The sequence below is a fragment of the Pseudomonas sp. GL_139_B genome (assembly GCF_057834475.1).
In genome coordinates this window covers 1,914,401-2,026,317 of sequence record NZ_CM174403.1, presented here as the reverse complement: position 1 = coordinate 2,026,317, position 111,917 = coordinate 1,914,401, and the positions used below count along the sequence as shown (strand labels likewise).

Genomic DNA, 111,917 nt, shown 5'->3' with positions numbered 1-111,917 from the left:
ACACAAAGTCGACAAGGCTCTGGAGCTGGTGCCCGCGCAGGTGATACTGACCGGGCTGTTGTTTTTGCGCGGCCCGCAAACGGTAAACGAATTGCTGACCCGCAGCGGGCGCATGCATGAATTTGAGGACGCCGAACAGGTGGTTCATCAACTGGAGCGTTTGATTGCTCGGGGTTTGGCGTTGTTGATCCCGCGACAAGCCGGGCAGCGCGAGGACCGGTATATGCATGCGCTGGGTGATCCGGCGGATATCGAGACTATCCTGGCGGCACGCCAGAACCCGGCGGAGCGCGGCACGGGAAGCGGCGTTTCGATTGAGCGCATCGAAGAGCTTGAAGCGCGCATTGCAGCGCTGGAAGAACGCCTGGCACGCCTCGAATAACCAGTCCACACCTCTACAACTGTGGGAGCCGGCTCCAGGCGGCATTCCGACGATGAGGCCAGCACATCCAAATTTGATGTTGACTGACACTCCGCCATCGCGAGCAGGCTCACTTCCACATTGAAACGATGGCGCCTGTAGCTACTCACCTTCCCAATAATCCACTCCGTCGCCCGGCCGGGCGATGGCGACAAAGCCTGATGCATTACCCTCGGCATCCACCTTGAAATCATCCATCACCGCGTATTTACCGGAATCCGGGTACTCGCAGATCTCCGGCGATTGCTGGGTGCTCACCGCCAGATAACGCAATCCAGCGTTGCTGGTGTTGATAATCTGATGCGCCGTTTCCGGGCCACCCGGCGGGCAGGCAATCACGTCACCTGCCCGAATCGGGAAACGCTCTGCCCCAAGACGGATCTCCCCTGCCCCGGCCACGATGTAAAACATCTCCTCGTTGACGCGATGACTGTGAAACGGACTGCCTCGCATACCCGGTTCCAGCACATATAACCGATACCCAAGCTTTTGCGCGCCCAGTTGCTGACCGACGCGGGCCATTCGCTGCTGATAGCGTCCGGCCGTGTCGCCCGTAGGCGCCAAGGCTTCGGGCAACGGTTCAAGATCGACCTGGTTCAGGTTGAGAATGCGCGGATGCATGGGACTCCTCCTAGCTGCGGGCAAATTCCACGGCTTTGTGAAACTGTTCATCCGTCGGCCGAACACCGGTGTACAGCACGAATTGCTCCAAGGCCTGGATCGCGACGACCTCCAACCCGGTAATCACCCGCTTGCCTTCAGCGCGCGCCCGGACGATCAGCGGTGTTTCCGAGGGGATCGCCACCACATCGAAGACAGTCTCGGCAGCGACTATAGCTGCAGTATCGAACGCCAGTTGATCGGCCTCCGGACCGCCCGTCATGCCGATCGGTGTAACGTTGATCAGCATTTGTGGTCGCTGGGCGCCCAGGTCCGCTTGCCACTGATAGCCCAGCGCCTCAGCCAATGCACGCCCGGCGCGCTCATTACGGGCGACGATCAAGCCGTTTTTGTAGCCGCCGTCGCGCAACGCGCTGGCCACTGCCTTGGCCATGCCGCCGCTGCCGCGCAGGGCAAAGGTCGAATCCTTGGGGACTTCATGGGTGTTAAGCAGTTGCTCGACGGCAAGGTAATCGGTGTTATAGGCCTTTAAATGGCCATCAGTATTGACGATGGTGTTGATCGATTGAATGGCCGCCGCCGAGGCGTCCAGTTCATCCACCAATGCGATGCACGCCTCCTTGAACGGCATCGACACGCCGCAGCCTCGAATACCCAAGGCGCGAATCCCCCCCACGGCACCAGGCAAATCCTGGCTGCTGAAGGCCTTGTAGTAGAAGTTAAGGCCAAGCTGTTCATACAGATGATTGTGAAACCGCAGGCCGAAGTTACCGGGGCGCGCTGACAGGGACATGCACAGTTGTGTGTCTCGGTTGGGGTTCATCTGCATGAAACTTTCTCCTTCAATAGCACTTTCAGATGGACGGGGTTAGCCATTCCATCGGGTCTGTTCGATCATTACTGTACCGGCTGCGCGCGATAGCGCGGGCCCGTCAGAAATCCGGTAAAGACCTTACACAAAATTTACCTATCTACTGTGCTGATTTTCGAAAAAACGCTGTCTTAGAGGTATCCCCGCGACAATCCTTGAGTCTATTGCAGACGCAAGCGCCGGGTCGAAGAACCGAGGAATTATCATGATCCGTAAAATCCCCACAGTTGCCTTGCTGATCGGCGCACTCGCTGTCGCAGGACAGGCACAAGCCCATGGCGGTGGTTGTGGTAACTGCTGGGAAGGTCCAGCGGTCTTTGGCGCGATAATTGGTACGGCCATGGTCGGTTCGGCCCTGATTAACGCCAATCGGCCGGTCTATGTACAACCTCAACCGGTTTACCAGCCGGCGCCGGTTTACGTGCAACAACCGCCGCCACCGGTTTATTACCAACCTGCACCTGTTTACGTGCAACAACCGGTCATCTACGCCCCGGCGCCGGTTTACTACGGCCCGCCGCGTTATTACGGCCCGCCACGCGGTTACTACTATGGCCACGGTTATGGCCACTGGTAACAGAATCACCCGGCCCCGCCTCAACAGCGGGGCTTTTTTATGACCGCTCGTCGACGAACGTCTGGATAAATCGCGTCAATGTCGCTTTGGGGACAGCATCGGTGGTTCAAATTGGCAACATTGACTTGAATCATCCCCGCCTTGCGCCAAACGGTCATATTTATGTCATGTCGGGTCCGCAAGCTTGGATCTGTCCGCAAACAATAGGTCAATAACAACAAGGACGACCTCATGCCCACACAAAACCCGCACCGCATTGTCGGTTTGTGCACCTCCAGCAAGGTGTACAACGCTTTGACCGAACTCAAGCACCTGGAAGGACATCGCAGCGCCAAGTTCCTTTCGCTGCTGGCGGAAAACCTGGTGCGCAAAGGCCTGCTCAACGAGCACGAAGTGGTTCATATGCTCGATCTGGTCGTCGACTGAGGCGAACAGTCACCGACGTCAATGACGACTATCGAAAGCGTTGATTTTCCGATCCGGCACCAGGTCCGTAAGGTAGCCCCATCGATTGATGGAGGTACTTATGTCCCATGTTCAAATCATGTCTGTTATCGGCAGTGCGGTTCCCGCCCCGCTTAGAGCGCTGGGATTGCTCGCCTGTTGGTATCTGGTGCAGGACGGTGAAGCAATCAGCGGTCCGCTCACCTCGCTGCCGGACGCCCAGGCCTTGTCGCAGCTTATCGACCAGGGCCAGCTCAGCGCCTAAGGCAACTGCACTTTCGGTTTGGTTTCAAGGAAAATGGCCCAGCTGGACATGAACAAGGCTGCGATCAGTGGCCCGATGACAAAACCGTTGAGGCCAAAGATCGCCAGACCGCCCAGGGTCGATATGAGGATCAGATAGTCCGGCATCTTGGTGTCCTTGCCCACCAGGATCGGTCGCAGCACGTTATCCACCAGACCGATAACAAAAATCCCGTACAGCCCCAACACTACGCCCTGCCACATCGCCCCGCTGAGCAGGAAAAACGCCGCCACCGGCGCCCAGATGATCCCTGCCCCCACCGCTGGCAACAGCGACAAAAACGCCATGAGGACCGCCCAGAGCAACGCGCTCGGGATGTCCAGGAACCAGAAAATCAAGCCCCCCAAGGCGCCCTGCGTGATTGCTACCAGCAGGTTGCCCTTTACCGTCGCCCGCACTACGCGATTGAACTTGAGTTGCAACCGACGTTTTTGGTGTTCCTGCAACGGCACGGCCGCGCGAACTTCGCGCGCCAACTCGGCGCCGTCGCGCAGAAAGAAATACAACAAGTAGAGCATGATGAAAAAGCTCACCACGAAATCAAACGTACCCTGGCCGAAACTGAATACCTGCGTGGCGAAAAACTCGTTACCCGTCACCGCACTCTTGATGATTTTCTCCCGCAACCCGCTCAGCTCCCCCACCCCGAACCGATCAAGCAAGTGCTGAAAGTACGGCGGCAGGCTGTGCTTGAAGTGCGACACATATCCCGCAATGTCCAACTCACCGCTTTCGATGTTTTTGTACAGAATCGCTCCCTCTTGAACCAGGAAGAAGCTGAGGATGATCACCGGCAGGATCGCAATCACCAGGCAGATACTCAGCGTGAGCAACGACGTCAGGTTGCGCTCCCAGCCCAGCTTCAATTGCAGTCGACGCTGCATCGGCGCAAAGAGGATGCCGAGGATCACTGCCCAGAACACCGCGCCGTAAAACGGCAGCAAAATCCAGATGAACGCTACAGTGACCAGCCCAAGCAAGATCACCAGCGATTTGTTCCGTACGGTTTTTTCGTTCATGTCCGATCCGTGTCAGTACGCAGGGACACAGGCTCTTATAAGTTGAGCTGTCCTTATGCTTAGTCCTCCAAGGTTCGCGCGAGTGCCATGCGTTTGTTCACAAAGCCTGGATCCAGATCAATAAACTCCAAGCGCAAGACGATTACGCTCCAGGCTTTTGCGACTGACATTGCCATGACTCCCCTTGCCCCCGAACTGCTCGCCCCCGCCGGCACCTTGAAAAACATGCGTTATGCCTTCGCTTACGGCGCCGATGCGGTGTACGCCGGCCAGCCGCGCTACAGCTTGCGGGTGCGCAATAACGAATTCGATCACGCCAACCTGGCCCTTGGCATCCAGGAGGCCCAAGCCCAGGGCAAGCGCTTCTATGTGGTGGTGAACATTGCGCCGCATAACGCCAAGCTCAAGACCTTCCTTAAGGACCTGGCGCCGGTGATCGCCATGGCGCCGGACGCGCTGATCATGTCCGATCCGGGCCTGATCATGCTCGTGCGCAGGCACTTCCCGCAGATGCCGATTCATCTGTCGGTGCAGGCCAATACCGTCAACTGGGCGAGTGTCGAGTTCTGGCAGCAACAGGGCGTGAGCCGGATCATCCTGTCGCGGGAACTGTCCCTGGAAGAAATCGGTGAAATCCGCCAGCAAGTGCCGGCCATGGAACTGGAAGTATTTGTCCACGGCGCGTTGTGCATGGCGTATTCCGGACGCTGCTTGCTGTCGGGCTACATGAACAAGCGTGATGCCAATCAAGGCAGTTGCACCAACGCCTGTCGCTGGAAGTATTCGGCCCAGGAAGCCACAGAAAACCAGCTCGGCGAGATCGTCCAGCAGTATCAGCCCGAACCGACCTTGGGCATCGGCGCCCCCACCGGGCAGGTGTTCCTGCTGCAGGAAGCCAATCGGCCAGACGAACTGATGCCGGCCTTCGAAGACGAGCATGGCACTTACATCATGAATGCCAAGGACCTGCGCGCCGTGCAACATGTCGAGCGCCTGACGCTCATGGGCGTGCACTCGCTGAAGATCGAGGGACGAACCAAATCCCACTTCTATTGCGCCCGCACCACGCAGGTGTATCGCCGGGCCATCGACGATGCCGTCGCCGGCCGTGAATTCGACCGTAGCCTGATAACCGACCTGGAGTCATTGGCGCAGCGCGGCTACACCGAAGGATTTTTGCGTCGGCATGTGCATGACGAATACCAGAACTATCAGCACGGCAGCTCCGTGTCGGAGCGACAGCAGTTTGTCGGTGAATTGACCGGTGAGCGGCGTGAGCGGTTGGCGGAAGTCAAAGTGAAGAACCGCTTTGGCCTGGGTAATCACATGGAATTGATGACACCCCAGGGCAACTTCCATTTCGATTTACATCAATTGCAAAACGTCAAAGGCGAGCCGATTGAAGTGGCGCCGGGGGATGGGCACACGGTGTATGTGCCGATTCCGGACGGGGTGGAACTGGATTTCGGGTTGTTGATGCGTGATGTTGGCGCTAGCACGACGTAACCGAGCGGCAAGCCCCCTCACAACAATTGTCATCCATCCGCCGAAAATCGGTCACGGCTGTTGGTCAGGTGCAGCCACATCGCCGCCCGCGCTGCATCCGGATCCTGGCGCTTGATAGCGTTGAGAATCGCCTCATGCTCAAGGTTGGCAAGTTGCCCAAGCTTGCTTAAATCCGTCGCTCCGCGCTCGGCGGCATTGACGCGGGTTCGCGGGATCATCGCACTGCCCAGGTGTTGCATGATGTCGGTGAAGCACACATTGCCGGTGGCTTCGGCGATCAACAGATGGAAGCGCCTGTCGGCCTCGACGCAGCTATCGTTGTTGCTCAGCAAGCGCTGATAGTCGTCCAGCGCTTCTCGCATCTGCGCCAGTTGCCGTTCCGTCCGACGGGTCGCGGCCAGCGCAGCGGCTTGGGTTTCCAGTCCCATACGCAACTCCAGAATGCTGCGCACGCCCAGTGCAGTATCGACATTCAGTCTTAAGCCCTGCTCCGATGCGCGTTCGATAACAAACGTGCCAATGCCGTGACGGGTTTCCACCAGTCCCGCAGCCTGTAATTTCGAGATCGCCTCGCGCACCACGGTGCGGCTGACGCCGTGTGCCTGAACGATCGAATTCTCCGATGGCAACTTGTCCCCGGGGAGCATCTGACCGAGCAGGATGCTTTGGGTCAGTTTTGCCACCAGGTCGTGAGCGAGGTTGTGGCTGCGCCTGGGGACAGGCGTGTCTAGGTCTTGTTGCATGGCAATTATCCGGAAACAGAGCTAACGGAATCGTAGCACCGCGCAGGATTGGGTTCTCTATAAAACAGCGCCAAACTTGTATGACAACACTCAACAATCGTGCCTAATCCAAAGATCCACGCGCCTTAAACAACCCGTAAAAAATTGCACGCCACCTACACGCCCCCAATTTTGTTGGTTGCCAACGCTTGCAGAACAAAAAAATGTAGTTGTATGATGTCTATCAACAACGCAGCACAAGCCACACCCCGCATAAAAATAATCAGTGGGAGAAAACCAAGTGAATACATCCGTATCAGGGATGCACCACGGCGCCGATTCGGTCCTGAAGTCCGCCATCTCGAAGGTGAAACGACATGTCCTGCCGCTGTTCGTCATCATGTTCATCGTCAACTACATCGACCGCGTGAACATCGGCTTCGTCCGCGCCCATATGGAGCATGACCTGGGCATTGGCGCCGCCGCTTATGGCTTCGGCGCCGGCCTGTTCTTTGTCGGTTACGCGCTTTTCGAAGTCCCCTCCAACATCCTCTTGCAAAAAGTCGGCGCCCGAATCTGGCTGACCCGCATCATGCTGACTTGGGGTCTGGTGGCCGCCGGCATGGCTTTCATCCAAAACGAAACCCACTTTTACATCCTGCGATTTTTGCTGGGTGTGGCCGAAGCCGGGTTCTTTCCGGGGGTGATTTACTACTTCACTCGCTGGTTACCTGGTGTGGAACGGGGCAAGGCAATTGCGATTTTCCTCAGCGGCTCGGCGATGGCCTCGCTGATCTCCGGCCCGCTGTCTGGTCTGCTCCTGCAACTCAACGGCTTCGGGTTGCACGGCTGGCAATGGATGTACTTCATTGAAGGAATGTTTTCGGTCGGGCTGTGCGTGTTTGTCTGGTTCTGGCTGGACTCCAAACCCCACGACGCCAAGTGGCTGACCCGCGCCGAACAGGATGCGCTGGTCAACGCCATCGAGGACGAACAACGGGCCCGCGAAGCTGCAACGTCGATCAAACCGACGCTGGGCAAACTGCTCAAGGATCGCCAGATCATCCTGTTCTGCCTGATCTACTTCTTCATTCAGCTGACCATCTACGCCGCGACCTTCTGGCTGCCGAGCATCATCAAGAAGATGGGCGACCTCAGCGACATTCAGGTTGGGTTGTTCAACTCGATCCCCTGGTTGCTGTCGATTGTCGGCATGTATGCCTTTGCTTCCCTGTCATCCAAATGGAAACACCAACAAGCCTGGGTCGCCGCTGCGCTGCTGATTGCTGCCGCCGGGATGTTCATGTCAACCACAGGCGGGCCGATCTTTGCCTTTGTTGCGATCTGCTTTGCGGCGCTGGGTTTCAAATCCGCCTCGTCGCTGTTCTGGCCGATTCCACAGGCGTATCTGGATGCGCGGATTGCCGCGGGTGTAATCGCGTTGATCAACTCGGTGGGCAACCTCGGCGGCTTCGTTGCACCGACCACCTTCGGCTTGCTGGAGGAACACACCGGTTCAATTCAGGGCGGACTGTATGGGTTGGCTGCAACCTCGATCATCGCCGCGATCATTGTCTTTGCCGCACGTAATGCTCCAAAAATCGCACCGCCCGTTGCGCTGGGCAAACCAACGCCCAACCACGCCTGATCCGTTGCTTAAAAGGACAAGAAAATGCACCCACAAGACTCAGCAAAAACCCCAATCATCACCAGCATGCAGGTGGTTCCGGTAGCCGGACACGACGGCATGCTGCTCAACCTGAGCGGCGCCCATGGTCCGTTTTTCACCCGCAATATCGTGATCCTCAAGGACAATGCCGGACACACCGGTGTCGGTGAAGTTCCGGGTGGCGAGCGTATTCGCCAGACACTTGAAGACGCCCGTGCACTGGTGGTTGGCAGCCCGATCGGTACGTATCAGAAGATCCTCAATCAAGTGCGCCAGACCTTTGCCGATCGCGACGCTGGTGGTCGCGGATTGCAGACGTTCGACCTGCGCATCACTATTCACGCGGTTACCGGCCTGGAAGCCGCCCTCCTAGACTTGCTCGGCCAGCACCTGGACGTGCCGGTTGCCGCCCTGCTCGGCGAAGGCCAGCAGCGTGACGAAGTGAAGATGCTCGGTTACCTGTTTTACGTCGGTGATCGCGACGATACCGACCTGGCCTATCGCAGCGAACCGGACGCCGACAATGACTGGTTTCGTGTGCGTCATGAAAAAGCCATGACCGCTGACGCCGTGGTCCGTCTGGCCGAGGCCGCCCACGCCCGCTACGGTTTCAAGGACTTCAAACTCAAGGGCGGCGTGCTCAGTGGCGATGAGGAAATCGAAGCGGTCACTGCGCTGGCCGAACGCTTCCCGGATGCACGTATCACCCTCGACCCGAACGGCGCATGGTCACTCAAGGAAGCCATTCGCTTGTGCCGCGATCAGCATCACGTTCTGGCTTACGCCGAAGACCCGTGCGGTGCGGAAAACGGTTACTCGGGCCGCGAAGTCATGGCCGAGTTCCGCCGTGCCACCGGCCTGAAAACCGCGACCAACATGATCGCCACCGACTGGCGGGAAATGGGCCACGCGATCCAGTTGCAATCGGTGGATATCCCGCTGGCCGACCCGCACTTCTGGACTATGCAAGGCTCGGTGCGTGTGGCGCAGATGTGCCACGAATGGGGGCTGACCTGGGGTTCGCACTCCAACAACCACTTCGATATTTCCCTGGCAATGTTTACCCACGTCGCGGCAGCTGCGCCGGGTGAAATCACCGCCATCGATACCCATTGGATCTGGCAGGATGGCCAGCGGTTGACCAAAGCACCACTGCAAATCGTCGACGGTTGCGTGCAAGTGCCGAAGAAGCCTGGGCTAGGTGTGGAATTGGACATGGATCAGTTGGCCAAGGCCCACGAACTGTACAAAGGCATGGGTTTGGGGGCGCGAGATGATAGCGTGGCGATGCAGTTTCTGATTCCGGGCTGGAAGTTCGATAACAAACGGCCGTGTCTGGTGCGCTGACCTTCTACCCTGTGATCCGCTCCTTGTGGGAGTGAGCCTGCTCGCGATGAGGCCAGTACATTCAACATTGATGATCCTGACAGTCGCCATCGCAGGCAAGCCAGCTCCCACAGGTTGGCATCCGCTAATCCATTTCGGCCGCTTGCAGCAGCCAATCCTTGAACGCCGTCATCGCCGCCGTTTCAGGGCGCGACTGCAATCGGGTCAGCCAATAGCTGCCGGTGGTGACGCCGATGGCGAACGGTTGCTCGATAGCCCCCGCCGCCAAAGGCCGGGAGAACATCAGCGGCGGCGCCAATGCAATGCCTGCGCCTTGAAGTGCAGCCTCCATCATTGCCAGAGATGAGTCGAAAACGATGCTCCTGGCTGGCGGCGTGTTGGCCGCAAGCCCAGCGGCCAGAAACCATTCGGGCCACTCGTCGGTCCGGTAGGAACGCAACAACGTTTGCTTCAACAGGTCCGCTGGCGAATGTAACTGCCGGGCCAGTTCGGGAATGCACAATACGGACAGCGGCGCATCGATCAAACGTAGCGCTTCAATGCCGTGCCACGCTCCGGCGCCAAATCGAATCGCGTAATCCAGCCCTTCAGCGGCTACATCCACCCGGTTGTTGTTGGTCGACAGACGCAAATCTATGAACGGATGTTTCACCTGGAAGTCCCCCAGTCGCGGCAACAGCCAACCTACTGCAAACGTCCCCACCGCCCCCACCGTCAATACCTCCCGATAATGCCCACCCTCGAAACGCTCAAGCGTTTCGGCGATACGGTCGAAAGATTCGCACAATACCGGTAGCAAGGTTTCACCTTCACTCGTCAGCATCAGCCCGCGGGGCAAACGCTTGAACAGCGTCACATTAAGCTGAGCCTCAAGACTTTTGACCTGATGACTCACTGCCGCTGGAGTGACGAACAACTCCACCGCCGCCCGAGTGAAGCTCAAATGACGTGCGGACACCTCGAAAGCACGCAATGCATTCAGCGGCAAGTGAGGACGAATCATGCCAACTCCATATTTTTTCTAATAGCTAACCCAAAATATCGTCGTTTGTCGCCGCTCGGCTGACTCCCTAAATTTGGTGCGCCTGTTCGCTAGCCCGATTTGCAAGAGCGCATGGAGTGTAGCGGGTTACCATCATCACAACTCATGAAGAGTGGATCAGACATGTACAAAGTAAAATTGCCAAAGCCTGCGTCCTACAGCACTTTTGCACTCATCCTCAGCGCAGCACCATGCATGGCCGCCACACCGTCCGACCAGCAACTCGAAACCCTGGTCAACGCCGCCGTCAGTCCAGTAATGCAGCAACAGAACATTGCGGGGCTCGCCGTTGCGATCACCAAAAATGGCCAGCAGCATTACTTTAATTACGGCGTGGCTTCTAAAGAGGACCGCAAATCGGTCAGCCAGGACACCCTGTTCGAAATCGGCTCAGTCAGCAAAACCTTCACCGCCACGCTAGCGGCCTACGCGCAAGCCAACGGCAAACTGTCCCTGGCCGATCCAGCCAGCGCTGTTTTGCCGGCACTGCGCGGCAGTGCATTCGACCACATCAGCCTGCTGCAACTGGGCACCTACACCGCCGGTGGATTGCCGCTGCAGTTCCCTGACGAAGCTGACCATCCAGAGATAATGCTGGCTTACTTCAAGCAGTGGACACCGGTTTATCCTGCCGGCACCCATCGCCTGTATTCGAACCCAAGCATAGGGCTGTTCGGTTACCTCGCCGCCAACAGCATGGGCCAGTCGTTCGATGTCCTGATGGAAAAGACCTTGTTGCCGAAACTGGGCCTCAAGCACACCTATCTCAAAGTGCCGCAAGACCAGATGGGGCTTTACGCACAGGGATACAACAAGGACGACAAGCCCGTGCGTGTCGGGCCGGGCGCGCTGGACTCCGAAGCCTACGGCGTGAAAACCAGCGCCTCGGACCTGCTTCGTTATGTCGAAGCGAACATGAAACCGGCAGGGTTAGAAAAGCCACTGCAGCAAGCCGTCGACACCACCCACACCGGTTATTACACCGCAGGCGATATGACACAAGGGCTGGGCTGGGAGCTCTACCCTTACCCTGTCACGCTGGATCGGCTGCTAATCGGTAATTCGACCGAGATGGCCATGCAGGCTCATAAGGTCCAGTGGTTGAACCCGCCGCAGCCGCCGCAGGAAAACGTATTGATCAACAAAACCGGCTCCACCGGCGGCTTTGGCGCTTACGTTGCGTTCGTGCCCTCGAAGGACATCGGCATCGTGATCCTTGCCAACAAAAACTATCCGAATCCGGAACGGATCAAAATCGCCCACACAATATTGAGTGCCTTAACCGAGTAAACAAGAGCAACAAATTTTCGGCGAAAAAAGTGGGCGCCCGCTCAAGGCCGCCCGTTTTCGTTAGATGCCTGCTTAATGCCGGGTCACTGACTGACCGACAGACGCATCGTCAAGTGGAGCAAGGTTGTCCCGTGCCTGAGTCACCAGCAACTCGGCGACCATGGCCAACTGTTGGATCGAAAATATTTCACCGCGGTTTGGCCCTTCGAGTTTTGCAGCAAAATTCTCGAGCAGGGCATTCAGAGACGCGAGGGTTTCGCAGGCTTGTTTTAGCAGGGTCAGTGTGTCAACACCGGGGGCAATGGCGAATATCTGCTGGGGCGAGGGAATACGCCTGGGCCGTGGAGTGGCCACCGCTTTCGCGGTATCGCAAACCTTCGCAGGAGCAGGATGATCGGCATCGATTTGGGTTTGCGGTTGTTGAGGTTTGCTGAGCTTTTTCACAGGTGAGGTTCCTTTTTTGCCACTGGTGTTTTCGTCCTTGGGTCTCACAATGTCGCGGACTTCCATGAAGGCTAGCGGTGTGCGCTGTAGGGCACCAGTTCATCAAGTGCTACACAACTTGAAGGAAATTTCCGAAGCCAATGAAGGTGGATACTTCACCTGCAAAAAAATGGGCGATTGTTTAGATCGCCCATTGTCATTACTGCGGCTGCAATCGTCGTCCGATGACATCCATCAAATCACAACCGTCACGAAGCGGTATCGCCAACACTCGCGCAAAATCCTGTAACAGCAAGGCATCACGGCCCACTCCCTCCCCGACGGACAGGGTTTCCAGCAGTTGGGTCACGCTACGAATGCGATACGCTGCGGTGTCATGCAACACATCCACCGGCGCATCCGTATCAATCCGCAACGACGCAATTTGGCAATCGATACCCGTAATCGGCATATCTCTGGCCATTAGTGATCATCCCCTCTCAATGCTGTACAGGTGGCTGAACGGCAGGCCCACCTTCAGGGGGATCAATGTTATCCAGAGCCTGGTTCACCAATAACTCGGCGATGACCGCCAACTGCTGAGTCGAAAGTGCCACGTTGCGTTTCGATCCTTCCAGCTTGCAGGCCAGGTCCGTAATCAGGACATTCAGCGATGCAAGGGTTTCGCAGGCATGACTTAGCAGGGTTGTTGAGTCGACGTCCGCAGTGATCGTAAAGATGTGGCTGATGGGGTCGGCGTGGCTGGGGTTTCGCAAGCGCGCGCTGACTGTGCGTTCTATGGTTTCGGAAAGTTGGACGGGATCGAGAGTGTCAGCTTCTGCTGGAACTTCGGGGGGATTGGGACTTAGTTTTTTCATGTGCGAAGAACCTCGGTAATTAAATAAACTGCCGATCTCACTTCCACAGAGAGGGTGGCAGCTGTACGCAGGTGTGGAAGTCCGGGATACCAAGAGAAACCCAGTGCACTCAAGAGTGCTCCTGCGCAAAGCTGCCATAAGCAACAATGTTGGCATAAAAAAACGCCAACATGTGTTTACAGGTGCACACGCGCTCTCGGTAACCACCGGACTTCCACATCCGACCGCTGGTTTTGCAGCGGCCCGACAAAGGTATCGGCAGGATGATTGGCGCACCCGTTCATGAAGTACGACGCGTCTCGAAGGAAATGTCCGAAGCCTTCGCAGGCCAGCGCACGTGGTCCTAGGACGCCCCGATTTTGTAGGAGGGTTCAGTCATCCGGCATTTCAGGGACCTTGGCGGGTTTACCCGATTTGCCATGCTTGGCGGGCTTTGTGCCCTGGGCATCTTTGCCCGGTTCGGCTGCAACAGGGGCCGCTACCGTCGGCGCGGGGGCTTCTTTCTCTGCCGCTGGCAGGGCGTCAATGGTCGCGAAAATATTCTTCAAATCGACCGACTTTGATTCCTCCCCCGAACTCTCAAGCTTCTTCTCGCCGTCCTTGCCGATCAGGATCACTTTGGGCAACGCCCCCGCCCCCAATTTCAGGGCGCGGATCAGTGCCATGGTGTCCTGCTGACCAAGATCCCTGCCGTCGAGCTGCCCGAACATGTTCAGCACGCTGTACACCCTGATATTGCGCTGGGCGATGCCCTCCTTGTTGGCCGGATCGTCCAGTGACTTTTTCAGGCCCGTCCAGACCGGGTCGACGGTGCTGGGCGCAATGACAATCAGTGGCCGGAACCTGCCTTTATCCATGTCCAACGGTGAATCGCTTTCAGCTGCGAGCAAGGGACTGGCGAAAGCCAGCAAAGTTGTCAGGGTCAAAAACCTGATGAGCATGCGCATCTCCTTTTGATAACCACGCTCTAATGATTGCGCATCGCGGTGTTCGTTCCGGGTGACGCACCGCAATTGTGTTTCGCCTTGACCCAAGCTTAGGTCAGGGCGGTCATTGCGCAACAGGCTGGGCTAATCTCAAAGCTCATAATGATCCACCTGCACCGCCGTGAGGACTTCTCCATGAGCGCTCAGCTGAACCACACCATCGTCTGGTGTCGCAACAAGCAGCTATCGGCGTATTTCCTCGCCGAGCTCCTCGGCTTGCCCGCTCCCGAGCCTTTCGGCCCAATGCTGATCGTCAAATTCGACAATGGCGTGTCGCTGGATTTCTACAATAACGAGCCGCCGATAGCGTCCCAGCACTATGCGTTCTTGATCGATGACGACGACTTCGACAAGGCCTTCGCGCGCCTGCAAGCACACGGCCTGCCGTGGTGGGCGGACCCGGGCAAGCAGCGGCCGAAGGAAATCAATGATTACGCCGGGGGACGGCGGGTGTATTTCGATGACCCGGACGGTCATCTGCTGGAGATTTTCACCCGGGCCTAAGCCGCAACCGTCACCAGCGCCGGAATGGAAAAGGTAAACACGCTGCCCGCTCCCGGCTCGCTTTGCGCCCAAAGCTCCCCGCCATGAGCCCGCACAATGGCGCGGCAGATGTACAAACCCAAGCCACTGCCGTTGGGGTTACCTTCACGGGTCGACCAGTAGCGTTCGAAAATGTGCGGCAAATGCGCGGCGTGGATGCCGCTGCCATTGTCGCGCACGGAAATCAGGACCTTGCCGTCCACCTGCCAGGCATTAAGGTCGATGCGCCCTCCCGCCGGGGTGAATTTGATCGCGTTTCCCAGCAGGTTCGACAGCACTTGAAACAGCCGTTGGGGATCGGCGTCGAAGCTCAACCCTTCGGCGCTGGTGCAATTGAGTTCAATGTTTTTGTGCGACGTCAGGGTTACCAGCAAGGCACAGGCCTGCTCAAGCAATTCGACGACATCCAGCGGTTTGCACTCGAGCGGGTAGTGACCGGCGTCGAGTTTCGACTTGTCCATCAGATCAGCGATCAGGGCGTTCATCCGTCCGGTCGCATCTTCCATGGTGTCCAGGGCCGCGTTCATGCGTACGGTGTGCTTGCCTTCGTCACGGGCGACGAGGCGCTGCATCATTCCGCATTGCATGATGATAATGGTCATCGGATTGCGCAGGTCATGGGACACCACGGCCACCAGCTCATCACGCTCGCGGACCGCTTCGTGCTCGCGGTGTACCTGACGGGCCAGGTCGTTTTCGATGGCACAGCGACGCAATTCACTGGCCGCGTAATAATCCACCGTGCTCCACTCCCGCGCGCACCCCTCCACCCGTTGCTCCCACAAGGCAAACGAGGTTCGCGGTTGCAACCGGTTGTCGGCTCCGGCACTGAAATGCTCATCTGGATTGCCACTCCACTTCATGCTGGAACGCAGTTGCGCCCGGAACCACATGACGCCATTGTCTATGGGCTTTGGCAGCACGAAGGCCAGCAGACCGCTGGCCACACCGCTATATAGCGCGCTGGAGCCGTGGCAACGTTGCAAGGAATCGGTCAATAGCGGCTCGCCGCTCTCCAGACATTGCTCGCGCACCCACAAGTAAAGCGCTCGTACCTGCTCATCGGTCGGGCACTCACCGAACAGATGCAGGCGGTCCTCGATCAGCACCGCCACGCCACTGGCGCCGGTCAGCTCTTGCAGTGGCAGGGAGTTGTTGATCAAGCCCTCCAGCACATCGCCTTCAGCCTGGCGCATCGCCGCTGTCAGTTCATTGATCAAGCGGGACTTCTGTTCACGCTGCTGCTGTTCGTTTCGAGTGTGCAGGGCCGTGATCTGCATGCTGAGCAACTGGGCAATGGCCGCGCACATTGAACGTACCGAATGACTGACCAACAGCGGTTGCGGATGGCCACAGGTGATCAGTCCCCACAGCTGCTCATTCGCCAGCAGCGACAAGCTCATGGAGGCCCGCACGCCCATGTTTTCCAGGTACTGGCAATGCACCGGCGACACACTGCGCAACAGCGAAAACCCCAGATCCAGCGGCTGTCCGGTATCCGGACGTAGCACCGGAAGGATCGGCACCGGCACATAGCGCGCATCCGGAATCACCCGAATCCAGTTCAGGCGATACAACTCGCGGGCTTGAGGCGGAATGTCCGACGCGGGGAAACACTGGCCCAGATAACCGGGTAGAACGCCGCCCAGCGCTTCGCTGATCACTTGTCCATGCCCCGCCGGCTCGAAGCGATACAGCATCACCCTGTCGAAGCCGCTCAGCACACGGATTTCATCGACGCAGACGGTGTACAAGTCCTCCAGCGTCGTCGCCGCCTGCATTCGCCGCAGGGCCCGCAGCACAATGGCGGTGTTGTCCTGGACGACGTCGAGCAACGGTTCGAGTTCAAGAATGACCACGCCATCATGACGGCTGAGGGTTGCGTTAAAGCACTGGGCATCGATCTCCAACACCACGGGGTTGGCATCTTCCAGACAGTTCGACAACAGTGCCTGACGCACCTGTTCAGCCGCTGCGTTACCCGCCAATGTCGCGAGCGGTTGTTGCAGCAACGCGGCGGCGGTCTGATCGAATACGGCTGCACAATTACGGCTGATCTGCTGAATGATCAATGCAGGCTCATTCAACGTCAGCAAAATACCGTGTGGCTGAATCGCCCCCGGCACCCGGATCGCTTCACTGGCGCATTCGGCGAGCGCGGCGTCGAGTTGTTCGTCGGTCAGGCGATTCATATCAAGACCTCGCAATGTTCAAGCCAGGCTTCGAAGGCCTCAAACGTCGCCTGCGCGGCCACCACCGACGCTGTCCGTTCAAGCGGATCGCGCACTTCATATAGACAGGCCAGAAAATCGCGCCACATTCTCAGGGTTGCCGCGCCATACACCGCAAAAAAAAGACCGCCCTTGCGTTCATCGATACCCAGGCGTGAGTACAACCCGCTGCGCAGTGATTGCCCGCCCAGCGTTGCGCCCTCCAGGACATACAGCACGCCCAGCACATCGGCGATGGAGTCGGTCTGAAAGGTCAATGTGCACCGAGGGATGGCATCAATGGCCGCGGCATCGAGCCCCAAGGCATACAGATCGGCCTTCAGCGACGGGGTTTTGCTGCGAATCAGCCAGTCCAGATCGGGAATGCTCATTGCCACCTGAAACAGCTGGTTTTCCAACGGCCGATAGAAACCGTAGTAGGCCCTGATCAGGCGGATATACAGCAATCGATCGGCCGTGAAGAACGGAATGCGTAACTCCAATGCCTGGTGCTGCCGGGTCGTGGCGGTGCGCAATTCACTGAGAATCAGCGGCAGGTGTTTCGGCGGGGCGTTCACGACGGTGTGTCGAGGCAAGACCCGGCATCGGAGAGGTGATCTTTAGCGATAGGGATTAACGCAAACACGTGCCACCTCTTCCTTGTCGATCACGGGGGATTGCCGACAAGTCATTCGCGGACGAATGATGGCTGGCTTTCCACCGTAGCACCTAAAGGAGGACGGGATGGATTTGTTTCAGAAAACCGGCTCAGAACGCCAGTTTGTAGCCAATCAGCACCAACATCGTCGCCAGGCAAGGACGCAGCACTTCATCAGAAATCTTGCCGGTCAAATGACTGCCCAACCAGATACCGGGTAGCGAACCGATCAGCAGGTAACCCAGCACGTGCCAATCCATGTTGCCCATGCTCGCATGGCCAAGCCCTGCGACCAGGGTCAGCGGTACGGCGTGGGCGATTTCCGTACCGACGAGGCGACGGGTTGGCAACAGCGGATACAGGATGAACAGCGCCACGGTGCCAAGGGCGCCAGCACCGATGGACGTCAGCGCAACCATGGTGCCCAGCACCAAGCCGGTGATGACCGTCATCACGTTGAGGCGCTTGCCACTGGGGTTGTAGTTACCACCGGCACGATTGTGCGCAAACTCAAGCAGGCGCTTTTTGAAAAGAATCGCCAGCGCCGTGGCGAACAGGACGAAGCCCAGCGCTTGTTTGATGATGGCATTCATCGTTTCTGGCGCGGTGTGCAAACTGCTCAGGAACCACAGCGTCAACGCCACCGCCGGCACGCTGCCAAGCGTCAGCCAGCCGGTTATTGCCCAGTCGATGTTGTTGTTTTTTCTGTGAACCAGCACGCCACTGGATTTGGTGATCGCCGCGTACAGCAGATCGGTACCGACCGCCGTCGCGGGGTTGATGCCGAACCACAGCAGAATAGGGGTCATCAACGACCCACCACCGACGCCAGTCATGCCAACAATAAAGCCAACCACCAACCCGGCAACAACCAACCCGATGTTCACTAAATCCATTGATACGTCCACAAAGACCGCAGGGAGAAATCTGGTCCGCAGCATAGCGATTTTTCTTATAACCACTTATATCGATGCGGACTATCGTTATATCCGAGCTGTAATTCCCCCCCATTCCACTAGGAGCGGAGCTTGCTCGCGATGGCGGACTGTGAGCCAACACATATGTTGAATGCTATGCCGCTATCGCGAGCAAGCTCGGCTCCTACAGGGGTCTGCGTCGGCAGTTATTGCACCGGCAGAAAGTTCAGGAACAGCAGACTCTGCGCGTAGTTCAAGCCGATGCGCCGGTAGCGTTCGTCCAGCATCTGCGTCAGCAAATCCAGGCGCGCAACGATCTTGCCGAACTCCACGGCAAAACTCAGGTTGCTGCCCTCCTCCGAGATTTCATTGGAGAACAGCAAGGGTTCGCCTTGCTTGTTTTGCCGTTGACTGAGAATCCACGTGGCTATCTCGATGTTGCGCGCGGCATTGCTGACGAACGTCGGATTGATCGCATCCGTCATGTAGAACTCCAGACGATTGCCGTGGGCGGTCACCAACATGCTGCCGATGGCATAAATGAAAGCACCGACCCGGTCACCGAGAAACTCCGGGCTCATGGCATACCTGAGCGCCGCCAGGTCTTTTTTGCCGCCTAGGGTGGGCAGCGGCTGTTGGTCTTCGATGGCCATGCGCACTTGCTTTCCAGCCGTTCGGGCGTTGAGGAAGCCGGATTTTTTCAGCTCATCGGGGTTGCGCAGGTAGAGCTTGCTCATCAGCACGTAGAGGCTGTCGAGATTGTCACGCATCGTCAGCGTGGCCATGCGGTCAACGCTGGTCTGGAGAAATTCCTGGGGGCGGCCTTCGCGGAACTGGCTGACGATGTCTTTGCCCTGCTGCTGGCTGCAACCGGTGACAACGAGCATCGCCAGGCAAGCCAGGAGCAGGCAACGGCGATGGATCGGTGGAGGGATTCGGGGTAAAACTCGAGCCATGGGTTCTTGAACTTGGGCATGGGCCAGCGGTGGGGATCGCCGCCAGCTGCCAAAGGATAGAGCCACCAAAGCCAGAAAAGTGCGGTGCCGGTGGTCCGTGAACACGCAGGCCAGTCCTTAAAGCTGAGATTTCGTCTTGTTCGCTATCATCAGGAATCTACCGTTCCAAGGAACAACGGCGTCACTTTGCTGCCAATCTACTATTCACCGAGTCACAGAGTGGAGGTTTTCATGCGCACGCTAGAGTTGGCCGGCGTCAAAGTTCCGGTCGTTGGCCAAGGCACTTGGCGTATGGGTGAGGATCCCTCGGCGCACACGCGGGAAGTCTCGGCCCTGCGCCTGGGCATCGAGTTGGGCATGACGCTGATCGATACGGCTGAAATGTACGCAGAAGGCGGCGCCGAGGAAGTGGTCGCTGAAGCTATCACCGGTCTGCGCGACAAGGTCTTTCTGGTCAGCAAGGTCTACCCGCACAACGCCAGTTGCCAAGGCATTCCCCAGGCCTGCGAGCGCAGCCTTCGACGCTTGAAGACCGATTACATCGATTTGTACTTGCTGCATTGGCGTGGCCAGTATCCCCTGGAGGAAACCGTTGAGGCCTTCGAGCGTCTGCGTGAGGATGGCAAGATTAGCCGCTGGGGTGTGTCCAATTTCGATATGGACGACCTGCACGAACTGAACTCACCGGCCTGCGCCACCAATCAGGTGCTCTACAACCTGGAAGAGCGCGGCATCGAATTTGATTTGCTGCCCTGGAGTCAACAGCATCGGCAGCCGTTGATGGCGTATTGTCCAATCGGTCAAGGCGGAGAAATGCTTGCCCATCCAGCGCTTCAAAAAATTGCCGCCCGTCACGAGGTGACACCGGCCCAGATCGCGCTTGCATGGATCCTGCGACACAAAGGTGTCATCGCCATCCCCAAAGCGGTCAAACCTGAGCATCTACAATTAAATGCACAAGCCCCGCAATTGCAGCTCGATCCCGGGGATCTGGAGGCGCTGGACCACGCGTTTCACGCGCCACAACGCAAGCAGCGATTGGCCATGGTCTGAGCCATCGCCGTATTGTCAGAGGGTTTCTGCATGAGAAGCACCGATCAGCTCGATGCTTTCAACTTGCCACGGTTCGTCAAGGCTCAAGACCCGGTATTCGAGTGGGTTCAGGAAGAACTGAGCGCCGGTAAAAAACGCCGACACTGGATGTGGTTCATTTTTCCGCAGCTTGCCGGACTGGGCGGGAGCGAGATGTCCCGATACTTTGCCATACGCTCTGAAGAGGAAGCCGTGGCGTACTTGAACCATCCACTGCTGGGTCAACGTCTGCGCACGTGCACGCAATTGGTCCTGAACGTCAAACAGCACTCGATCGCCGAGATTTTCGGCCATCCCGATGACCTCAAGTTTCATTCGTCAATGACGCTATTTGCCCAGGCATCCCCCGAAAACAGCCTTTTCCATCGGGCCCTTGAGCAGTATTTCCATGGCATACGGGATGACTGGACGCTGTCATTGCTGGACTTAAAACAGGCCCAATTGCCCACCAATCAGGGTTGAGAAATCGTCGTCCACAAACGGCAGGATCGCGTCCGCCACGGGTTGCAGTTGTCGGGTGACGTAGTGGTCATAGTCGATGGGCGCGCTGCGAATCTCCAGTGGCTCGGGTCCGGCGACGGTGATCACGTAGCTGATCCAGCCGCCGTTCTGGTACTGACGCGGACGGCCCTGGCGGTCGTTGAAGTCATCGGCGATGCGCGCGGCACGCACGTGGGGCGGTACGTTGCGCTCGTAGTCGTCGAGGGTGCGGCGCAGACGCTTGCGGTAGATCAAACGATCGTCGAACTCGCCGGCCAAGGTCTTTTGCACGTAGTCGCGTACGTAATCCTGATAAGGCTTGCGATGAAAAATCCGCGAGTACAGCTCTTGCTGGAACTGCCGAGCCAGGGGTGACCAGTCGGTGCGCACGGTTTCCAGGCCTTTGTAGACCATTTCATCAGTGCCATCGGCGCGGGTGACCAGACCGGCGTAACGCTTCTTGCTGCCCTCCTCCGCGCCACGGATGGTCGGCATCAGGAAGCGTTTGTAGTGGGTTTCGAACTGCAATTCCAACGCGCTTTCCAGCCCGTATTCTTCACGCACATGTTCGCGCCACCACTGGTTGACGTGGTCCACCAACGCATGGCCGATCCGCGCGGCCTCCTCTTGACCGTGGGCGCGGCGCAGCCAGACGAACGTGGAGTCGGTATCGCCATAAATCACCGTGTGTCCCTGGGCTTCGATCAATTGCCGGGTACGCAACATGATCTCGTGGCCGCGCAAGGTGATGGACGATGCCAGCCGTGTGTCGAAGAAGCGGCAGCCGCTGGAGCCGAGCACGCCATAGAACGCATTCATGATGATCTTCAGCGCCTGGGACAGCGGCGCATTGTGTTCGCGCTTGGCGGTTTCGCGGCCTTCAGCCACCCGGGCGACAATCGCGGGCAGGCAATGCCGGGTTCTTGAAAAGCGCGCCCCACGAAAACCCGGTACAGAGTCGCTGTCGTCGGGATGTTGCAAGCCTTCGATCAGCCCGACCGGGTCGATCAGAAAAGTACGGATGATCGACGGATAAAGGCTTTTGTAGTCGAGCACCAGCACCGATTCGTAGAGACCCGGTTGCGAGTCCATGACAAACCCGCCGGGGCTGGCCTGGGGTGACTTACCGCCCAGGTTCGGCGCCACAAAGCCCTGGCGGTGCATCAGCGGCATGTAAAGGTGGGTGAACGCCGCCACCGATCCACCGCTGCGATCCGCCGGCAAACCAGTGACGCTGGCGCGTTCCAGCAAAAACTTCAGCAGTTCGGTCTTGGCGAAAATCCGTGTCACCAGTTCGCAGTCTTTGAGGTTGTAGGTGGCGAGGGCCGGTTTGTCCTCGGCGAACATGCGGTTGATTTCGTCCATGCGCTGGTAAGGCGTGCTGATCGCCTTGCCCTCGCCCAACAGAGTTTGCGCGACGTTTTCCAGGCTGAACGAGGGAAAGTTCCAAGTCGCCGAACGCAGGGACTCAATGCCGTCGATGATCAATCGCCCCGCTGCCGCCGCGAAGTAATGATTGCGGCTACCGTGTTCGCGCCACTGCATCTCTTCACCACCGCGGCCAAGCTTGAGCGGCACCGCCAGGCGTCGAGCGTGTTCATGCAGTACGCGCAGGTCGAACTGCACGACGTTCCAGCCGATGATCGCGTCGGGGTCGTGGCGGGCAAACCATTGGTTGAGTTTTTTTAGCAGCAGGGTTCGCGAGTCGCAGTATTCGAGCTGGAAATCCACCTCGCTGGCGTCGCCATTGGCTGGCCCGAGCATATACACCTGGCGCTCACCGCAGCCTTCCAGGGCGATGGAATACAACTCGCCTTGAGCGGTGGTTTCGATGTCCAGCGAGACCAGCCGCAGGTTGGGCCGGTAGGTCGGGGCGGGTTTCATCTGCGCGTCCAGCAGCAGGCCCTCGCCATTGGGCGTACCGCCAAAGATCACCGGCGCTGTGATGAACCGTTCCATCATGTAGCGCTCGGGCGGGCGAACGTCACCCTCGAACATCTCGACCCCAGCCTTGCGCAGCGCGGTTTCCAGGCGCATCAACTGACCGTGCTGTTGGCAATACAGGCCGAGCACCGGGCGGTGCTCGAAATCCACAAGGGCCAAGGGCTTGAGCTCGACATTTTTCTCGCCGAGCAACACCCGCTCTGCCTGCTCACGTTGCTGCTGCGCAATGAACGCCACCGACCGTTGATGAGGCAGGCGGATACGCCGGGGACCGGTGTCAGTCGCCAGCCAGAACTCGACTTCCGTGCCGGCCGGGGTGTCGCGCCAATGCCGGGTCAGGACGAAGCCCTGCTGTAAATCCACCACTGCAACCTCACGCATTGATTCAGGCCGCAATTCTACGCGTCATCGAAACATAAAACCTGCTCGCTCCCACAGGGATCTACTGAGCCCATGAATCATGTTTATCGAAGAAAAACCGCTGAATGGCGTTTTTTGAGTGTTATCTGCCGTTTTCTCCCTTGCCCTCAGCGCTTGGGTCTACGATTCTTCAAGAACAACGACAACACCCGAGAAGCCACCATGAAAACCGTCGCCCAACTGCTCAAGCTTAAAGATCAGAAGAATCAGGAAGTGCACCAGATCAAGCCTGATCACATGGTGCTGGAAGCATTGATGAAGATGGCCGAGAAAAACGTCGGCGCCTTGCTGGTGGTTGAAAACGATGAAGTGCTGGGCATCATCAGTGAACGCGATTACGCACGCAAACTGGTGCTGCATGGCCGTTCTTCGGTGGGCACGCCGGTGCGCGACATCATGGTGTCCCCGGTCATCACCGTGGACACCCATCAAACCGTCGATACGTGCCTGGGCATCATGTCCGATCGCCGACTGCGTCACCTGCCAGTGGTGGAAGACGGAAAATTGATCGGTTTGCTGTCCATCGGCGACCTGGTCAAGGAAGCCATTGCCGAACAGGCGGAATTGATTCAACAGCTGGAGCAGTACATCCGCGGCGAATAATCCGGATACACCCTGGACCAAATGTAGGAGTGAGCCTGCTCGCGATTGGGGTGTGTCAGTCAGCACTTTCATTAACTGATACACCGCAATCGCGAGCAGGCTCACTCCTACAGTTTTTATTCGGTATTCAGGCGGGCCAATGCCGGGCGAAGACCGGTGCCAATGTCGGATGTCGGTCGATGCGTTCCAGCCACGCAAAAAAACCGGGGCGGGCGTTGCGTAAATGCTCCCGACTACCGGCCCATCTGGACACGACCGCCGCCAGCACATCCAGCGCGCCCGGGGCTTCATCACCCAGGTACAGCTCACCGGAAAACTGATCGGCAAACACCTCCCAGCTCCAGTGCAATCGCGCGCGGGCACCGGCCATGAGATTTTGTCTGGACGCCTCATCCGTCTCGGCCAGCCAGCGTTCGGGGTAATCGATAATGCCGATGGCCACATAGCAATTGCTGACGATGTACGCCAGGCCCCGGATCGCCTGATCGCGGTCAGCAGGCAGTTTCGGCAACAGATTCGACTTGGGAAAGGTCAGCCCGAGATGAATCAGAATCGCCGCGCTTTCGGTGAGAACGCTGCCATCGGGCAGTTGCAGTGTCGGAATCTGCTTGAGCCGGTTGAGTTTCTCCAGTGTCTGGGCTGCCTCCGAGGACAACTCTACGTCGATAAAGCGGTAAGGAATGTCACACAGCTCCAGCGCCGCTTCTATCGCTGCCGCGCCTGAGTTCTGGTGTCCATAAAGCTGATACATGGTGCGGCCTCCTGGCGAGACAAGAATGGGATCATTAGAGGCGTCATCTGCTGGTCACGCTCCCAGTGTAGAAGCGCCGGCTGACCTCATCCGCGCCATCCGACGACTGAACCATCACTCCCGCGTGGGGCGACTCACATCGCCTATCAATACCGTCGATGTTCACAATCACATCAATGAAGTTCTCATAAAAAATCCTCGGCGTAACATCCGCTCCATACCAACCAACTACATCCCGGAGCACACCATCATGAAACGCCAAACCCTTCTCAGCATCGCTTTCTCGGTTTTCGCAGTTAACGCTTTTGCCGCTACCTCGGCTCAGCCTGTGGTCGCTGAAGGCGGCTCGGATCGTCTGATTGAAAGCCGTGTGGCTGAAGGGGGTTCGGATCGTTTGATCGAAAACCGCGTAGCCGCTGATGGTTCTGACCACCTGATGGAAAACCGTGTAGCCGCTGACGGCTCTGACCACCTGATCGAAAACCGCGTTGCCGCTGATGGTTCTGACCACCTGATGGAAAACCGTGTAGCCGCTGATGGTTCTGACCACCTGATGGAAAACCGCGTAGCCGCTGATGGTTCTGACCATCTGATGGAAAACCGTGTAGCCGCTGACGGCTCTGACCACCTGATCGAAAACCGCGTTGCCGCTGATGGTTCTGACCACCTGATGGAAAACCGTGTAGCCGAAGGTGGCTCCGACCGTCTGATCGAAAGCCACGCGGTATAAATGCAGGGTTTAGCGCAGTACTCAATGAAAACCCCGGCATCATCCGCCGGGGTTTTTTATGCCTGTTTTTTGAATCGGGTCACTGGCCAGCCCGCACCATACAGCGCTGATAACGCCCGTCGACCCGATTGGCGAACCACGCAGTGGTGAGTTTTCGGGTGATTTTCGGGCTTTGCAGCTCAATTCCCGGCAATACCGCACGAGGCAATGGCTGGCCCTCGGCCTGATCGGCCAACGCGAACACGCGCTGATAGAGTTCGGTCTCTTCGAACTTGAGACTTTTGCCTTCCCCCAGTTGATTGCGAATGGTCATATTGCGCATACCCAATTGCTTGCCGAGGCTGCGCACTGCCAGTTCGGTGGAGCCGGGCATGATCGAGTCATAGCGGACCAGATCGCCATCCAGCGCCAACGGGCTGCCGGACACCCGACTCAGCGCATTCTGAAACGCCGCGTTGCGGCTGGCATACCAACCGGCATTGAAATCAGCGAAGCGATACAGCGGTTCTGTGTAGTTCACCGGGTAACCGAGCAAGTGGGCAATACCGAAGTACATGCCGCCGCGTCGAGTGAACACTTCATGGCGGATCGAACCGTTCACCGGATACGGGTAACCCCGCGTTTGCTGTTCGGCGAAATCGATGCTGACCTGCATAGGCCCGGCGGTGTGCACCGGGTTGAAGCCACCGAACAGGGTCTTGCCCATGGGCACCATGCCAATGAAGTCATCGAAAATTGCGCTGAGTTCTTTTTCGCTGCGCGCCGCGTTGAGACGGTCGCTGTAACTCTTGCCATTGGGTGATCTCACCTGAAGCGCACCACTGATCAACAGGCTGGGGATGTGGGCTTTCGCCGCGCGACGATCGATTTCCTCCCGAGCGATCTTGCCCAGGCCCGGCACGGGTGGGTCAACCTGGAACGTGGACTCCTGCTCGGTCACAGCAAGCACCGAGCACAGGTTTTGCGTGGACGGATAAATGTTCTGCGCGGCGAAGGCGGCGTAGATGTCCGTGGCCCAGCCCTGGCGATCCGTGGTGTTGGCCGGCAGCAGACGCACGATCTCGGCCTTGACCTCGGCGGGCTGGCGCACGGGCGGTTCCAGCGTGCGCTGAGTGCCGCAACCGGCCAGCAGCAACAGCGCTGCGACACCGCTGATCAATCGATTGGCTTGCATGGTGCTCCATCAAATCCGTTGAGCCGGGTTAACCATACGATCAATGGCATGGCGCAGGCTATGACTGCGGCCGCCGCGCCCTGTTCCATCGTCACGCCTGCCGGGTCCTTTTCCGTTGAGCAGTCAGCCTGCCTGTGCTTTGCGACTGGACCATACTTGAGCCAGGCATCGAGGAGGACAGTCTGATGAGTCGTAGCGACGTACTGATCGTCGGCGCGGGCCCGACCGGGCTGGTACTGGCGCTGTGGTTGAGCAAACTGGGAATCCGCGTGCGCATTCTCGACAAGACCTCAGCCCCCGGCACCACCTCACGGGCACTCGCGATTCAGGCGCGGACGCTGGAGCTTTATCGCCAGCTCGACCTCAGTGAAGCCGTGGTGCAAAACGGTCATCGAGTGGCGGCGGCAAATTTCTGGGTCAAAGGCGCACCGGTGGCGCGTTTGCCCCTGAGCCGCATTGGCGAGGGTTTGACGCCCTACGCCTTCCTCGAAATCTACCCGCAGGACGAGCACGAACGGCTGCTGATCACACGCCTTGAAGCGTTCGGCATCCACGTGGAGCGCAACACTGAGCTGGAGTATTTCGAAGACACCGGCGCTGGCATCACCGTGCAACTGCGCTTGCCCGACGGTCAACAGGAAATCTGCCAGACCTGCTACCTGGCGGGGTGCGACGGCGCTCGCTCAGTCGTGCGCAAGACACTGGACACCGGGTTCCCGGGCGGGACCTATCAGCAGATTTTCTATGTCGCCGACGTACAAGCCAGCGGACCGACCTTCAATGGCGAATTGCACGTGGACCTTGATGAAGCGGACTTCCTCGCGGTGTTTCCCCTCGCCGGTACGGGCCGCGCGCGGTTGATCGGCACGGTGCGCGACGAGCGCGCGGACCTGGCCGAAACCCTGCGCTTTGAAGACGTCAGCAGCCGGGCCATCGAACACCTGAACGTGCAGATCGAACAGGTGAACTGGTTCTCGACCTATCGCGTGCATCACCGGGTCGCCGATCACTTTCGCACCGGGCATGCGTTTTTGTTGGGCGATGCGGCGCACGTTCACAGCCCCGCCGGTGGTCAGGGCATGAACACCGGGATTGGTGACGCCATTAACCTTGCGTGGAAACTCGCGGCGGTGTTGAGTGGCGGCGCCGAAGCCAATCTGCTCGACACCTACGAAACCGAACGCATTGCCTTTGCACGCAAACTGGTCGCCACCACCGACCGCGTATTCAGTTTCGTGACCGCCGAAGGGCGCATGGCCGATGTGCTGCGTACACGGCTGGCACCGTTCGTGATCCCCAAAATGGCCTCATTCGAGGCATCCCGCGAGTTTCTGTTTCGCACCGTCTCACAAATCACCCTGAACTACCGCGGCATGCCATTGAGCACAGGAGTCGCCGGGCACGTTCACGGCGGTGATCGCCTGCCTTGGGCGCATGACGGCGAAGGCGACAACTTTGAATCGCTGAGTAATCCGAACTGGCAGGTGCACGTCTATGGCGACACCAGCGACGAAATGATCGCCTGGTGCAATGAGCATCACCTGCCGTTGCAGGTGTTCGAATGGCGGCCGGCGTTTGAAGCGGCAGGGTTGGGACGCAACGGGTTTTACCTGTTGCGGCCGGATACGTATGTGGCGATTGCCGAGACGTGTTCCGATCCGAAAGTGATTGAGCGGTATTTCCAGCATCACGGGATTAGGCCTTACTTCGGCCCACCCTGACTCAAAACAAATCAACTGTGGGAGCGAGCCTGCTCGCGAAAGCGGTGTATCAGTCAATATAAATGTCGACTGTCACGGCGCCTTCGCGAGCAGGCTCGCTCCCACAGGGGGGATGTGTTGGGGTTTAGATCCCGGCCAGGGCCAGGTCCATCGCGAAGTAGGTGAAGATCAAATCCGCCCCCGCCCGCTTGATCGCCCCAAGGCTTTCACGCACCACTCGATCCTCATCAATGGCCCCCGCCTGCGCCGCGAATTTGATCATCGCGTACTCGCCACTGACCTGATACGCCGACAGCGGCAAACGCGATACCTCGCGGATGTCGCGGATGATGTCCAGGTACGCCCCGGCCGGTTTGACCATCAGTGCGTCAGCGCCTTCCTGTTCGTCCATCAGCGATTCGCGCACCGCTTCGCGGCGATTCATCGGGTTCATCTGATAGCTTTTGCGGTCGCCCTTGAGCGCGCTGCCGCCGGCTTCACGGAACGGGCCGTAGAGCGCCGAAGCGAACTTGGTCGAATAGGCCATGATCGCCGTCTGACTGAAACCGGCGTCATCCAGCGCTCGGCGAATAGCCTGGACCTGCCCGTCCATGGCCGCCGATGGAGCAATCACATCGGCGCCGGCCCGAGCCGCCGCCACGGCTTGTTTGCCGAGGTTGATCAGGGTCTGATCGTTATCGACTTCGTGGTTGTGCATCACGCCGCAATGACCGTGGTCGGTGTATTCGCAGAAGCAGGTGTCGGACATCACGATCATTTCCGGAACGGCATCCTTGGCGATTCGCGACATGCGCGACACCAGTCCGTTGTCGCTCCAGGTGTCGCTGCCGCTGCTGTCCAGGTGATGCGACACGCCAAAGGTCATGACCGACTTGATCCCGGCCCGGGCGTAGCGCTCAATCTCGCCAGCCAGTTTCGACTCCGGAATGCGCATCACGCCGGGCATGCTGTTGATCGGCACAAAATCGTCGATTTCTTCTTCGACAAAAATCGGCAGCACCAAATCATTCAGGCTGAATTCGGTTTCCTGGAACAGGCTGCGCAGGCTCGCATTGCGGCGCAGGCGGCGTGGACGTGCTTCGGGGAACTGACTGGACATGGGCATTCCTGAAAACGGAGGATTAGACGATCGTCGTAGGGGGCGAAGCTTATGCCCTGCAAGGCGCAAGGCACAAACCTCAGGCGCGGAAAAAACCCTTACCGGCTCGGCAATAATCTCTGCATCCAACACAGAACCCTGTGGGAGCAAGCTCGCTCCCACAGGTTTTGATTTCCTACAGGTTTAGAGCGTCAGAGTGCCGCTGATGCACGTCACCACCGCACCACCAATCCAGATTTCATCGCCCACTTGATCCACCTGAATGCGCCCCGCCCGGCCCATCGTCAGGCCCTGGCTGACCACATAGGACGCTGGCGCCAGCCCCTCAGCGAGCAACCACTGCGCAATCCCGGCGTTCAAACTGCCGGTGGCCGGGTCTTCCGGCATGCCGTCACCAGAGATGAAGGCCCGTACTTCGAACTGCGCATCATCGCCATCACGCTCGGGATTCCACGGTGCGATCACGCCGACCGCCAGCCCCAGCATCTGCGAATGATCCGGTTGCAGGTCCAGCACTTGCTGACGGTCCTCGACCATGACCGCCAACCAGCCCGCACCGTTATCCACCCACTGCGCCCGGACAATCGCGCCGACCTCCAGGCCAAGCCCGCGTCGCACGCGCTCCACCAACTCGGCGTCCAAAGGCCCGGCGTTGAGCAGGGGCGGCGCGAGAAAGGCCAGTTCCGCACCTTGTCGACGAACCCGTACCAGCCCGACGCCGCACTCCTGAATGATTTCTTCGCCCTTGGGCACACCACCCGCCTCGAGCCACGCATGGCAAGTGCCCAGCGTCGGATGGCCGGCGAACGGCAATTCGTTCAGGGTGGTGAAGATCCGCACGCGATAGTCGGCCCGTGGATCGCGTGGTTCCAGCACGAACGTGGTTTCACTGAGGTTGGTCCAGGTGGCGAACGCGGCCATGCGTTCGTCACTGAGCTCGTCCGCGCCGAACACCACCGCCAACGGATTGCCCTTGAGGGCGACTCGGCTGAAGACATCTACTTGTTTGAAATCGAATGAACTCATTGCCTGCCTTGGCCTCGTTGAAATCAAAGGGTCGACTTGGGAATTTCCAGCCCGCGCATCACCGCCGGCCGCGCCAGGAAGCGCTCCAGCACACGCGTGACGTTCTTGAAGTCTTTGATGCCCACCAGATCGCCGGCCTCATAGAAACCGATCAGGTTACGCACCCACGGGAACGTCGCGATGTCGGCGATGGTGTAGCGCTCGCCCATGATCCAGTCGCGCCCCTCAAGGCGTCCATCCAAAACCTTTAACAAACGTTTACTTTCATCGACGTAACGGTCGCGGGGGCGTTTGTCCTCGTAGTCCTTGCCGGCAAACTTGTTGAAGAAACCGACCTGGCCGAATATCGGCCCGATGCCGCCCATCTGAAACATCAGCCATTGAATCGTCTCGTAACGCGCTGCCGATTCCTGAGCCAGCAGTTGCCCGCTCTTGTCGGCGAGGTAAATCAGAATCGCCCCGGACTCGAACAACGGCAGGGGTTTGTCGTCAGGACCGTGGGGGTCGAGGATCACCGGGATCTTGTTGTTGGGGCTCAACGATAAAAACTCGGGGGACATTTGATCCTGAGTGTCGAAGCCTACCCGATGCGGTTCGTAGGGCAGCCCGATCTCTTCAAGCATGATCGAGACCTTGACGCCATTGGGGGTCGGCAAGGAGTAAAGCTGGATCCAGTCAGGGTATTGAGCCGGCCATTTTTGGGTAATCTGGAACGCAGACAGATCGGTCATCGGGAGCATCCATCGCCAAAAGAAAGGCTTGAGCATAATCCAGGATCACCACCCACAGGTTGCGATTTTTTGGTGTCATGGAAACCGTTGATAACCACGATCAACAGAACTCAAATTTCACCAGCCCCTCTAGCGTGTACCCTGTCCATAATTTCGCAACATCTTGTCGATATCCTGAGCTGCAACCTGTTCAAGGTTGTCGATAAAGTGCTGCGCGACGGTCGGAATCGAACCAAATCGGCTTCAGATGACTCAGAGCAACGCCCTTTCGATACGGACCGTCCCAACGACATGGAAAACACCCGAAGCTGGGAGCTTGTGGTGTAAAGGTTTGTCAGCCTTAACTGAACGCGCTGAAGATCACTTATATAAATGACCAACCTTTTGAGATTCGCTAAACGCTTCAAGCACCATGCGTATGTACTTCTGCCGGCGGTGCTGGTGGCGGGCGGATTGTTTTTGTCGCTGGAGTCCCGCGAAAGCCGCGCCCAACAGGCAAACGGCACGCAGACACTGGTGTTCCTGCGTCACGCGGAAAAACCCGCTGGGGGTCTGGGCCAGCTCAATTGCCAGGGCCTCAACCGCGCCATCGACCTGGCCACCTTGTTGCCGGAAAAATTCGGCAAGGCCAATTATGTGTTTGCCGCCAACCCGACGCGCAATGTCGAGGAAGGCGAACTGGACAACTCCTACAGCTATATCCGTCCGCTTTTGACCATCAGCCCCAGCGCGATCAAGCTCGGCTTGCCGGTGAACATCAACTTCTCGGCCAACGACACCAGCGACCTGGCTGAAGAGTTGCTTCAAGACAAGTACCACAATGCGGTCATCTACACCGCCTGGTCCCACGGCTACCTGCCAGAGTTGATCAACCAGGTCGCTGAAGAAGCCATCGGCAAGAAACAGAACATCACCGAAGATTGGGAGTCCAGCGACTACGATTCGGTGTATGTGCTGACCCTGACCTGGCGCAACGGCAAGGCCAGCCTCGTCAGTCATAGTTACAAGCAAGGGCTGGATAACGGATCGCAGACGTGTCCGACCTAAGCAGTCGGCAACATCCCACCAGCGGTTAGGACCATGGGGGTTGGTGTGATTAGTGGATTGGTCGGGGCTGCTTTGCTTTAAGTTATGTAGCGCCTGCACGGGCCCTATCGTCGGAACGCCGCCCGGAGCCGGCTCGCGATGGGGCCGGCAAAGACAGCATCAACCTAGCTGGCTCACCCGCTCCTGCAGGTATTCAAGGACCGCCCCCTTCTCCCCCGCAAACTCAATCCGCACCCCTTTCTTCTCCCTCTGAAACGCATACATCGGGTCGTAATATTCACGAAGCAATCCTTCGATCCAGCCACGGTGCAAGTCCACCGCACCGCTTCGGCCCTGCTCTGCCAAGGCCTCTTCCATCAAGATCAGCATCCGCCGATGGCGTTCGCCACCCAGACGCTTCTGAACGTTGTTCAGGCTTTCCAGCAAGCGCTCGGAAAACCGCGCGAATCCTTCCTCGCCATGCACACCAATGAATTCGGCACACAGGTCCACCACGTAGTCGCGCAGAATCCGCTCGACGCGCCCTTCAAGGCTGTCTTCCAGCCAGACCATCGCAAACTGCTGCATGCCCTGATACAGCGGCAACGGCAAGGCGCAACTGCCGACCGCACGACTCTCATCTTCCAGCACAAACTGCTCGATGCCGTGGGCGCGTTTCTTCAGAACATCCACTGCCAGTCGGTTTTCAAAATCGATGTTGGTCGGTTGCCCCGTCGCGCGTTTGCCAAAGCTGGAGCCGCGATGATTGGCGTGGCCTTCAAGGTCGATTCCGTTGTTCAACTGCGTGAGCACTTCGGTCTTGCCGGTGCCGGTCATGCCGCCCAGCAAGACAAAATCGCACTGGGTAACCGCTTGATCGAGCGTGTCGAGCAAGAACGTGCGCATGGCCTTGTAGCCGCCACCGACCCGGGGATAATCAATCCCGGCCTCGTCCTTGAGCCACTGTTGGACGATCTGTGAACGCAAACCGCCGCGAAAACAATACAAATAGCCCTCGGGGTGCGCCCGGGCAAAATCGGCCCAGGCCTGGATGCGCTCAGCCTTGATCTCGCCGGACACCAGTTGATGCCCCAACGTAATGGCCGCTTGCTGCCCGTGTTGCTTGTAACAGGTGCCGATGCGCTGGCGCTCGCTGTCATTCATCAGCGGCAAGTTGACCACGCCGGGGAATGACCCCTTGCTGAATTCCACCGGGGCGCGGGCATCCATCATCGGACGGTCGTTGAGAAAGATATCGCGGTAATCGGTGAAGTCGATCGACATCAAAACACCTCAACCGCGTGTACCTGTCGCTCAATCAGTTCACCGATCGGTTCAAGGGTCAGGCCCAGTTCAGCCGCCACGGCGAGGAACCGTTCATTGCCCTCGGGCGTGACCGCTATCAGCAAACCACCACTGGTCTGCGGATCGCACAGCACGCGTTTATGCAGTTCCTGGAGCCGCCCCAGTTTGCTGGCGTAGCTGTCGAAGTTGCGCAGCGTCCCGCCCGGCACGCAGCCCTGGTCGAGGTAGTACTCGACACCCGGCAGGCGCGGCACGCGGTTGTATTCGATGCGGGCGGTCAGATGGCTGCCGTCGGCCATTTCCACCAGATGCCCCAGCAGACCAAACCCTGTGACGTCGGTCATTGCGGTCACGCCGTCGAGCTTGCCGAAACGGCTGCCGGGTTTGTTCAGGGTGCACATCCAGTCGCGGGCCAGACCGATGTCGGCCGTGCGCAACTTGCCCTTTTTCTCGGCGGTGGTGAGGATGCCGATGCCCAGCGGCTTGGTCAGGTAGAGCAGGCAACCGGCAGTCGCCGTATCGTTGCGCTTCATGTGGCGCTTTTCCACCAGCCCGGTCACGGCCAGGCCGAAGATCGGCTCCGGCGCATCGATGGAATGCCCACCGGCCAGTGGAATCCCGGCCTCGTCGCAAACTGAGCGGCCGCCGCGAATCACTTCACGGGCAATTTCCGGCGCCAGCACATTCACCGGCCAGCCGAGGATCGCAATCGCCATCAGCGGATCGCCGCCCATGGCGTAGATGTCGCTGATGGCATTGGTGGCGGCGATGCGGCCGAAATCGAACGGGTCGTCGACGATAGGCATAAAGAAGTCCGTGGTCGAGACCACGCCCCGCTCTTCATCAATGGCGTACACCGCCGCGTCATCGCGCGAGGCGTTTCCGACCCAGAGTTTGGGGTCGAGGTTCTGCGCCCCGCTGCCGGCCAGAATCACTTCCAGGACCTGGGGAGAGATTTTGCAACCGCATCCTGCGCCGTGGCTGTATTGGGTCAGACGAATCGGCTCGCTCATGGGGTGCACCTTGTGGGATCAATGCGGCCGATTCTAGCAGACGAGGTTGATGGCGACTGTGCTGGCCTCTTCGCGAGCAGGCTCGCTCCCACAGTAGATCTCCGTCATACACAAAATCTGTATTCACAGAAGATCAAATGTGGGAGCGAGCCTGCTCGCGAAGGGGCCGACACAACCAGCATCATTGCCGGTTATGGCAACAGAATCACCTTGTCACCGCCGCCCTGATTCACTTCCGAGTACCGCTCCAGCCCTTGCGCCAGCGGTGATTCAAACAACCCTTCCGGCAACGGCAACAAATCCTGATCGAAGAACGTACCAAACTGATCGAGCATCGCCGCGCAGGCTTGAACCCCGTACAGCAACGAATTGATCCCCACCACCGAGCCACCCTTGCGATACAGCGCCAGCGCCGGCAGTTGCACCATGCCGTCCACCGGCGCGGCGATGATGGCGATGCGGCCGAACGTCGCCAGTGCCGGGACCGAGGCCGGCAGCCAGAACCCGGTGGTGTCGAAGATCACGTCAGCGCCGCCGGTATACACGGCGTTCACTTGAGCGCCCAAGTCTTCTGGCCTGTCCAGCTGCAACGTCTGATAACCCTGAGCCTGCAACTCCTTGACCTGCTCCGGTCGTCGCGCCGCCGCCAGCAATTGAGCACCGCGAACCTTGGCCAGCGCCAACGCCGCACTGCCCACCGCCCCGCCGCCGATGACCAACAATCGCGTTTGCGCCGTCACCAGGCTGCGCTCTAATGCGTCCCACGCCGTGGTGTAGGGCACACCGAGGCTGGCAGCCTGTGCAAAACTCAGGTGGGTCGGTTTGAGCGCCACGCCATTGGCTGGCAATTTGACGAATTGCGCATGGGAGCCATCGGCAAAGAACCCCAACTCACGTCCAGTGCCCCAGACTTCCTGGCCGATCAACGCTTGTGGGCCTTCAATCACGACCCCGGCAAAATCCCGACCGGGGATCCGTGGCAACGTGGTGTAGGGAAAACGCCCCAGCACGTTCTTCACATCGCTGGGGTTGAGGCCGGCGGCCTTGATCTGCACCAGCACTTCATCGGCGCCGGCAACCGGGGTGGGCACGTCGACGTAGCGCAAGGCCGAGAGGTCGCCGGTTTTATCGAACTGCAATGCTTTCATGGGCGTTTCCTTTGAATTAATAAACTGTTCAGGAGATCCAGCCAGCGACCAGTTGTCGGCCCATGGGCCACAATTTTTCGCCGGCCAGCATGCCGAGCAGCCCGACCAGCGCGATGGCCGGTGGTGCGGGGGAACGAAAATCCAGTGCGCCATAGAGCAAACCGACGCCCAGACCGATGGCCAGTGAAATGAGGTAGCTCATGGCAGACTCCGAGGGCAATTGTGATAGGCCCAGAGTCTAGTAGGAGGTCGCGCCGGGCATCGGCCAAGTGCTTCTGCTTTTCGGCCAAATCGCTAATGCCGGACGCAAGGCATCCTGTGCAGCTGGCGAAGCCCTGTAGGAGCGAGCCGGCTCCGGGCGGCGTTCCGACGAAGGCGGTCTTTCATTCAACATTAATGCTGAACATGACGGCCTCTTCGCGAGCAAGCTCGCTCCTTGTATGTTGACCCTGATTCCAACGAGAGAGGTTACGCTCAAGGATTCATACAACAGCAAGTGCGTTTCTGGGGGAGGCCGATCACTCCTGAAGGCAGGATTTGCTCCTGACCTTGTCTGTAGAGAGGCCCCCCCGCCTCATTGCCCACCACGAAGAGTATCGAGAAGCCGACAAGTCGGACTTCGCATTACAAGGTTGCGGTGGCATGAAGTTCGAGGTCGGGGGAACCGGAAGCAATCTTACCGAAAGTCAGGGAAGTGAAAAGCATGAATACTCATGTCGGCATAGACATTGGTGCCCGTACGTCTGCGATGGGATGGCGACAGAACGGTAAGACATCAGGCCAGTGGGAGATTCAGCACACGTCGAAGGGGCGTAAGGCTGCCGTGACCAAGATGTTGGGCCTCAAACCGCTGAGCGTGATCATGGAGGCCACCGGCATTTACTACCTGGACCTTGCGCTGGAGCTACACGCCGCCGGTTTGCCGGTCTCGGTGATTAATCCCAAAAGCTTCCACAACTTTGCCAAGCTGATGCTGCAAAACAGCAAGACTGATCAGATTGATGCCCAATTGCTGGCCGAATACGGTGAGCGCATGGCGCCTAGACTGTGGGTCCCGCCGACTGCAGATCAACTAATGCTGCGTGCGCTTGGTCGCCATATCAACCGGCTGATTGGTCATCGGACCAGAGCCAAGAATGAGCTGCACGCGCTACAAGCGACACAAACGAGTGTCGAGCTACTGATCGAGGATGAGAAAGATGCGATTGCAGCGCTGGACACACGGATTGATCGTTTGAAGAAGGCGGCACGCGAGGCCATCGCCAAATGCCCGGATCTGAGTTTGCAGTTTCGCTGCATGATGGCTGCTCCCGGCGTGGGAGAAGCCTCGGCTATCGCCGCACTGGCTGAGCTGACGACCTTGCCTGTGACGCTCAAGTCGGCACAGGTCAGCCGTTATGCAGGGCTCGACGTCAGGCTGACCCAGTCAGGCACCAGTGTGAACCGACCAGGTCGAATGTCCAAATGCGGTAACGCGTATTTGCGTGCAGCGATGTTCATGCCGGCGATGACGGCAATTCGCTGTGATGAGAATGTGAAGGCCTTTTACGAGGCGCTGCTAGCTCGCGGCAAGAAGAAAATGCAGGCCATTGGAGCGGTGATGCGCAAATACCTGACCGGGTTATGGGCATGCATGCGTTCTGGAGAAGAATTTAATACGGCCAAGCTTTTTAGCGAAAAACATCTCGCGAAAGCTTGACCGTGAACAGAGTATCTACAGGGTTTGGTTATGGCTGGAAAATTGTGAAGGCGCGACGCCCAGCTCACGACGGAACATGTCACTGAAACTGCTCGGCGTATAACCCAGCTCGCGGGCGATCGCGCTGACCGGCACGCCCTGAATCAGCTCGGCCACCGCCGTCGCCAGCTGCACCTGTCGCCGCCACTCGGCGAAGCCCATGCCCAGACCGTCCTTGAACAACCGCGCCAGGGTGCGCACGCTGGCACCGGCACTGTCCGCGTGTTGTTCGAAGGGAATGTTCAGTGATGGCGCGGCCATGACTGCCTGACAGAGGTTCATCAGGCGTCGGTCGGAATCATCCGGCAGGGGGATTTTCAGCTCGGATCGTTTGGCACGCCGCAGCTCCAGCAGTGCCAGGCCGACCAGCGCTTCGTAATACTCGGGCGCACCGTCGTCGCCCTGCTCCACCAGCCCGACAATCAGCTCGCGCAGCAAGCCGCCGACTTCGATGACCTGGACCGTATCGTCCAGCGTCGCCGCCAGGGAGGGGCGCAAGTAGATGTTGCGCATCTGCAGGTCCGAGACCACGCGTATCCCATGAGGTACGCCCGGCGGCAGCCACACCGCCCGTTGCGGCGGCACCACCAGCGCCTCGTGGGGTGTTTCGACCCACATCACCCCGCTCATCGCATACAGCAACTGGCCCCAGACATGCTCGTGCGGCTCGATAAACAAACCGCGCGGATAGGTGCGCGCCAGCGGCTGCACGGGCACATCGGTGTCACTCAGGTCAGGGGGCGCGGCAAGGGCCATGGGGCAGCAATCATTGAGGTTTTCGGGTCTTGCATGGTAACCAGCCGGACGCCTTGTCGCCACTGGCCGCCACCGCCTGAAAATCAGAGTGAATTTTCCGCAACCCCAGCGATCCCTCTATTACCACAGGGAGGAATACGGGCTTTATGAACAGCGCAAAACTTTTCGTCATTGAATACACCCTTCATGGCGTCCCCAAGTCATTCATCATCCGACTGGACAAGATGGACAACGCGGAAGCTTGGCATTGGGCGAGCTGCGATGCCGGCGTGGGGAGGATTCCCCGATTCGGCCGGGAGAAGGTGCAAAAAACCAGCAAACCGATGGCAGAAAAGTTCGGCGTCGAAAATGTGACGTGGCGGCCGGCGAGTTAAAAAGTGGAGCCCGATCAGGCTACTGGAACCTGTGGGAGCGAGCTTGCTCGCGATGGCGTCGGTACGTTCAACATGTTTGTGACTGACAGGCCGCTATCGCGAGCAAGCTCGCTCCCACATTGATTCGGGTTGATTGGCCTTCCCGATCAGGCTCCACTTTTTTGCGATGCACTACTTCTCGTGAGCACACTTGCAGCCCTTGCTGGAACACTCTTCGCCATGTTCATGGTGCTTGGCGCAGGCTTCGCAGCAATAGTGTTTGCCGTGGCGCGCGATGGGATGTTCGCCCAGCTTGCACGAGCATTTGGGGCAATCGCAGATACTGTCACTGCTGATCATGAGTCGGACTCCATGGGTGTGGTCGTCGGGGTGCCGCAAACGCGGCCCGTCTTACCAGTGTAGGAGTTTGTTTCAGGCCTGCCGGGTGCTGCTGCGATACATAAACACCAACGCCAACCCCAGGCACACCATCGCCACGATCCGATTGTTCGACAAGTCGATGGCCGGATTGCCCAGCCAGCCGAAATTGTCGATCAGCATGCCCATGCCCAGTTGCCCGACGATCACGGCTACAGTAGCCACTGCCGTCCCGACCCTTGGCACCGCGCCGACCATGACCATCATGTACACCACGCCGAACAGCGCGCCACCGAGTTGCCATTTCGGCACGTCCAGCAAGCTCATCGCCTGCGCCGGCTCGAAAAACAGAATCAGCAACCCGGTGACCACCGCCCCCACCACAAAGGTCAGCAAACTGCTGCGCAACACACCAACCGTTTCGCCCAGACGGCCATTGATCGCCGCCTGCACACTCAACACCGCACCGGCCGCCACGATCACGGCCAACAAAATAATCAGATTCATCTTCAACCCCGGGCGATCAGAACAAGTGCCACGACAATCAGCAGCAGCGCCAGCCAACGTTCACCGTTGACCTTTTTGCGGCGGGTGCCGAACCAGCCGAAGTGGTCGATCAAAACGCTTTTGCCAACCTGCCCGCAAAGGATCGCGATCATGGTCATCGCAATGCCGATGTGCGGCGTGGCCAAGGTCAGCACAACCACATAGATCGGCCCGAGAAAGCCGCCGATCAACTGCCAGCGCGGCAATGTGTTCAACGCCGGGCCTTGTTGCGGGCCGCTGAACAACAGCAGCAAAAACAGAATCGCCGAGCCGACCCCGAAAATGCTCAACGTCGCCCATAAATGCCCGACCTGAACCCCGAGCGGCCCGAGCAGACCGGCCTCTACGGAAAGGCCCATGCCGGCCAGGATTACCAGCGGGAGCAGCAAAAGCCGCAGGCCTGGTTTGGTCGCGGGTGTGACAGCGATGTCGGTTGAAGACGCTTGCATATGGAAGACCCTGCCATTCATCAGATGAAACATGAACCCACTGTGGGAGCGAGCCTGCTCGCGATGGCGCCTGCACATTCAACATCTCTATGACTGAAGCACCGCCATCGCGAGCAGGCTCACTCGCACAATTATCCGATGGCAGTGCTTTGCGATAAATGGGAGCATCCTGACAACACTTTTGCATAACTCGCACAGCAGGACACACCATGCACGGCCTCAATGAACTCGGATTCAAGGCACTTCGACTGTTCGTCGCCGTGCTCGACCACGGGAGTTTTTCCGAAGTGGCACGGCGCGAAGGTCTGGCGCCCTCTTCGATTTCCCGCCAGATCCAACTTATGGAACAGGCCCTGAGCCAGCAATTGCTCTACCGCCACACGCGCGCCGTCACCCCCACCGAAGCCGGGCGCATGCTCGGTCATCATGCGCGGCTGGTGCTGGTACAACTGGAGGAAGCCGAGCAAGCCTTGCAGGAACAGCAAAGCGAACCCAGCGGATTGGTGCGGATCAACGCCCCAGTGGTGTTCGGCCAACGGCACCTGACGCCTTGGCTGGGGCACTTGTGCGAGCGCTTTCCCAAGCTTCAGTTAGATATTCAGCAAACCGACCATTACGTCGACCCGCTGCAAGCGGGCGCCGACCTGCTGTTTCGCATCGGACCACTGCACGACTCCAGCATGCAAGCGCGAATCCTGGCACCGCACCGGTTTCAAGTCGCCGCCAGTCCGGCCTACCTCAAACGCCACGGCACGCCACAAGGTCCTGAGGACCTGGCGGCGCATCAATGCCTGGCCTATAAAGGCGCGACCGGCCGGCAACGCTGGTTTTTCCGCAAGGATCAGCCGGACTGGACGCCCTACTCGGTCAAAGGGCCGATCACCGGCAATCACGCCGACACCCTGGTTCAAGCTGCCAAACAAGGTTTGGGGTTGGTGATGTTTCCGTCGTGGCTGATTGGCGAGGCGGTGCGCGAAGGCACGCTGGTGCCGGTGCTCGACAACTTTCAGGTATCCAACAGCCTTGAGCCGCAGCAGATTGCCGTGCTGTGGCCGGGCAGCCGACGGTTGTCAGTGAAGGTGCGTACGGTGATTGATTTCTTTGCCGAATGCTTTGGCGCGGTGCCGTATTGGGACAGGCCGTAGCCACGGATTATCCCTGTGTGAAATTCCCCCTGTGGGAGCGAGCCTGCTCGCGATGAGGGCGGTATATCCAACATCTATGTGACAGACATACCGCTATCGCGAGCAGGCTCACTCCCACATTTGATCTGTGGTGTTTACAAAACCATCGCCGCCACCCAACCAAACGCCAGCAACGGCAGGTTGTAGTGCAGGAAAGTCGGGACCACGGTGTCCCAGATATGGTGGTGTTGGCCGTCGATGTTCAAACCCGAGGTCGGGCCCAGGGTGGAGTCGGAGGCTGGCGAACCGGCGTCACCCAAGGCGCCGGCCGTGCCGACGATGCACACGATGGCCAGCGGGCTGAACCCCAATTGCACGCACAACGGCACGAAAATCGCCGCCAGGATCGGCACGGTGGAGAACGACGAACCGATGCCCATGGTCACCAACAAGCCCACCAGCAACATCAGCAGTGCACCGATGCCTTTGCTGTGGTTGATCCAAGAGGCCGAGGACTCCACCAGCGTCTGTACCTGACCGGTGGCTTTCATCACTTCGGCAAACCCGGACGCGGCGATCATGATGAAGCCGATCATCGCCATCATCTTCATGCCTTCCGTGAACAGGTCGTCGGTTTCACGCCATTTCACAATGCCCAACACCGAGAAAATCAGGAACCCGACCAAGGCGCCGATGATCATCGAGTCCAGCAGCAACTGAATAACGAAGGCCGCCACGATGGCCACGCCAGCCACCATCAGGCTCAGCGGGTTGTATTGCACCGCGACCTGTTCGACTTGCTCGATTTTTTCCAGGTCGTAGACGCGTTTCTTGCGATAGCTGAAAAACGCCACCGCCAGGCCGAACAGCATGCCCAGCGCCGGGATGCCCATGGCGTGGGTGACGTTGATGCCGCTGATGTCCACGCCGCTGCGGGCGACGTTGGCCAATAGAATCTCGTTGAGGAAAATGTTGCCAAACCCCACCGGCAGGAACATGTACGGGGTGATCAAACCGAAAGTCATCACGCAGGCAATCAACCGGCGATCCAGTTGCAGCTTGGTCAGCACGTATAAAAGCGGCGGCACCAGCAACGGGATGAACGCGATATGTATCGGCAGAATGTTCTGCGAAGCGATGGACACCACCCACAGCAAACCGATCAGCAGCCACTTGACCTGACTGCCACCGCTGGCGTGTTGGCGATCAACCATCGCCAGGGCCTTGTCCGCCAAGGCATGGGCCATGCCGGATTTGGCAATCGCCACCGCGAACGCCCCGAGCAAGGCATACGACAACGCCACCGTCGCCCCGCCGCCAAGGCCGCTGTTGAAGGCTTTGAGCGTGGCGTCGATACCCAGGCCGCCGGTCAGGCCACCCACCAGCGCACCGACAATCAGCGCGATCACTACGTGCACCCGGGACAGGCTGAGAATCAGCATGATGCCGACCGCAGCAATTACAGCATTAATCATTGTTACCTCAGGCACGCGAAATGAGCTCAGCCGGCAGTCTGCGAAGCGCCGCCAGCGGATTAGATAATAGGTTTTATTAGAGGGCGCGCACTGTGCCGTAGCGTTATTGCCTTGTCAAAGCCAACGAAGCCCTGTGGGAGCGAGCCTGCTCGCGATGGCGTCGTGTCAGTCGATATTTGTGTTGCCTGATACGCCGCTATCGCGAGCAGGCTGATCTGGTCCAGTAATTTTGGACATTGTTTTCGGTTCTCACGCCGCCATCTTTTCTGCCGCTACCGGCGAGTGGTAACCGTTGTAGCTGTGGCGCCTTACATTGTTGTAGCGCGCCACATATCGGTTGATATCTACTCGGGCCTCATATTCCGAGTGGTAGCCCTCTTCAGGCACCCATTCGGACTTCAAGCTGCCAAAAAAGCGCTCCATCGGGGCGTTATCCCAACATTGGCCTTTTCGACTCATGCTCTGCTTTAGCTCGTGAGCCATCAGTTCGTCCCTGAATTTATGGCTGGTGTATTGGCACCCTTGGTCAGAATGAAACAGCACACCTTTAGGTCGTCCTCTCAATTCGACAGCCATACGCAGTGACTCGCTTGCTAGGGTCGCGTCGGCGACCAACGAATACGACCATCCCACCACCCGTCGTGCAAACAAATCCAAAACCACAGAGAAATAGAGCCAACGCTTGCCCAGCTGGATAAAGGTAATATCTGCGCACCAGACTTTATTGATATCAGCTACGTAAAACTCACGGTCCAGCACATTCTCAGCCACGAGCGATTCAACACCCGACGACTTGTACTTATGGCGGCGGCGTTGGCAACTGGAAATCCCAGCCTCCTTCATCAAACGAGCAGCCATGTAGCGCCCCACCTTATGCTTTGCGCCCTGCATATCCTTGGAGAGAGTGCGGGCGCCCGCCGAGCCTTTTGATGCTTTGTGGTACTTGATCAGAGCAACCCTGAGCGCTTCGCGCTCGGGGTTCGTTTTTCCTTGGCGCTGACGCCAGGCGTAATAGCTGCTGCGGTTGACTTCAAACACGCGACAACAATCTGAAATGCCGTACTGTTCTCCTAGCTCGCTGATCAGAGGGAATGATCTTTGGAGTCCAAAAGCAGGAGAACACTGGCCTTTTTTAGGATTTCGATATCCCGGTCTTTCTGCCTGAGCAGAGTCTTGAGTTCCTGGATTTGTTTTTGGTCGGCGGTAATGGCTTTTGTTCCCGCTAACGTCGAGCCTGCACGTTCTTTCCTGACCTGCTCGACCCAGCGGCGCAACGCAGTAGGGCCGATATCGAAGTTGGCGCAGACCTCAAGAATGGGCTGGTCTTCATCAAGCACCATGCTTGCAGCATTGAGCTTGAACTCGCTGGAATAGGACTTTCGCATCATCATGCACACCTTAGATTTGGGCGCCATCATAGCGCCCTATTGATGTGTCCAATTTCATTAGGCCAGATCAGGCTCGCTCCCACTGGGGGTTCACCGGCTGTTACAAATTTTGTGTCGTCGCTTATTTGAGCGTATGGATAAAGAAAGCCGAATCGCAGCCGCTACAGTGCAAAGTCTCAGATATTTATCGAATAAAGGACGTCTCCATGTCACTAAGACAACTTTCCATTCAATGGAAAATCACCCTGCTGGCGGGGCTTTGCCTGGCCGGCATCGTGACCCTGCTGGTCGGTCTTTCGCTGTACCGTATGGAGCACAGCTCCGAGATGGTGAAAGCCTCAAGCATGGAGATGCTCACCGAAGCCGCCCAGGCGCGGATCGAATCCCAGGGTGAAAACCAGGCGCTGCTGATTCGTCAGCAGTTCATGGACGCCTATCAATACGGCCATGGCTTTTCGCGTCAGGTGTTGTTCCTGCGTGATCAGGCGGAAAAGCGCTTTCTGGATGCCTTCGACCTGCGTGAAGACCTGACCCGCCAGGTCAAGTCCGCGCTGCAAGCCAACCCGGAATTGCTCGGCCTGTCGCTGGTGTTCGAAGCCAATGCGCTGGACGGCAAGGACGAACTGTTCGCCGGCCAGGCGGAGCTGGGCAGCAACGACAAGGGCCGTTTCGCCCTGTACTGGTCGCAGCCGACACCGGGCAAGGTCACATCCATGGCGCTGCCGGAAAGTGACATGGCCGACACCAGCACCGGCCCGAGCGGCGAACCGGCCAACGCCTGGTTCACCTGCCCGCGCACCTCGCTCAAGCCGTGCGTGATCGAACCATATTTCTACATGATCGAGGGCCAGAACGTACTGATGACCAGCATCGTGTTCCCGCTGATAGTCAACGGTAAGGTCATCGCCTCCCTGTCTGTGGACCTCAACCTCAACAGCCTGCAAGCGATGAGTCAGGGCGCGAGCAAAAAGCTCTATGACGGCCAGACCAATATCAGCATCCTCAGCCCGGTCGGCCTGCTCGCTGGCTACAGCGCCGACGCCAGCAAACTCAGCCAACGCCTGGACACCGTGGACAAGGCCAACGGCGCCGAGCTGATCCACATGCTCGCCAGCAGCAGCAAAACCGAAAGCCTGCACAACGATCACCAATTGAAAGTGTTGTCGCCGTTCCAGCCGATTCCCGGGGGTAAATCCTGGGGCGTGCTGCTCGACGTGCCTGAGAAGGTTCTGGTCAGCCGGGCGGAGACGCTGAAAAAACAACTCGATGACAGCAACCGTACCGGCACCCTGGTCGAGCTCGGTCTCGGCGTGCTGGCCGCGTTGATCGGCCTGATGCTGGTGTGGCTGATGGCCCGCAGCGTGACCCGACCGATCCTCGGCGTGGCGCACATGCTCGAAGACATCGCCAGTGGCGAAGGCGACCTGACCCGGCGCCTGGCCTATGACAAAAAGGACGAACTGGGCCAGTTGGCCGGTTGGTTCAACCGTTTCCTCGACAAGCTGCAACCGATCATCGCCGAGGTCAAACGCTCGGTGCAGGACGCGCGCAATACGGCGGACCAGTCGTCGGCCATCGCGACCCAGACCAGCGCCGGCATGGAGCAGCAATACCGTCAGGTCGATCAGGTCGCCACCGCGTCCCACGAAATGAGCGCCACCGCCCAGGACGTCGCCCGCAGTGCCGCGCAAGCGGCTCACGCGGCCAAGGATGCCGATCAGGCGACGCGTCGAGGGTTGACCGTGATCGACCAGACCACCACCAGCATCGACAACCTCGCCGCCGATATGAGCGCGGCCATGGTGCAAGTCGAAGGACTGGCGGCGAACAGCGAGAAAATCGGTTCGGTACTGGAAGTGATCCGCGCGATTGCCGAACAGACCAACCTGCTGGCACTCAACGCCGCCATCGAAGCAGCCCGTGCCGGTGAAGCCGGACGTGGCTTTGCGGTGGTCGCCGATGAAGTACGCAACCTGGCGCGTCGCACGCAGGAGTCGGTCGAAGAAACCCGCCTGGTGATCGAGCAATTGCAGAGCGGCACCCAGGACGTGGTCGGTTCGATGAACAATAGCCATCGGCAGGCTCAGGGCAGTGTCGAACAGGTCAGCCAGGCCGTGACCGCGTTGCGCCAGATCGGCGATGCGGTGACGGTGATCAGCGACATGAATTTGCAGATTGCTTCTGCTGCCGAAGAACAGAGCGCAGTGGCTGAAGAGATCAACAACAACGTGGCGACGATTCGGGATGTGACCGAATCGCTGTCGGGGCAGGCCAATGAGTCGGCGCGGGTGAGCCAGTCGCTGAACAGCCTGGCGAATCAGCAGCAGAGTCTGATGGATCAGTTCCGGGTCTGACCCGAATCCCACAGCCACCGAAGATCCCCTGTAGGAGCGAGCCTGCTCGCGATAGCGTCGGCACACACAACATTCATGTGACTGACAGCCAGCAATCGCGAGCAGGCGCACTCCAGGATTGGGGTTAGCGCTTGGGGAGTCCGATCAGGACCTTGAGCCCGCCCCACTCGCTCTCTTCCAACCGCAAAACCCCGCCCCACGTGTCGACGATGTCGCGCACAATCCCCAGCCCCAACCCGTGCCCATCCGTCTGTTCATCCAAGCGCGTACCGCGACTGAACACCTGAGCCCGCTGGTCTTCGGGAATCCCCGGACCATCGTCTTCGACACTCAACTCAAACCCGTGCGCCGTCTCGACCACGCTCAAGCGAACCTCGGCATCTGCCCATTTACAGGCGTTGTCCAGCAAGTTACCAAGCAGTTCAAGCAAGTCTTCGCGGTCCCACGGCAACTGCAAACCGGGCGTTGCACGGTAGCTGAGCGCCAGGTGCTCGCCATGAATCATGTTCAACGTCGCCAACAACCCTGGCAGTTCTTCATCACAATCAAACAACGCCCCCGGCAGCGCGTCACCGGACAACCGTGCGCGGTTGAGTTCGCGATTGAGGCGTTGCTGGACCTGCTCGAGTTGCGCCTGAATCACCTTGCGCAACTGCGGGTGGGCGTCGAGTTTTTCGCTGGACGCCAGGCTCAACAGCACCGCCAACGGGGTTTTCAATGCATGCCCGAGGTTACCCAAGGCATTGCGCGAACGCTTGAGGCTGTCTTCGGTGTGCGCGAGCAGATGGTTGATCTGCGCCACCAGCGGCTCAAGCTCGACCGGCACCTGATCATCCAGTTGCGAGCGCTGGCCTTGCTGTAACTGGGCGATCTGCTCACGGGCATTCTCCAGCGGACGCAAGGCGCGGCGCACGGTGATGCGCTGCAGCAGCAAAATCAGCAACAACCCGGCTAATCCCAGCCCCAGTCCCACTTGCTGCATGCGCTTGAAGCTCTCGCGCACCGGGGTGTAATCCTGCGCGACGCTGATGGAAATCGACTGACCAAGGCGTCGATAGTCGGAACGCAACACCAGCAACTGCTGCCCTTCCGGCCCCAATTGCAGGTTGCTGTGCAGGCCCGGATGCTCCAGCCGTGGCAACTCCTGATCCCACAGCGAACGGGAGCGCCAGTGGTTATCGTCGAAGTCTATGCGGAAGTAATGCCCGGAGAACGGTCGTTGATAGGCCGGTGACAGGTGCCGTTCATCCAGTTGCAAGCCTTGCGGCCCACGGACCAGCGCAACCAGCAGGTTTTCGCTGTCGTTACGTAGCCCGGCTTCGAGGTAGCGCTGCAAGCCCATTTCGAACAACCACAGACTGGTTTGCGCCAGTACCAGGCCGACGACGACCATGACGCTGATCAGTCCCAGGCTCAAGTGGCGCTGGATCGACCTCACTGAGCGCCCCCGCCGAACAGGTAACCCTGACCCCGACGGGTTTCGATCACGCTGCGACCGAGTTTGCGTCGCAGATGGTTGACGTGAACTTCCAGCACGTTGGAGTCGCGCTCGGTTTCTCCGTCGTAGAGGTGTTCGGCGAGGTGGCTTTTGGAGAGGATCTGTTCGGGGTGCAACATGAAATAGCGCAGCAGGCGAAATTCGGCGGCGGTGAGCTGAATGTCGGCGCCGTCGCGGGTCACGCACTGACGACCCTCGTCCAGGTGCAGCCCGGCAGCCTTGAGTGTCGGCTGATTCGCCTGGCCGTGGGAGCGACGCAGTAGCGCCTGAACCCGCAGGTGTAATTCTTCCGGATGGAAAGGCTTGCTCAGGTAATCGTCGGCGCCAGCCTTGAGGCCTTCGATGCGCTCGGCCCAGGATCCGCGCGCGGTGAGGATCAGCACGGGGGTCATCAGGCCACCGGCGCGCCATTGCGTCAGCACTTCAAGCCCCGGCAAACCGGGCAGACCGAGGTCGAGTATGATCAGGTCATACGGTTCGCTGCTGCCCTGATACACCGCATCGCGACCGTCGGCCAGCCAATCCACGGCGTAACCCTGCCGGTTGAGACCGGCCATCAATTCGTCGGCCAGCGGCACGTGGTCTTCCACCAACAGCAATCGCATCGGTCAATCTTCCTTGTCTTTCAGTAAACGGCCGGTGGTGGCCTCAATGTCCAGTTCACGGACCACGCCTTCGGGGGTCAGCAGCTCGACTTCATAAATGTAGACGTCGTGCTTTTCTTCAAGCTCGGCTTCCAGCAGCTTGGCGCCGGGATAGCGACCCAGTGCCTGTTGCAGCAATTGCTCCAGCGGCAGGATCATCCCTTGCTGGCGCAAGCGCAGGGCTTCGTCCTGGTCCAGGTCGCGGGCCAGGACCGCCGAGCAAAACGCCAGAAGCACCAGCGCCATGCATGAAAATGAACGCACCTTCATTACGTATCCTGATGATTCTTGAGAACCTGGCCGCTGACAGCGTCTAATTCCACGTCCCACTCGATGCCCTGTGGGTCGCGCAACTCAACCTGATAGATGAACTTGCCGTACTCTTCTTCCAGTTCGGTTTGGGTAACGGTTGAACCGGAGTGTTTGGCCAGCGCCATGGCGTTGAGCTTCTCGAAAGACACAATGGTACCAGCGTCACGCAGCCTCAGGGCTTCGTCGGGGCCGAGGTCGCGAGCGTGGGCGAGGCTGGCGGTCATGGCGATGATCGAGGTGCTGAACAGGACGGTCAGGATGTTCATGGGTGTCTCCGGAGTTTTTTGTTGCTTTCGCAAGGCACCTTAGCGAGCTGAACTTAACTGAAACTGAATTGCCATCATTGGCACACGTCACCCCGAAATTGCGGACCTGCTCACTCCCACAATGACCGTGTTGCACGTCGACATCTCTGTTACCTGACACACCGCATTCGCGAGCAAGCTCACTCCTACAATGACCGTGTTGCATGTTTATAATCTTGCGCTTGCCAACAATTGAGACCGGTATGACCGCTATCCACATCAAGTTCCCTTCCCTGACCCTCAAGGCCGGCCCGCGTGCCTTCGCGCGCATCCGGAAAGACGGTTTGAGCGCCATCGACGTCGGCACGCTGCCGGGTGCCGCTGGCGGGCCTAAGGCCCTGGGGATTCAAGGTCTGGACCTGGCGTTGTTTGGCGAATGGCTGCCGGCCGCACCGCGCGAGCGTTCACTGATTGGCGCCTCGGTCGGTTCCTGGCGCTTCGCCAGTGCCTGCCTGCCGGACGCCGCCGAGGGCATCCGCCGCCTCGGGCATTTGTACACCGAGCAAAACTTCGCCAAGGGCGTGACCATGGCGCAGATCAGCCAGAGCTCGCAGCGCATGCTCGATGAACTGCTGGACGGTCGCGATGCCTCGATCTTGAGCAACGTGCATTACCGACTGAACATCATGGTGGTCAAAAGCCACGGCCTGTTGGCACACGACCATCGCGGCCGGCTCGGGCTGGCGCTGGGATCCGTGATCGCCGACAACCTGCGCGGGCGCGCGCGGCTGTCGCGGCATTTCGAACGACTGATCATCCACGACCCGCGCCTGGCGCCGCCGGTCAATGCGCTGAACGACTTCCCCTCACGCTTCGTCGCACTCAACACCGGCAATCTGCGTCAGGCGCTGCTGGCTTCGGGCTCGATCCCGATGGTGATGGAAGGCGTGCGCGACTTGCCCGGTGCGGGCGCAGGAACGTTCCGCGATGGCGGTTTGCTCGACTATCACCTGGACCTGCCCTACAGCGGCAACGACATCGTGCTGTACCCGCATTTCACCGACCGGGTGATTCCCGGCTGGTTCGACAAGACCTTGCCGTGGCGCCGCGCCTGCCCTGCGCGTTTGCAAGATGTTCTGCTGCTGGCGCCGTCGAAGGAGTATCTGGCGCGCTTGCCCTACGGCAAACTGCCGGATCGTAACGATTTCAAGCGCTTCATGGGCGACGCGCCGGCCCGGCAGAAATACTGGCGCGCCGCGATGGATGAAAGCCGTCGCCTCGGTGATGAATTCCTCGAACTGGCCGCCAATGGTCGCCTCGGCGAGCGCTTGCTGACCCTTTAGTCAGTGTTTCGTCCGCAGCTCTGTTAAACTCGCCACCTGCCCACATCGCCGTGGCGATCGCCACCTGACAGAGCTGAAATCACCTGTGGAAATTTTCAAAGAGTTTACGTTCGAATCCGCCCACCGCCTGCCCCACGTGCCGGAAGGCCACAAGTGCGGTCGCCTGCACGGGCACTCGTTCAAAGTGGCGATCCACTTGAGCGGCGACCTCGATCCGCACACCGGCTGGATCCGCGACTTCTCGGAAATCAAGGCGATCTTCAAGCCGCTTTACGAGCGCCTGGACCACAACTACCTGAACGACATTCCTGGTCTGGAAAACCCGACCAGTGAAGTGCTGGCCAAATTCATCTGGAATGAACTGAAGCCCCTGCTGCCGGAACTCAGCGCGATCCGTATCCACGAGACGTGCACCAGCGGCTGCATCTATCACGGCGAGTAACCCGCCAACCCCCTTGTAGGAGCGAGCAAGCTGTTGTGGCTCAATGTTTTTGGACCATGATGTAGGAGTATCGACCTAAGGAAGCATCATGGGATATCGGGTTGTTAGTCCTGAGGAAAAAGCGGAGGCCATTCGTTTGGTTGTGGAGATGAAATGCTCCATTCCTAAAGCCTGTGAGCTTACAGGCGTGGGGCCCACAGCTCTACGCCGATGGGTTTTGCACTGGCACCGGGAGCATGCGGGGGTTTTGCAGGCCTCCCGGCCCCAAGATCAGCAAATGATCGAGTCGTTGCAGGCAAAATTGGCCCTGCTTGAGGCCGAGAATCATGTCTTAAAAAAGCAATTGCCCTCTCATCTGAAAGTTCTGTTCAACCGAACCAAGTGATTGATGGCGTTAGAGGAGCAATGTCGATTCGACGTATGTGCTCGGTCCTGGGTTTGGCTCGCAGTAGCTTTTACGCGAAGCGTAAGCCTGCGTTGCCGCGTGTTATCGAGAAAGACCTGGAGCTGAAAATTCGTGCGATACATCAGGAGCATCGCGAAGCACTGGGTGCGCGCGGGTTGTCCAAGGAGCTGAGAAAAGGTGGTGTTTTCATTGGGCGTCACCGAATGCGCTCCTTGATAAATACTTTGGAACTCGCCAGACGTCGACCGCGTTATGCCCACTATCGTCGCGCCACCAAGCCCGGAGTCACGGCACCAAACATACTTGATCGTCGTTTTAATCCAGTCCAGCCGGACACGCTATGGGCGGGTGATATCACCTACATCAAAGTGAGGGATAGTTGGTTGTATTTGGCGGTAGTGATGGATCTTTTTTCACGCAGAATTGTGGGGTGGGCCTGTTCCAGGACGGCTGACACGGACTTGTCCATCAAAGCCCTTAAGCTGGCGGTTGCGCTGCGTCGTCCGATGCCGCAGCTGTTGTTCCACTCAGACCAAGGCTGCCAGTACACCTCTGACCGCTTCGCGACATGCCTGGAAGAAAGCCGGATCGTGCATAGCGTAAGCCGGCGTGGAAACTGCTGGGACAATGCGGTGGTCGAGCGTTATTTCAGAACATTGAAGCATGACTGGATGCCGGAGAGCGGCTACCAGAACCATTTCGAAGCGGAGAAGGATGTGATCGATTTTGTGTCGCATTACAACCATCGTCGTTGCCACACCGCTTCGAATAACCTGCCGCCGGCTCTCTTTGAACAGCAGGCGGCCTAAAAACTCCTACAGAGTGGTCCAAAAAAACTGGACCCCAACAAGCTCGCTCCTACAAGGGGCACTGCGTTTCGTCAGTGAATGATCAAGCCACCTTCAGCGGTGGCTTTTTTATGCCTATGCTTTTTGCCTCGCCCCCGCCAAGAGGACACGCAAATGGCTGACTGGCTGCTGGACCGCCAATACCGCTTCAACGGGCACCGCATTCACTACGCCGTACAAGGCGACGGCCCGCCGCTGGTGTTCGTGCATGGCACGCCCTTCTCTTCTTATGTGTGGCATCGCATCGCCCCGCACTTCATTGCCACGCACCGGGTGCATTACTTCGACCTGCTGGGCTATGGCCAATCGGAGAAAATCGACGGCGACGTATCGCTGGGCGTGCAGAACGGGTTGTTGGCGCAATTGCTCGATCACTGGGCAATCGAGCGACCCGACGTGGTGGCCCACGATTTCGGCGGCGCCACCGTGCTGCGCACTCACCTGCTGAACGGTCGGGACTACCGCAGTCTGACATTGATCGACCCGGTGGCGCTGACGCCTTGGGGTTCACCGTTCGTGCAGCATGTGCGCCAACATGAAGCCGCATTCAGTGGCGTGCCGGATTACATCCAGCAAGCCATCGTACCGGCCTACATTCGCGGGGCGATCAAACGCGACATTCCCGATGAAGAACTCGCACCGTACGTACAGCCGTGGCTGGGGGAGCCAGGACAAACGGCGTTCTACCGGCAGATTGCGCAGATGGACGAGCGCTATACCCGTGAGGCTGAAGGTTTGTACCCGACCATTCGGTGCCCGGTGCAGATTCTGTGGGGCGAGGACGATCAGTGGATCCCCATCGAGCGCGGCCGCGCGTTGCATCAGCTAATACCGGGATCGCAGTTTCATCCGATTCCCAATGCCGGGCATCTGGTGCAGGAAGATGCGCCGGAAGCGATTGTTGCAGCGTTGCTGAAATTCTTGTCCCTGATCCAATGAACCCACAGAGCTTTGGTTTCCTCTGGATGGACCGCATTTGTGCCCTCCCGCGTCAACCCGTCAGGCTCGGCTATAAATAACTACACCCTCACCCTTGGCACGATCACTGCTCTCCCTACCGCGTCCTCCCCAATTCGTAAGGAACGCCACATGACGCAGAACGACCCGGGAAACGACTACCCCCTCAGCGAAGTCCCGATGCATGCCCGCAAAGGGCTCAGATCCACGGCGATGGTGCTACTGGGTTTCACCTTCTTCACCGCCACCATGTTCGCTGGCGGCAAGCTCGGTGTGGCGTTCAGTTTTGCCGAGTTAATGGCAGTGATTATCGCCGGCAATCTGTTGCTGGGCATCTATGCCGCCGCATTGAGCTTTATTGCGTTCAAGAGCGGACTCAACTCGGTGCTGATGGGCCGTTTCTGCTTCGGTGAAGTGGGCAGCAAGCTCAGCGACCTGATCCTCGGTTTTACTCAAATCGGCTGGTACGCCTGGGGCACGGCCACTGCTGCCGTGGTATTGGGCAAGTATTTCCATTTGAGCCAAGGCACGGTCCTAGTGCTAATGGTGCTCTTCGGGTTTCTATTTTGTGCGACGGCCTATGTGGGTTATCGCGGGCTGGAAATTCTCTCTTACATCGCTGTTCCGGCCATGATGCTGCTGCTGATGCTGTCGATGTGGGTGGCGACGGTAAAGGTCGGCGGGCTCGATGGTTTGCTCGCCGTAGTGCCAACGGGAACGATGGATTGGTCGACCGCCATTACCCTGGTGTTTGGCACATTTGTCAGCGGGGCGACTCAAGCCTCCAACTGGACGCGCTTCTCGCGCTCGGCACGGGTCGCGGTGCTGGCGAGCCTGATCGGGTTCTTCACCGGCAACGGTTTGATGGTATTGATCGGCGCCTACGGGGCCATCGTCTACCAACAACCGGACGTGGTCGAAGTGCTGCTGTTACAAGGTTTCGCCATCGCTGCGATGGCGATGTTGATGATCAACATCTGGAGCACCCAGGACAACACCATCTACAACTTCGCCGTCGCCGGTTGCAACCTGCTGCGCACCGGCCGGCGAAAAACCGTGACCCTGGTCGGCGCGGTTATCGGCACGCTGCTGGCCCTGCTGGGCATGTACGACATGCTGGTGCCGTACCTGATTCTGTTGGGCACGGTGATTCCACCGATTGGTGGCGTGATCATGGCGGACTTTTTCTTTCGCTATCGAGGCCATTATCCCAAGTTGGCCGACGCACGGTTGCCCGCGTTCAACTGGTCGGGTTTGACGGCCTATGCCGTCGGCACCATGGCTGCTTTCAGTTCGCCGTGGGTCGCACCGCTGGTAGGGATTGCCGCTGCCGCGCTAACGTATATGTTATTGACCGCCGTGCTCGGTGCTCGAACCGCCCCTGCGCCACAGAAAGACTTATAAAAGGACTCGCCTCATGCACATCATCAACGCCCGCCTGCGCAACCAAGAAGGCCTGCATGAGTTGCACCTGGAAAACGGCCTGATCCGCACCATCGCCCGGCAGACCGAAGCCCCGACCCTGGGCCCCGACGATCTGGACGCCGGCGGCAACCTGGTGGTGCCCCCTTTTGTCGAGCCGCACATTCACCTCGACGCTACGCTGACCGCCGGCGAGCCGCGCTGGAACATGAGCGGCACGTTGTTCGAGGGCATCGAGTGCTGGGGCGAGCGCAAGGTGACGATCACCGAGGAAGACACCAAAACCCGCGCCAAGAAGACCATCCAGACCCTCGCCGCCCACGGCATCCAACATGTGCGCACCCACGTCGACGTCACCGACCCGCATCTCACTGCACTCAAGGCGATGCTCGACGTGCGCGAGGAAACCCGTCACCTGATCGACCTGCAAATCGTCGCGTTCCCGCAGGAAGGCATCGAGTCGTACCGCAATGGCCGCGAGCTGATGGAAGAAGCAATCCGCATGGGCGCCGATGTAGTCGGCGGCATTCCGCACTTCGAGTACACCCGCGATCAGGGTGTGAGTTCCGTGAAGTTCCTGATGGACCTGGCCGAGCGCACCGGTTGCCTGGTGGACGTGCATTGCGACGAAACCGACGACCCGCATTCGCGCTTCCTCGAAGTGCTAGCCGAAGAGGCCCGCAGCCGTGGCATGGGCTCGCGGGTTACCGCCAGCCACACCACGGCGATGGGTTCCTACGACAACGCTTACTGCGCCAAACTCTTTCGCCTGCTTGGGCATTCTGGGATCAGTTTTGTCTCCTGCCCCACTGAAAGCATTCATCTGCAAGGACGCTTCGACACCTTCCCGAAACGCCGTGGCGTAACCCGGGTCAACGAGTTGCTCGAAGCGGGGATGAACGTGTGTTTCGGTCAGGACTCGATTGTTGACCCGTGGTATCCGCTGGGCAACGGCAACATCCTGCGGGTGCTTGAAGCGGGATTGCACATCTGCCACATGCTCGGTTACCGCAACCTGCAAAGCGCGCTCGACCTGGTGACGGACAACAGCGCCAAGGCGATGAACCTCGGTGATCGTTATGGGCTGGAAGCGGGACGGCCGGCGAATTTGCTGGTGCTGTCGGCGGACAGTGATTACGAGGTGATTCGCAGTCAGGGGTTGCCGCTGTATTCAGTTCGTGGGGGCAAGTTGCTGATGAAGCGGACGATGCCGGTGGTGGAATGGCCAAATCAGTTCTGAATTTTCGCTAACTGTCAGGGCCCCATCGCCAGCAGGCTGGCTCCCACAGGGGATGTGTGAACGACACAGATCCAATGTGGGAGCCAGCCTGCTGGCGATAGCTATCTTGAAATCAACCGATCAACCGAGCCGTGCCAAATAGCCTGACCCGACTCAATTCCCCATCCATTTCCTCCAGCAAAATCGGCGCCGTGCCGCCTGGCATTACCACTTTCACCTCGCCCGCCGCGACCCAACCCACCCGCCACGCTGCACACGCCACGGCACTGGCGCTGGTGCCCGACGACGCCGTCGGCCCTTCCCCGCGCTCAAACACCCGAGCAACGACCCGGCCTTCAGACTCAAGCATCGCCCACTGCACATTCACCCCCGCCGGGCACGGGTCACCGGCCCCGGTCGGCATGGCATAAGCAATACGCATCAACCCTTCAGCCAACGGTGATTCACGCATCTGCTCATTGCTCGGCAACGCAGCAGCATCCGCCACCAGCGTCACGCAATGCGGATTGCCGATGCGCGCAAACTGGCTGCGGTTCCAAGCGGGTTCAAGCGCGGACAATGGCCGCACATGGCTGACTTCTCGTCCATTTAACAGCACGCTTTCCACCCCCTGCGCGCCCACCGCTTGCGGTCCTAACAAAGGTTTCCCCAAATCCAGCCAAAACCCTTGCACACCATCGACCTCAGCCGGTTTGACTGACGTCTCGCCCGGCGACACCACGTCCGTCTTGTCGTGATGAACCCGCAGCAGGCACGCCCCATCTTTCGGCATCAATCCTTGCTCACTCAGCGCCTGAGAAAAAATCGTCAGCCCATTGCCACTGCGTTCGGCTAACGTGCCGTCAGTGTTGACGATCAGCAAGTCATAAGGCGGCGCCGATTGAAACGGCCCGACCAGCAAGCCGTCGCTGCGATGGTCCTTGCTGCCGGGCGGCTGAGTACCAGGGGCCCAAGCACAAAACGCCTCGATGGCCGCCAACGCCCAGTTTTCGCGGGTTTGCGCAGCCTGGCTGGCCAGCATCGGTAGGTCGATACCGCAGCCACGCACCGTCTCTGGTGCCACAACCGCGTAAATATTGCCTCGAGCATCGTAATACGCTGTCATCACGCCCCCAATCTGAACCATGAAGTGCCGACAATATCGCGAAACAACGACCCACTGTGCAAGGATGTCCGCTGACAGCGAGCCAGGCGCACGTGCTGATCGAACCCTCACCGGTGAATCACTGTCCCTTGGGTACGCGATGTTTTTTGCCAAGGATTGATATGACCAGCTTCAAGACCCAAACCTCCTTTGTCCCCGGACGTCTGGAGCAGATGTCCACCCGCATCGCGTTCTTCATCGCCGGTCTCGGCATCGCCGCCTGGGCGCCATTGGTGCCTTACGCCAAGGCGCGGGCCGGGTTGGGTGAAGGGACGCTCGGTTTGCTGCTGTTATGCCTCGGAGTGGGGTCAATTCTGGCGATGCCGTTGGCCGGATTACTGGCCGCACGCTTCGGATGCCGGCGCGTGGCGGCCGGCGGGACGCTGCTGATTTGTGCAGCGCTGCCGTTGCTGGCGACCGTATCGACCGTGCCGGCGTTGATCGCCACGCTGTTCATGTTCGGCGCCGGGCTGGGCACGGTGGACTCCACGGTCAACCTGCAAGCGGTGATCGTCGAACGGGCCAGCGGCAAGCACATGATGTCGGGATTTCACGGGATGTTCAGCCTGGGCGGGATCGTCGGTGCCGCAGGCGTCAGCGGCCTGCTCGGCCTGGGCATGTCTCCGCTGGGCGCGATGCTGGTAGTGATTACGGTGCTGGTGCTGGCCCTGCTGAAAGCCGCGCCGCACCTGCTGCCGTATGGCAGCGAAAGCACCGGGCCAGCGTTTGCCGTGCCCCATGGCATCGTGCTGTTTATTGGCGGGATGTGCTTCATTGTGTTCCTGGCCGAAGGCGCGGCGCTCGACTGGAGCGCGGTGTTCCTGGCGCAGGAGCGCGGGATCGACACGGCGTATGCGGGCCTGGGGTATGCGGCCTTTGCACTGACCATGACAGCCGGGCGCTTGACCGGTGACCGGATTGTCCGGCGCCTGGGTGCTACGCAGGTGATTGTGTTCGGTGGGCTGACCGCCGCAGCGGGCCTGGCGCTGGCCACGTTCGCACCGGCTTGGGAGGCGGCGCTGGCGGGTTATGCGTTATTGGGTGCGGGCTGTTCGAACATCGTGCCGGTGCTGTACACCGCCGTCGGCAAACAGACGGTCATGCCCGAACACATCGCCGTGCCGGCCATCACCACACTGGGTTACGCCGGCATCCTCGCCGGCCCTGCGGTGATCGGGTTTATTGCCCATGGCAGCAGTTTGAGCTTTGCCTTTGGGTTGATGGCGTTGTTGCTGGTGGCGGTGGCCATTGGCGGCAAGGTGTTGAAAGTCTGATAAAGCTATCGCCAGCAGGCAGGCTCCCACAGGGGATCTTCAGCAAACACAATATCTGTGTATGAAGGAGATCAATGTGGGAGCCAGCCTGCTGGCGATGGGGTCACCTCGGTCTTTTAGAACCCCACACTGGCCTGCACAAAGAACGTACGCGGCGCCCCCACATACATCCCCGAGTTGTTGTCGCTGGACCGGGTGAAGTACTGCTTGTCGAAGATGTTTTTCACCCCGGCGCCGAGTTTCAGGTTCGACAGTTGCGAACCGAAGTCATAACCAGCGCGAGCGTTCCAGATCATATACCCCGGAATGTCGCCGAACTGACCGTCTTCAGTCCCTTCAGTGATGTAATCGCCGTTGAAGCTGCCATCGGCGTTGACGCCAGTGCCCGGCGAGCGCTGCTTGGACTGGGCAAATGCATCAAGGTTGTAGGTCCAGCGATTGATGTCATAACGCAGCCCGGCGGTAAGCACCTGACGCGAATAGAACGGCAGGTCACGGCCCTTGAAGCCCGGAATGTCGCCTTCATAGGTAGCACGCGTGTAGGTGAAACCGGTGTAGGCAGTCAGGCCATCCAGCATCGGGTTCAACGCGGCCAAGTCGTAATGCACTGAAGCCTCAACGCCCTGGTGCTTGGTCGCGCCGAGGTTGGTCCAGCCCACATCGTTGCTGATGTATTGCAGCTCGTCTTCGAAGTCGATGTAAAACAGCGTCACTTCCCCGCCCCACACATCATCGTTGTAGCGCGTGCCGATTTCGTAAGTCTTGGCCTTTTCCGGCTCCAGGCCATTGGCCGTGTTATCGCCAACGCCGCCCTGGCCGAGCTGGAAATACTGCAAGCTGCCGAACGAAGTCTCGTAGTTGGCGAACAGCTTCCACTCTTGCGACATGTGATACATCACGCTCAGGGCGGGCAGCGGTTCGTTGCTTTCGATGCTACGGTTTTTCTCCGGCACGGGTTTGCCGGCAGTGTCGAGCACGGCGCGGTCGTGCCAGTCGGTGCTGATGTGTTCGAAGCGAATGCCCGGAGTCACGGTCCAGTTGCCGACATCAATCTTGTTGTCGACATACACCGCGTTGGCTTCAGTGCCACCGGTACGATCCTGGTACACGTGGCCGTCAGAGCCCGGGGTCAACACCGGCACATTGTCCACCAGCGCCACACGGCTCGCTTCTTCGTGCATGGCTTCTTTCAGATAGCGGTAACCGACGCTGACTTCCTGGAGAGTCGGCCCCACATCAAACACATGGGACACCCGAGGCTCGATGCCGAAAGTGTTGTAAGTGCGCGGATACGAACTGAGGGTTTTCTGGTCGCGGGCGGCGATGTTGCTGCCACGAAAACTGTCGGTGTAATACGTCAGCACTTCGGCCTGGGTGCGGTCGTCGATCTGCCGTGCCCACCGGAACGACACGTCCTTGCGGCGGCCGCTGAAGTTGTCGTGGTCACGTACGGACTGGAACGGGTTCTCGTCGTATTGCTTCTGTGTCAGGCCGCCCGGCATGTCAGCGCTGGCGTCGTAGTAGTGAAAGTTGAGGCTGAAATCGTCGACATCAGTCGGCGCCCAGTGGGTCTTGAGGATCACATCGTCGATGTCATTGTCGTTGTTGCCTTCACGGTAACCATCGCCGTTCACCCCGGAATACAACAGCGCCGCGCCGATGCCATTGTCAGCCGTGCCGCCGAGGAACGCGCTGTCGAGGTGTTTCCAGCCGCCGTACTGCGAGGTTTCCAGGGTGGTGCCAATTTCACCGGTGGCTTCTTGCGGGATCGCGCGCGTCACGAAGTTAATCACACCACCGACGTTTTGCGGCCCGTAACGTACGGAACCGGCGCCGCGAACCACGTCGATGCTGTCGAGGTTGCCCGAGGAGATCGGCGCCATCGACAGCTGCGGTTGACCATAGGGTGCAAACGCGGCCGGCACGCCGTCGATCAATACGGTGGAGCGTGGCGACAAGCGCGAGGTCAGGCCCCGCACGCCGACGTTCAGGGAAATATCGCTGCCACCGGTGCCGTTGGCGTCCTGCACTTGTACGCCAGGGACACGCTTGAGCACCTCGCCAACGTTCATCGCGCCTTGCTCGACCATCGCTTCGCGGCGAACCACCGTTCGCGCGCCGGGATGGTTCTGCACCAAGGCCGCGTCGGCATCGTCGAGCCAATTACCGACCACTTTGATGTCGGTCACGTCCAGCTCCAGCGGACCGGTCGAAGCGGACGTCGGCGCGGGTGTCAACGTCACCGAGCCTTGATCGATCTGGTATTGCAAACCGCTGCCTTGCAGCAATTGGCGCAAGGCCTGTTCTGGCGAAATATCGCCATCGACAGCCGGGGCTTGTTTGCCGGCGACCAGATCAGGACTGAAAAAAACCTGCAATGAAGATTGCTGACCCAACTGACTCAAGGCATCGCCCAGTGGCTGCGCCTGAATATGAATGCCTCCGGCGGCGAACGCCTGAGGCAGCGCGGTACTGACCGCCAAGGCGAATGCCAACCGCAACCAATGGGAAATTTTGTTGTGGCCAAAGGTGTTTTTCACGTCGAACAGTGTCCTGTGGAACGCAAGAGCATGCGTTTGTTAATGCAAACCAGTTGCAGTTGGACAAGGAGACGATGAACTCGAAAAAAACCTGAATCTATTTTGAAATTATTTCCTGACTGCCGTCATCGAGGGTGCGCACGGCCACCGGCAGGATGCTCGGCAAGGCCTTGATGAGTGCATCAGTGTTGTCGGAATTGGATACGCTGGTCAGGCGCAGATTGCCGACTTTATCGTTGCCGACGGTGAGCGGTTTCTCGCGGTAACGCGATACTTCGGCAGCCACCTCGCTGAGGCGGGCGTTGTTGAACACCAGTTTGCCGCCGCGCCACGCGGTCAGCTCGGTCGGGTTGACCGCATAAGCCGCCGCAACAACCCCTTGGGCATCGATGCGAGTGCCGAGGCCGGCACTAAGGCTGATGACATCGGTACCCTGCCCCTGAACCTTGACCGTGCCCTGCTCCACCGCCACCCGGGTTTGCAAAGGGTCGCGGCGCACATCGAAGCGCGTGCCGGTGACCGTCACCTGGCCGTTGCCCGCTTCGACCACGAACGGTCGGCGGGTGTCGTGCTCGACGCTGAACATCGCTTCGCCTTCCGTCAGCTCGATGCCGCGCCGATCTTTTTCAAAGCGCACCTGAATATGGCTACGGCTGTTCATGTCAATCAACGAACCGTCCGGCAATACCACATGCCGACGCTCACCCAGCGCCGTGGAATATTCAGCGGTAAAAGGTTCCGGGTGATGCAAACCACTGAACCATCCTACGCCCAGCGCCACGGCCACCACACTGGCTGCCACGGCATAACGCACCCACGGTTGACGTGTGCGGGGAGCCGGGGCGGTTTCACACAAGGCTTGCAGACGCGCGGCCGGCACCAGGTCAGCCGCCATCCACAAGCCCTGGAGCATTTCGAATTCATCTTGATGTTGAGGATGCTGGTTCAGCCAGGCCTCAAAGCGCCGATATTCCACGACGTCCACGGCCGGTTCCTGCAAACGCACAAACCACCGCGCCGCATCGTCACGAACCGTTGTTTGCCCGCACGCACAATCACGAGTATCCATTATGGAAGTTCCTGTTTGGCTGGGGGTGAGACGACGCGGCCGGTCATGGTTGCGATCCGCCGACGCGGTCACGCAGATGCCGCAAAGTGCGGATCATATACTTTTCCACCATGTTCTTGGACAGGCCCAGGCGTTCGGCGATTTCAGCCTGGGTCAGGCCTTCGATCTTTTGCCATACAAACACCTTGCGGCAATTGACCGGCAACTCGCAGAGCGCCCGTTCGATGGAATCAGCCAACTGGATCGCCTGCATGTACTGCTCCGGGTCGCCGGACGGCGACACACTCAGATCAATCGCCTCCGACTCCATGGCGCCCCGCCGATCCTCACGCCGATAACCGTCCACCGCGATGTTGCGCGCCATCTGGTGCAGATACGCCCGAGGTTGTTCCACCGCCGCCGAATTCGACTCAAGCACCCGCACGAAGGTGTCGTGGGCCAGGTCCTCAGCCTGCTGACGATTTCTCAGGCGACGGGTCCAGGTACCAACCAACTCTTCGTAATACTCGAAAAAGCCATGTCTGCGGGGCAGCTTGGGGATCATTGCGGTGTGCTGTGGAGAGGGGGTGCGAATAGTAATGCTTCCTATTAACTGGAAGCAATGGATTCTATGTCGTCCGAGTTACGACAGATCATCACACTTCCGCAACTTGCATAACCAATTGACCAGCGATACATCGCACCGCTACCGACTCCAAATGTGCCCCCTTACAGGGACCGTCAATACACTGCCCGTCCTCGAAACGAAACATCGCGCTGTGATGCGCGCACATCAGGACCTTGCCGCGATAAGTGCAAAATTCCTGCGGACGATAGTCCAGAGGCACTGAAAAATGCGGGCAGCGGTTGATGTAGACCCACACCTGCCGGCCTTGTCGCACTGCCACCAGGCCGGCCGGATGCAGCTGCTGGTGCTGGGGCAGGCCGAGGGCACCGCCGTCGGCGATGTCGTCCAGTTGGCACAACGTGATCGTGGTCATGCTCAGCCACGCAATTCCGGATTGCCGAGGCTCCAGTGCCACGGACGGATCTGGATACTCGCAAACAACCCGGCCTGTACGTACGGATCGTCCTGAACGAACGCCTCCACTTCCGGCAAGCTGTGCGCCTCGATCACCAGCAATGTGCCGTTCATCGCCGCACCGGTCTCATCAAGGGTCGGACCGCCGAACCGCACGACCACCCGATGGCGCTCGGTCGCACGTAAATGCGCTTGATGACTGGGTCGCAAACGCTGACGCAAGGCCAGCGAATTTGGATGGTCTGTGGCGAACACTGCAAAAAACTGGCCCATGCTTCACTCGGCTTCCATCACAAATTCGTAGCACGCGCGCTTGAACGGCACGTCCATACCCAGTTTGGCCGACACATCGTCGTGGCTGATGCGGTCTTCGTAAATCACCTGCAATGACTGTTTGACGCCGAACACCGCATCGGACGCTAGATACGGGTCATCGTGATTGAACAAGTGCGTGACCAGTTTGCGATAGCCGGGCACCTCAATCATGAAATGCAGGTGCGCGGGCCGCCACGCATGACGGTTGGCCGCATCGAGCATGCGCCCCACCGGACCATCGGTCGGTATCGGGTAGGCCACCGGGACAATCGTGCGAATCGCAAAACAGCCGTCCGCATCGGTGCGATAGCGACCGCGCAAATTACCAAACGGCTGCTCGGTGTCCTGGCCGGAATACATGCCGTTCTCGGCGGTCTGCCAGACATCGAGCACCGCACCGGCCAAGGCGTTACCGCGAACATCGACCACGCGGCCACGAACCAACGCCGTTTCGCCTGGGGTGAAGGCCATGTTTTCGCCGAACGCCCGATCTGGCATGCCGTCGATGTAGAACGGCCCGAAGACCGTGGTCTCAGTCGCCGTTGCGCTGTGCCTGTGGTTGATCGCATCCACCAGCATCGATACACCGAGAGTGTCCGACAGCAGAATGAATTCCTGACGTACCAGACCGTCGCATTTATGCCCGGTCTCGGTCAGGAAGCGGATGCCTTCGAACCATTCCTGTTCGGTCAATTCGACCTCGCTGACGAAGGCGTGCAGATGCCGCGTCAGACTTTGCATGATCTGTTTGTAACGCGCGTTGGGCGCGTCGTTGAAACTGCTCACGGCTTGCGCGGAAATCAGGAATTCCGTGGCTTTGTCTTGATCGGTCATTGTTGTTATTCCGATGAGAGTTGTAATGGCTGGACCATCAGGCTGGCGCCAGCCCTTGCATCGCGCGGGTCAACAGCGCTTCGATCGGGCCTTGTTCAAACGGCCGTGGATTGTAATAAGGGCTGGCACAGGCGATGTGCGCCGCTTCATGCGGGCCGTTCGCGGGGAAGCCGATGTCCGCCAATGCCAGCGGAATGCCCAGCTTCTGGTTCAGCGCATACAGCAAGGCGCCGACTTCGCTGGCGTCGCTGCCACCCAGTGCGCGAGCGGCACGCTGCAATGGCCCCGCCGCCGCTTCGCGGTTGTAATGCGCGGCGTGCGGCAGAACGATGGCGTGGGCCTGGGCGTGGGGCAGATTGAAGGTCCCGCCCAAGGTGTGGCAAAGCTTGTGGTGCAAGGCCATGCCGACCGAGCCCAGGCAAATCCCCGCCAGCCACGCGCCGTACAACGCCTGGCTGCGGGCCTCGGCGTCATTGGGGTCCTTGACCACGCCGGGCAACGCCTGCGCCAGCGAGCGAATGGATTCTTCGGCCATGAAACCGATAATCGGATTGGCGTCCTGGGCGTACAACGCCTCAACCGCGTGGGCCATGGCGTTCATGCCCGAACAGGCCGAAATTTGCGCCGGCAGGGTCAAGGTCAATTGCGGATCGTAGATCACCGTCTTCGGCAAAACCCTCGGATCACGCCCGGTTTTCTTCAGGCGATTCTCGGTCAGCCCGTAGATCGGCGTCATCTCCGAACCGGCGTAAGTGGTCGGCACCGCAACGATCGGCAGGCCGGAATCCATGGCAATCGCCTTGCCCAGACCGATGGTCGAGCCACCGCCGATGGCCACGCAGCTATCGGCATCCAGACGCGCCGCTTCAACCCGCGCCGCCTGCGCCACTTCCAATGGAACGTGCATCACCGCTTTGGCATAAACCCCCGCCGCGCGGTCACCGAGCAACGCGGCAACCCGTTCGCCCAGACCTTGCTGTTCAGGGGTGGTAAGGATCAGTGCTCGCCGCGCACCCAGCCGTTCGATTTCTTCAGCCAGCGCCGAGAGTTTGCCCCAGCCGAACACCACGCGGGTCGGCAGGCTTTGGTAGATAAAAGGATTCATGACAAGCCTCAGCGTTTGAAGTGCAGCGGGATTTTTGCGTCGACGTTGACCCACACCGAGCGAGCTTCGGTGTAGTCGTGGATCGCCTCGAAGCCCATTTCCCGACCGTAGCCGGACTGACCGACGCCGCCAAACGGACTGCCAGGGCTGACGCGTTTGTAGCAGTTGATCCAGCACATGCCGGCATGAATGGCATCGGCAATCTTGTGTGCGCGGCTCAGGTTCTGCGTCCACAGACCGCTGCCCAGTCCGTAATCGGAGTCGTTGGCGATGGCCAGTGCTTCTTCGTCAGTGCTGAAACGCACCACGGTGACGAACGGGCCGAACACTTCTTCCTGACACACCCGATCACTCGGTTTTGCCTCGACAATCGTAGGTTCGACATAAAAACCCTTGGCCAGGGCCTTGTCGTCCGGCGCCTTGCCACCAGCGAGAATCTTGCCGCCCTGCTCGATGGCAATATCGATGTAGGCCATCACGCGGTCGCGGTGCAGCGCCGAGGTCAGCGGGCCCATTTCGGTTTCCGGGTCCATCGGGTCGCCAAGGCGAATGGATTTGGCCAAGGCAATGAAACGCTCAAGGAACGGGTCAGCGATGTCCTTGTGCAGAATCAAACGCGAACCGGCGATGCACGCCTGGCCCTGGTTGTGAAAGATCGCCCAAGCCGCGCCATTGACCGCTGCGTCCAGGTTGGCGTCTTCGAAAACGATGTTGGCACCCTTCCCGCCCAGTTCCAGCTGGATGCGCTTGAGGTTGCTCTTCGACGCTTCAACGATCCGCCGCCCAGTGGCGGTCGAACCGGTGAATGCAATCTTGCCCACGTCGAGGTGTTCCGCCAGCGCTTGCCCGGCGGTGTGGCCGTAACCCGGCACCACGTTGACCACGCCTTTGGGGAATCCAACTTCGGTCATCAACTCAACAATGCGCAAGGTCGACAACGGGGTGATTTCCGAAGGTTTGATCACAATGGTGTTGCCCGCTGCCAGTGCCGGGCCCATTTTCCAACTGGTGAACATCAGCGGAAAATTCCATGGCACGATCTGCCCGACCACACCGATCGGTTTGCGCTGCACGTAATTGAGGAACCCGGCTTCGACCGGAATCACCGCGCCTTCGATCTTGTCGGCCATGCCACCAAAGTAGCGAAAGCACGCGGCGGTACGTGGCACGTCGAGGCCACGGGAATCGCGAATCGGGTGCCCGGTGTTCAGGGATTCGAGCTGCGCCAGTTCTTCGCTGCACGCTTCGATCTTGTCCGCGAGTTTGAGCAGCAGGCGTCCACGCTCGGCCGCGCCCAGCGCCGACCAGGCCGGGAACGCGCGTTTGGCCGCGGCGACAGCCAGGTCGACATCAGCGGCTTCGGCAGCGGCAATGCGGGTGATCAACGAACCGTCATGGGGCGACACCACGTCGATGGTGCCACCGGCGACCGCATCGACGAAGCGGCCATCGATATAGAGCTGATTTTGCATAATGGTTTCCTCGCACCGCGCCTGTCGCGCAGTGTCTGACTGAATGGCTGAAAGCATGGCCCGACGTGATGCCGGGCAAGACGCGGGGCCTTAGAACTCGATCGGGTACGGCTTGAGCTCGCCGCTTTCGTAACGTTGCGGCAGGTTCGGCGTGGCGTTTTCCCAGACCAGCAGCATTGAGCGTTTGGTCGAATAGCCCTGGTGGCGGATGTCGGCGGGCATGGCGCAGATGTCTCCTGCACGCATGGTGATCCGGGCGCGGGGATTGCCGTCGTCCTTGTCGCCGACGTCCCAAATGATCTCGTCGGACATTTGCAGGAACCACTCGACCCGGTCATTGCCATGGAACACCGGCAGGATGAATTCCTCGGTGGTCGGGCAGAACAGGCTGGCCTTGCACACCGAAGTCACCGACGGGTTCCAGGTCACGTCGGAACGCGACAAGTACTTGTGCAGGTTGAAGGCATGCAGTTCACCTTCGAAACCTTCGGCGGAGTGAATTTCCGGCTCGTCCTGCGGCACGTCGATGAACTGGCGATTGACCGGCAGATCGTTGCGCAGCGGCGAATCGTCCGGCAGGCCCGGCATGCGTTTAGTGGCGATGCGGAAGCGTTCGATGGCTTCAATGTTGTCGCCGTTCTTGCGGCCGAACGCGCTGCCGGTTTCTTCCGGCGCAGCGAACGGGTCGAATGTGGCGTTGGTCCAGTCGCGCAGGATGGCCTTAAAGGTGGCCATGATCAGCGGCGTTTCGAAATTTTCGGTGTAATTGACGCCTGCCGCCTTCAGCGTGCCATTGAAAGTACCGGCGTACAGGTCGACCTTTCCGTAGTAGTTGCGGGTGCCGATAACCTGGTCGAAGTTGACCCAGCCGTAGAAAAAGCCCCAGGCCACGTCGCGCATCATGGCGCGCAGGAACGCGTCGACCGGAATCAGGTGCGAGCGGGTCTGACCTTTGGCGGGCCAGGTGATGCGGGCAAAATACTCGTCACGCGACAATTCGAAGGCGCCAAGTTGGAATGAGCGGTAGCCGGTAACGGCATGGGGCGCGCTGGCCTGGACGTCATCGTCGGCAAACAGGGCGGTATCGGCGGCGGTTTCAAGCATGGCCATGGCGGGTTTCCTCTTGTTTTTGTGGGATGGACGGTCGGGCTCGGCAGATCACTTGAAGCAGATGTCTGCCCACTTCTCGACCGACAACGGGCCTTTGATGGTCTGCTGCAGAATCACACCCGGGCGGCTGGCCTCGAAGCGATACGCGGTGCCCAACGGCAACAGGCATTGGTGACCGCGCTTGAGCAACACGTAACCCATTGGCTTGCCCGCCGGCAGGTCACCGGCCAGTTGCGTGCCCTCGCCGGTCTTGAGCGGCGCATCGAGCTTGAGGAAATCCACCCGCACTTCGCCGTCCATGACGATGGCGAACTCGTCGTGCGCTGCGGTGAACCAAGGCGATTGGCCTTCGGCGCGCAGGGTTTCAATCACGTAGCCGAGGTTTAGGCCGACGACGACTTTTTCATAAGGAAGGGATTTTTCCGCCACTTCGAAAATGTTCGAAAAGGCGTAGTGACTGGCCTGGCCGCTGATGATTTCAACCGAGCCTTTGCTGTAGTTGTCCAGCGAGCCGAAGACTGTTTCGATTGCCGCGCTACTCATGGTTTTCACCGTTTTGTTGTTGTAGTAACAGTGAGCCAACAGTACGTCGCAGCTGGTCTTGGGACAATTAGAGGACCGGCGACAACAGTGTTCGCGAAACGCAAACATTGGCGTCATTGCAATCCTTGTGGGAGCGAGCCTGCTCGCGAAGGCGGTGTGTCAGCCAACATCCCCGCCGGAGGTAAAACCGCCTTCGCGAGCAGGCTCGCTCCCACAGGTTGGGGGTATTGGCTCAGCGCACCCAGCCACGCTCCAGCAAGGGTATGTCCCAGCATGGCTCATCGCCGAAGTTCTCCACCAGAAAGTCGATCAACGTGCGCACTTTCAAGGCCCGGCGCTGGGTCGCGGGATACACCGCCGAAAAATTGAAGGAGGACAAGGCGTACTCCGGGAGTACCGGAATCAACCGGCCACTGAGCAAATCATCACTGGCCACCAGTGTCGGCAGGCAGACAATGCACACCCCGGTCTGCGCGTAATCGCGCAACAAATGCACCGAGTTCGAACGCACTTGCCCCGGCAAGCTCAACTCTACGTGTTCGTCTTCGCGGCTGAAAATCCAGCGGTTGCGCGACGGATAGCCCTCGTACAACGCAATTTTGTGTTGCAGCAGTTCCTGGGGATGGGTCGGCACGCCGAACTCGCTGGCGTAGTCGGGTGACATACAGAACAAGCGACGCACGCTGAACAGCTTGCGCTCGATCAGCGTCTCGGCCATTGGCGGGAACATCTGGAACGCCACGTCGAAACCTTCTTCAATGGGGTCGACCACGCGGTCGTTGACGATCACGTCGACTTCGATGTCCGGGTACAGCCGGGTGAACTCGGCCAACATCCGGCCGAAGTGACCAATGGCAAACCCCGGCAGCATCTGCACCCGAAGTTTGCCGGTGGGTTTGGCCCGCAATTCACGCATGTGCTCGGTCAGCGAGTTGAAGCCCGCGACCATGTCGGCGCACTCCTTGTAGTAAGTCTCGCCCACTTCGGAGAGCCGCACATGCCGGGTGCTGCGATGGAACAGCGGCGTGTTGATGAACTGTTCCAGTTGCTGGATACGGTGGGTGATCACCGAGCGGGTCACGCCCAGTTGCTGGGCGGCCTTGGCGAAATTGCCGGTTTCGGCCACCCGCACAAAAGCTTCGACACTGAGTAAACGATCCATGGGGCAGGCTCTCTGGAGGCTTTTGTTCTTATAGGAACAGCGAGGTTAGCCTGTCGGCACCTCGCACTCCAGATCCGTGCTGCGCGTCATGGCCGGGGCTGTATCGACAACCGTCGCTGCATCGGAAAAACCTGCCAGCCCAGGCGTTCGCTGATCAGTCCCCACACCCCTTGCGGTGCCTTGAGCATCATCACCACCGCGACCACGCCGAGGATGATCATGTACACCGCGCCGTACTGCGCCAGGCAGCCGCGCAACACAAAGTAAATCAGCGTGCCGATCAACGGGCCTTCCAGGGTGCCGATGCCGCCGATGATCACGATGAAGATCACCACAGCGGTCCAGTCCTGCAGGTTGAACGCCGCATCCGGGGAAATTCGCAGCTTTTGCAGAAAGATCAACGCCCCGATCACGCCCGTGCAGCCGGCGGCCAGTACGTAGACCATCAATTTGGCGCGAAACGTATCCACCCCGAGGCTGCCGGATGCCGGTTCCGAATCCCGAATCGATGCCAGGGCCAGCCCCTGCCGCGAGCGCAACAAAAAGTACACCACCGCCACGGCGCCGATGGCGATGGCCAGTGCGGTGAAGTAGATCAGCGTTTCGCGCCCGTCCCGGTCATTGCCGATCTGCCGCACAATTGCTGCCGGCAAACTTTGCCCAGATCCGCCGCCCAGGCTGCTCATTTGCGCCAGGCCCAAGCGGAAGACCTCCGCTACCACCCAAGTGCCGATGGCGAAATAGGCGCCACGCAGGCGAAAGACGATCAGCGCCGTGGGAATCGCCAGCAACGCGACCAGCACCCCAGAGAGCAGGACCGCGAACAATGGCGGTACGCCGAACCGGGTCGCCAACATGAACAACAGATACCCGCCGAGGCCGACGAAGGCCTGCTGCCCCACCGAGACCATGCCGGCGTACCCTGCCAGCAAATTCCACATTTGTGCCAGGGCCAGGTAGTAGGCGAATTCCACCACCACCCGCAGGCTGGCGCGATCGGCCCACAATGGCGCGCTGAGCAACACCAGCACACAGAGCCCGAGCATCGCCAGGCCGATGGTGCTGCTGGTGGTGGTGCGTTGTACCCGGTAAACCGGCGCGGGATTGTTCAAGGCATTCATCAGTCGACACTCCGGGGAAACAGGCCACGCGGACGCACGACCAGGATCAGCAGAAACACAAGATGACCGGCGAGAATTTGCCAACCGGGATCGATTTTTGCGCCCAGGGCTTGCGCAACGCCGAGAATCACCCCGCCCGCCAGCGTGCCCCACAGGCTGCCCAAGCCACCGATGATCACCGCTTCGAAACCGTACAACAGACGCGCCGGTCCCACAGTGGGGTCGAAACTGGTGCGGATCGCCAGGAACACCCCGGCAATCGACACCACCGCCATCGCCAGCGCCATGGCCAGGCCGAAGATGTGCGCGTTGTTGACGCCCATCAGCCGTGCGGTGTGCTGGTCATCGGATGTGGCGCGAAACGCCCGGCCCAACGAGGTTTTGTAGAACAGCAGTTGCAGGCCGCCGATGATCAGCAACGCGCTGCCAAACACAATCAGCGGCATCACGCCCACGCTCAGGCTGCCAATGCCGACACTGGCGACCTCAAGATCGCCCTGGGACAGCTTCTGGCTATCGGCGCTGAAAAATTCCAGTAACAGGTTTTGTACGATGATCGACAGGCCGAACGTCACCAGCAATGGCGGCAGGATGTCCGTGCCCAGAGTGCGATTGAGCAACAGCCGTTGCAGCAGATAGCCGAAACAGAACATCAGCGGCACCACGATCAGCAAACTTGCCAACGGACTGAATCCCAGATGATTGACCACCATCAGCGCCAGGTACGATGCCAGCACGATGAAGTCGCCGTGGGCGATGTTGACCAGGCGCATGATGCCGAACATCAGCGACAGCCCCACCGCGAACATCGCGTACAGGCCACCGAGCAACACGCCTTGAAGCAAAGTATTGAGCCATTCCATCACTAGATCCCGAAATACGCGGCTTTGATTTGTGCTTTGTCCGCATCCCCAGGGCGCCCGGTCAGGGACACGCGCCCTTCCTGGAAGCAATAGAAGCGGTCGCACACACTCAGCGCCTGATTGATGTCCTGCTCGACGAGAATCACCGTGGTGCCGTCGGCCTTGATCGAAGGCAGCGCGGCGTAGATGTCCTTGATCGTCGTCGGCGCCAGACCCAGGCTGATTTCATCGCACAACAGCAGGTGCGGGTTGGCCATCAGGCCACGGCCAATTGCAACCATCTGCTGCTGGCCGCCGGACAGTGCTGTGCCGGGTCGCTTGCGCAGTTTTTCCAGCACCGGGAACAGCTGATAGATGCGCTTCAGCGTCCACGGTCCCGGGCGGCGGCTGTAGGCGCCGATCAGCAGGTTTTCTTCGACGCTCAGTGACGGAAACAGCTTGCGACCCTCCGGCACCAACGCGATGCCGCGCTCCAGCACCTGATTGGCGGCCATGTCGCCAATGGCCTGGCCCTTGAACGTAATGGCGCCGGGCTGGTTCTTGATCAGCCCGGCCAGCGAACGCAGGAACGTCGATTTGCCCGCGCCGTTGGAGCCGATGATCGCCACGGTTTCACCGGCCTCAAGGGTCAGGCTGATGTCGAACAGCGCTTGAAAATCGCCGTAGCCGGCACAGAGTTTTTCGATGATCAGCATGATCAGCTCCCGATGCCCATGTAGATGTCCTGGACCCGAGGGTCGGCCATGACACTGCGCGGCTCGCCTTCGGCGAGTTTGGCGCCGAAGTTGATCACCGTCAGGCGACTGACCACCGCGAGCAACGCGTGCACGATGTGTTCGATCCAGATAATCGCGACACCGGACTTGTGGATGCCCTGAATGGTGTCCACCAGCGCCAGGCACTCCGGCTCCGTCAGGCCACCGGCGATTTCGTCGAGCAACAACAAGCGCGGTCGAGTCGACAAGGCCCGGGCCATTTCCAGGCGTTTACGGTCGAGCAAGGTCAGCGAACCGGCCAGCACGTTGGCCTTGTGCATCAGGCCGGTGAGTTCCAGCGTCTGCGCACACCATTGGCTGGCCTCCTTGTCCCGCAGCCGCGCACCAAAGGTCGCGCCCACCAGCAGATTTTCGAACACGGTCATTTTCACGAACGGGTGCGGGATCTGGTGGGAACGGCCGATGCCTTGCTGGCAGCGCTTGAACACCGGTTCACGAGTGACGTTGCGGCCCTCGAAATGAATCGTGCCTTTGTCCGCCGCCACGCCACCGGCGATCAGGTTGAACAGCGTGCTTTTACCCGCGCCGTTGGGGCCGATGATGCCCAGTGCTTCACCCGGTTGCAGGGTCAGGTCTATTGCATCCGTGACCTTCACCGAACCGTAGCTTTTGTGCACATCAGTCATTTGCAGAAGTGGTTGTTGCATGGTGCACCCGTGTCTTGTTGCGCGATCAATACGTAATGGCCTGCATCTCACCGCCCAACGGAATCGCTGGCGCGGTGGCATTGCTGGTCACGATCAGGTCGTATTTGCTGTCATTGCCCAGGCGCCACTGACCACTGACCAGCGGGGTCTTGGCGACGTTCTTCACCGGCCCGCCGTTCCAGTTGATCGGCCCGACCACCGTGTTGAGGTTGGTCTTGAGCAAGGCATCGCGCACCGCATGGGCGTTGCCGACTTCCTCGGTGCGCTTGAGGATGTCCACCGCCAGTTCGAACAAGGCATGCACGAAGCCCAGTGGCTGCGTCCATTGTTTGCCGGTGGCCTGGGTGAAACCCTGGGCCAGTTGCCCGGCACTGGCGCCGGTCAATGAAGAGCTGAACGGGTGTGTCGGGCTCCACCAGATTTCGGTCGACAGGTTGTTGCCGGCCTTGCCCAGCGCCTCGACGGCGGTGGGAAACAGCAGCGCCTTGCCCACCGACACCGCTTTGGGTTTGAAGCCTTGCTGGCGAGCCTGGGTCCAGAACGTGCTCAGGTCCGGTGGAATCACCACACCGGTGACGATCTCGACATCGGCCTTTTTGAACGCGGCGATCTGTGCGGAGAAATCGTCGGTCAGGCTTTGAAAGCGGCCGGGGTCGACCAGTTGAAAACCCTTCTGCGCCAGCACTGGCGGGAAACCGAGCTTCTGATCGCCCCAGGCATTGCCGTCGCCATCGTTGGGGAACAGACCGCCGACTACTTTGTTCGACGGCATCGCCCCCCACATCGAACTGTAAGTGCCGATCACATCTTCCAGGCCCCAGAAAAAGTGATAAGTCCACTCAAAACCTTGGTCAGGCTTACCGCCCCGCGTGAAGAACCACGGCTGCCACGGGGCGACGGTGGAGATGCACGGAATCTCGTTGATTTCGCACTGGTCGGACACCGGGTTGGTGGTTTCCGGGGTCGACGACACCAGCATCAGGTCGACTTGATCTGACAGAATCAGCTCGCTTGCCACTTCCGCCGCACGGTTGGGATTGGATTGGCTGTCCTTGACGATGACTTCCAGGCGATAGGCCTTGCCGCCGACATTGATCGTATTTTTCAGCACTTGCTTGAGCGATTCGATGATGTAGTTGTCGGCCGCCGCAAACGGCGCCAACGGCCCGGTCTGCGGGCTGACATAGCCGAGCTTGATTACCCGCTCACCGCCGATGGCAAAGGTGAACGGCATGCTCGCCAGTGCCACGCCACCGGCAGCAATGCCGGTGCTGCGCAGGAAATCGCGGCGGGAGAAGTTGCGGCCAAACAGGTTGTTATCGTTGTTGTCTGTCATGTCAGTACTCCAAAAGCCTGGACGAACGGGGTCGCCACGTGTGGCCGGGCCATCACGCAGGATCAGGGGTAAACGGAAGAAGTCGGTTTAAAAGAAGAGGCTGACGTCGAAGGACGCCACGACCTGCGAGTCCTTTTGCCCATCGGCGTAGGCATCGCGCCCGGGGCCGGAATGGATGTCGTAGCGCAGCTCCGGGCGCAGGCGCACGTTAGGTGTCGGCGTCCAGGCCACGTTGGTGGTCACGCCGTAAAAACTGCCCCAGGTCGGGTCCGGGATGCCGGTGTTCGGGTCGATATTGGCCATCATCACGTGCACCGGCGCATCGGTGTAGAACCACTCGGCGCGGCTGTTCCACATCAGGTTTTCACTGAGTTTGTGATACCAGTTGAGGTCCGTGCCGTACCAGGTGGCATCGTTTTTGTTGGCAAATCCGGCGAAAGCGCCCTGCTCCTGCTTGCCGTAGTTCAACTCCAGCGCCACCCGGTTGTTCGGATCGAGCACCTGCGACAGCGTCAGGTAAGACGCCAGGCGTTTGTAGTCGTCATCCTTGGTGCCGGCCGGCAATGGCGAGCCGCAACTGCATTCGGCAAAGCTGTCACCGGCGTCGTTGCCGTATATGTTTTCCCAGTCGATCCAGGTGCTGAAGTCCGCCGAGCGCCAGCGCACGTTGGCGATCACATCCGGGTCGTGGTTGGGGTCTTGCAGGTTGTTCCAGCCCTGCACCACGCCCAGCTCGAAGCCGAGCATGCTTTCGCCCGGCGCCGAAGGCAGCTTGAACGAGTACAGCGCGCCGGCATGTTTGGCCGGGCCGTGCATGAAGGAATAGGTGTGCGAGTAGAAATCAGTTGGTGCGGGTGACGGCAAAGCGAAGCCAATTTCATTTTCCAGCGGCGTGTGGAAAATCCCGATCATCAGCTCCGAACCACCGAGCACCGGGAAGTAAAAATTGACGTAGGCCTGGGCGATGGTGAGCGCAGGCTTTTCGGGTTTGTTGCTGCGGTTCGCGCTCAGGTCTTCGTCCCAGCCGTAGGTCTTGAAGTAGCGTGCATCCTTGCCGTACACCGTGGTGACGTTGAAACCCCAGTCAGCCTCTTGGGGCATCGGACCAGGAAACGGACCCACGCGGGCGATCACATTGCTCTTGGGTTTCTTCTCCACGGCGAGGGCGAACTGGTTGAGGTTCACGCCTTCGTCGGTATTGAAGAAGCTCTGCTTGCTGACGTCATCCGTGCCGTTATTGTTGTAGATCACACCGGCCTGAGCCCAGCCGTAGACCTTGATCCCGTGTTCACGCTCAAGGCTGTCGCCGAAGACATTGCGCACCAGCGAACCCAAGGGATCGTCTGCCGCCAGGACCATAGAGGGAAACAAAACGTCGGCCCCCAGAACGGGAGCGAACAGGGTTGCTGCGCAAACCCATGCACGAATACTCATACCTGCCTTCCTTATTTTTATTAGGCGCCAATCCCCCGAAGGGGCATGAGGCCGAAAGCAAGGTATGACGTCTTGATGAGCCCTGGCATGAGCTCCACCCGACCGTTGGCGGATCGTGGTGTTCGGCGTAATGGAGGCTACAAGCCAGCCACTACGCCAACAATTCCATTCTCGGCGACTTCAGTGTTTGCATATTCAGAACAATGCTCCCCCCGTGGCGAGATGATGAATGTCGGTACGTCCTCCAGTTCCAGTACCCGAGCCAGACGCATAAAAAAATCCGATGCCTATTCAGGCATCGGATTTTGATTTCTTGCAACCAAAGGTGAAGCAACCAACGGCCCCCATTGCAGGGGCCGTTGCAAATCACTCAATCAGTGCGCAATACACACAGACTTCAGCTCGGTATACGCCTCGATCACCGCACGCCCGAACTCACGGCCCATGCCCGATTGCTTGACGCCACCGAATGGCATCGCCGGGTCCAGTAGCACGTGGGCGTTGACCCACACCGTACCGGCCTCGATACGCGGCACCAGGTTCATGGCTTTGCCGAGGTCGTTGGTCCACAGGCTGGCGGCCAGGCCATAGCGGTTGTCGTTGGCCAGCGCGATCACGGCATCTTCGTCGTCGAACGGCATTACGCCCAGCACCGGGCCGAACACTTCTTCACGGGCCACGGCCATGCTGTGGTCGATGTCGGCCAGAATGGTTGGCTGCACGTAGAAGCCCTCGCCTTCCACCAACTCACCGCCCGACACCACGCGCGCGCCTTCGCGGCGGGCCAGTTCGATGTGTTTGAGCACGCTTTGTTGCTGCTTGCGCGACACCAGCGGGTTGATCGCGGCATTGCAGTTCATGCCCGCGCCGATTGGCATGGCGGAGACTGCAGCGGCGAGCGCTTCGACGAATTGATCGTGGATCGAGCGATGCACATAGAAGCGCGAAGCCGCCGCACAGACCTGACCGTTGTTCAGCAAGCCGCCGAGGATTGCACCTTGCACGGCTTTTTCGATGTTGGCATCGGCGAGCACGATCATCGGGTTTTTGCCGCCCAGTTCCAGCGAGAACCGCGTCATGTTTTCCATGCACGCCACGCCGACACTTTTGCCCACAGCAGTGGAACCGGTGAACGATACTTTGCTCACCAGCGGATGCGCAGTCAGTACACCACCGACCGAGGCGCCGCCGCCGGTGACGACGTTGAACACGCCGGCCGGGATGCCCGCTTCCAGGGCCAGCTCGGCCAGGCGCATGGCGGTCAGCGGAGTTTCCATCGCCGGTTTGATGATCACGGTGCACCCGGTAGCCAGTGCTGGCATGAGCTTCCAGGCCGCAATCAGCAGTGGGAAGTTCCACGGCACAATCCCGACCACCACGCCCACTGGCTCACGCTTGGTGAATGCAGTGAATTTGGCGCCCGGTGGCAACGGGATCGACACATCGAAGGTCTGGCCTTCGATCTTGGTCGCCCAGCCGGACATGTAGCGCATGAACTCCACGGTAGCGTTCAAGTCGAGGGCGCGGGCCATGTTGATCGACTTGCCCTGACTCAAGGTTTCCAGCTGCGCCAGCTCTTCGGCGTGAGCCTCAACCAGTGCGGTGAAGTTCAGCAAAATGCGTTCGCGGTCGGCCGGACGCAAACCGGACCACACGCCGGATTTGAACGCGGTATGGGAGGACTGTACGGCGCGTTCGACCACGTCCAGCGGCGCGTCCAGGGTTTCGCAAAGGGTTTGCCCGGTGGCCGGGTTGACCACGGAGATAGTCGGGCCATCCGCCAGCACCCATTGGCCGTCAATAAAGCAGCCATGACGGCGGCCAAGGAAAGCAGCAACCTGCGGCAGAATTTCAACGTTGCTCATAATTCACCTGTCATTCAAACGTGTGGTTCAACCTGGAAATCCGGCTGATTAGCGTTGTTCTTTGAGATAGCAAACGACCGCCTGGCGGTCATCGGCGGAGGCCAGCCCCATGTAGGGCATGTAGGTCCCGGGCACATAGGCCTGGGGTTCGGTGATCAGTTGGCTGATGGTTTCGGCTTGCCAGGTCACGTCTTTACTGCGCATAGCCTGGGAGTAGCTGAAACCTTCGAGCGAGCCGGACTTGCGCCCGACCACGCCCGACAAGCTCGGCCCCATCATGCCGACCGTGCCTTTGCTCACCGAATGACACACCCCGCATTCATTGGCGAACACCTGGGCGCCGTGGCCCTGGTCCGGTGTGCAATCGGCGGCAACCACGGTTTGCGCCAACGCCAGAGTCAGCAAACCGATGAGGGAGAATCTCTGTGAAATGAACATAAGAATGCGACCTTGAAAATCCGTGAGGGGAAGCAACAGCAGGGTTGAGACGGATTGTCAGTGGTCAGTGACGCGCAGGCTTTGCCCTGCGTGCCAGTTATGTTGGCTGGGCTGCCAAACCGGGCATTTTGGCAAGCACAGGCAACTCTTTGGCAACCACACAAAAGGGTGAAAAAGTTCCGGGCCTTAGTATCGAAAAAGACCTCAACCCTGTGGTCATGAACAAGAATGGATGCCACACCATGCTCAAGTCCCCCTTGCTTCGTCTCTCGACGCTCGCGCTGATGATCAGTGCCGCCCAGGCCAATGCCTACGAACTCTATTCCAATAACGACAGTCATTTGAACGCCACGCTGGAAGCCGTCTTCGGCGCTTTTCACAGCCAGGAAAACTACGCACTGTCGGGCCGTCTCAGTGAAGGTTCCTCGTCTTGGCAAGAGGGCTACATCAAGTACGGCCTGAGCTTTGACAAAGGCCTGGCCGACTTCGGCACCGCTTACGGCGCCGGCAATATGCTCAGCTCCGGCACTTGGGGTGACGGCGATGCCGCCGGGTTCACCGACGGTACGGAACGCACCACCAAGTACGAAGACGCTTACCTCGGCTGGCGCTCGGGCAAGCTGTTTGAAGCGCTGGGTGATGACGGAGTCGACCTGTCTTTCGGTCGCCAGAACATCGTGGTCGGCGACGGTTTCCTGATCGACGGCGACGCGCTGAACCTGGGCAAAGGCGTAGCCGACGGCGAGTTCAATCGGGGCGGTGCCTACTACATTGCGGCCCGTAAAGCCTTCGACGAAACCGCCGTGTTGCGCCTTGGTGGCAAGCAAGGCTGGCGCAGCGACTTGATGTGGCTGAAATCGGATAACCGCGCGCAGGCAAAAACCGAAATGTACGTCGGCACGCTCGAACACGTCGCTGACGCCGGCACGATCGGTTTGACCTACATCGACACCACCGATGTCGACAAGCAGTTCGCCTCGCCATTGCAGCTTGAGCGCGACGGCATGAAGACCTACGCCTTGCGCGCGACGGGCAACGCCGGGGTGAAAGACCTGTTCCTGTCCGGCGAATACGCCGAAGAGGATAAACCGCACACCAGCAACGAAGACGCCTGGTACCTGGAAGCCGGCTGGACCTTTTCCGACGCGATCTGGACACCTTATGTCGGCTACCGCTACAGCCGCTTCTCGGAAAATTACGACACGTTGTTCTACGGCTTCAGTCGCGGTTACGGCACCTGGTTCCAGGGTGAAGTGGCCGGTAACTATGCCGGTCCGTTCAACACCAACTCACGTATCCAAAACGTCTCGCTGAAAGTCTCGCCACTGCAAAACCTCAACGTCGGCGTGCTGTTATTCAACTACGACACCATCGACCGCAACCTGGGCAACACCGATGGCAAAGAGGTTGATTTGTACGCCGAATGGCACGTCAACGATCACTTGACCGTCATGCCGCTGCTCGGTCTGTACCAGCCAGACAAGAGCGCCGCCCAGGGTGGCACCCAGTTAGGCAACACCGACAACAACCTCTACAGCCAAGTGGTGTTTGCCACCACGTTCTAGGTTTTGTCCGACGCAAATCTTGTAGCCACCGGCGATCCCCCTGCGCCGGCGGCTACAGATTGCGTTTGCAGCGTCATTGTGTTTCAAGGAAAAAGGCCTTTCCAATGCACTCAAAATTTCTGACGATCCAGAGCAAAATCGCCCTGCTCGCCGGCCTCTGCCTGCTGTTGGTGGTGAGTTTGCTGATGGGGTTGTCGCTGTATCAAACCCATCAAAGCAGCCAGCAAGTCGCCCAAGCCAGCAGCGACATGCTCGCCAACGCCGCCAAGGAACACATGCAGGCGCTGGGCACCGTGCAGGCAATGCAGGTGCAACGCACCTTCACCCAGACTCACGAGTACGGCCAAGGCTTATCACGCTATTTACTTTACCTGCGGCAGCTGCAACAGCAGGGCCATCTGACCCGCCCGCAATTGCGCCAGGCGCTGAACACCCAGCTTCACCAAGCCCTGATCGACAAGCCCGACCTGCTCGGGCTTTATGTCATTTTCGAACCCGACGCCCTCGATGGCGCCGACACCGGTTTCGCGGATCAGGCAGACATGGGCAGCAACGAGACGGGACGTTTTTCCCTGTACTGGGTGCAAAGCAAACCCGGCGAACTGCAAGCGGTGATCGGCGACGAAGCCCTGCTCGCCAACACCTCCCCCGGCCCCAGCGGCGCGCCGTACAACGCCTTCTACACCTGCGCTCGCGACACCCGCCAGGCCTGCGTGTTGGAGCCGTATTTCGACGAGGCGTCCGGCAGCCGCAAACTGGTGACCAGCATTGCGTTTCCATTGATGGACAACGGCAAAGTCATCGCCGTGGTCGGCCTCGACATCAACCTCGCCGCTCTGCAACACAACAGCGAAACCAGCGCGCATCAACTGTTCGACGGACATGGGCAGATCAGTATCGTCAGCCCGCGCGGGGTGATTTCCGCCAACAGCCTAGACATCAGCCGTCTCGGGCAACCGCTGGACGATGCCCCGGTAATGGACGCCTTGCGTCAGGGCCAAGCGAAGGTGTTTGTCGATCAGCAGCAAATCAACGTCCTCGAACCGCTGGCGCCAATTGCCGGTGCCGAGCCGTGGGGTGTTTTGGTTGGTGTGCCGCAGGACGTGTTGTTGGCGCCGGTGACCACGCTGCAAAAAGAACTCGATGCCCAAGGCGTGCAAAGCACTGCGCTGGAAATGCTGGTCGGTGGCGGCTCCGCCCTGCTCGGCTTGCTGTTGATCTGGTACACAGCGTTTCGCATCACCCGGCCGCTGCAAGTGCTGACGCGGGTTATGGAAGACATCTCCCGGGGCGAAGGCGACCTCACGCGGCGTCTGGAAGTGCAATCGCGGGACGAGATCGGCCAACTGGCGACCGCGTTCAACCGCTTTGTCGAACGCATTCACCAATCGATTCGTGAGGTGTCTTCGGCGGCGATTGGCGTGAATGAAGTGGCCAAGCGTGTATTGGTTGCCTCCAATTCGTCGATGAGCAACTTCGACGAACAATCGACCCGCACCAACAGCGTCGCCGCCGCAATCAACCAACTCGGCGCCGCTGCCCAGGAAATCGCCCACAACGCCTCCGATGCTTCGCAACAGGCGTCCGCCGCACGAGAACAAGCCGAGGACGGCCGGCAAGTGGTGGAGCGCACGATTGAACTGATGAACGAACTGTCCGGAAAAATCAGCGCCTCGTGCGTCAACATCGAAGTGCTGAACGACAAAACCGTGAACATCGGGCAGATCCTCGAAGTGATCAAAGGCATCTCCCAGCAAACCAACCTGCTGGCGCTCAACGCCGCCATCGAGGCTGCACGCGCCGGTGAAGCGGGCCGTGGGTTTGCAGTGGTCGCCGACGAAGTGCGCAGCCTGGCCGGGCGTACTCAGGCATCGGCGGCACAGATTCAGCAGATGATCGAAGAACTGCAAATCGGCGCCCGCGACTCGGTCATCACCATGACCGAGAGCCAGCAGCACAGCGAAGAAAGCGTCAACATCGCCAACCTCGCCGGCAAACGGCTGGGCAGCGTGACGCAGCGTATCGGTGAGATCGATAACGTGAACCAGTCGGTTGCGGCGGCGACTGAAGAACAGACGTCGGTGGTCGAGGCGTTGAACGTCGACATTACCGAGATCAACACCTTGAACCAGCAAGGCGTGGAAAACCTGCACTCGACGTTGCGGGCCTGCACAGAGCTGGAGCGGCAGGCGGATCGGTTGAATCAGCTTGTGGGGAGTTTCAGGATCTGAGATGGGTGTTGCCTGAACCACCGCCTTCGCGAGCAGGCTCGCTCCCACATTAAACCGCGTTCGTCTGGACAACTCGGTCAACTGTGGGAGCGAGCCTGCTCGCGAAGAACGATGACACGGTCTCAGCCTATTACTTCGGCACCTCAACGTTATCCATCATCCGGTTCGCCGCCAGTTCCGCCAGCATGATGATCTGCTGGATCGCCATGGCCGTATGCCGATGCGGTCCTTCCAGGTACCCCGCAAAATCGCTGGCCATGACACTGGCCTGGGCCAATGACTCACAGGTGTGGGCCAACAGGTCTTCGTCCCGGATATCCGGTGCGAGCATGAACATCGTGCTGGGTTTGCGGGTCGGCGGGGATTTGATGGCGCCGGGGTTGAGGTAGTGATCGAGGGCGCGTTCGGCGGCTTCGTGGAGTTTTTTTGAATCGAGTGATTCGTAGGGGGATGCCGGATCTGTGTCTGGCGGATTTGGCGTTACCTTGAACATATTTACCTTCGTCCTTATCGGGCAGCCACGCCTCGCTACTAATACGAGGGGTGGCGGCTGTACGCAGGTTAGTAGACCGGGGATCGAAGGCAAAGCCGGCGCGTCCGAGGACGCCCTGCGCACAACCACCATCAAATACAGGCATGAAAATACCTGTCTGACAGTCACTTGTGCAGCCTTCACATCCTCGGGCTACTAAACCCGATCACTGGGAATCAGTGACGGGAATCAAGTTACCGAGGGCGTCCAAAGCGCACAAGCCGGCGGATTCTGGCGTAGTCGTAGGTAATGGCGCAAGGCGTTGTAGCTTTCCGGAAGCATCCTTAAACACCTTTAAACATGTGCTCCAATTTTAGACCGCCATCGCGGGCAAGCCCGCTCCCACAGGGTTTGAGGTGAACAAAAAATCAGCGAACGCCACGCACACTGTGGGAGCGTGGCTTGCCCGCGATGAACGATAACGCGGTCCCCCTGCCCTCACCCAACCCAATCTGGCATCCACAAACAAGCGGATGGCATACGCACACACAAGCCCCACCCCCACCCCCGCGTAGTATCAAAACCGATCCCCTTTTCTACCCCCCAAAAACAACAAATCGACCCTAGGGTCGCGGGAGACTTCTGTGCTTAAGAAAAGTGCGTTGGGCTGGCCAAAGATTGCCGGCCTCGGAATTGCGTTAGTGGTGGCCGGGCAGTTCTCCGGCTGGAATTTCGGCTTGATGGCCGGCGGCTGGATGAACATGCTGATCGCCACGGTGTTGATGGCGTTGCTGTGCGGCGGGCTGGCGTTGTGCGTCGCCGAACTGTCGACCGCATTACCCAGTGCCGGCGGCGTGTTCGTCTATGCACAAAGCGCCTTCGGGCCGTTTGTGGGTTACCTGGTCGGTGTCGCCTGCGCGATAGCGCTGACCATCGGCACCGGTGCGGCGGCGACGTTTATTTGCGCCTACACCGAATCGATTTTCGGCCTCGGTGGCTGGCCGGTGAAAATCGCCCTGTTCGCGGTGATTATCGGCATCCACCTGCGTGGCGTCGGTGAGGCCATGGGCCTGACCATGATCGCGGGCGTCATCGCCGTCGTCGCGCTGCTGACCTTTGGCGTGGCCATGGCGCCGCACGTCGAAATGGCGAACCTGTTGAAGATGCCGGCGGCCCTTACGGGCCCAGCCGTCAGCCTCGGCGGGATTTTTGCCTGTGTGCCCTTCGCGATCTGGCTGTTCATTACCGTGGAGCAGACCGGTTCGGCGGCGGAAGAAGCGCATAACCCCGGCCGCACCATGCCACGCGGAATTCTCGCGGCCATCGGCACCTTGCTGGTGACCGCACTGGTGGTGATGGTCTGCGCACCGGGCGCGGGTGGTGTCGAGTTGGTCGGTTCGGCGGGGGATCCGTTGTACGCTGCGATGACCAGCACCAGCGTCTACGGTGATGCTTCGTGGCTGGCCAAGGTGGTGGGCTGCGGTGCGGTGTTCGGGCTGATCGCGACGTTCTTCTCGTTGATTTACGCCGCCTCGCGCCAGCTGTTCGCCATGGCCCGCGACGGTTTGTTCCCGCAGTGGCTGGGCAAGACCGGCAAGCGCGGCACGCCGTTCCCGGCCCTGCTGCTGATCGGTGCGATCGGTCTGCCAATGTCCACCGTCGACCCGGCCACAGTGATGCTCGCCGTCGTGCTGCTGCTCAACGTTTGCTACCTGTTCATTTTCGGCGCGTACCTGCGCATCAAACGCAGCCAGCCTGATCTGCCGCGCCCGTTCCGCCTGGCCGGCGGCACCGTGGTTGCGTGGCTGGGCCTTGCCCTGACGCTGGTGGTGATCGCTGCCTGTTTCCAACTCGACATGATGATGCTGATCGCCCTGGCGACGACCTTCGTGCTGTGCATTTTCAACTTCCTGCTGCGCGCCCGGATGCCCGCCTGCAGCACCGACCTTGAGGTTCCAGACCATGCCTGAAGACACACTCCTGCAACGCCGCCATCGCGTCCTTGGCAGCGCTTCACCGTTGTTCTACGACAAGCCGTTGCACCTGGTGCGCGGTGAAGGTGTCTGGCTGTACGACGTCGACGGCCAGCGCTACCTCGACGTCTACAACAACGTGCCCTGCGTCGGTCATTGCAACCCGCACGTGGTGGAAGCGATGCACCGCCAGGCGACGACGCTGAACATCCACACCCGTTACCTCGATGAGCAAGTGGTGCGTTACGCCGAGCGCCTGACCGCAACCTTTGCCGAGCCGCTGGACACCGCGATGTTCACCTGCACCGGCAGCGAAGCCAATGAGCTGGCATTGCGCCTGGCGCGGTTCGCCAGCGGCGGCACCGGCATCATCGTCAGCGATTACAACTACCACGGTAACTCGGCCTCGCTGGCCGAGGTCACCACGGCGCTGCCGTCGCCGGAGCCGTTTGCCGCCCATGCCCGCGCGGTGCCTATTCCGTGCCTGTACCACGCGCCCGCCGGCACCAGCGAAGCGCAACTGGCGGAGGAGTATGCCGCCAATATCAAGGCAGCCATTGTCTCGATGCAGGCGCAAGGCATTCGCCCTGCTGCACTGCTGATCGACACGCTGTTCGCCAATGAAGGCTTGCCGCGAGTGCCGGCCAGTTTCGTCAATAAAGCGGCCGAATTGATTCGTGCTGCGGGCGGTTTGTTCATCGCCGACGAAGTGCAATCCGGGTTCGGCCGCACCGGCGATCATCTGTGGGGGCATCAAGCCCACGGTGTGGTGCCGGACATCGTCACCCTCGGCAAACCGATGGGCAACGGCTATCCCCTCGCCGGGCTGATCACCAGCAAAGCATTGGTCGAGGCCTTTGGGCGCAGCGCCATGTACTTCAACACTTTTGGCGGCTCGCCGGTCGCAGCAGCGGTCGGCATGGCGGTGCTGGATGTGATTGAAGAGCAACAGTTGCTGCACAACGCGCAATCCGTCGGCGCCTATGTGCAACGGCGTCTGCAAGTGCTCGCCGGCAAACACTCGATCATTGGCGATGTGCGCGGCAAAGGGCTGTTCTTCGCCATGGAACTGGTGCGCGACCACGCGAGCAAGGAGCCCGCCGGAGCCGAAGCGCGAAAAGTGGTGAACGACATGCGCAACAACGGCGTGCTGATCAGCAAGATCGGCGCCGGCGACAACATTCTCAAACTGCGGCCGCCGCTGGTGTTCAACCGCGACCACGCCGACCTCTTCGTTGACACGCTGGACCGCGCCCTGAGCGCCCTTTGAGGCTTTGTCATGACTGAATTCCACACCCTGAGCCACGACCAGCAAGTCGCCAAACTGCACGACCTCGCCCGCCATGCCCTGCAACACTGGGACGGCGAGTTTGGCGAGATAGAACTGGTGAAATTTCGCGAAAACGCTGTGTTCTCCGCCCGGCGCGAGGACGGCCAGCGCGTCGCCCTGCGCATCCACCGCAATGGCTATCACTGCGAGGCGGCGCTGCGTTCCGAGCTGCAATGGATGGAAGCGCTGGCCACCGCCGGCATCACCGTGCCGCAGATTATCCGCGCGCGTAACGAGCAGCATCTGGTCGAAGTGCTGCATGCCGACATCGGCGAACCGCGCCACATCGACATGCTCGCTTGGCTGCCGGGCGCGACGGCGGGCACCTCTGAAGCCGGGGTCCAGGCAGATACGGAGATTGATTTTCTGTTTGCCGAAGCGGGCGCCATTGCCGCGCGCATTCATTCGCATGCGTCGGGTTGGCAGCAGCCGGACGAGTTTGTGCGGCATGCCTGGGATGAGGACGGATTAATCGGTGCCAATCCGTTTTGGGGGCGGTTCTGGGAGTTGGAACAGCTTACCGACGAGCAGCGTGAGCTATTGCAACAGGCCCGTCGCCATGCCCGCAGCGACTTGCGTCGTTACGGCCGGAATCTGGACAACTTCGGCATGATTCACGCGGACCTGGTGCCGGAGAATCTGCTGATTGAAGGCCCGCAGCTGCGGCTGATCGACTTTGATGATGCCGGGTTTGGCTGGCACATGTTCGAGCTGGCGACGGCGTTGTACTTCTGCCTGGATGATCCGCGCTATGAGCAGATCAAAGCGGCGTTGCTGACCGGGTATGACGCGGTTAAGCCGTTGACCGAGGCTGATCGCGAGACGCTGGCCCTGTTTCTGATGCTGCGTGGCACCACGTACCTGGGCTGGATTCATACCCGCAAAGGTACGCCGACGGCTATTGAAATGGCGCCGATGTTGATTGAGCGGGCTTGCCATTTGGCTAGGGAATATCTGCAACAGGTGCGGTGACTGATAGTCCGCTATCGCGGGCAAGCCACGCTCCCACAGGTTTTACGGAGGACACAAAATTTGTGTACCGCGCAAAACCCTGTGGGAGCGTGGCTTGCCCGCGATGAACGATAACGCGGTCCTACTGACTCACCACCCGCGCAACCTGCAACACCACGAAATAGGAAATTTCAGCGCTGCTTTTAGGAAACGTCCTAACGCCAACACCTGAGCTTCCCGGATAGGTTCGGAGCTGCTTTGGTCACACGCGGAAAAGGACGCCTATGGCACGCGACAAGGACATCCCCCAGGTTTGGGAGCATGTGACAGGTAACGGCGGTAGCGGGACCGGTGTCCGTTACCTGCGAGACATGACCTCGACCGAAATCGCCGAGCGCGAGGCACGGCAAAAGACCTACGACGACATGCTCGCCCGGCAACAGGCCTTTGAAGAGCGCTGGCTCAAACAAATCGAACAACGCAAACAACTCAAAACCCAAGGTTGCGTGTTCGCCAAAAGCTGCAACCTTCCGGACGGCATCATCAACCACAACAACCCCGCCGGTTTTGTCCCAGTCGAACGATTGGCCGACTACGGATCGTGGGCGGTATTGGGCACCGGTGCGACGATTACCGCCGAAGGTATTCCGCTCAGATGGGTGGCCGGTTCGGTCACGGGGAATGCGCTTGCCCAGCGCCTAGGCGGTTCGCTGGCCCTGTCCCTGACAGGTTCGGTGGTGGCGACGGGGGCTGCAGTCGGGACCGTCGCCCTGCTGATGCCGAACACCGACCTTTCACCCGACAGCGCCTTCTACAAAAACGAGCAATACGCGGAGCTGGACGCGGGACGAACCCGAGTGCGCGTCAACGTGAAGACATTGCCGGATGGCTCTGTCAGTGCTTACGGCTTCTACACCGGCGGGAAAAAAGACTGGGAATTCGTCCCGGTCATCAAAGCCAGCCAGCAAGGTGAGCAATTTGTCGCTGACCTCGGCAGTGGCATTGGTCTGACCTGGACGCCTGCAGCGAATCCTGACGACGTACCGGGAGTTCCAGCACTGGAAGGCGCCCCGCTGCTGCCGACGATCTGGGTGTACCCGCCCACCGAGCAGGCTGACAAGATACTGGTGAACCCGCAACACCCGCCCGAATATCAGGATGCAATCATCTGGTTTCCGGCCGATGCGGGGCTTGAGCCGATTTACATCGTGCTCAATGCTCGGTATGAGCCGGGTGGAGTCACGGGGGTGGGTGAAGATGTGGCGGGTGTTTGGCTGGCTGGGGCTGGTAGCGGGCTGGGTTCGCCCATTCCAACGCGGATTGCTGATGAGCTGCGCGGACAACACTTTAAAGACTTTGATGCATTCAGAAGAGCGTTTTGGACCGCTGTAGAAAATGATGCCGAGCTATGTAGTCAGTTCAATCCTGACAACATAGAGCGCATGCGTAACGGCAACGCTCCAAAGGCTCGTTACAGAGATGCGGTAGGAGGAAAAAGCTCTTTCGAATTGCATCATGTCAAATGGATCTCAAAAGGCGGAGAGGTCTACAACATAGATAACTTAAGGGTTACCACCCCTAGAAACCATATTGATGTTCACAGGAATCAGGGCCATGAAAACAAACTTTTCTGATTTCACCGAAGCAGAGTTCATTCAACTGATGCAGAACATCCGGGCCGCAAACAAAAACGCACCGGATGAGGTTCTCGATCCGTTGCTGAAGCAATTTTGCGAACTTACAGAACATCCCGATGGAACTGACCTCATTTACTACCCCGAAGACGGTGCGGATAACTCAAACGAAGGTATTACGCATCTTGTGAAGAAATGGCGAGCAGCTCAAGGTTTGCCAGGGTTCAGAGAAGAATAGCCTTGCAGTGCTTCGAACTGGCATCGCTATCGCGAGCAGGCTCGCTCCCACAATTGACCGCGTAGTCCAGGCCGGCGCGGCTTACTGTGGGAGCGTGGCTTGCCCGCGAAGAACGATAACGCGGTGTCTCAGCAATGCGCGCCCGCATGCTCCAGCCGATGAAACAACCGGTTGAAATACACCAGGCTATCCCTCTCTGCGCGCACACCAACATTCGACAATTCAACGAACATCACCGAATGCGACCCGACTTCCTTGCACTCGGTGATCCGCCCTTCCAGCTGCACCAGCGCATCGCGCAGCAACGGCACGCCGGTGTCGCCTTCGTCCCACAAATCCCAGGAAAAACGTTCGGCCATCGACACTTTGGTCATGCCGGCGAAGTGGCGGGCCAGGTCTTCCTGTTCGCCGCACAGCACGTTGACGCATAAATGGCCGTTGGTACGGAACACATCATGGGTCGCGCTATTGCGGTTCACACAGACCAGCACGGTGGGCGGTGAGTCGGTGACCGAGCACACCGCGCTGGCGGTGATGCCGCATTGTCCGCCGGGGCCGTTGGTGGTGATGATGTTCACCGCAGCAGGCAGCTGCGCCATGGCGTTGCGAAAGTCGATTTGCTGCTGGCTCAGGTCGGCCATGTCGGTGCCCCTTCCTTCAGGAGGACCGTCGTTGCGCGGCCCTTGGTAATGGAACAAGACTAAGGCCCGGCGCTGCCCGCAACCATTCTGACGATCCCCATGATGAGGTGGGCTTTCCGCTAGTCGACTAGGTGGTTTCTTTATCGTCAGGGCCCTTAGCAATGGGTATCCTGCTTTGAGGCGCCAACATAGGCGCAAGTCCGCCGCAACGTGCATGCGTGCGATAACAATAAATAGAATTTCTCGTGGCAGTCCCTGATGGAAACCCGCAAACCGATTGTTTATATCGTCGATGACGACAAAGACCTGCGCACCTCGCTCGCCTGGCTGCTGGAGTCGGTCAGTGTGCAGGCGCAATGCTTTGCCGGCGCTGAAGAGTTCCTGAGCCAGTACGATCCCAAGCAGCCGGCGTGTCTAGTGCTGGACGTGCGCATGCCGGAAACCAGCGGTTTTCAATTGCAGGAGATCCTCAACCAACGCGGCAGCACCCTGCCGACGATTTTCGTCTCGGCCCATGGCGACATTCCGATGTCGGTCACAGCGATGAAAAACGGTGCGCTGGATTTCGTCGAGAAGCCGTATAACCCGCAGCAAATGATCGACCGCATTCAGGCGGCGCTGAAGACCGCCGTGCATGCCCAGGCCGATCAGCAGCAGCGTCAGAACCTGCAAGGCAAGCTCGCGCTGTTGACCAGCCGGGAACGGGAAGTGTTGATGCTGGTGATCGATGGCAAGGCCAGCAAGGTCATCGCCCGCGAGCTGAACATCAGCGTGAAGACCGTTGATGTGCACCGGACCAAGATCAAGGAAAAGATGGGCGTGAGCAGCATTGCCATGCTGGTGCGCGAGGTGTTGCATTTGCCGGTGGATGAGCCGGCGCGGCACTGAGTGTATTCTTCGGCGGTCTTCAGGCCGCCATCGCGGGCAAGCCCGCTCCCACAAGGCACGGTGGTGTACACAGGATCTGTGAACACCATAATTCCCTGTGGGAGCGGGCTTGCCCGCGATTGAACGATGACGCGGTCAGTGGCTATAGCGCTTGCGATACTCGCCCGGCGAGACGCCAAAGCGTGATTTGAACGCCGAAGAAAAATAGCTGGAGTCCGAGAAGCCCCAGGCGTAGCACAAGGCTGAAAGCTTCTGCTCGACATCGGAACGTCGCAGGTTTTCGGCGCAGAAATCCAGGCGACGATGCTTGATGTATTGCGCCACCACCAGGCCGCGCTTGGAAAACATCCGGTACAGACCGCGCACCGACATGCCCACCTCCCGGGCAATCAGCTCGGGGCACAGTTCTTCGTCGCTGATGTGCTCGTCAATGTAGGCGATGGTTTTGCGAAATTGCCGCTCGTGGGCATCCACGCTGGCGTCGCGCGCGCTGATCCCCGGCAATAGCAGACTGACCAATGCGTCGAGTACGGCTTCGCTTTCCTGCATCTCCAGCCCTTCCTGGCGCTGGGTCTCCAGCACCATGCGGTTGGCCAGTGTGGCCAACGGTGTGCTGGCCGAAATACGCGTGGCGCAGTTGACGGCGTTGAAGTGCGAACCACGCTGCACCACCTGACGCGGCAGGATCAGCGACAGTTGCCGGGAATCATCGTTATAGGTCATGTCGCTGGGACGGCTGGCGTCGATCAGGGCGATGTCGCCACAGCCCAACAGGGCGCGGTTATCGCCCTGTTCAAGTTGCGAGCTGCCGCGCAGTTGGAACACTGCGTAGTAATGGCCGTCGCTGCTGGTGCTGACGTCTTTGCTGGTGCGATACAGATGCACGTGGGCCATGTCGACCACACTGAGGTTGATCGCGCCGTTGCGAAATTCTGCCAGTTCACCGTAAAAATTCGCGTCCAGTGCGCGGGCGTCGAAGCGCCCACAGGCCTGATTGACCTGGCTTAACCAACTTTCGAATGCATCGTTGCGCACCGCCGAAGTAGTACTCATGACCGCAGGGCCTCACGTCAGTTTTATTGTTATTTTTCGACCGCTTCGTCGAGCGGTTCGATTAATTCCGGGTACTGACCGTCGCCTCCCTAGACGGTCGTGGGCCGCCGATTTAATCGACTCCCACGCAATGTTTCCAGGGGTTTCGCCCCTTACAGGTCCAATACCAGACGAGCGGAAAGCGCTCGCGAAACGCAGGCGCAAATTTGCTTGTTGCCCGCCTTCTCTTTGCTCGACAAACAGTTGTCGCGGTGTTCCGGAACCCCGTCCAGCACCTCGACGATGCAGGTGCCGCAGATGCCTTCGCGGCATTCAGTGTCGATGTCACAGCCGTGGGCTTGTAGCACGTCGACCAGACTGGTATTGGCCGGCACCTGAAGTACCACGCCCGAGCTGGACAGTTCCACTTCAAAACCACCGCTCGGCCCGGCATGGGCGGCGGGATCGGCCTGGAAGTGTTCCAGGTGAATTGCGTCTTCGCTGCGGCTGCGGGCGGCCACTTCCACTACTTTATTCATGAACGGCGCGGGGCCGCAGGTGTAGACGTGGGCGACGCTGCCGGCCTGAGCCAGGCTTTGGGTCAATGCCGCGTCCATGCCGGCCGGTTCGACGCCGTAATGAAACTGCACATGATCGCCAAAGGTGCTGGCCAACAGCGCGGAAAACGCTGCGTACTCCGGCGAACGGGCGAAATAATGCAAGCGATATGGCTGACCACTGTCTGCCAGTTGATAAGCCATGCTAAGCAGCGGCGTAACACCGATCCCGGCGGCAAACAGTACGTGTTCGGTGGCAGTCGGGTCGAGGCGGAACAGGTTGCGTGGCGCCCCCATTTCCAGCTCCATGCCCTCTTCCACCTCGTGCAGGGCTGCGGAACCACCACGCGACTGCGCTTCTTTCTTCACGGCGACCAGATAGGCGCGGCGATCCTGCGGCGGACTGCACAGCGAATACTGACGGGTCACCCCGGTCGGCCCGGTCAGGTCGACATGCGCCCCCGGTTCATAACTGTCGAGCGGCTGACCGTCACTGCGCACGAGGCGAAAGGAACGGATATCCAGCGCTTCGTCGACGATCCTTTCGATCCTCACCTTCATCATTGCATCACCTGAAATACGGTTGATTTTTGTTATCGCGGCACCCGTGGGCACCCTGCTCTTAACGTGACGAACACCTGTAGGAGCCGGCTTGCCGGCGAAGGCGACCTTGAGACTTGCATCGCCAGTGAGGACGCCTTCGCTGGCGAGCCAGCTCCTACAGGTTTGGTTCGCCATGAACTTGCTCAGCGCATAAACAAGCCGCCGTTGATGTCCCAGCACGCGCCGGTAACCGAGGCGGCGTGCTCGGCGATCAGCAGCAACACGCTGTCGGCGATGTACTCCGGGGCGCCGAGGGTGCCGGCCGGGATCATCTTCAGAATCTGCTCCAGTCGCTCCGGGGCCACGGTTTCGCGCACGATCGGCAAGTCCAGCGGACCCGGCGAGATGCTGTTGACCGTCACACCTTGCGGCGCCAGCTCACGGGCAAAGACCTTGGTCAGCGTCGCCACGCCGCCCTTGGCCGCCGCGTAATGCGCGCCAGTGGCGGTGCCGCCGTTCTGACCGGCGAGCGAGGCGATGTTGACGATGCGACCAAAGCCGCGTTCGGCAAAGTGCGCGCCGAACACTTGGCAGGCGACAAACGTACCGCGCAGGTTGATCGCCATCGACTCGTCGAATTCCTCAGGCGTGATGTCCATCAGCGCGGCCACTTTCGATTGGCCCGCGTTGTTCACCAGAATGTCAGTACCGCCCCAACGCTCTGCGAGCAGGTCGCGGGCACGGACAAAATCGGCCTTGTTACGCACATCCAGCTCGATGGCGACGGCAGTCGCGCCGCTGCCATCAAGTTCCGCTGCCAACTGTTGCACGCCGTCGAGGCGCACATCAGCGAGAGCGACGCGATAGCCGGCCGCGTGCAAGCGACGAGCGATGCATTCGCCAAGACCGCGCGAAGCACCGGTCACCAGGGCTACTCGGTTCATGGTGGCGGCCCTCATAGCAGGAAGCCGAGCGCGCTCAGGCTGTCGGTGGAGTTGATCAGGCGCACAACCTTTCGTTCCAGTTTCGCCACACCATCGACAATGCGAATGCGGTGGTTGAGGTCGGCCACGAACGGCGTGTGCACGCCGCGCTTGTAGGCGTACAACACCTGTGCGGAATTGACTTCAACGAGGTCGCCGGCCGCTTCAACCAGACGGAAACGCGAGACCGTGCGGATGGTTTTCGCCGCGTCCACCGCCGACGGCGAGTAGCCGGCGGTCAGGCGTTCGATGCGCAAGTCACGCATGCGCGCATCGTCGTAGGCGTAGTTGAGCGTGGCTTCAAAGTCTTCGGTGTCCGGGTCGATCGGCACGATGTACTTGCCGCTTTCGCTCCACAAGGTCGCCCATTCGGCGTAGTCCTTGTGGTCGAGCAGTTCGGCTTCGCGCCAGATGAATTCGATGGCCAGGGCCAACGGGCCGGAAAAACCGTTCAGGGTGTCTTGATTGCTCATTGGCTCATCATCCTCTTCCACATGTCGTAAGCACCGCGCATGCCGCCCTCGTCGGTGGCGTGGCTGACCTTGTCGCCGTTCTCGGCGGTGATTTCGCGATTGAGGCCGCGGTTAACCAGGATTGGCGCATCGACGCCGGCGTACGAGCCACGCTGCACACGGTCCCAGGCCTCGGCATCGTCGGGGCTGCCGAAACCGAACGGGCCCTGGAAGTGTTCGTGAATGCGCATGCGTTCGCGGTTGGCGATTTCCGGGCCGCCGTCCATGCCGAGGGCGACATGGCGGATTTCGGTTTCGGTGACCGAGACCGGGCGCAGCACGCGGAAGAACGACATCGACATCGCCACGTTCGGGAACAGGTTCAGGTTGAACCCAGCGCCGTGCAGCGAACGTACAATGCGACGCACTTGATCCGCCGGCATGGTTTTCGACAGTTCTTCGGTGACGTGAGCGAAGCGTTCTTGCAGCTGTTCAGTGCCGTCGTCGTGATCGAGGTCGACGTGCTCCGGCACCATCACCATCACGCTGTGGCCGTTGCCCAGCGAGTGGGTGACCGCTTGCTCGTCGGTCATGAACGAGAGCATTTCCGAGGTTTCTTCATCCACCGACGACATGAACGACTTGTGCACGATCGGGAAGTGGTAACCGTCGGTGGTGTTTTCCAGCTGGATCTTCCAGTTGCCCTTGAAGCTGAACTTGTGTTCGCCCTGGGTCTTGATTGGGTAGCCGGCGCCCTGTTTCATGAACAGGTCCATCCAGTGCTTGGCGCCGCCGAGGAAGTCTTCCAGCGGTTCGATCTCGTCGTTGTAGCTGGCGAAGACCATGCCGGCATAGCTTTCCACGCGCAGGCTGGTCAGCGGCAACTCGGTCTTTTCCAGAATGCCTTCGTAGCCGTCCGGGTATGGCAGCGCACGCAGTTTGCCGTCCAGGCCATACGACCAGCTGTGGTACGGGCAGGTGAAACCGGTGGCGTTGCCTTTGTGCTTCTCGCACACGGTGGCGCCACGGTGGCGGCAGCGGTTTTCCAGAACGTTGATGTTGTTCTTTTTGTCGCGAACAACGATCACAGGGCGACGGCCGATGGTGGCGGTCTTGAAGTCGCCGGAATTGCGCACTTCGCTTTCGTGGGCAACCCACACCCAGGTGCGGTAGAAAATCTTGTCCAGCTCGGCTTCAAACAATGCTGGATCGTTGTACAGCGAGACGTCGACGCGGTCGTGACTGACCAATTCGTCGGGGCTTTTCGATGATGCGATCAGCCGGTATTCATGAGTGCTCATGCGGTTCTCCTCATGGCGTGTTCTTATGATTTCGATTTAGAGCCAGACCGTTCACCGGTCATGCTCTGTTGCAGCTGCGCACCAAAGGCGCAGACCAATTCGTCCTGACCTTTACGGCCGACAATCTGCAGGCCGACCTTCAGCCCGCCGCAATCCAGTTCCACCGGCACCGTCAGCGCCGGATGGCCGCTGAGGTTGAACGGCCGAACCAGCGGGGTCATGCCGGCCACGGCTTTGCTCGCGCTGCGCGCTTCGATCAGCGTTGGCGGCAGGCTCGGCATCGTCGGCAACAGCAGCACGGCGAACTGCTCCAGTGCGGCGTCCACTTGCTGGCTGAAACGCGCGCGGACTTTCTCCGCTTGCGCCAGGTCGGCGGCGCTGGTGCGGCTCGCGGCTAACAAGCGTTGCTCGACATCCGCACCGATCAGGCCTTTGCCGGTGAGGTGGCCGAACGCGGCCCAGTTTTCAAAATTGATCACGGTCAAACCGGCAGCGAACGCCGCTTCGAATTCGCTCAAGTGCAGATTGCCGCGACGCCAGCCAGCGCGGTCAGCGGCGGCGCCGAGGCTCGCTTGCAGATGCGGATCGCAGTCGACTTCGAGGAAGCCGACGGAGGCATTGCCCGACGGCAAACCTTGAACCTGAAATCCAGGACAAATCACTTGCATCGCGGCGATCAGGTCCGCCATGTCCGCGGCAAACGGCCCGACGCAATCGAGGCTCGACTCCGCTGGATGCGCGCCGATCCGACTGACGCGACCATAAGTCGGCTTCAACCCGGCAATGCCGCAGCACGCCGCCGGCACACGCACCGAGCCGCCGGTGTCGGTGCCGAGGGCGATGTCCGCCAAACCGGCCGCGACTGCGGCGGCCGAACCGCTGGAGGAACCTCCCGGTACGCGATCAGGCGCTTGCGGGTTGATCGGTGTGCCGGTCCAGTCGTTGATGCCGGTGACGCCAAACGCCAGCTCGTGCATGTTGGTTTTGCCAACGATTTGCCAGCCCGCGTCGAGAATCGCGTCGACGACGTCGGCATTGCGGGTGGCCGGCGCCGCATCTGCAAACGCGCGACTGCCCGAACGAGTCGCATACCCGGCAATGTCGATGGAGTCTTTGATCGCGACCCGTTTGCCGCTGCCACCGATCAAGAATTCGCTGATAAACGTGCTCATGCGCCCAACCCCGTATTGAACAAGCGTTGCGTACGGAAATGCGCGATCAGCCAGACGCCGTCGACACAGCGGAAATCGATGTTCAGGCGTGTGCCAAACAACTCGCTGCGGCCATCGGCGTAGGTGGAAACCTGCTGCATGATCCAATGCCCTTGGGCCTTGCTGCCGTCGACCGTGATCGCCTCGCTGGTGAGGTAATGCAGGTTCAGGCAAAAGTGATCCGAGGGCGGCAAATAGCCGCCGACGAATGCCGCTATCGCGTCGCGCCCATGGTGCTGACCGAAGGTCTGCGCGGTCTGGGTGCCGACGCCTTCCCAGATGGCATCGACGCAGAACAGCTCCGCCAATTCGCGGACATAGGTCGGCGCCCTCGGCACATCGCACAGGTCCATATAGCGCGCCATCAAGCGACGCACCTGGCTCTCCCCTTCCAGCGTTTCAAGCCGCTGCAGCAAGGCCTCGTTCATGGTTTAAACCTTGGCAGCGTCAGGAATGGTCAGTGGGCGACCGATGCGCGCTTCGACCTTGGCGTAGCGCCACAGGCTGTATTCGTTAACCGGCGTGGTGCGGAACAGGTTGCAGGCATCGATTACCGATTGGTGGCAGTCGACGTCGGCCATGATGTAGACGGTCCACGGCGAAGTGGTGGACGGGCCGACCATCAAGCGGTCATCGTCCATCGCGCCGAGTACGGTGATGCCAGGCATGGCGCCCAGCGAGCCCATCATTTGGCTGAAGCCTTTCCACACGCTCAGGCCTTCGCCGGTTGGAAGGTCGAAAAAGTTCTGGGTGATGCCGATGCAGAAGACGACGCGCAGTGGCTCTTGAGTGGTCTGGGTCATTGGGTTTGATCCTTGAAAGAGTGGGTTCAGATGTAGCCAGGGAATGGCGATACGCCGAGGAACACGGAACCTGCGCCGTCGTACAGGCCTTCACTGAGGAATGCGTGCTGAGTGACCACCAGCGAATCGCGCAGGTAGCGTTGCAGCGGGTGGCGCAGGTAAATCGCAGTGGTGCCGGCGAGGCTATAAGCGCTCTGCACCACGGCCGCACCGGCCTGGGACACGTGAATCGCAGACAGCCGCAACAGGCTGGTTTGCTCAGGCGTGACCGGGTTGCCGGCCAGAATCGAGTTCCACACCTGCTCGGTCGCGTTGTAGAAGAAGCCACGGGCGGCGGCCAGTTGCGCTTCGGCCTTGGCGATTTCGATGCGCACGTAAGCGCGGTCGGCCATTTTCGGCGCACCGGTGATGCCGCTGCCAGCAGCCATGCGGCTGACTTCATCGAGAGCAGCGCGAGCCAGACCGAGGTTGACCACGGCCAGCACTTGCGCGGCGTAGGCAATCGACGGGTAGCGGAACAGCGGCTCGTCGATGGTCGCGGCACCGCCACGGATAAAGGTCCAACGTTCATCGACGTGTTTGCCGGTGACGCGCAGGTCGTGACTGCCGGTGCCTTTGAGGCCGACCACGTCCCAGTTTTCAATGATCTCGACCTGATCCGCGCGGAACACAGCAGTGCGCGGCTTGCCGCCGGCGGCGCCGATGCCGACACCCAGCAGGTCCGCACCTTTGCAGCCGCTGGCGAATTTCCAGGTGCCGTTGACCTGCCAGCCGCCATCGACCGCTTCAGCAGGCTGCAATGGGAACAGGCCGCCAGCAAACACCAGATCAGGGCTGTCGGCGTAGATTTCAGCCAGGGTTTCTGGCGGCAAAGCGGCAAGATAAACGCCAGCGCTGCCGAAGCTGGCGACCCAGCCGGCGGAACCGTCGGCTTCGGAGATGCGTTCGATCATCTGCAGGAAAAGCGCTGGCGCCAGCGCATCACCGCCGAAGCATTTCGGCGTGGCAGCGCGGTAGATGCCCACCTGTTTGAAGCGTTCGATCATGTCCCGTGGTACGTGGGAACCGGCGTCGAATTCATCGCGACGTTGGCGCACTTCATCCAGCACCTGCTGAAATTCCTGGCGGTGGACGCTGGTGTCGTCGACGCCTGGCAGAGGGTCTTTCTGCGCGGTAGCTGAACGCAGCATGGGCTTGATCTCCGTTGACTTGTTATTAGACGGAGCCTGCCTGGGGGCGTGGCGACCGTTGATGGGTTCAGTGTAAAAACCGCATCCGCTCGCCACTATTGGGGCGTGTAACCCCCCGACTAAAGAAAACCCCTAGCCCGCCCCCGGTAACCTCTGAGCGCATCGCCGGGCGCAAGCCGGTATAAAACGCCATACTTCGACTTCATCTGTAGTCGACCCCTCTGCCGCCAAGGGCTGCGCGATGTATCTGCCAAAACCGAAAGACTTCTACGCCTTGATCGAAGCCATGCCGCTGTGCATCATTCTTCACGACGCCCACAGCAAGGAGATCCTGTGGGCCAACGCCGCCGCCCTGACGGCGCTGGGCTTTACCCTCGAAGAACTGACACCGCTCAAAGCCCCGGACATGACCAGCAATGCGCCGCAGTACCGGCGCTCGGTCGGCCTGCGTTGGCTGGAAGGCGCGGCGCGCACCGGCCAACGCGCCATCGAGTGGTGTTATCGCTCCAAGCAAGGGGTGGAAATCCTCTCGGAAGCGGTGGCGACGCTGGTGCACCTGGACGGTCGCGATGTGTTGATGGTGCAGTTCCGCGACATCTCCAAGGAAGACAAGGTCAAACGAGACCTCAAGCGCTTCGAAAGCCGCCTCAAAGCCTTTATGCAGGACCTGGCCGAAGGCGTTGCGGTGCTCGGACCACAAGGCGATATCCGCTTTATCAGCGACTCCGCCGTGCAACTGCTCAACAGCGAAGATCAGTCGCTGATTGGCGAAAACTTCCTGGACTGGTGCGACGAGACTTCACGCTTGCGCCTGCTGCAACAGATGTCCTGCGAGCCGCCGGAACACACGCCGTTCAGCGTTCACTATCACTTGCAGCGGCGAGACGGTGAATGGCGCTGGCACCACGCGACGTGCCGCTATATCGAGATTGAGGATGATTTGGTCGGCTATTTGCTACTGTTTCGCGATGTCACCGAACAGGTGCGCGCCGAAGAAGCCCGGCGGGTCAGCGAGCAGAAACTGGAATACCTGGCGCGCTATAACGCCATGGGCGAAATGGCCGTGGCGATTGCCCATGAACTGAGTCAACCGCTGGCAGCCACGCGTAATTTCATCGAAGGCGCGGTGATTCGCCTTGGCAAGGATCAAGGCAACGACCAAGGCGTGGCCTGGGGTTTGCAGAACGCGGTGCGGCAAATTGAGCACGCCTCGCTGATCATCAAAAGCGTGCGCGAATACGTGGTCAAGCTGGAGCAATCCGAAGAGCTGATTGACCTCAACGAGCTGCTGCGCGAAACCCGATACTTCATCAGCCTGCGTGCCGACCCGAGCCGGATCAAGGTCGAGATTATCACCAGCCCTGAACCGCTGCTGATCAGTTGCGAGAAGGTTTTGATCGGCCAAGTCATCCTCAACCTGGCCTTTAATGCCATCGAAGAGATGAGTGATTTAGCACCCGAGCGGCGGGTGCTGCGTATTCACGCGAGCCGTGATGAACAGGTTGCTTTGGTACGGGTTGAAGATCGCGGACGCGGGATTCAGGCGCTGGAGCAAGACAAGCTGTTCGACGGTTTTTTCTCGTCCAAGGTCAGCGGCAACGGCATTGGCTTGGCGCTGTGCAAAAACATCATCGGCCGCCATCGCGGGGATATCTGGGCGCAGAACCTGGAGCCTTGTGGCGCGGTGTTCACCTTCTCCCTTCCCCTCGCCACTCCCGCCTGACACCTGTAAAGGCACCCATCGATCTCTTGAACGACACAAACCCTGTGGCGAGGGGGGCTTGCCCTAATGCCAGTCAGTTAAGCCCTCTTGCCTTCTTTTTGGGATATTTGACTGGTCTGGGCTTGACCACTCGTGGATAACTTCGCTCTCGTCTGGCAGGCAGCATGAAGTGCTTAGCCTGGACTCTCAGTTCTGCCAGTCGTTTAGGGATCGTGCCTGGCGTTTCCAGCGGGCAGAAGCGCAGCGCATTGGTGACCGCTTGAGCCAGCCAGAGAAAACTCAAGCGCTGCGGCACCACCTTTATTTCTTCAGCCATCAAGCGCATTTCCTGACGGATCAGGTTGTAGGCCAACAGAGTTCCCCACAGTTCTTGGCGCACCAAATCAGGTTGTTTACTGCGTAATTGCTCCCCCTTAAGCAGGTTTTGCTTGATCTCGCGGTAACCCAATTCAATTTCCCAACGTTCGTTGTAGTGCCCCGCCACCCGATTGGCAGGGTAACGCTCGGCATCGATCAACGAGGTGAGATAACGGCGGGGTTTGTCGTCTATCGAATACTCAATCAGCCGTGCATGCCAATGGGTAGGAAGGTCTGGACGTTGCTTGAGCGCATCTCGGGATACAGCCAATCGCACGAGCCAATCACCGGCGCCCAACTCTTCGACTACCTCGTATTTAAGCGGTTTGCGTGCCCGCATGAGCCAATGCCGTTCGGTTCCACTGTGCTGCCAGTCGAGCAAGAGGGCTGCCGAGTAATAGGCACGGTCAAAAATCGTCACCGAGTGATCGCTTACCGCTTTCTCCAGACCTTTGGCATGGCGAAGTTCGCCGATAGCAAACTCGCCAAAACAGGCGGCCCGAATCAAGTGACTATAGGTATCCATCAGGCAAACACCGCGCACTTGTGGCCAGGCTCCGTCTCCCGAGTGAGTCCGCCCGCCACCGAAGGCTTGGCGGTTTTCTGGCGTGTCGGGGGTGGACCACACCACGCCGTCTACCGCAAAGCTGCGTAACCCTAAAAAGCCAGCCGAAGCGGGCTGCTCAGCGCCGCCCCATGACTCGGCCAATTGCTTGAACAGTGCGGCCAGCGGCTCTGCTCCAAGCCGTTGCCGGGCCTGGACTGCGGCGCTGGGCACAGGCACCTTGGCTTCGCCCAAAGCCAGTCCCAGCTGCTGCACAATGAGCCAAATCGGCTCGTTCTTGAACAAAGCCAACCCCACCACCAACCATACGATGCGCTCGGCCGGCAGGCGTCTGCGGCGCAGAGAAACCGTTCCGGTCGAGGCCAGCGCTTGCTCGATCCATAAAGGATCAATCAGTTGCGCAAGGCGCTCGAAAGAGATCGGATTGAGTTTGGTAACTTCTTGAAGGGCGTTTTGCAGGGACATGAAGCGGGCTCATAAAAACATAAGCCCGTTTCTATTACTGCTTGGCGGGCAAGTCAATTCCTTAACTGACTGGCATTAGGGCTTGCCCCCGTTCGGCTGCGAAGCAGTCGTAAACCCAGGCAACTCAGTCTGTCTGTAAAAATGCAGGGGCTGCTTCGCGACCCAACGGGGGCAAGCCCCCTCGCCACAGGCAAGCTCCCTCGCCACAGGGTACTCACCCGAGATTCGATGTGCGTTAACCGGCTCATCCGACGCTTTCGAAACGCATTCCCCACGACTGGCACAGACACACAAACACTTGGCAGCCACAGCAATTCTCAGCGTTTCCCGGCGAGGCAGAATCGAATTGTAAGAATCTGCCCAAGCACCCGCGATCTGCGTGAATAACAATTCAGGGAGTTCCCCTAATGCGAACCAACAGGATCAACGTACAGTCAGCGCTAGGTCTGAGCCTGCTTGTACTCGGCTTGACCAGCGCCCGTGCGGACCTGCCGGCTGATACCATCGGCCAGACCGTTTTGGCCTTTCCGCCGGAAGTCCATCGGGCGTTTATCGTCGACGTCGAATTCGACAGTTTCGTGGCAGGCCGCGTCACCGTGGTCGACCCCGACAAAAAACGCATCCTCGGCATGGTGCCGACCGGTTTTGCCGCACCTTCGACGCTCAGCCGCGACAAGAAAACCCTCTACAGCGCCGACATCTTCTACTCACGCGGCACTCGCGGCACGGTTACCAATGTGCTGACCGCATGGGACAGCTCGACCCTGGCGCCGGCCTGGGAAGTAGTGATTCCACCCAAGCGCGCCGAGTCGTTGACCCAGCGTTTCGGCATTGGCACCAGTGCAGATGACCGTTTTGTCTACGTCTACAACTTCACGCCATCGACTTCGGTGACCGTGGTCGACACGCAAACCAAGTCCGTCACCGCCGAGCTGGCGATTCCGGGTTGCGTGCTCGACTACCCGATCGGCAACCGCCGCTTCGCCTCGCTGTGCGGCGATGGCAGCTTGCAGGTGATCACGCTGAACGATCAGGGCCAGGAAACCGCGCGCACCCGCACGCCGTTCTTCGACCCGAACGCCGAGAAGCTCGTTGAGCGCGCGGTGAACGTCGGCGATACCTACTACTTCACCACCACCACTGGCACCGTTCGCCCGGTGGATTTCTCTGGCGACACGCCGAAGATCCTGCCGTCGTGGTCGTTGACCACTGACGAGGAAAAGAAAGCCGGCTGGGCACCGGGTGGCTGGCAGCTGATGGCCGTGGCGCCGAAGCTCGACCGCTTGTACGTGCTGATGCACGACGCGCACGAACCGATGAAGTGGGAAGACCCAAGCCCGCTGATCTGGGCGTTTGACCTCAAGACCCACAAGAAAGTGGCGACGCTGGAAGCGCCGGTGCCGGTGTGGAGCATGCAAGCAACGGGCGACGACAAGCCGCTGTTGCTGGGTGCCGACGTCGAAGGCGGCTTGCAGATTTTCGATCTCAAGACCAACAAGCTCACTGGCAGCATGCCGAAAGTCGCCAAAACCGCGACTCAGGTCATGAGCTACTAAACGAGGTTCGGCCATGCACTTAGATCCGATCTTCATCATTGCCAGCGCCCTCACCATTGCGGTGTTGCTGGCCAGTGCCGCGACGCACAAGGTGCGTGCGCCGGCACGGTTTGCCAAACAATTGGCGGACTACCAACTGCTGCCTGACATGTTGGTGCGCCCAGTCGCTCGTGTGATTCCAGTGGTAGAGCTGGTAATCGCGTTCACGTTGCTGGTGCCGGTCTGCCGGTATTGGGCAGCGTTGGCAGCGGCCAGCCTGATCGCGCTGTATGCCGCGGCCATTGGTATCAACCTGTGGCGCGGCCGCCGCGATATCGACTGCGGTTGTGCCGGGCCGGACCAGGCGCAACCGTTGCGCCCGGTCCTGTTGCTGCGCAACAGCGTGCTGGTGGGCGTGGCGCTGTTGGCCAGCGTGCTGCCGATGGCCCGCGACCTGGGTTTTTTTGATGGCTTCGTCACTGTTGCCGCCAGCGCCGTTGCGCTGCTTTTGTACGCCGCAGCCGATGGCTTGCTGGCGAACTCCCCTCTTCTGCTCAAACTGATTGGTAGGTGATCAATGGAAGGCTTAATTGTTTCCAACGTTTTGCTCTGGATTTTGCTGGCGGCCGTGGCGTTTGCCGTCATGGGCCTGGTTCGTCAGATTGGTGTCTTGCATGGCCGCCTGGCTCCGGCCGGGGCGCTGATGATGGACAAAGGCGTGGCGGTCAACGAAGCCGCGCCGCAAGTCACCGCATCCGATCGTAACGGTCGCCCGGTGAACTTCGGTTATGCCGGCGAAAAGAACCAGCTGCTGTTCTTCCTCTCGCCGACGTGCCCGATCTGCAAATCGCTGTTGCCGGCGATCAAGTCCATCGCCAAGGAACAGGCTGATCGCCTGGACGTGGTATTCGTCAGCGATGGCGACATGGACGCCCAACAAGCGCTGATCCGCGAACACAAACTGGAAGACGCCACCTACGTAGTCGGGCCGGAAGTCGGCATGACCTATCAGATCGGCAAGCTGCCCTACGCAGCACTGATCGACAAAACCGGCACCTTGCGCGCCAAAGGCCTGGTCAATTCCCGTGAGCACCTGGACAGCCTGTTCGAAGTCGAACACCTGAAAAGCGCCACGCTGCAGGAATACCTCAACAGCCAGCCGCGTCCACATGACCACAGTCATGACCACAGCCACGGCCATAGCCACTGATTAAGGCAGGGAGACTTTTATGAAACTGCTGGATCTGTTGTTCGAGCGCTCGACCCGTCGAGTTGCCGACACCACCTCACGCCGCAAACTGCTGTCGCGCATGGGCTCCTTGATGGTCGCCGGGGCCGCACTGCCGCTGCTGTTGCCGCTGGACCGCACCAGCAAAGCCCTGGCTGCCGACGACCCGAAAGCCGGTGACCCGGGCGATCCGAACAGCTGCGACTACTGGCGCTACTGCTCCATCGACGGATTTCTGTGCAGCTGCTGCGGCGGATCGGTGACGTCCTGCCCACCGGGCACCGAAGCCTCGAAAGTCACCTGGATCGGCACCTGCCGCAACCCGGCCGACGGCAAGGACTACATCATTTCCTATAACGACTGCTGCGGTAAGCAGAGCTGCGCCCAATGCGCTTGCACCCGTAACGACAGTGAAGAACCGGCTTATCGCCCGTTCAACAACAACGATGTGAACTGGTGCCTGGCCGCCAAATCGCACATCTATCACTGCACCGTTTCGGTCATCCGTGGCGTCGCCATTTAACGCGCATTGCCGCCGGTTGCTCACGCAATCGGCGGTTTTTTTTGTGCCCCAACGCGATTCCTGTGGCTGCCGCCGAAACCTGTAGGAGTGAGCCTGCTCGCGATAGCGGTGTATCAGGCGACTCAAATGTCGACTGACACTCCGCTATCGCGAGCAGGCTCACTCCTACACAGGTTTCGTCGGCGGCTGCAGAAAATGTGTTTTACCGTAGAGGTGCTTGTCATGCGTAGGTTGCTATTTCTCGGTCTGGTTTGCGTCATTGCCGCCCCGCTCGCCTATGCCCGGGCCATTCCCGACCCGGCGCAACGGCATGCACCGGGCAACGACGAACCGCAAAAACCCATCGCCCAGGCCGGCTACAGCGTCGGCGTGAACTACCAGCTGCAATGCGCCGGTTGCCATTTGGGTAACGGCATGGGCTCAGCAGCCAATGACACCCCTCGGCTCACAGGGTTTGTCGGCAACTTTCTCAAGGTCCCCGGCGGCCGCGAGTTTCTGGTGCGGGTTCCCGGCATGTCGCAATCGGCGCTGAACAATGCGCAGTTGGCTGACCTGCTTAACTGGTTGATGCGCGACGGCGGCCTGGCGGGTAAAAGCACGCCTGCCGATTACCAACCTTACAGCGCGCAAGAAGTGGCCGAATTGCGCCACGTGGCTATGCTCAATTTGCCAGGTACTCGGGCAGAGTTGATCAAGGCAATGCGTGCGCAAGGAATCGCGATTGAAGACGGTATGAGTGACTGATTCAGCCAGGTGCCGCAAGGTACCCTACTAGAAGCGAGTGTCATTCCCGCCATTATCGACGCTATTTTTTCTGAGCGGCTTCCGGCGGCCAACAGTCTTCTAGACTCATCGAAACAGGGGGAACCACGCTACACGCGCGTTTCCATACGCTGATGAATAACAAGGAAAATAACCTTGAAAGCTTCGATACTCATCGTCGCGGGCAGCGTACTGTTTTCGATGGCGGCTTCAGCCACCGGGATCATTCCGGTCTTCGACCTGGATTTCACGAGGTCAGCGGATCAAACGCTGAAAAAACTCAACATCAACGACGGCTGCATTGTTGCTGCCCCAGACCCCGTCACGTTTACCTACTGCCGGGAAGGCTCGACAACGCTCTGGAAGTATCAAGTACTGGACCTGCAACAACAGGCAGCGATCCGCAATGTTACCCAGCAGCCGCAGATGGGCTATGGACAAATCAGCGTTCTGGAACTCAACAGCGCGGCCTGTGATCACGAAACCCAGGCCGAGGCTAAACCCGCCATGACTTGCATGGCCGTCCTCAGTCTGCTCGCGTTGTTTCTGCTGATTGGCTTGCGATACACCTACCAGGTCCTGCGCCATTACCACAGCAAAAGCTCAGCGTCTTCGATTCCTCCATGGCAGCCAACGACCGAGCCTGAGCCTGAACCTGAACACCATGCCATGGCAAAGGCGTTGGGCGCGTTTGTTGTCGCTGCTGTGATGATGATGGTTTATTGCACTTTCTGCGTTTTTTAATCTCAACTCGCCACTGAACAGGCAAAAATCGTGTTTTTGGGCACTCATTTGTCGGCTTGAGATTGAAGCATGATGGCGAGTGGATATCTGCGCGAAGGTGATTATGCTTCAACTATTGCGGCACACCTGCGAGGCCGTCAGCCTGTTTTCTTGCTTCGTGCAATTTGCAATCCGGCGACATCAGCCCCAGGGCCTGGGTGCGGCAACTGATGTGAGGTACTCCGGCCTATAACAAGAGCAAGACGGAGAACACGTATGGCCGTAATCGACAGTACAACCACGGGCAGCACGCCCGGACACGGTATAACCAAGGAAGAGCGCAAGGTCATTTTCGCCTCGTCCCTAGGCACCGTATTCGAATGGTACGACTTCTACCTTTACGGCTCCCTCGCCGCCATCATCGCCAAGCACTTCTTCGCCGGCGTCAACGAGACCACGGCATTCATCTTCGCCCTGCTCGCCTTCGCCGCAGGCTTCGCTGTACGGCCTTTCGGCGCCATCGTGTTCGGTCGGTTGGGCGACATGATCGGGCGCAAACACACCTTCCTCATTACCATTGTCATCATGGGTATCTCCACCGCCATCGTCGGTTTTCTACCTGGCTACGAAACCATCGGCGTGGCCGCGCCGGTCATCCTGATCAGCCTGCGCTTGCTGCAAGGCCTGGCCCTGGGGGGTGAATACGGCGGCGCGGCGACGTACGTGGCCGAACATGCACCACCAGGCCGGCGGGGTTACTTCACGTCGTGGATCCAGACCACCGCGACCCTCGGTCTGTTTCTGTCGCTGCTGGTGATCCTCGCCTGCCGCACCTTGCTCGGCACGGAAGCGTTCGAGGCCTGGGGCTGGCGGATTCCGTTCCTGCTGTCGATCCTGCTGCTGATCGTCTCGGTGTACATCCGCCTGCAACTCAGCGAGTCGCCGGTGTTCAAGAAAATGAAGGAAGAAGGCAAGGCTTCCAAAGCACCACTGACCGAATCCTTCGCCCGCTGGGACAACCTGAAAATCGTAATCATGGCCTTGCTCGGCGGTACCGCTGGCCAGGCCGTGGTCTGGTACACCGGGCAGTTCTATGCGCTGTTTTTTCTCCTGCAAACCCTGAAGATCGACCCGCAAACCGCCAACCTGTTGATTGCCGGTTCGCTGCTGGTCGGCACTCCGTTCTTCGTCATATTCGGCAGCCTGTCCGACCGCATCGGCCGCAAGGGCATCATCATGGCCGGCTGCGTCCTCGCAGCGCTGACTTACTTCCCGATCTTCCATGCGTTGACCCAGTACGGTAACCCCGACGTGTTCGTGGCCCAGGAGAAGAACCCGGTCACGGTGATCGCCGATCCAGGCCAGTGCTCGTTCCAGTTCGACCCGGTGGGCAAGGCCCGTTTCACCAGCTCCTGCGACCTCGCCAAGAGCGTGCTGGCGAAGAAAGCGATCCCCTACAAAAACGAGAAGGCCGAACCGGGCACGGTCGCGCAGGTTCGCATTGGTGACAAGGTGGTCCAGAGCTTCGAAGGTACCTCCCTGCCGGCCGCCGAGTTCAAGACCCGCAACGACGCCTTCATCGCCACCCTCGGCACTGCCCTCAAGGACGCCGGCTACCCGGAGAAGGCCGATCCGGCGAAGACCAACTACCCGATGGTGTTGCTGCTGCTGACCATCCTCGTGATCTACGTGACCATGGTTTATGGCCCCATCGCCGCATGGCTGGTGGAACTGTTCCCGGCGCGCATTCGCTACACCTCGATGTCGCTGCCATATCACATCGGCAATGGCTGGTTCGGCGGGTTTCTGCCGACAGTGGCTTTCGCCATGGTCGCGGCCACGGGGGATATTTACTACGGGCTGTGGTACCCGATCGTGATCGCGGTGATGACGGCCATTCTGGGTACGTTCTTCCTGCCGGAAACCAAGGACCGAGAGATTCACCACACCTGAAATGGGCAGCCGCCCTCTTCTGCCAGGGAGAGGGCAAGACTGTTTTATTTGACGAGCCGAGTTTCCTTGGACGGCCGGTAGCCGAAATACGCGCTATAGCACTTGCTGAAATGGCTCGGTGAAACAAAACCACACGCCACTAACACGTCCACTTGGGACAGCTCGGTGTGTTGCAGGAGTCGACGCGCCTCGGTGATCCGCAGTTCCAGGTAATAGCGTTGCGGCGTGGTACCCAGTTGCTCCTTGAACAGGCGTTCGAGCTGGCGACGTGAACGGCCGGCGTAAACCGCCAGCTGCTCCAGCTCCAGCGGTTCTTCGAGGTTGGCGTCCATCAGCTTGACCACCTCGCGCAACGGCGCACTCACACAGATATTTTCCGCCGGTTTGATGCGCCGGTAGCGAGACTCTTCAAACGCCAGAATGTCCTCGATCCCCTCGACGAGGGCCTTATCGTGCAGCCCTTTGATCCAGTCCAGTGCCATATGAAAGGCCCCCGAAGGGCTGGACGCGGTGAGCCGGTCACGGTCAATTACATAGGGCTCGCTGGTGACATGCGCCGCTTTGGAAACCTCTGCCAGCGCGGGGCGATGCTCCGGGTGAATGGCGCACCGATAACCGTCCAGCAGACCGGCGCTACCCAAAAACCATGCGCCATTCCACAGCCCGGCCAGGGTAACACCGCGCTCTGCCGCGGCTCTCAACAGGTGGATGAACTCATCGGCGGCCTTCAGCTCCGTGCGGTAGCCGCCACACACGACCAGCAGATCAAGTTGCTGAATCACCAACGCATCGAAGCGTGCGTCCGGCCGGATCACCAGGCCCAGGTCACTGATGACCTCCCCATCACTCAAGCCAAAGGTTCGGGAAGCGAACAAGCCGGGGCGCAGCAGATTCGCGGTGACGATCGTGTCCAGTGCTTGCGTGAACGCAGGCAGCGAGAAGTGTTCGAGCAGTAAAAAACCTGTCCGCGTTACCGGCGCATGCTTGTCAGCAGGCTCGTTTAGATAGCGGAGGTTTTTGCCCTTCATCCCGCCGCTGAATTGCCGTCGTTCGATCAATGTCCGACCCACTCGATTACGTTAACTACACAAGTCAAAACCAGTGGATTCATTATGCGACAGATCAGACGAGCTGAAAGCCGGCCAACGCCAAGTTGTTTATTGTGGGTTAACCTTGGTCAACGATCATTTAGGCACGCAGCAACAGGAATCTGGCAGGAATTCACAAGAAGCCATCCACTGGCTGTAGCAAAGTGTGGTGTGCTGTCACCGGCTTCCCCAAGGAACTCAGAAATGTTCACGTCCATTGCCTCGTTAAAAAGAAAACCGTTCGCCCGACTCGCGCTGGCCATCACCCTGGGCACCTTCGGTTTGCCAGGCTGGATGTCCACCGCACAGGCCCATGGCGGGGCCGCCGAAATGGTGCCTTTGCAGTCGACCCTTGAGGAATTCGGGGCCACGGTCAAATGGGACAACTACGCCAACCTGTTCGTGATTGCCAAGGACGGGGTCTACCTCAAGGTCAAACCGGACAGCAAAGTCGCCATGCTCAACGGCAAGCCCATGAAGCTGGCCGTCCCGGTGGTGTTCAAACACAACACCGCCTACATGCCGAAGGACTTCATCAATCAGGTGTTCCAGTCCGGCCTGGACAAGACCTTTGTCGTCGAAACCCGCCCTAACCCGCTCAATCCACTGACCGCGGACGAAATAAAGGCGGCTGTGGACATCGTCAAGCAGTCCGAACACTACAAACCCGGTTTTCGATTCACCGAAGTTTCGGTCAATGAGCCGCCCAAGGATCAGGTCTGGAACTTCGTTTTCACCGGTCAGAACGTCGCGCAGCCGCGCCAGGCCAACATCGTGGTGCTGGATGGCAAGTATGTGATCGAAGCCCTGGTTGACCTTGACGCCAAGGCGCTCAAGTCCTGGAAGCCTATCGAAGGTGCGCACGGCATGGTCCTGCTGGACGATTTCGCCACTGTGCAATCGTCCGTGGAAAACAGTCCGGAATATGCGCAGGCCCTGGCCAAGCGCGGCATCACCGATGTGAAGAAAGTCGTCGCGACCCCGCTGACCGTCGGTTATTTCGACGGCAAGGACGGGCTGGCGCAGGACAAACGGCTGCTGAAAATTGTCAGCTACCTCGATACCGGTGACGGCAACTACTGGGCGCACCCGATCGAGGGCCTGGTGGCGATTGTCGACCTTGAGCAAAAGAAGCTGATCAAGATCGAAGACGAGGCCTTGATTCCGGTGCCGATGAAACCGACGCCGTATGACGGCCGTGGCCGCAAGGGCGTGCAGGTCAAGCCGCTGGAAATCACTGAGCCAGAGGGGAAAAACTACACCATCACCGGCAACAGCATTCACTGGCAGAACTGGGACTTCCATGTTCGCCTCGATTCGCGGGTCGGCCCGATCCTGTCCACCGTCACGTATGACGACAAGGGCAAGAAGCGCAAAATCATGTACGAAGGCTCGCTGGGCGGCATGATCGTGCCTTATGGCGACCCCGACGTCGGCTGGTACTTCAAGGCCTACCTGGACTCAGGCGATTACGGCATGGGCACCCTGACCTCGCCGATTGCCCGTGGCAAAGACGCCCCGCAAAACGCCGTGCTGCTCGACGCCACGATTGCCGACTACACCGGCGCACCAACCGCGATTCCCCACGCCATGGCAGTGTTCGAACGCTACGCCGGCCCGGAATACAAACACCAGGAAATGGGCCAGCCTAACCTCAGCACCGAGCGGCGTGAGCTGGTGGTGCGCTGGATCAGCACCGTCGGCAACTACGACTACATCTTCGACTGGGTCTTCCAGCAAAACGGCACCATCGGCATCGATGCCGGTGCTACCGGTATCGAAGCGGTCAAGGGCGTAGAGTCCAAAACCATGCACGACACCACCGCCAAGGAAGACACGCGCTACGGCACCTTGCTGGACCACAACATCGTCGGCACCACGCACCAGCACCTCTACAACTTCCGCCTGGACATGGACGTGGACGGTGAAAGCAACTCGCTGGTTGAGGTAAACCCGGTTGTGGTCCCGAACGACCGTGGCGGCCCGCGCACCAGCACGATGCAGACCGAGCACAACGTGGTCAGCACCGAGCAGCAGGCTGCACAGAAATTCGACCCGTCGACCGTTCGCCTGATGAGCAACTTCAGCAAGGAGAACAAAGTCGGCAACCCGGTTTCCTATCAGCTGATCCCGTATGCCGGCGGCACGCACCCGGTGGCCAAGGGCGCCAACTTTGGCAAGGATGAATGGCTCTATCACCGCCTCAGCTTCATGGACAAGCAGCTGTGGGTGACGCGCTATAACCCGGAGGAAAAGTACCCGGAAGGCAAATACCCGAACCGTTCGGACAAAGACTCGGGGCTTGGGCAGTTCACCGCAGATAACCAGTCGATTGAAAACGCCGACGACGTGGTCTGGCTGACCACCGGCACCACGCACATCGCGCGGGCCGAGGAATGGCCGATCATGCCGACCGAATGGGTGCATGTGCTGTTGAAGCCGTGGAACTTCTTTGACGAGACACCGACATTGAACCTCAACGTCCCGCAGTAACTACACACACAAAACCTGTGGGAGCGAGCCTGCTCGCGAAGGCGGAGTGTCAGATAAATTAATGTTGTCTGATACTCCGCCATCGCGAGCAGGCTCACTCCTATGGGGGTTGGGTTTCTTCAAATAGATTTATCGTAAGTTTCTTGCGGCATTATTGGCTGACCACAATCTTCCCGATCATCTGCGGATGCAGCGCACAGAAATACTCAAACTCCCCCGGCGTGTTGAACACCCAGGAAAAACTGTCATTGGTGTCCAGCGCACCCGAGCGAAACACCTTGTGGGTTTCCGCCACCGTGTGCGGAATCTGATCGTCGTTCACCCACGTCACTTTGGTACCCACGGCCACGTTCAAATCCTTGGGCCCGAACATGAACTCCTTGATATCGATTTTCACCTCCTGAGCCCACACCGGCATCGACAGCATCAGGCAAGCCACGGCCAACAGTCGCTTTTTCATCCCGGCACCCTCCCCTAAACCAGCGTCGAATCGATCAGCGCCAGCGGATGATCACCCTGCGTCGCTCGCACATCGGTGATTCCCAAATAATTGCGCAGTTGATCAGCCGCCACCGTCATCGGCCCTGGTGCAGGTGCCGCACCGGGTGCGGGTTGGGGATAAGCGGTGCCACGGGCCGTGTGGAAGGTGATATTGCCTTCGACCTTCTGGATGACCTGATGGATATGCCCGTTCAACACTGTCACCGAACCGTACTTGCGCAGCATGGCAATCGCCTGATCACCATCCTCGGTGCCCCAGCCCCACGGCTGGTAAATCGTCCACAACGGAATATGGGTAAACACCACGATTGGCGTGCTGCTGGTCACGGCGCGCAGGTCATCGGCCAGCCAT

Annotated in this window: 113 protein-coding genes and 2 pseudogenes (2 of these 115 running past the window's edge); 46 read left to right on the top strand and 69 right to left on the bottom strand. The window is 59.5% G+C overall.

Annotation, left to right across the window (positions count from 1 at the left end; genetic code table 11):
• On the top strand, nt 1–382 hold the 3' portion of the coding sequence (locus tag AC3ISI_RS09345; protein WP_489336594.1) for a YceH family protein. 266 nt of this gene lie to the left of the window's left edge; only the last 382 of its 648 coding nucleotides appear in the window; the start codon falls outside the window, past its left edge; the stop codon is at nt 380–382.
• A gap of 141 nt (nt 383–523) precedes the next feature.
• Here the strand turns inward: AC3ISI_RS09345 and AC3ISI_RS09340 are convergent, their stop codons facing one another.
• Both AC3ISI_RS09340 and AC3ISI_RS09335 read right to left on the bottom strand, forming a co-directional pair.
• On the bottom strand, nt 524–1,042 hold the full coding sequence (locus AC3ISI_RS09340; RefSeq protein WP_489336593.1) for a cupin domain-containing protein: 519 nt from the start codon (nt 1,040–1,042) through the stop codon (nt 524–526).
• A 10-nt stretch (nt 1,043–1,052) separates the two neighbouring features.
• Nucleotides 1,053–1,871, bottom strand: coding sequence for a shikimate 5-dehydrogenase (locus tag AC3ISI_RS09335; RefSeq protein WP_489336592.1), 819 nt, complete (start codon nt 1,869–1,871; stop codon nt 1,053–1,055).
• A gap of 247 nt (nt 1,872–2,118) precedes the next feature.
• Here AC3ISI_RS09335 and AC3ISI_RS09330 point away from each other — a divergent pair, with 247 nt between their 5' ends.
• The 3 genes from AC3ISI_RS09330 to AC3ISI_RS09320 all read left to right on the top strand — a co-directional run bounded on the left by AC3ISI_RS09330 (nt 2,119) and on the right by AC3ISI_RS09320 (nt 3,199).
• Nucleotides 2,119–2,490, top strand: coding sequence for a hypothetical protein (locus AC3ISI_RS09330; protein WP_489336590.1), 372 nt, complete (start codon nt 2,119–2,121; stop codon nt 2,488–2,490).
• A gap of 231 nt (nt 2,491–2,721) precedes the next feature.
• A complete protein-coding gene (locus tag AC3ISI_RS09325; protein ID WP_007944773.1) occupies nt 2,722–2,916 on the top strand; it encodes a hypothetical protein in 195 nt (64 codons plus the stop codon).
• Nucleotides 2,917–3,016: 100 nt separating this feature from the next.
• Nucleotides 3,017–3,199, top strand: a complete 183-nt coding sequence (locus AC3ISI_RS09320; RefSeq protein ID WP_489336589.1) for a hypothetical protein — start codon at nt 3,017–3,019, stop codon at nt 3,197–3,199.
• On the opposite strand, the gene AC3ISI_RS09315 is transcribed toward AC3ISI_RS09320, so the two are convergent.
• A complete protein-coding gene (locus AC3ISI_RS09315) occupies nt 3,196–4,257 on the bottom strand; it encodes an AI-2E family transporter (protein WP_489336588.1) in 1,062 nt (353 codons plus the stop codon). The genes AC3ISI_RS09320 and AC3ISI_RS09315 overlap by 4 nt on opposite strands.
• 174 nt (nt 4,258–4,431) lie before the next feature.
• Between AC3ISI_RS09315 and trhP the strand changes: the two genes are divergently transcribed.
• The gene (trhP, locus tag AC3ISI_RS09310; RefSeq protein WP_489336587.1) at nt 4,432–5,763 is read left to right on the top strand and encodes a prephenate-dependent tRNA uridine(34) hydroxylase TrhP; all 1,332 of its coding nucleotides are present in this window, start codon (nt 4,432–4,434) and stop codon (nt 5,761–5,763) included.
• A gap of 29 nt (nt 5,764–5,792) precedes the next feature.
• Here trhP and AC3ISI_RS09305 read toward each other — a convergent pair whose 3' ends face one another.
• Entirely contained in the window at nt 5,793–6,506 is a 714-nt protein-coding gene (locus AC3ISI_RS09305; RefSeq protein WP_489336585.1) for a FadR/GntR family transcriptional regulator, read from the bottom strand.
• 280 nt (nt 6,507–6,786) lie between these two features.
• Between AC3ISI_RS09305 and AC3ISI_RS09300 the strand changes: the two genes are divergently transcribed.
• Nucleotides 6,787–8,133, top strand: a complete 1,347-nt coding sequence (locus AC3ISI_RS09300) for an MFS transporter (protein WP_489336584.1) — start codon at nt 6,787–6,789, stop codon at nt 8,131–8,133.
• Between the two features lie 24 nt (nt 8,134–8,157).
• Nucleotides 8,158–9,501, top strand: coding sequence for a glucarate dehydratase (gene gudD, locus AC3ISI_RS09295; protein ID WP_489336582.1), 1,344 nt, complete (start codon nt 8,158–8,160; stop codon nt 9,499–9,501).
• Between the two features lie 124 nt (nt 9,502–9,625).
• On the opposite strand, the gene AC3ISI_RS09290 is transcribed toward gudD, so the two are convergent.
• Complete coding sequence (locus AC3ISI_RS09290; protein WP_489336581.1) at nt 9,626–10,504, bottom strand: LysR family transcriptional regulator; 879 nt, start codon at nt 10,502–10,504, stop codon at nt 9,626–9,628.
• 162 nt (nt 10,505–10,666) lie between these two features.
• On the opposite strand from AC3ISI_RS09290, the gene ampC reads away from it, so the two are divergent.
• Nucleotides 10,667–11,833 carry a class C beta-lactamase gene (ampC, locus tag AC3ISI_RS09285; protein ID WP_489336579.1) on the top strand — a complete coding sequence of 389 codons (1,167 nt, stop codon included), beginning with the start codon at nt 10,667–10,669 and terminating at the stop codon, nt 11,831–11,833.
• Between the two features lie 72 nt (nt 11,834–11,905).
• On the opposite strand, the gene AC3ISI_RS09280 is transcribed toward ampC, so the two are convergent.
• The 4 genes from AC3ISI_RS09280 to AC3ISI_RS09265 all read right to left on the bottom strand — a co-directional run bounded on the left by AC3ISI_RS09280 (nt 11,906) and on the right by AC3ISI_RS09265 (nt 14,075).
• Nucleotides 11,906–12,277 carry a DUF6124 family protein gene (locus tag AC3ISI_RS09280; protein ID WP_489336578.1) on the bottom strand — a complete coding sequence of 124 codons (372 nt, stop codon included), beginning with the start codon at nt 12,275–12,277 and terminating at the stop codon, nt 11,906–11,908.
• A 199-nt stretch (nt 12,278–12,476) separates the two neighbouring features.
• Nucleotides 12,477–12,740 carry a hypothetical protein gene (locus AC3ISI_RS09275; protein ID WP_489336577.1) on the bottom strand — a complete coding sequence of 88 codons (264 nt, stop codon included), beginning with the start codon at nt 12,738–12,740 and terminating at the stop codon, nt 12,477–12,479.
• 16 nt (nt 12,741–12,756) lie between these two features.
• Nucleotides 12,757–13,134, bottom strand: a complete 378-nt coding sequence (locus AC3ISI_RS09270) for a DUF6124 family protein (protein WP_489336576.1) — start codon at nt 13,132–13,134, stop codon at nt 12,757–12,759.
• Between the two features lie 371 nt (nt 13,135–13,505).
• Nucleotides 13,506–14,075, bottom strand: coding sequence for a DUF4174 domain-containing protein (locus AC3ISI_RS09265; protein ID WP_489336574.1), 570 nt, complete (start codon nt 14,073–14,075; stop codon nt 13,506–13,508).
• Nucleotides 14,076–14,255: 180 nt separating this feature from the next.
• On the opposite strand from AC3ISI_RS09265, the gene AC3ISI_RS09260 reads away from it, so the two are divergent.
• Nucleotides 14,256–14,624: a VOC family protein gene (locus tag AC3ISI_RS09260; RefSeq protein ID WP_489336572.1), complete on the top strand. Its 369-nt coding sequence runs from the start codon at nt 14,256–14,258 to the stop codon at nt 14,622–14,624.
• Here AC3ISI_RS09260 and AC3ISI_RS09255 read toward each other — a convergent pair.
• The 4 genes from AC3ISI_RS09255 to AC3ISI_RS09240 all read right to left on the bottom strand — a co-directional run bounded on the left by AC3ISI_RS09255 (nt 14,621) and on the right by AC3ISI_RS09240 (nt 19,404).
• The gene (locus AC3ISI_RS09255) at nt 14,621–16,855 is read right to left on the bottom strand and encodes an ATP-binding protein (RefSeq protein ID WP_489336571.1); all 2,235 of its coding nucleotides are present in this window, start codon (nt 16,853–16,855) and stop codon (nt 14,621–14,623) included. The two genes, AC3ISI_RS09260 and AC3ISI_RS09255, sit on opposite strands and share 4 nt — an antisense overlap.
• Nucleotides 16,852–17,451, bottom strand: a complete 600-nt coding sequence (locus tag AC3ISI_RS09250; RefSeq protein ID WP_489336569.1) for a biliverdin-producing heme oxygenase — start codon at nt 17,449–17,451, stop codon at nt 16,852–16,854. Before AC3ISI_RS09250 ends, AC3ISI_RS09255 begins: the two co-directional genes overlap by 4 nt.
• Nucleotides 17,452–17,641: 190 nt before the next feature.
• Entirely contained in the window at nt 17,642–18,427 is a 786-nt protein-coding gene (locus AC3ISI_RS09245; protein ID WP_150778211.1) for a sulfite exporter TauE/SafE family protein, read from the bottom strand.
• Between the two features lie 227 nt (nt 18,428–18,654).
• Nucleotides 18,655–19,404: a hypothetical protein gene (locus AC3ISI_RS09240; protein WP_489336567.1), complete on the bottom strand. Its 750-nt coding sequence runs from the start codon at nt 19,402–19,404 to the stop codon at nt 18,655–18,657.
• Between the two features lie 231 nt (nt 19,405–19,635).
• On the opposite strand from AC3ISI_RS09240, the gene AC3ISI_RS09235 reads away from it, so the two are divergent.
• Both AC3ISI_RS09235 and AC3ISI_RS09230 read left to right on the top strand, forming a co-directional pair.
• Nucleotides 19,636–20,457, top strand: a complete 822-nt coding sequence (locus AC3ISI_RS09235) for an aldo/keto reductase (RefSeq protein ID WP_489336566.1) — start codon at nt 19,636–19,638, stop codon at nt 20,455–20,457.
• Nucleotides 20,458–20,487: 30 nt separating this feature from the next.
• Nucleotides 20,488–20,958, top strand: a complete 471-nt coding sequence (locus tag AC3ISI_RS09230; RefSeq protein ID WP_489336565.1) for a DUF1810 domain-containing protein — start codon at nt 20,488–20,490, stop codon at nt 20,956–20,958.
• On the opposite strand, the gene AC3ISI_RS09225 is transcribed toward AC3ISI_RS09230, so the two are convergent.
• Complete coding sequence (locus tag AC3ISI_RS09225) at nt 20,923–23,283, bottom strand: DNA polymerase II (protein ID WP_489337683.1); 2,361 nt, start codon at nt 23,281–23,283, stop codon at nt 20,923–20,925. The genes AC3ISI_RS09230 and AC3ISI_RS09225 overlap by 36 nt on opposite strands.
• Nucleotides 23,284–23,502: 219 nt before the next feature.
• On the opposite strand from AC3ISI_RS09225, the gene AC3ISI_RS09220 reads away from it, so the two are divergent.
• Nucleotides 23,503–23,943 (top strand): CBS domain-containing protein, encoded by a 441-nt coding sequence (locus tag AC3ISI_RS09220; RefSeq protein WP_489336564.1) that lies wholly within the window; start codon nt 23,503–23,505, stop codon nt 23,941–23,943.
• Nucleotides 23,944–24,070: 127 nt separating this feature from the next.
• On the opposite strand, the gene AC3ISI_RS09215 is transcribed toward AC3ISI_RS09220, so the two are convergent.
• Nucleotides 24,071–24,694: a glutathione S-transferase N-terminal domain-containing protein gene (locus AC3ISI_RS09215; protein ID WP_489336563.1), complete on the bottom strand. Its 624-nt coding sequence runs from the start codon at nt 24,692–24,694 to the stop codon at nt 24,071–24,073.
• Between the two features lie 250 nt (nt 24,695–24,944).
• Here AC3ISI_RS09215 and AC3ISI_RS09210 point away from each other — a divergent pair, with 250 nt between their 5' ends.
• Nucleotides 24,945–25,424, top strand: coding sequence for a phage infection protein (locus tag AC3ISI_RS09210; protein ID WP_489337681.1), 480 nt, complete (start codon nt 24,945–24,947; stop codon nt 25,422–25,424).
• A 79-nt stretch (nt 25,425–25,503) separates the two neighbouring features.
• Here AC3ISI_RS09210 and AC3ISI_RS09205 read toward each other — a convergent pair whose 3' ends face one another.
• Nucleotides 25,504–26,598, bottom strand: a complete 1,095-nt coding sequence (locus AC3ISI_RS09205) for a DUF1615 domain-containing protein (RefSeq protein WP_489336562.1) — start codon at nt 26,596–26,598, stop codon at nt 25,504–25,506.
• A gap of 185 nt (nt 26,599–26,783) precedes the next feature.
• On the opposite strand from AC3ISI_RS09205, the gene AC3ISI_RS09200 reads away from it, so the two are divergent.
• Nucleotides 26,784–28,319 carry an FAD-dependent oxidoreductase gene (locus tag AC3ISI_RS09200; protein ID WP_489336561.1) on the top strand — a complete coding sequence of 512 codons (1,536 nt, stop codon included), beginning with the start codon at nt 26,784–26,786 and terminating at the stop codon, nt 28,317–28,319.
• A 124-nt stretch (nt 28,320–28,443) separates the two neighbouring features.
• Here AC3ISI_RS09200 and hemB read toward each other — a convergent pair whose 3' ends face one another.
• The 3 genes from hemB to AC3ISI_RS09185 form a co-directional block, all read right to left on the bottom strand.
• Nucleotides 28,444–29,418 carry a porphobilinogen synthase gene (gene hemB / locus AC3ISI_RS09195; RefSeq protein WP_223518514.1) on the bottom strand — a complete coding sequence of 325 codons (975 nt, stop codon included), beginning with the start codon at nt 29,416–29,418 and terminating at the stop codon, nt 28,444–28,446.
• 183 nt (nt 29,419–29,601) lie between these two features.
• Nucleotides 29,602–30,444 carry a PhzF family phenazine biosynthesis protein gene (locus tag AC3ISI_RS09190; protein WP_489336560.1) on the bottom strand — a complete coding sequence of 281 codons (843 nt, stop codon included), beginning with the start codon at nt 30,442–30,444 and terminating at the stop codon, nt 29,602–29,604.
• Nucleotides 30,445–30,467: 23 nt separating this feature from the next.
• Nucleotides 30,468–31,175 carry a glutathione S-transferase family protein gene (locus AC3ISI_RS09185; RefSeq protein ID WP_489336559.1) on the bottom strand — a complete coding sequence of 236 codons (708 nt, stop codon included), beginning with the start codon at nt 31,173–31,175 and terminating at the stop codon, nt 30,468–30,470.
• Nucleotides 31,176–31,547: 372 nt separating this feature from the next.
• Here AC3ISI_RS09185 and AC3ISI_RS09180 point away from each other — a divergent pair, with 372 nt between their 5' ends.
• Nucleotides 31,548–32,222 (top strand): histidine phosphatase family protein, encoded by a 675-nt coding sequence (locus AC3ISI_RS09180; RefSeq protein ID WP_489336557.1) that lies wholly within the window; start codon nt 31,548–31,550, stop codon nt 32,220–32,222.
• 159 nt (nt 32,223–32,381) lie between these two features.
• Here AC3ISI_RS09180 and mnmH read toward each other — a convergent pair whose 3' ends face one another.
• The 4 genes from mnmH to AC3ISI_RS09160 form a co-directional block, all read right to left on the bottom strand.
• A complete protein-coding gene (gene mnmH, locus AC3ISI_RS09175; RefSeq protein ID WP_489336555.1) occupies nt 32,382–33,485 on the bottom strand; it encodes a tRNA 2-selenouridine(34) synthase MnmH in 1,104 nt (367 codons plus the stop codon).
• Nucleotides 33,485–34,519 carry a selenide, water dikinase SelD gene (gene selD, locus AC3ISI_RS09170; RefSeq protein WP_489336553.1) on the bottom strand — a complete coding sequence of 345 codons (1,035 nt, stop codon included), beginning with the start codon at nt 34,517–34,519 and terminating at the stop codon, nt 33,485–33,487. The genes mnmH and selD overlap by 1 nt, the downstream gene beginning before the upstream one ends.
• 191 nt (nt 34,520–34,710) lie before the next feature.
• Nucleotides 34,711–35,667, bottom strand: coding sequence for a quinone oxidoreductase family protein (locus AC3ISI_RS09165; protein ID WP_489336551.1), 957 nt, complete (start codon nt 35,665–35,667; stop codon nt 34,711–34,713).
• A gap of 28 nt (nt 35,668–35,695) precedes the next feature.
• Nucleotides 35,696–35,869 carry a DUF1427 family protein gene (locus AC3ISI_RS09160; protein ID WP_077431753.1) on the bottom strand — a complete coding sequence of 58 codons (174 nt, stop codon included), beginning with the start codon at nt 35,867–35,869 and terminating at the stop codon, nt 35,696–35,698.
• Nucleotides 35,870–36,370: 501 nt separating this feature from the next.
• Between AC3ISI_RS09160 and AC3ISI_RS09155 the strand changes: the two genes are divergently transcribed.
• Nucleotides 36,371–37,366 (top strand): IS110 family RNA-guided transposase, encoded by a 996-nt coding sequence (locus AC3ISI_RS09155; protein ID WP_489336549.1) that lies wholly within the window; start codon nt 36,371–36,373, stop codon nt 37,364–37,366.
• A 15-nt stretch (nt 37,367–37,381) separates the two neighbouring features.
• Here the strand turns inward: AC3ISI_RS09155 and AC3ISI_RS09150 are convergent, their stop codons facing one another.
• On the bottom strand, nt 37,382–38,161 hold the full coding sequence (locus AC3ISI_RS09150; RefSeq protein ID WP_489336547.1) for an AraC family transcriptional regulator: 780 nt from the start codon (nt 38,159–38,161) through the stop codon (nt 37,382–37,384).
• Between the two features lie 146 nt (nt 38,162–38,307).
• Between AC3ISI_RS09150 and AC3ISI_RS09145 the strand changes: the two genes are divergently transcribed.
• Nucleotides 38,308–38,535, top strand: coding sequence for a DUF6555 family protein (locus tag AC3ISI_RS09145; RefSeq protein WP_489336545.1), 228 nt, complete (start codon nt 38,308–38,310; stop codon nt 38,533–38,535).
• 171 nt (nt 38,536–38,706) lie between these two features.
• On the opposite strand, the gene AC3ISI_RS09140 is transcribed toward AC3ISI_RS09145, so the two are convergent.
• The 3 genes from AC3ISI_RS09140 to AC3ISI_RS09130 all read right to left on the bottom strand — a co-directional run bounded on the left by AC3ISI_RS09140 (nt 38,707) and on the right by AC3ISI_RS09130 (nt 39,887).
• On the bottom strand, nt 38,707–38,874 hold the full coding sequence (locus AC3ISI_RS09140; protein WP_081744005.1) for a metallothionein: 168 nt from the start codon (nt 38,872–38,874) through the stop codon (nt 38,707–38,709).
• Between the two features lie 72 nt (nt 38,875–38,946).
• Entirely contained in the window at nt 38,947–39,399 is a 453-nt protein-coding gene (locus AC3ISI_RS09135; protein WP_489336543.1) for a DMT family transporter, read from the bottom strand.
• Nucleotides 39,400–39,401: 2 nt separating this feature from the next.
• A complete protein-coding gene (locus AC3ISI_RS09130; protein ID WP_489336541.1) occupies nt 39,402–39,887 on the bottom strand; it encodes a DMT family transporter in 486 nt (161 codons plus the stop codon).
• Nucleotides 39,888–40,096: 209 nt separating this feature from the next.
• Here AC3ISI_RS09130 and AC3ISI_RS09125 point away from each other — a divergent pair, with 209 nt between their 5' ends.
• Entirely contained in the window at nt 40,097–41,032 is a 936-nt protein-coding gene (locus AC3ISI_RS09125; protein WP_489336540.1) for a LysR family transcriptional regulator, read from the top strand.
• Nucleotides 41,033–41,166: 134 nt separating this feature from the next.
• On the opposite strand, the gene AC3ISI_RS09120 is transcribed toward AC3ISI_RS09125, so the two are convergent.
• From AC3ISI_RS09120 to AC3ISI_RS09110, 3 genes are all read right to left on the bottom strand, one after another.
• Complete coding sequence (locus AC3ISI_RS09120; protein ID WP_489337680.1) at nt 41,167–42,483, bottom strand: Na+/H+ antiporter family protein; 1,317 nt, start codon at nt 42,481–42,483, stop codon at nt 41,167–41,169.
• Between the two features lie 252 nt (nt 42,484–42,735).
• Nucleotides 42,736–43,542 (bottom strand): IS3 family transposase, encoded by an 807-nt coding sequence (locus AC3ISI_RS09115; RefSeq protein ID WP_489337678.1) that lies wholly within the window; start codon nt 43,540–43,542, stop codon nt 42,736–42,738.
• A gap of 26 nt (nt 43,543–43,568) precedes the next feature.
• Nucleotides 43,569–43,877 carry a transposase gene (locus tag AC3ISI_RS09110; RefSeq protein WP_489336539.1) on the bottom strand — a complete coding sequence of 103 codons (309 nt, stop codon included), beginning with the start codon at nt 43,875–43,877 and terminating at the stop codon, nt 43,569–43,571.
• Between the two features lie 203 nt (nt 43,878–44,080).
• Here AC3ISI_RS09110 and AC3ISI_RS09105 point away from each other — a divergent pair.
• Together AC3ISI_RS09105 and AC3ISI_RS09100 are read left to right on the top strand one after the other, a co-directional pair.
• Nucleotides 44,081–45,370, top strand: a pseudogene (locus AC3ISI_RS09105) (cache domain-containing protein); the annotation flags it as partial.
• Nucleotides 45,371–45,472: 102 nt separating this feature from the next.
• Nucleotides 45,473–46,228, top strand: a complete 756-nt coding sequence (locus AC3ISI_RS09100; protein WP_411741858.1) for a methyl-accepting chemotaxis protein — start codon at nt 45,473–45,475, stop codon at nt 46,226–46,228.
• A gap of 124 nt (nt 46,229–46,352) precedes the next feature.
• Here AC3ISI_RS09100 and AC3ISI_RS09095 read toward each other — a convergent pair whose 3' ends face one another.
• The 4 genes from AC3ISI_RS09095 to AC3ISI_RS09080 are packed head-to-tail and all read right to left on the bottom strand — an operon-like array spanning nt 46,353 to nt 48,948.
• Nucleotides 46,353–47,666: a sensor histidine kinase gene (locus AC3ISI_RS09095; protein ID WP_489336537.1), complete on the bottom strand. Its 1,314-nt coding sequence runs from the start codon at nt 47,664–47,666 to the stop codon at nt 46,353–46,355.
• Nucleotides 47,663–48,331 carry a response regulator transcription factor gene (locus AC3ISI_RS09090; RefSeq protein ID WP_489336536.1) on the bottom strand — a complete coding sequence of 223 codons (669 nt, stop codon included), beginning with the start codon at nt 48,329–48,331 and terminating at the stop codon, nt 47,663–47,665. The genes AC3ISI_RS09095 and AC3ISI_RS09090 overlap by 4 nt, the downstream gene beginning before the upstream one ends.
• Before the next feature lie 3 nt (nt 48,332–48,334).
• On the bottom strand, nt 48,335–48,640 hold the full coding sequence (locus tag AC3ISI_RS09085; protein WP_489336535.1) for a PepSY domain-containing protein: 306 nt from the start codon (nt 48,638–48,640) through the stop codon (nt 48,335–48,337).
• Complete coding sequence (locus AC3ISI_RS09080) at nt 48,640–48,948, bottom strand: PepSY domain-containing protein (protein WP_489336534.1); 309 nt, start codon at nt 48,946–48,948, stop codon at nt 48,640–48,642. Before AC3ISI_RS09080 ends, AC3ISI_RS09085 begins: the two co-directional genes overlap by 1 nt.
• A 242-nt stretch (nt 48,949–49,190) precedes the next feature.
• On the opposite strand from AC3ISI_RS09080, the gene AC3ISI_RS09075 reads away from it, so the two are divergent.
• The 7 genes from AC3ISI_RS09075 to codA all read left to right on the top strand — a co-directional run bounded on the left by AC3ISI_RS09075 (nt 49,191) and on the right by codA (nt 55,585).
• Nucleotides 49,191–50,270, top strand: coding sequence for a patatin-like phospholipase domain-containing protein (locus AC3ISI_RS09075; RefSeq protein ID WP_489336532.1), 1,080 nt, complete (start codon nt 49,191–49,193; stop codon nt 50,268–50,270).
• A gap of 85 nt (nt 50,271–50,355) precedes the next feature.
• Nucleotides 50,356–50,712 (top strand): 6-carboxytetrahydropterin synthase QueD, encoded by a 357-nt coding sequence (gene queD / locus AC3ISI_RS09070; RefSeq protein WP_081744008.1) that lies wholly within the window; start codon nt 50,356–50,358, stop codon nt 50,710–50,712.
• An 88-nt stretch (nt 50,713–50,800) separates the two neighbouring features.
• Entirely contained in the window at nt 50,801–51,097 is a 297-nt protein-coding gene (locus AC3ISI_RS09065; protein ID WP_489336531.1) for a transposase, read from the top strand.
• On the top strand, nt 51,094–51,927 hold the full coding sequence (locus AC3ISI_RS09060; protein WP_489336530.1) for an IS3 family transposase: 834 nt from the start codon (nt 51,094–51,096) through the stop codon (nt 51,925–51,927). The genes AC3ISI_RS09065 and AC3ISI_RS09060 overlap by 4 nt, the downstream gene beginning before the upstream one ends.
• Before the next feature lie 153 nt (nt 51,928–52,080).
• The gene (locus tag AC3ISI_RS09055) at nt 52,081–52,905 is read left to right on the top strand and encodes an alpha/beta fold hydrolase (protein WP_489336529.1); all 825 of its coding nucleotides are present in this window, start codon (nt 52,081–52,083) and stop codon (nt 52,903–52,905) included.
• Nucleotides 52,906–53,055: 150 nt separating this feature from the next.
• Entirely contained in the window at nt 53,056–54,327 is a 1,272-nt protein-coding gene (codB, locus tag AC3ISI_RS09050; protein WP_489336527.1) for a cytosine permease, read from the top strand.
• A 13-nt stretch (nt 54,328–54,340) separates the two neighbouring features.
• A complete protein-coding gene (gene codA / locus AC3ISI_RS09045; RefSeq protein ID WP_489336526.1) occupies nt 54,341–55,585 on the top strand; it encodes a cytosine deaminase in 1,245 nt (414 codons plus the stop codon).
• Between the two features lie 112 nt (nt 55,586–55,697).
• Here the strand turns inward: codA and AC3ISI_RS09040 are convergent, their stop codons facing one another.
• On the bottom strand, nt 55,698–56,690 hold the full coding sequence (locus tag AC3ISI_RS09040) for a diaminopimelate epimerase (protein WP_489336525.1): 993 nt from the start codon (nt 56,688–56,690) through the stop codon (nt 55,698–55,700).
• Between the two features lie 161 nt (nt 56,691–56,851).
• Here AC3ISI_RS09040 and AC3ISI_RS09035 point away from each other — a divergent pair, with 161 nt between their 5' ends.
• Entirely contained in the window at nt 56,852–58,003 is a 1,152-nt protein-coding gene (locus AC3ISI_RS09035) for an MFS transporter (protein WP_489336524.1), read from the top strand.
• Between the two features lie 116 nt (nt 58,004–58,119).
• Here the strand turns inward: AC3ISI_RS09035 and AC3ISI_RS09030 are convergent, their stop codons facing one another.
• The 19 genes from AC3ISI_RS09030 to AC3ISI_RS08940 form a co-directional block, all read right to left on the bottom strand.
• Nucleotides 58,120–60,543 carry a TonB-dependent siderophore receptor gene (locus AC3ISI_RS09030; RefSeq protein ID WP_489336523.1) on the bottom strand — a complete coding sequence of 808 codons (2,424 nt, stop codon included), beginning with the start codon at nt 60,541–60,543 and terminating at the stop codon, nt 58,120–58,122.
• A gap of 97 nt (nt 60,544–60,640) precedes the next feature.
• Nucleotides 60,641–61,615 carry a FecR family protein gene (locus tag AC3ISI_RS09025; RefSeq protein ID WP_489337676.1) on the bottom strand — a complete coding sequence of 325 codons (975 nt, stop codon included), beginning with the start codon at nt 61,613–61,615 and terminating at the stop codon, nt 60,641–60,643.
• A gap of 40 nt (nt 61,616–61,655) precedes the next feature.
• The gene (locus AC3ISI_RS09020) at nt 61,656–62,156 is read right to left on the bottom strand and encodes a sigma-70 family RNA polymerase sigma factor (protein WP_489336522.1); all 501 of its coding nucleotides are present in this window, start codon (nt 62,154–62,156) and stop codon (nt 61,656–61,658) included.
• Between the two features lie 91 nt (nt 62,157–62,247).
• Entirely contained in the window at nt 62,248–62,592 is a 345-nt protein-coding gene (locus tag AC3ISI_RS09015; protein ID WP_489336521.1) for a Rieske (2Fe-2S) protein, read from the bottom strand.
• A gap of 2 nt (nt 62,593–62,594) precedes the next feature.
• A complete protein-coding gene (locus tag AC3ISI_RS09010; RefSeq protein WP_489336520.1) occupies nt 62,595–62,906 on the bottom strand; it encodes a YciI family protein in 312 nt (103 codons plus the stop codon).
• Between the two features lie 3 nt (nt 62,907–62,909).
• Nucleotides 62,910–63,782 carry a dioxygenase family protein gene (locus tag AC3ISI_RS09005; RefSeq protein WP_489336519.1) on the bottom strand — a complete coding sequence of 291 codons (873 nt, stop codon included), beginning with the start codon at nt 63,780–63,782 and terminating at the stop codon, nt 62,910–62,912.
• Between the two features lie 37 nt (nt 63,783–63,819).
• Nucleotides 63,820–64,887 carry a maleylacetate reductase gene (locus AC3ISI_RS09000; protein ID WP_489336517.1) on the bottom strand — a complete coding sequence of 356 codons (1,068 nt, stop codon included), beginning with the start codon at nt 64,885–64,887 and terminating at the stop codon, nt 63,820–63,822.
• Between the two features lie 8 nt (nt 64,888–64,895).
• Nucleotides 64,896–66,359, bottom strand: a complete 1,464-nt coding sequence (locus AC3ISI_RS08995; RefSeq protein WP_489336515.1) for an aldehyde dehydrogenase family protein — start codon at nt 66,357–66,359, stop codon at nt 64,896–64,898.
• A gap of 90 nt (nt 66,360–66,449) precedes the next feature.
• Complete coding sequence (locus AC3ISI_RS08990) at nt 66,450–67,469, bottom strand: hydroxyquinol 1,2-dioxygenase (protein ID WP_489336513.1); 1,020 nt, start codon at nt 67,467–67,469, stop codon at nt 66,450–66,452.
• A gap of 48 nt (nt 67,470–67,517) precedes the next feature.
• Nucleotides 67,518–68,012, bottom strand: a complete 495-nt coding sequence (locus AC3ISI_RS08985) for a cupin domain-containing protein (RefSeq protein ID WP_489336512.1) — start codon at nt 68,010–68,012, stop codon at nt 67,518–67,520.
• Between the two features lie 232 nt (nt 68,013–68,244).
• Nucleotides 68,245–69,174: a LysR family transcriptional regulator gene (locus tag AC3ISI_RS08980; protein ID WP_489336511.1), complete on the bottom strand. Its 930-nt coding sequence runs from the start codon at nt 69,172–69,174 to the stop codon at nt 68,245–68,247.
• A gap of 86 nt (nt 69,175–69,260) precedes the next feature.
• Nucleotides 69,261–70,295, bottom strand: coding sequence for a branched-chain amino acid ABC transporter permease (locus AC3ISI_RS08975; RefSeq protein ID WP_489336510.1), 1,035 nt, complete (start codon nt 70,293–70,295; stop codon nt 69,261–69,263).
• A complete protein-coding gene (locus AC3ISI_RS08970) occupies nt 70,295–71,158 on the bottom strand; it encodes a branched-chain amino acid ABC transporter permease (RefSeq protein ID WP_489336508.1) in 864 nt (287 codons plus the stop codon). Before AC3ISI_RS08970 ends, AC3ISI_RS08975 begins: the two co-directional genes overlap by 1 nt.
• Nucleotides 71,159–71,160: 2 nt before the next feature.
• Nucleotides 71,161–71,853 (bottom strand): ABC transporter ATP-binding protein, encoded by a 693-nt coding sequence (locus AC3ISI_RS08965; RefSeq protein WP_489336507.1) that lies wholly within the window; start codon nt 71,851–71,853, stop codon nt 71,161–71,163.
• Between the two features lie 2 nt (nt 71,854–71,855).
• Entirely contained in the window at nt 71,856–72,581 is a 726-nt protein-coding gene (locus tag AC3ISI_RS08960) for an ABC transporter ATP-binding protein (protein ID WP_489336505.1), read from the bottom strand.
• 25 nt (nt 72,582–72,606) lie between these two features.
• Nucleotides 72,607–73,917, bottom strand: a complete 1,311-nt coding sequence (locus AC3ISI_RS08955; protein ID WP_489336503.1) for an ABC transporter substrate-binding protein — start codon at nt 73,915–73,917, stop codon at nt 72,607–72,609.
• Between the two features lie 87 nt (nt 73,918–74,004).
• The gene (locus AC3ISI_RS08950; protein ID WP_489336502.1) at nt 74,005–75,351 is read right to left on the bottom strand and encodes an outer membrane beta-barrel protein; all 1,347 of its coding nucleotides are present in this window, start codon (nt 75,349–75,351) and stop codon (nt 74,005–74,007) included.
• A gap of 374 nt (nt 75,352–75,725) precedes the next feature.
• Nucleotides 75,726–77,216 carry an aldehyde dehydrogenase family protein gene (locus AC3ISI_RS08945; RefSeq protein WP_489336501.1) on the bottom strand — a complete coding sequence of 497 codons (1,491 nt, stop codon included), beginning with the start codon at nt 77,214–77,216 and terminating at the stop codon, nt 75,726–75,728.
• Between the two features lie 48 nt (nt 77,217–77,264).
• Entirely contained in the window at nt 77,265–77,654 is a 390-nt protein-coding gene (locus AC3ISI_RS08940; RefSeq protein ID WP_489336499.1) for a c-type cytochrome, read from the bottom strand.
• Nucleotides 77,655–77,896: 242 nt separating this feature from the next.
• Here AC3ISI_RS08940 and AC3ISI_RS08935 point away from each other — a divergent pair, with 242 nt between their 5' ends.
• From AC3ISI_RS08935 to AC3ISI_RS08925, 3 genes and pseudogenes are all read left to right on the top strand, one after another.
• Entirely contained in the window at nt 77,897–79,219 is a 1,323-nt protein-coding gene (locus AC3ISI_RS08935; protein ID WP_489336497.1) for an alginate export family protein, read from the top strand.
• Between the two features lie 104 nt (nt 79,220–79,323).
• Nucleotides 79,324–80,595, top strand: a pseudogene (locus tag AC3ISI_RS08930) (HAMP domain-containing protein); the annotation flags it as partial.
• A gap of 90 nt (nt 80,596–80,685) precedes the next feature.
• Nucleotides 80,686–81,450 (top strand): methyl-accepting chemotaxis protein, encoded by a 765-nt coding sequence (locus tag AC3ISI_RS08925; protein ID WP_489337674.1) that lies wholly within the window; start codon nt 80,686–80,688, stop codon nt 81,448–81,450.
• A gap of 130 nt (nt 81,451–81,580) precedes the next feature.
• Here AC3ISI_RS08925 and AC3ISI_RS08920 read toward each other — a convergent pair whose 3' ends face one another.
• Nucleotides 81,581–81,943 carry a DUF6124 family protein gene (locus tag AC3ISI_RS08920; protein WP_489336496.1) on the bottom strand — a complete coding sequence of 121 codons (363 nt, stop codon included), beginning with the start codon at nt 81,941–81,943 and terminating at the stop codon, nt 81,581–81,583.
• 623 nt (nt 81,944–82,566) lie between these two features.
• Between AC3ISI_RS08920 and AC3ISI_RS08915 the strand changes: the two genes are divergently transcribed.
• The 5 genes from AC3ISI_RS08915 (at nt 82,567) to AC3ISI_RS08895 (ending at nt 88,048) form a co-directional block, all read left to right on the top strand.
• Nucleotides 82,567–83,892, top strand: coding sequence for an amino acid permease (locus AC3ISI_RS08915; protein WP_489336495.1), 1,326 nt, complete (start codon nt 82,567–82,569; stop codon nt 83,890–83,892).
• Nucleotides 83,885–85,165 carry an aspartate aminotransferase family protein gene (locus AC3ISI_RS08910; protein WP_489336494.1) on the top strand — a complete coding sequence of 427 codons (1,281 nt, stop codon included), beginning with the start codon at nt 83,885–83,887 and terminating at the stop codon, nt 85,163–85,165. Before AC3ISI_RS08915 ends, AC3ISI_RS08910 begins: the two co-directional genes overlap by 8 nt.
• A 9-nt stretch (nt 85,166–85,174) precedes the next feature.
• Nucleotides 85,175–86,197, top strand: a complete 1,023-nt coding sequence (locus AC3ISI_RS08905; RefSeq protein ID WP_489336492.1) for a phosphotransferase enzyme family protein — start codon at nt 85,175–85,177, stop codon at nt 86,195–86,197.
• 263 nt (nt 86,198–86,460) lie between these two features.
• Entirely contained in the window at nt 86,461–87,810 is a 1,350-nt protein-coding gene (locus AC3ISI_RS08900) for an S-type pyocin domain-containing protein (protein WP_489336490.1), read from the top strand.
• A complete protein-coding gene (locus AC3ISI_RS08895; protein WP_489336489.1) occupies nt 87,791–88,048 on the top strand; it encodes a bacteriocin immunity protein in 258 nt (85 codons plus the stop codon). Before AC3ISI_RS08900 ends, AC3ISI_RS08895 begins: the two co-directional genes overlap by 20 nt.
• Nucleotides 88,049–88,176: 128 nt before the next feature.
• Here AC3ISI_RS08895 and hpaC read toward each other — a convergent pair whose 3' ends face one another.
• Nucleotides 88,177–88,689: a 4-hydroxyphenylacetate 3-monooxygenase, reductase component gene (gene hpaC, locus AC3ISI_RS08890; protein ID WP_489336487.1), complete on the bottom strand. Its 513-nt coding sequence runs from the start codon at nt 88,687–88,689 to the stop codon at nt 88,177–88,179.
• A gap of 258 nt (nt 88,690–88,947) precedes the next feature.
• Between hpaC and AC3ISI_RS08885 the strand changes: the two genes are divergently transcribed.
• Nucleotides 88,948–89,577 carry a response regulator transcription factor gene (locus AC3ISI_RS08885; protein ID WP_007945336.1) on the top strand — a complete coding sequence of 210 codons (630 nt, stop codon included), beginning with the start codon at nt 88,948–88,950 and terminating at the stop codon, nt 89,575–89,577.
• Between the two features lie 135 nt (nt 89,578–89,712).
• On the opposite strand, the gene feaR is transcribed toward AC3ISI_RS08885, so the two are convergent.
• From feaR to AC3ISI_RS08840, 9 genes are all read right to left on the bottom strand, one after another.
• Nucleotides 89,713–90,630, bottom strand: a complete 918-nt coding sequence (feaR, locus tag AC3ISI_RS08880; RefSeq protein ID WP_489336485.1) for a transcriptional regulator FeaR — start codon at nt 90,628–90,630, stop codon at nt 89,713–89,715.
• A 152-nt stretch (nt 90,631–90,782) separates the two neighbouring features.
• Nucleotides 90,783–91,730: a PDR/VanB family oxidoreductase gene (locus tag AC3ISI_RS08875; RefSeq protein WP_489336483.1), complete on the bottom strand. Its 948-nt coding sequence runs from the start codon at nt 91,728–91,730 to the stop codon at nt 90,783–90,785.
• Between the two features lie 182 nt (nt 91,731–91,912).
• Nucleotides 91,913–92,653 carry an SDR family NAD(P)-dependent oxidoreductase gene (locus AC3ISI_RS08870; protein ID WP_310335076.1) on the bottom strand — a complete coding sequence of 247 codons (741 nt, stop codon included), beginning with the start codon at nt 92,651–92,653 and terminating at the stop codon, nt 91,913–91,915.
• 11 nt (nt 92,654–92,664) lie between these two features.
• The gene (locus tag AC3ISI_RS08865) at nt 92,665–93,165 is read right to left on the bottom strand and encodes an aromatic-ring-hydroxylating dioxygenase subunit beta (RefSeq protein ID WP_489336482.1); all 501 of its coding nucleotides are present in this window, start codon (nt 93,163–93,165) and stop codon (nt 92,665–92,667) included.
• Nucleotides 93,162–94,445, bottom strand: coding sequence for an aromatic ring-hydroxylating oxygenase subunit alpha (locus tag AC3ISI_RS08860; protein ID WP_489336481.1), 1,284 nt, complete (start codon nt 94,443–94,445; stop codon nt 93,162–93,164). The genes AC3ISI_RS08865 and AC3ISI_RS08860 overlap by 4 nt, the downstream gene beginning before the upstream one ends.
• Before the next feature lie 23 nt (nt 94,446–94,468).
• The gene (locus AC3ISI_RS08855; RefSeq protein WP_489336480.1) at nt 94,469–95,617 is read right to left on the bottom strand and encodes an amidase; all 1,149 of its coding nucleotides are present in this window, start codon (nt 95,615–95,617) and stop codon (nt 94,469–94,471) included.
• A complete protein-coding gene (locus AC3ISI_RS08850) occupies nt 95,614–96,084 on the bottom strand; it encodes a nuclear transport factor 2 family protein (protein ID WP_489336479.1) in 471 nt (156 codons plus the stop codon). The genes AC3ISI_RS08855 and AC3ISI_RS08850 overlap by 4 nt, the downstream gene beginning before the upstream one ends.
• Nucleotides 96,085–96,087: 3 nt before the next feature.
• Nucleotides 96,088–96,459, bottom strand: a complete 372-nt coding sequence (locus tag AC3ISI_RS08845) for a hypothetical protein (RefSeq protein WP_007945348.1) — start codon at nt 96,457–96,459, stop codon at nt 96,088–96,090.
• Between the two features lie 26 nt (nt 96,460–96,485).
• On the bottom strand, nt 96,486–97,649 hold the full coding sequence (locus AC3ISI_RS08840; RefSeq protein WP_489336477.1) for an acyl-CoA dehydrogenase family protein: 1,164 nt from the start codon (nt 97,647–97,649) through the stop codon (nt 96,486–96,488).
• A 241-nt stretch (nt 97,650–97,890) separates the two neighbouring features.
• Here AC3ISI_RS08840 and AC3ISI_RS08835 point away from each other — a divergent pair, with 241 nt between their 5' ends.
• Nucleotides 97,891–99,372: a sensor histidine kinase gene (locus AC3ISI_RS08835; protein ID WP_489336475.1), complete on the top strand. Its 1,482-nt coding sequence runs from the start codon at nt 97,891–97,893 to the stop codon at nt 99,370–99,372.
• A 73-nt stretch (nt 99,373–99,445) separates the two neighbouring features.
• Here AC3ISI_RS08835 and AC3ISI_RS08830 read toward each other — a convergent pair whose 3' ends face one another.
• Nucleotides 99,446–100,759, bottom strand: a complete 1,314-nt coding sequence (locus tag AC3ISI_RS08830) for an IS4 family transposase (RefSeq protein ID WP_489336474.1) — start codon at nt 100,757–100,759, stop codon at nt 99,446–99,448.
• 407 nt (nt 100,760–101,166) lie between these two features.
• On the opposite strand from AC3ISI_RS08830, the gene AC3ISI_RS08825 reads away from it, so the two are divergent.
• The 7 genes from AC3ISI_RS08825 (at nt 101,167) to AC3ISI_RS08795 (ending at nt 107,483) form a co-directional block, all read left to right on the top strand.
• Nucleotides 101,167–102,315, top strand: coding sequence for an amine dehydrogenase large subunit (locus tag AC3ISI_RS08825; RefSeq protein ID WP_489336472.1), 1,149 nt, complete (start codon nt 101,167–101,169; stop codon nt 102,313–102,315).
• 13 nt (nt 102,316–102,328) lie between these two features.
• Nucleotides 102,329–102,868 carry a MauE/DoxX family redox-associated membrane protein gene (locus AC3ISI_RS08820; RefSeq protein WP_489336470.1) on the top strand — a complete coding sequence of 180 codons (540 nt, stop codon included), beginning with the start codon at nt 102,329–102,331 and terminating at the stop codon, nt 102,866–102,868.
• 3 nt (nt 102,869–102,871) lie between these two features.
• Nucleotides 102,872–103,504 carry a methylamine dehydrogenase accessory protein MauD gene (gene mauD / locus AC3ISI_RS08815; protein WP_489336468.1) on the top strand — a complete coding sequence of 211 codons (633 nt, stop codon included), beginning with the start codon at nt 102,872–102,874 and terminating at the stop codon, nt 103,502–103,504.
• 19 nt (nt 103,505–103,523) lie between these two features.
• Nucleotides 103,524–104,045, top strand: a complete 522-nt coding sequence (locus tag AC3ISI_RS08810; RefSeq protein ID WP_489336466.1) for a methylamine dehydrogenase light chain — start codon at nt 103,524–103,526, stop codon at nt 104,043–104,045.
• 222 nt (nt 104,046–104,267) lie between these two features.
• Nucleotides 104,268–104,789 (top strand): cytochrome C, encoded by a 522-nt coding sequence (locus AC3ISI_RS08805; protein WP_489336465.1) that lies wholly within the window; start codon nt 104,268–104,270, stop codon nt 104,787–104,789.
• A 174-nt stretch (nt 104,790–104,963) separates the two neighbouring features.
• Nucleotides 104,964–105,551, top strand: coding sequence for a hypothetical protein (locus AC3ISI_RS08800; RefSeq protein WP_489336464.1), 588 nt, complete (start codon nt 104,964–104,966; stop codon nt 105,549–105,551).
• Between the two features lie 255 nt (nt 105,552–105,806).
• Nucleotides 105,807–107,483, top strand: a complete 1,677-nt coding sequence (locus AC3ISI_RS08795; protein WP_489336463.1) for an MFS transporter — start codon at nt 105,807–105,809, stop codon at nt 107,481–107,483.
• 44 nt (nt 107,484–107,527) lie between these two features.
• On the opposite strand, the gene AC3ISI_RS08790 is transcribed toward AC3ISI_RS08795, so the two are convergent.
• Complete coding sequence (locus AC3ISI_RS08790) at nt 107,528–108,541, bottom strand: GlxA family transcriptional regulator (protein WP_489336462.1); 1,014 nt, start codon at nt 108,539–108,541, stop codon at nt 107,528–107,530.
• Nucleotides 108,542–108,775: 234 nt separating this feature from the next.
• On the opposite strand from AC3ISI_RS08790, the gene tynA reads away from it, so the two are divergent.
• Complete coding sequence (tynA, locus tag AC3ISI_RS08785; protein WP_489336461.1) at nt 108,776–111,064, top strand: primary-amine oxidase; 2,289 nt, start codon at nt 108,776–108,778, stop codon at nt 111,062–111,064.
• Between the two features lie 151 nt (nt 111,065–111,215).
• Here tynA and AC3ISI_RS08780 read toward each other — a convergent pair whose 3' ends face one another.
• Together AC3ISI_RS08780 and AC3ISI_RS08775 are read right to left on the bottom strand one after the other, a co-directional pair.
• Nucleotides 111,216–111,524 carry a cupredoxin domain-containing protein gene (locus AC3ISI_RS08780; RefSeq protein WP_489336460.1) on the bottom strand — a complete coding sequence of 103 codons (309 nt, stop codon included), beginning with the start codon at nt 111,522–111,524 and terminating at the stop codon, nt 111,216–111,218.
• A 14-nt stretch (nt 111,525–111,538) separates the two neighbouring features.
• On the bottom strand, nt 111,539–111,917 hold the final stretch of the coding sequence (locus AC3ISI_RS08775; RefSeq protein WP_489336458.1) for a metallophosphoesterase family protein. The gene runs 590 nt beyond the window's last position; 379 of the gene's 969 nt are visible here — the last part of the coding sequence; its start codon lies beyond the right edge, outside the window; the stop codon is at nt 111,539–111,541.

Excerpts from the sequence above, each read along its gene's own strand:
- AC3ISI_RS09340 (WP_489336593.1), bottom strand. The coding sequence starts at position 1,042 with ATGCATCCGCGCATTCTCAACCTGAACCAGGTCGATCTTGAACCGTTG.
- AC3ISI_RS09335 (WP_489336592.1), bottom strand. The coding sequence starts at position 1,871 with ATGCAGATGAACCCCAACCGAGACACACAACTGTGCATGTCCCTGTCA.
- AC3ISI_RS09330 (WP_489336590.1), top strand. The coding sequence starts at position 2,119 with ATGATCCGTAAAATCCCCACAGTTGCCTTGCTGATCGGCGCACTCGCT.
- AC3ISI_RS09325 (WP_007944773.1), top strand. The coding sequence starts at position 2,722 with ATGCCCACACAAAACCCGCACCGCATTGTCGGTTTGTGCACCTCCAGC.
- AC3ISI_RS09320 (WP_489336589.1), top strand. The coding sequence starts at position 3,017 with ATGTCCCATGTTCAAATCATGTCTGTTATCGGCAGTGCGGTTCCCGCC.
- AC3ISI_RS09315 (WP_489336588.1), bottom strand. The coding sequence starts at position 4,257 with ATGAACGAAAAAACCGTACGGAACAAATCGCTGGTGATCTTGCTTGGG.
- trhP (WP_489336587.1), top strand. The coding sequence starts at position 4,432 with ATGACTCCCCTTGCCCCCGAACTGCTCGCCCCCGCCGGCACCTTGAAA.
- AC3ISI_RS09305 (WP_489336585.1), bottom strand. The coding sequence starts at position 6,506 with ATGCAACAAGACCTAGACACGCCTGTCCCCAGGCGCAGCCACAACCTC.
- gudD (WP_489336582.1), top strand. The coding sequence starts at position 8,158 with ATGCACCCACAAGACTCAGCAAAAACCCCAATCATCACCAGCATGCAG.
- AC3ISI_RS09290 (WP_489336581.1), bottom strand. The coding sequence starts at position 10,504 with ATGATTCGTCCTCACTTGCCGCTGAATGCATTGCGTGCTTTCGAGGTG.
- ampC (WP_489336579.1), top strand. The coding sequence starts at position 10,667 with ATGTACAAAGTAAAATTGCCAAAGCCTGCGTCCTACAGCACTTTTGCA.
- AC3ISI_RS09275 (WP_489336577.1), bottom strand. The coding sequence starts at position 12,740 with ATGGCCAGAGATATGCCGATTACGGGTATCGATTGCCAAATTGCGTCG.
- AC3ISI_RS09270 (WP_489336576.1), bottom strand. The coding sequence starts at position 13,134 with ATGAAAAAACTAAGTCCCAATCCCCCCGAAGTTCCAGCAGAAGCTGAC.
- AC3ISI_RS09265 (WP_489336574.1), bottom strand. The coding sequence starts at position 14,075 with ATGCTCATCAGGTTTTTGACCCTGACAACTTTGCTGGCTTTCGCCAGT.
- AC3ISI_RS09260 (WP_489336572.1), top strand. The coding sequence starts at position 14,256 with ATGAGCGCTCAGCTGAACCACACCATCGTCTGGTGTCGCAACAAGCAG.
- AC3ISI_RS09255 (WP_489336571.1), bottom strand. The coding sequence starts at position 16,855 with ATGAATCGCCTGACCGACGAACAACTCGACGCCGCGCTCGCCGAATGC.
- AC3ISI_RS09245 (WP_150778211.1), bottom strand. The coding sequence starts at position 18,427 with ATGGATTTAGTGAACATCGGGTTGGTTGTTGCCGGGTTGGTGGTTGGC.
- AC3ISI_RS09240 (WP_489336567.1), bottom strand. The coding sequence starts at position 19,404 with ATGGCTCGAGTTTTACCCCGAATCCCTCCACCGATCCATCGCCGTTGC.
- AC3ISI_RS09235 (WP_489336566.1), top strand. The coding sequence starts at position 19,636 with ATGCGCACGCTAGAGTTGGCCGGCGTCAAAGTTCCGGTCGTTGGCCAA.
- AC3ISI_RS09230 (WP_489336565.1), top strand. The coding sequence starts at position 20,488 with ATGAGAAGCACCGATCAGCTCGATGCTTTCAACTTGCCACGGTTCGTC.
- AC3ISI_RS09220 (WP_489336564.1), top strand. The coding sequence starts at position 23,503 with ATGAAAACCGTCGCCCAACTGCTCAAGCTTAAAGATCAGAAGAATCAG.
- AC3ISI_RS09215 (WP_489336563.1), bottom strand. The coding sequence starts at position 24,694 with ATGTATCAGCTTTATGGACACCAGAACTCAGGCGCGGCAGCGATAGAA.
- AC3ISI_RS09210 (WP_489337681.1), top strand. The coding sequence starts at position 24,945 with ATGAAACGCCAAACCCTTCTCAGCATCGCTTTCTCGGTTTTCGCAGTT.
- AC3ISI_RS09205 (WP_489336562.1), bottom strand. The coding sequence starts at position 26,598 with ATGCAAGCCAATCGATTGATCAGCGGTGTCGCAGCGCTGTTGCTGCTG.
- AC3ISI_RS09200 (WP_489336561.1), top strand. The coding sequence starts at position 26,784 with ATGAGTCGTAGCGACGTACTGATCGTCGGCGCGGGCCCGACCGGGCTG.
- hemB (WP_223518514.1), bottom strand. The coding sequence starts at position 29,418 with ATGTCCAGTCAGTTCCCCGAAGCACGTCCACGCCGCCTGCGCCGCAAT.
- AC3ISI_RS09190 (WP_489336560.1), bottom strand. The coding sequence starts at position 30,444 with ATGAGTTCATTCGATTTCAAACAAGTAGATGTCTTCAGCCGAGTCGCC.
- AC3ISI_RS09185 (WP_489336559.1), bottom strand. The coding sequence starts at position 31,175 with ATGACCGATCTGTCTGCGTTCCAGATTACCCAAAAATGGCCGGCTCAA.
- AC3ISI_RS09180 (WP_489336557.1), top strand. The coding sequence starts at position 31,548 with ATGACCAACCTTTTGAGATTCGCTAAACGCTTCAAGCACCATGCGTAT.
- mnmH (WP_489336555.1), bottom strand. The coding sequence starts at position 33,485 with ATGTCGATCGACTTCACCGATTACCGCGATATCTTTCTCAACGACCGT.
- selD (WP_489336553.1), bottom strand. The coding sequence starts at position 34,519 with ATGAGCGAGCCGATTCGTCTGACCCAATACAGCCACGGCGCAGGATGC.
- AC3ISI_RS09165 (WP_489336551.1), bottom strand. The coding sequence starts at position 35,667 with ATGAAAGCATTGCAGTTCGATAAAACCGGCGACCTCTCGGCCTTGCGC.
- AC3ISI_RS09160 (WP_077431753.1), bottom strand. The coding sequence starts at position 35,869 with ATGAGCTACCTCATTTCACTGGCCATCGGTCTGGGCGTCGGTTTGCTC.
- AC3ISI_RS09155 (WP_489336549.1), top strand. The coding sequence starts at position 36,371 with ATGAATACTCATGTCGGCATAGACATTGGTGCCCGTACGTCTGCGATG.
- AC3ISI_RS09150 (WP_489336547.1), bottom strand. The coding sequence starts at position 38,161 with ATGGCCCTTGCCGCGCCCCCTGACCTGAGTGACACCGATGTGCCCGTG.
- AC3ISI_RS09145 (WP_489336545.1), top strand. The coding sequence starts at position 38,308 with ATGAACAGCGCAAAACTTTTCGTCATTGAATACACCCTTCATGGCGTC.
- AC3ISI_RS09140 (WP_081744005.1), bottom strand. The coding sequence starts at position 38,874 with ATGATCAGCAGTGACAGTATCTGCGATTGCCCCAAATGCTCGTGCAAG.
- AC3ISI_RS09135 (WP_489336543.1), bottom strand. The coding sequence starts at position 39,399 with ATGAATCTGATTATTTTGTTGGCCGTGATCGTGGCGGCCGGTGCGGTG.
- AC3ISI_RS09130 (WP_489336541.1), bottom strand. The coding sequence starts at position 39,887 with ATGCAAGCGTCTTCAACCGACATCGCTGTCACACCCGCGACCAAACCA.
- AC3ISI_RS09125 (WP_489336540.1), top strand. The coding sequence starts at position 40,097 with ATGCACGGCCTCAATGAACTCGGATTCAAGGCACTTCGACTGTTCGTC.
- AC3ISI_RS09110 (WP_489336539.1), bottom strand. The coding sequence starts at position 43,877 with ATGATGATGCGAAAGTCCTATTCCAGCGAGTTCAAGCTCAATGCTGCA.
- AC3ISI_RS09100 (WP_411741858.1), top strand. The coding sequence starts at position 45,473 with ATGGAGCAGCAATACCGTCAGGTCGATCAGGTCGCCACCGCGTCCCAC.
- AC3ISI_RS09090 (WP_489336536.1), bottom strand. The coding sequence starts at position 48,331 with ATGCGATTGCTGTTGGTGGAAGACCACGTGCCGCTGGCCGACGAATTG.
- AC3ISI_RS09085 (WP_489336535.1), bottom strand. The coding sequence starts at position 48,640 with ATGAAGGTGCGTTCATTTTCATGCATGGCGCTGGTGCTTCTGGCGTTT.
- AC3ISI_RS09080 (WP_489336534.1), bottom strand. The coding sequence starts at position 48,948 with ATGAACATCCTGACCGTCCTGTTCAGCACCTCGATCATCGCCATGACC.
- AC3ISI_RS09075 (WP_489336532.1), top strand. The coding sequence starts at position 49,191 with ATGACCGCTATCCACATCAAGTTCCCTTCCCTGACCCTCAAGGCCGGC.
- AC3ISI_RS09065 (WP_489336531.1), top strand. The coding sequence starts at position 50,801 with ATGGGATATCGGGTTGTTAGTCCTGAGGAAAAAGCGGAGGCCATTCGT.
- AC3ISI_RS09055 (WP_489336529.1), top strand. The coding sequence starts at position 52,081 with ATGGCTGACTGGCTGCTGGACCGCCAATACCGCTTCAACGGGCACCGC.
- codB (WP_489336527.1), top strand. The coding sequence starts at position 53,056 with ATGACGCAGAACGACCCGGGAAACGACTACCCCCTCAGCGAAGTCCCG.
- codA (WP_489336526.1), top strand. The coding sequence starts at position 54,341 with ATGCACATCATCAACGCCCGCCTGCGCAACCAAGAAGGCCTGCATGAG.
- AC3ISI_RS09040 (WP_489336525.1), bottom strand. The coding sequence starts at position 56,690 with ATGACAGCGTATTACGATGCTCGAGGCAATATTTACGCGGTTGTGGCA.
- AC3ISI_RS09035 (WP_489336524.1), top strand. The coding sequence starts at position 56,852 with ATGACCAGCTTCAAGACCCAAACCTCCTTTGTCCCCGGACGTCTGGAG.
- AC3ISI_RS09020 (WP_489336522.1), bottom strand. The coding sequence starts at position 62,156 with ATGATCCCCAAGCTGCCCCGCAGACATGGCTTTTTCGAGTATTACGAA.
- AC3ISI_RS09015 (WP_489336521.1), bottom strand. The coding sequence starts at position 62,592 with ATGACCACGATCACGTTGTGCCAACTGGACGACATCGCCGACGGCGGT.
- AC3ISI_RS09010 (WP_489336520.1), bottom strand. The coding sequence starts at position 62,906 with ATGGGCCAGTTTTTTGCAGTGTTCGCCACAGACCATCCAAATTCGCTG.
- AC3ISI_RS09005 (WP_489336519.1), bottom strand. The coding sequence starts at position 63,782 with ATGACCGATCAAGACAAAGCCACGGAATTCCTGATTTCCGCGCAAGCC.
- AC3ISI_RS09000 (WP_489336517.1), bottom strand. The coding sequence starts at position 64,887 with ATGAATCCTTTTATCTACCAAAGCCTGCCGACCCGCGTGGTGTTCGGC.
- AC3ISI_RS08995 (WP_489336515.1), bottom strand. The coding sequence starts at position 66,359 with ATGCAAAATCAGCTCTATATCGATGGCCGCTTCGTCGATGCGGTCGCC.
- AC3ISI_RS08990 (WP_489336513.1), bottom strand. The coding sequence starts at position 67,469 with ATGGCCATGCTTGAAACCGCCGCCGATACCGCCCTGTTTGCCGACGAT.
- AC3ISI_RS08985 (WP_489336512.1), bottom strand. The coding sequence starts at position 68,012 with ATGAGTAGCGCGGCAATCGAAACAGTCTTCGGCTCGCTGGACAACTAC.
- AC3ISI_RS08980 (WP_489336511.1), bottom strand. The coding sequence starts at position 69,174 with ATGGATCGTTTACTCAGTGTCGAAGCTTTTGTGCGGGTGGCCGAAACC.
- AC3ISI_RS08975 (WP_489336510.1), bottom strand. The coding sequence starts at position 70,295 with ATGAATGCCTTGAACAATCCCGCGCCGGTTTACCGGGTACAACGCACC.
- AC3ISI_RS08970 (WP_489336508.1), bottom strand. The coding sequence starts at position 71,158 with ATGGAATGGCTCAATACTTTGCTTCAAGGCGTGTTGCTCGGTGGCCTG.
- AC3ISI_RS08965 (WP_489336507.1), bottom strand. The coding sequence starts at position 71,853 with ATGCTGATCATCGAAAAACTCTGTGCCGGCTACGGCGATTTTCAAGCG.
- AC3ISI_RS08960 (WP_489336505.1), bottom strand. The coding sequence starts at position 72,581 with ATGCAACAACCACTTCTGCAAATGACTGATGTGCACAAAAGCTACGGT.
- AC3ISI_RS08955 (WP_489336503.1), bottom strand. The coding sequence starts at position 73,917 with ATGACAGACAACAACGATAACAACCTGTTTGGCCGCAACTTCTCCCGC.
- AC3ISI_RS08950 (WP_489336502.1), bottom strand. The coding sequence starts at position 75,351 with ATGAGTATTCGTGCATGGGTTTGCGCAGCAACCCTGTTCGCTCCCGTT.
- AC3ISI_RS08945 (WP_489336501.1), bottom strand. The coding sequence starts at position 77,216 with ATGAGCAACGTTGAAATTCTGCCGCAGGTTGCTGCTTTCCTTGGCCGC.
- AC3ISI_RS08940 (WP_489336499.1), bottom strand. The coding sequence starts at position 77,654 with ATGTTCATTTCACAGAGATTCTCCCTCATCGGTTTGCTGACTCTGGCG.
- AC3ISI_RS08935 (WP_489336497.1), top strand. The coding sequence starts at position 77,897 with ATGCTCAAGTCCCCCTTGCTTCGTCTCTCGACGCTCGCGCTGATGATC.
- AC3ISI_RS08925 (WP_489337674.1), top strand. The coding sequence starts at position 80,686 with ATGAGCAACTTCGACGAACAATCGACCCGCACCAACAGCGTCGCCGCC.
- AC3ISI_RS08920 (WP_489336496.1), bottom strand. The coding sequence starts at position 81,943 with ATGTTCAAGGTAACGCCAAATCCGCCAGACACAGATCCGGCATCCCCC.
- AC3ISI_RS08910 (WP_489336494.1), top strand. The coding sequence starts at position 83,885 with ATGCCTGAAGACACACTCCTGCAACGCCGCCATCGCGTCCTTGGCAGC.
- AC3ISI_RS08905 (WP_489336492.1), top strand. The coding sequence starts at position 85,175 with ATGACTGAATTCCACACCCTGAGCCACGACCAGCAAGTCGCCAAACTG.
- AC3ISI_RS08900 (WP_489336490.1), top strand. The coding sequence starts at position 86,461 with ATGGCACGCGACAAGGACATCCCCCAGGTTTGGGAGCATGTGACAGGT.
- AC3ISI_RS08895 (WP_489336489.1), top strand. The coding sequence starts at position 87,791 with ATGAAAACAAACTTTTCTGATTTCACCGAAGCAGAGTTCATTCAACTG.
- hpaC (WP_489336487.1), bottom strand. The coding sequence starts at position 88,689 with ATGGCCGACCTGAGCCAGCAGCAAATCGACTTTCGCAACGCCATGGCG.
- AC3ISI_RS08885 (WP_007945336.1), top strand. The coding sequence starts at position 88,948 with ATGGAAACCCGCAAACCGATTGTTTATATCGTCGATGACGACAAAGAC.
- feaR (WP_489336485.1), bottom strand. The coding sequence starts at position 90,630 with ATGAGTACTACTTCGGCGGTGCGCAACGATGCATTCGAAAGTTGGTTA.
- AC3ISI_RS08875 (WP_489336483.1), bottom strand. The coding sequence starts at position 91,730 with ATGATGAAGGTGAGGATCGAAAGGATCGTCGACGAAGCGCTGGATATC.
- AC3ISI_RS08870 (WP_310335076.1), bottom strand. The coding sequence starts at position 92,653 with ATGAACCGAGTAGCCCTGGTGACCGGTGCTTCGCGCGGTCTTGGCGAA.
- AC3ISI_RS08865 (WP_489336482.1), bottom strand. The coding sequence starts at position 93,165 with ATGAGCAATCAAGACACCCTGAACGGTTTTTCCGGCCCGTTGGCCCTG.
- AC3ISI_RS08860 (WP_489336481.1), bottom strand. The coding sequence starts at position 94,445 with ATGAGCACTCATGAATACCGGCTGATCGCATCATCGAAAAGCCCCGAC.
- AC3ISI_RS08855 (WP_489336480.1), bottom strand. The coding sequence starts at position 95,617 with ATGAGCACGTTTATCAGCGAATTCTTGATCGGTGGCAGCGGCAAACGG.
- AC3ISI_RS08850 (WP_489336479.1), bottom strand. The coding sequence starts at position 96,084 with ATGAACGAGGCCTTGCTGCAGCGGCTTGAAACGCTGGAAGGGGAGAGC.
- AC3ISI_RS08845 (WP_007945348.1), bottom strand. The coding sequence starts at position 96,459 with ATGACCCAGACCACTCAAGAGCCACTGCGCGTCGTCTTCTGCATCGGC.
- AC3ISI_RS08840 (WP_489336477.1), bottom strand. The coding sequence starts at position 97,649 with ATGCTGCGTTCAGCTACCGCGCAGAAAGACCCTCTGCCAGGCGTCGAC.
- AC3ISI_RS08835 (WP_489336475.1), top strand. The coding sequence starts at position 97,891 with ATGTATCTGCCAAAACCGAAAGACTTCTACGCCTTGATCGAAGCCATG.
- AC3ISI_RS08830 (WP_489336474.1), bottom strand. The coding sequence starts at position 100,759 with ATGTCCCTGCAAAACGCCCTTCAAGAAGTTACCAAACTCAATCCGATC.
- AC3ISI_RS08825 (WP_489336472.1), top strand. The coding sequence starts at position 101,167 with ATGCGAACCAACAGGATCAACGTACAGTCAGCGCTAGGTCTGAGCCTG.
- AC3ISI_RS08820 (WP_489336470.1), top strand. The coding sequence starts at position 102,329 with ATGCACTTAGATCCGATCTTCATCATTGCCAGCGCCCTCACCATTGCG.
- mauD (WP_489336468.1), top strand. The coding sequence starts at position 102,872 with ATGGAAGGCTTAATTGTTTCCAACGTTTTGCTCTGGATTTTGCTGGCG.
- AC3ISI_RS08810 (WP_489336466.1), top strand. The coding sequence starts at position 103,524 with ATGAAACTGCTGGATCTGTTGTTCGAGCGCTCGACCCGTCGAGTTGCC.
- AC3ISI_RS08805 (WP_489336465.1), top strand. The coding sequence starts at position 104,268 with ATGCGTAGGTTGCTATTTCTCGGTCTGGTTTGCGTCATTGCCGCCCCG.
- AC3ISI_RS08795 (WP_489336463.1), top strand. The coding sequence starts at position 105,807 with ATGGCCGTAATCGACAGTACAACCACGGGCAGCACGCCCGGACACGGT.
- tynA (WP_489336461.1), top strand. The coding sequence starts at position 108,776 with ATGTTCACGTCCATTGCCTCGTTAAAAAGAAAACCGTTCGCCCGACTC.
- AC3ISI_RS08780 (WP_489336460.1), bottom strand. The coding sequence starts at position 111,524 with ATGAAAAAGCGACTGTTGGCCGTGGCTTGCCTGATGCTGTCGATGCCG.